The sequence below is a fragment of the Pseudomonas sp. P4_B4 genome, from assembly GCF_056402255.1.
Genome location: NZ_JBFUHS010000004.1, coordinates 115,344 through 230,686 on the forward strand (window position 1 = coordinate 115,344; position 115,343 = coordinate 230,686).

Here is a 115,343-nt window from a genome sequence, read left to right on the forward strand (position 1 = left end):
CCAGTTCTCTGGCGGTTTGCACGGTGTGGGTATTTCCGTGGTCAACGCCTTGTCGACCGAAGTGCGAGTGCGGGTAAAGCGTGATGGCAACGAATACCAGATGACCTTCAAGGATGGCTACAAGGCCACCGAGCTGGAAATCGTCGGCACTGTCGGCAAGCGCAATACCGGCACCAGCGTGTTCTTCGCGCCGGATCCGAAATACTTCGACTCCCCGAAATTCTCCATCAGCCGCCTCAAGCACGTGCTCAAGGCCAAGGCCGTGTTGTGCCCGGGGCTGCTGGTCAGCTTTGAAGACAAGGCCACCGGCGAGAAAGTCGAATGGCATTACGAGGACGGCCTGCGTTCCTATCTGGTGGATGCGGTCAGCGAATTCGAGCGCCTGCCGGACGAGCCGTTCTGCTGCAGCCTGGCCGGTAATAAAGAAGCGGTGGATTGGGCGCTGCTGTGGCTACCCGAAGGTGGCGACGCGGTTCAGGAAAGCTACGTCAACCTGATCCCGACCGCCCAGGGCGGCACCCACGTCAACGGTCTGCGCCAGGGCCTGCTCGACGCCATGCGCGAGTTCTGCGAATTCCGCAGCCTGTTGCCACGCGGCGTGAAGCTGGCGCCGGAAGACGTCTGGGAGCGCATCGCCTTCGTTCTGTCGATGAAGATGCAGGAACCGCAATTCTCCGGCCAGACCAAGGAGCGGCTGTCTTCTCGTGAAGCGGCGGCGTTTGTCTCCGGTGTGGTCAAGGATGCGTTCAGCCTGTGGCTCAATGCCAACACGGAAACCGGCATGCTGCTGGCGGAACTGGCGATCAACAACGCCGGTCGTCGCCTCAAGGCCAGCAAGAAGGTCGAGCGCAAACGCATTACCCAAGGCCCGGCGCTGCCTGGCAAGCTGGCCGATTGTGCCGGGCAAGACCCGATGCGTTCCGAGCTGTTCCTGGTCGAAGGTGATTCCGCTGGCGGCTCGGCCAAGCAGGCGCGGGACAAGGAATTCCAGGCGATCCTGCCGTTGCGCGGCAAGATCCTCAACACCTGGGAAGTCGACGGCAGCGAAGTGCTGGCCAGTCAGGAAGTGCACAACATCGCCGTGGCCATCGGCGTCGATCCGGGCGCGGCGGACATGAGCCAGCTGCGCTACGGCAAGATCTGCATCCTCGCCGACGCCGACTCCGACGGTCTGCACATCGCGACCTTGCTGTGCGCCTTGTTCGTCCAGCATTTCCGCCCGTTGGTGGATGCCGGTCACGTCTACGTCGCGATGCCGCCGTTGTACCGCATCGACCTGGGCAAAGAGATCTACTACGCCCTCGATGAAGCCGAACGCGATGGCATCCTCGATCGCCTGGTGGCCGAGAAGAAGCGCGGCAAGCCGCAAGTCACCCGATTCAAGGGGCTGGGCGAAATGAACCCGCCGCAGCTGCGCGAGACCACCATGGACCCGAACACTCGGCGTCTGGTGCAATTGACCCTGGAAGATTTCGAGGCTACCTCGGAAATGATGGACATGCTGCTGGCGAAGAAACGCGCTGGCGATCGCAAGACCTGGCTGGAGTCCAAGGGCAACCTGGCCGAGGTGCTGGGCTGATGCGTCTGGGCTTTGCCCTGGCCTGTGGGTTGCTGCTGACGTCGATCACGGTATCTGCCGAGCCGGCGCCACAGCTGCGCCTGTTGTCCGGGCATGTCGTCGACGGCATGCGCGGAGGCAACCTGTCCGGGCTGGCGCAGTGCGGTCATGATCTGTGGGCGGTTTCCGACCGCGACGATGACCAGATCTACCGCCTCGATACCAGCGAATCTGCCTGGCAGGCACAAACGGTGCACATCGACGTACCGCTGGTGCCTGACAGCGGTTTGCCTTGGGGGCTGAAGTCTCGCGTCTGGGGGGCTTCGTTCGTGCGTGGCGGTGATCTGGACTTTGAAGGCATCACCTGCGACAGCGCCGGCAATCGTTACATCGTCAGCGAAGGCCATGCCGCTGTCTTGCAAGTGCCGCCAACGGGGCCTGCCGCCTGGCTGAAAATTTCGCCGATGCTGGTTCGCGAGGCACGGGCCAGAGGCCTGCTGTTGCAATTCAATGCGCTGTTCGAAGGGCTGGCGGTCAATCAGGCGGGCGATCAGATGTGGTTCGCCGCCGAGCGGCAAGGCCGGGGATTGCTGATGATCAAGCGCAAACAGACCCTGTGGGAATGCGACGGTGGCTGCGTGCTGCTGAGCGAGGCGGGCATGGAAATGCAGCCCGAGCAGTTTCCCCATGCCGAAGCCGTGCCGCGGGACTTCTCTGACCTGTCGCTGTTCAACGGCAAGCTGTTCACCCTTGAACGCAACGCCTACCAGATCTGCCGCCGGGATCCGCAGACGGCCAAGGTCGAGCGCTGCTGGTCGTACGCCGCCGAGTTGTTGCAGGAAAACCGTCGTTATCCACAGAACTACGGACTGGAAGAAGCGTTGATCGTGGATGCCGACGGCGCCTGGATCGGTGTCGACAATAACTTCGGCGCGCGCGCCGATGGCGAAGTCCGTCCGGTGGTCTGGCGCTTTGCTGCACCGGAAGGTGGCTGGAGTGCCAAGCCATGAGACAACAAACCCCGGGTCAGCGCATCGGCCGGGTGTTTATGGTGTTGGCCTGGTGTGCGGCGCTGTTTCTGGCCACGCGGTTTTTCGGTCAGTGGGAAGCGCGTCAGCAAAATCCGAATGTGGTGGTCAGCTCGGAGCAGGGCGAAGGTTTCATTGAGGTGAAACTGGTGAGCAATGTGCAGGGGCATTTCGTCGTCAGCGGCCAGATCAACGGCCAGCCGGTGGACTTCATGCTCGACACCGGCGCGACCGATGTGTCGATTCCGGCGGACCTGGCCAAGCGTTTGAAGCTCGAAGAAGGATTCGGCGTGACCCTGAGCACGGCCAATGGCCTGAGCCAGGGCTATCGCACCCGTATTGAACGCCTGCAACTGGGCGACATCGTGCTGCGGGATGTACGCGCACTGGTGGCCCCGGGGCTGCATGGCGATCAGGTGTTGCTCGGCATGAGCGCACTGAACAAACTTGAATTTACCCAGCGCGGTGGCACCATGCTGCTGCGCCAGACAACGAACCGATGAGGCCCGCATGAGCGACTCCCTTGATCTCAGCCTGGACGGTGTAGAACGCCGCTCGCTGGCTGACTTCACCGAAAATGCCTACCTCAACTACTCCATGTACGTGATCATGGACCGTGCCTTGCCGCATATCGGCGACGGCCTGAAGCCTGTACAGCGCCGCATCATTTATGCGATGAGCGAGTTGGGGCTGGACGCCGATTCCAAGCACAAGAAATCGGCGCGTACCGTCGGTGACGTGCTCGGCAAGTTCCACCCCCACGGCGATTCGGCCTGCTACGAAGCCATGGTGCTGATGGCCCAGCCGTTCAGCTATCGCTACACGCTGGTCGACGGCCAGGGCAACTGGGGTGCGCCGGATGATCCCAAGTCCTTCGCCGCCATGCGTTACACCGAAGCGCGGTTGTCGCGTTATTCCGAAGTGCTGCTCAGCGAATTGGGCCAGGGCACGGCGGACTGGGGGCCAAACTTCGACGGTACTCTCGACGAACCATTGGTGTTGCCGGCACGTTTGCCGAATATCCTGCTCAACGGCACCACCGGTATCGCCGTGGGCATGGCCACCGACGTACCGCCGCACAACCTGCGCGAAGTCGCCACGGCGTGCGTGCGCTTGCTCGATGAGCCAAAAGCCACGGTTGAACAGCTCTGTGAACACATTCAGGGCCCGGATTACCCGACCGAAGCGGAAATCATCACCCCGCGCGCCGATCTGCTGAAAATGTATGAAACCGGCAAGGGCTCGGTGCGCATGCGCGCCGTGTATCACATCGAAGACGGCGACATCATCGTCACCGCGCTGCCGCATCAGGTCTCGGGTGCCAAGGTGCTGGAACAGATCGCCGCAATGATGCAGGCCAAGCCGTCCAAGGCGCCGCAAATTGCCGACCTGCGTGACGAGTCCGACCACGAAAACCCGTGCCGGATCGTGATCATTCCGGGTGCGCGGAAAAACTTCGACCACGATGCGCTGATGCAGCACCTGTTCGCCAGCACCGAGCTGGAGTCGAGCTACCGGGTCAACATCAACATCATCGGCCTGGACGGCAAGCCGCAGCTGAAAAACCTGCGGGCGCTGCTGGTCGAATGGCTGGAGTTCCGGGTGCAGACCGTGCGTCGTCGCCTGCAATTCCGCCTCGATAAAGTCGAGCGTCGCCTGCACCTGTTGGACGGTTTGTTGATCGCCTACCTCAACCTGGATGAAGTGATCCACATCATCCGTACCGAGGAGTACCCACGGGCCAAACTGATCGAGCGTTTCGCCCTGAGCGAAATCCAGGCCGACTACATCCTCGACACCCGTTTGCGTCAGTTGGCGCGACTGGAAGAGATGAAGCTGCGTGCCGAGCAGGATGAACTGCTCAAGGAACAAGCCAAGCTGCAAGCCCTGCTGAGCAGCGAAGCCAAGTTGAAAAAACTGGTGCGCAGCGAACTGATCAAGGACGCTGAAACCTACGGGGATGACCGCCGGTCGCCTATTGTCGAGCGCGCCGAAGCCAAGGCCCTGACCGAGCACGATCTGCTGCCGAACGAGAAAGTGACGGTCGTGCTGTCGGAAAAAGGCTGGATTCGCTCCGCCAAAGGCCACGAAATCGACGCCACTGGGCTTTCCTACAAGGCCGGGGACGGTTTCAGGGCGCTGGCAGCCGGGCGCTCCAACCAGTTTGCCGTGTTCATCGACTCCACCGGCCGCAGTTATTCGGTGGCCGCCCACACCTTGCCGTCGGCCCGTGGCCAGGGCGAGCCGCTGACCGGTCGCCTGACGCCGCCGCCAGGGGCGAGTTTCGAATGCGTGCTGATGCCGGAAGACGATGCGCTGTATGTGATAGCCTCCGACGCCGGCTACGGCTTCGTGGTCAAGGGTGAAGACCTGCAGGCCAAGAACAAGGCGGGCAAGGCCCTGCTGAGCCTACCGAACAACGCCAAAGTCATGCTGCCGCGCCCAGTGGCCGATCGTGAGCAGAACTGGCTGGCGTCGGTGACGACCGAAGGTCGCCTGCTGATCTTCAAAATCAGCGACCTGCCACAATTAGGTAAGGGCAAAGGCAACAAGATCATCGGGATTCCCGGTGAGCGAGTGGCCAGTCGTGAAGAGTATGTGACGGACATCGCCGTATTGCCGGACGGTGCAACACTGGTGTTGCAGGCCGGGAAACGTACCTTGTCACTGAAAGCGGACGACCTCGAACACTACAAGGGTGAACGTGGTCGTCGTGGCAATAAATTGCCGCGTGGTTTCCAGCGGGTAGATGCGCTGCTCGTCGAAAACCTCAATTAGGCGACCTAGGGGGCGTTCTCGACTAGTTTCCCCACCGCGCCGGGTCTGCTGTTGTGCAGGGCAAGGCGCGAGAAGCGAGGTTTGGTCACTCCAAATAAGCTTCGAGCAACACAGCCCTGCACAACAGCAGGCCCGGCCCTTCGGGTTGTGCCTTAAAGCGGGCCAGGCTGCGTTGGAGTCCTTGGAAAGGGAGCAACCATTACCAGCGGCCTCCGCCTTGCCTGGCCCGCTTTAAGGCGACAACGCGGTGGGGAAACTAGGCGAGAACGCCCCCTGGAAGCGCCGAACTACGAATTAACCCGTAGTTCGGCGCTTTGCGCTGGAGTCGGAACGCATATTCACGGATGATATGGCCTTTCAAACGCCGGCATTGCCGCGCGTTCTTCATATTTGTTGAGTATTTTCACTGTGGTCAGCCTTTTAGCGATCACCTGGATGGGACGATGACTGCTCTGCGCCTTCCTTTTATTCTTCTGCTCGCCGGCATTCTTGGCCTGGCGGGTTGCAGCGTTCACCAACCGGTGTCGTTGTATCAGCTGGACGCTGGTAGTCCAGTTCAGCCCGCACAGAACGCGGGCATGGCGGTATTGTTGGGGCCGGTCACCGTGGCCGACTACCTGCAACGCGAAACCCTGTTGCAGCGTCAGCCGGATGGCAGCCTGCAAGCCTCGACCGACGGTCGTTGGGCTGGCAGCCTTTCGTCGGATATCGATCAGTTGCTGCTGCGTCAGGTCGCAGGTCACCTGGACAGCCAGCGCGTAGTGCTGGCCCCGGCGACAGTGGGCTTCACCCCGGACGTTCAGGTGCTGCTGACCATCACACGCCTGGACTCGGGTGAAAAACAACCGGCGATCCTCGACGCGCAATGGCGCCTGATCGACCGTCGCGGGCAGGTTCGCGACAACCGCATCATCCATTTGCAGGAACAGCATGCCGGTAGCACGGCGGCTCAGGTCCAGGCGCAGGGCGTATTGCTGCAACGCCTGGCCGAGCAACTGTCGGTGGCGCTCAAACCGCTGGCCAATCAGCCGCCGATCGCCGACGTCCCGCGCAAGCCGGCAGCCAAGGCGGCAGCACCTGCGGTAGAACAGGAAAAGCAGCCGAAAATACCGATGGCCGCGCCTATTCGTACGGATATGGAAGTGTTCCGCTTCTAAGCCAGGATGGATTTGAAACAAAGCCCGCATTGATGCGGGTTTTGTTGTTTCTGCAGGTTGGAGATATCTGGCGTCAGTTCCGGCCTCTTCGCGGGCAAGCCCGCTCCCACAATTATCTCTGTGAACACAGATCTTGTGTACGACCACGTCCCATGTGGGAGCGGGCTTGCCCGCGAAGGCGTCATGACAGGCAACAAAAAAGCCCGCAGACGATCGCTCATCTGCGGGCTTCACTTGGCCGGGCCTAAGGCTTAAGCGCGACGCTCATGCATCCGCGCCAATTGCCGTTCAAGCATCGATGGATACGGCTCCATCAATCGTTCCACGCAGCATGCACCTTCAGGGCTGGCAATCGGACGGATCCGTGCGCGCTGGCGAATCAAGGCGTCGTCGCTGATCTTGCGCTCCACCAGCAGCAGGTTGCGGCTGTGTTGCGACAAGGCGAGGGCGTCCTGGGCGGGGTCGGTCAGCAGCAGGTCGATCTGGCTCAGGCCGAACAGTTCGTCGCCCAGGGTCAGGCCCAGCTGCAATTGCAGGGTGATGCCGCTGTCCGCGACTTCGATCTGCAACTGGTGGCCCAGGGCCCGCAGCAGCTCGCCACAGCAAATGGCGTTGGTCAGGTAATCGTCACCGCAGTCTTCCGTGTGGAACAGCATCAACGTGCTGCCATCGTTCAAGGTCTCCACTTCGCCTTGATACAGCGACGCGGCCTGGTCGAGGCAATCGCGATAGCGTTCGAGCAGTTCTTCAAGACGCGCCCGCGGCAGGCGTCGCAGTTGTTCCTGGGAGCCCAGTTGCACTGCCAGTACCGCGCTGTGTTGCGGCACGCTCGGCGTGGCCTTGCGAATCACCGGTTGTGGGGTGCTGTCCAGCGACTCGTCGCGCAGATCGGCGAACGGGTCATTATCATCGTCGTCTTCGACGGTGCTGACGATCTGCCGTGGCGCTGGCTTGAGCGCCGCTACCGGGCGGCTCTCGTCGAAACTCGGATCGCGCAGGTTACGGACTTCGAAGGCCGGGTCGGCTTCGTCATCCATGTCGTCGAATTCCGGTTCCGGTTCCGGTTCCGGTTCCGGCACAGGGGCGGGCTCCGGGGCGAAGTTGGCGTGCAGCTGACGCGCCAGGTCGCCGATTTCGTCCTGGCGGTCGGTGGCCGGGGTGTATTCATCGATATTGCGCAGCCACACCCGCAATTGCAGCAGCGGCGTGGAGAGATAACGCCCCATGCGCAGGCTCAGGGCCAAAGACAGGGCCAGCAGGATGGCGCTCAGAATGCCCATGCTTTGCAGGCTGATGGTCATCGGCTGCTGGAACTGGTCCATGTCCAGGCTGATGCGCAATTGCCCGGCAGTCACGTCCTGGAAGGTGATCTTGCTCTGGTACATGCCCTCGGCTTCGCCCAGCAGGCCATGCTTGGGGCGCTGGCCGGATTCGGCAAGGATGCGGTTGTCCGGGCTGTAGATGGCGGCGTGGGCCACCAGCTTGTTCTTGGTCAGGTTATTGAGCAGCACATTGAGGCTGAGGATGTCGTTGGACACCAACAGTTCGGTGGCCGAGGTGGCCGTCTGCGTGGTCAGGCTTTCGCCCAGCGCATCCGCCTGCTCGTGCATGGCCTGCTTGAACTGCAGGCCCATCACACCGGCATAGATGACCAGGGCCAGGGCGACCAGGATCACGTTATGGCTGGCGATGCGCAATGCAATCGGTACACGGCGGTGGCGCAGTGCCCGGAAGATCAGCAGGAAGAAGTTGTCGGTTTTTACTGGCGTGGGCCGGTTCACTTGAGCTCGGCTCTTTTGTCCGTGGAGTTGACGCGCAGTATAGCGACAGGCCCTAGGCCGTCAAAGCGCTCACGGTGCCCGATGGTCACTGAAAGTGGGTAGAATGCGGTTTTTTTCCACCTGCGGGGGTGCGCCTTGCGCGAAATCGTCCTGATAAACATCACGGGAGTCGACCGTCCGGGTCTGACTGCGGCCATTACCGGCGTTCTGGCCCAGGGTGGTGTGAACATTCTCGACATCGGTCAGGCGGTGATCCACGACACCTTGTCGTTTGGCATCCTGGTTGAAATTCCCGACACCGAGCAAGGCAAGTCTGTGCTCAAGGACATCCTGTTCAAGGGTTACGAGCTCGATCAACAGGTCCGTTTCACACCGGTGTCCGAAGTGGATTACCAGCAGTGGGTCGGCAACCAGGGTAAAAAGCGCCACATCGTGACCTTGTTGACCCGCAAGGTGACAGCCGGGCAGTTGCAGGCCGTGAGCTCGATCACCGCCAAATATGGCCTGAACATCGACCACATCGATCGTCTGTCCGGGCGCATGCCGCTGGACACGCCGGCCGACAAGGGCAAGGGTTGCATCGAGTTTTCTGTGCGTGGCGAGGCGGCTGATCCGCAAGCGCTGCGTGCCGAATTCCTCAGCGTTGCCCAGGAACTGAACGTCGACATCGCTTTCCAGGAAGATTCGCTGTTCCGTCGCAACCGTCGCCTGGCGGTGTTCGACATGGATTCAACGCTGATCGAAGCCGAAGTGATCGATGAACTGGCCAAGGCGGCTGGCGTGGGTGACAAGGTGTCGGAAATCACCGAGCGGGCGATGGCCGGTGAACTGGATTTCCGCGCCAGCTTCAAGGAGCGCCTGGCTTTGCTCAAAGGTCTGGACGTCAACGTGCTGGATTCCATCGGCGCCTCGCTGCGCCTGACCGAAGGTGCTGAAACCCTGTTCGCCGAACTCAAGCGCCTGGGCTACAAGACCGCGATTCTGTCGGGCGGCTTCACCTACTTCGCCAAGCAATTGCAGGCCAAGCTGGGTATCGACTACGTGTTTGCCAACGAACTGGAAGTGGTCGACGGCAAAGTCACCGGCGTGGCGGTCGAGCCGATTGTCGATGCGCAGCGCAAGGCGGATTTGCTGAAGGAACTGGCACACAAGGAAGGCTTGCGCCTGGAGCAGACCATTGCGGTCGGTGACGGTGCCAATGACTTGCCGATGCTGGCGATTGCCGGGTTGGGTGTGGCGTTCCGCGCCAAGCCGCTGGTGAAACAGTCGGCCAAGCAGGCGATTTCGACGCTGGGTCTGGATGGCGTGCTGTATCTGCTGGGCTTCCGAGATCGGGACGGCCAGCTGTAACACCGCAAAACTACTGTAGGAGCGAGCTTGCTCGCGATGAACAGCGGGGCGACGCGGGCATTCAGATTGCCCGCGTCATCGTTAACGTCCATCGCGAGCAAGCTCGCTCCTACAGGTATGTGCGTTGATCAGGCTTTTGGTGAGCCCATGCCCTGACCCATCTGCACCGCAGTACCGGCGGTCATTTCTTCAGCCCACTTCACCTGATCCGGCCCGAACAGTACGACGGCGGTCGAACCCAGCTTGAAGCGACCCAGTTCCGCACCTTTTTCCAGGTGGATCGGCGCGCGGGAGGCTTCGTCGTAGCGGAAGGTTTTCAGCTCGCGCTTCGGCGGCGTGACCAGACCGGCCCAGACGGTTTCAATCGATGCAACGATCATTGCACCCACCAGCACCACGGCCATCGGCCCGCGCTCAGTGTCGAAAATGCACGCCACGCGCTCGTTGCGGGCGAACAGTTCCGGAACGTTTTCAGCGGTGGCCTGGTTGACCGAGAACAGACGACCCGGGATGTAGACCATCTCGCGCAGGGTGCCGGCCAACGGCATGTGCACGCGGTGGTAGTCCTTCGGCGACAGGTAGATGGTCGCGAAGTCACCACCCATGAACGGCGCAGCGTTTGCTGCATCGCCACCCAACAGTTCCAGCACGCTGAAGCTGTGGCCTTTGGCCTGGAACACGCGGCCATGCTCGATCGGGCCGAGCTGGCTGATCGCGCCGTCGGCCGGGCTGAGGACCGCGCCCGGGGTCTCGTCCAGCGGACGGGCACCGTCTTTCAGTGCGCGGGTGAAGAACGCGTTGAAGTGCTCGTAGGCGGTCAGGTCTTCGACCAGCGCCAGGGACATGTCCACCTGATAACGCTTGGCGAACCAGGTGGTAAAGGCATTCTTGAACCAGCGCACGCGGCATTCGGCAATGCAGCCGGCCAGTCGCGAGAGCAAGTTGTGGGGCAGCAGGTACTGGCTGATGATAAACAGACGCTTGTTCATTAACGGTCCTTAAAAATCTCAAATCTCTACAGGGGTATCGGGATGGTTGCCCCATTCGCCCCAGGAGCCGGCGTAGCCTTTGACCCGCGGATAACCGAGAGCCTTGGCCACCAGATAGGTAAAGCCAGAACGATGATGGGTCTGGCAGTGGGTAATCACTTCTTTGTCTTTGCTGATCCCGAGTTGTTCGAGGATCTGCGGCATGTCGGTGCGGATGCGCAGCTGGCGCGTCTGATCCATGCCGGCGGTCCATTCGAAATTGACCGCGCCGGGAATGTGCCCGCCCTTGGCTGCCAGGACTTTCTCGCCGGAGTACTCCAGCGGCCCGCGTGCATCCCAGATCGCCAGGTCGGCGGCGCCGAGACGGCTTTGCAAGTATTCGCGAGTGGCGGTGGGTTCGTCGTGCAAGGTCAGTGAAACCGGGCCACCCACGGGTGGCGGGATCTGGATCGACATGGGCGAACCTTCAGCCAGCCAGGCCGGTAGGCCACCGTCGACATAGTGGTACTTGCTGTGGCCGATGACATCCAGCAGCCAGATGAAGCGCCCGGCCCAACCGCCGCCTTCGTCGTCATACACCACGTAGACCGCGTCGGGGTTGTGTCCCAGCTCACCAAACAGCGTTTCGAGTGCTGCCAGCGGGGGCATCAGTCCAGGGGCGGGGGGCTGGCCGAGCTGCGTGCGCTTCGGATCGACAAAGCGCGCGCCGGGAATGTGCCCTTCGGCGTAGCGGGCGGCACTGGTCAAGTCCACCAGAATCAGTTCGCGGGCGTCGAGGCGAGGGAGCAAGTCGCTCGGCTCGATCACCAGCGGCAAGCCAGAGAAGTCAGACATGTGAGGTCTCCAGAGCACAAAAGGGAGGATTGTAACGTAGCTTATTGGCCTCGGTGGCTAAAGCTGTGCAGGGCTTTCTCGATGCACTGCGCGGTTTTGCCGAAGGCCTGTACGGAAATTTCCGAAAACGGCCCGCCGCCTTGATCCGCCACGACGATCATGATCACCCTTCCATTGTTGACTAGCGAACGCAGCAGCAAGTGTTCGCCGCTGAACTGTGAGCGCAGGCTGTTGGGCAGCAGGGCCGAGAATTGCGCGTTGTTGGCTGGCGTCAGGCGCACCTGGGCCTGTTGCGCGAGCAGGCGCTGCAACACGTTGCTCTGGCTGACCACGAAGTTCAGCCCGGCCGCTTCCTTCGGCAGCCCGGCCGTCTGGTGCACGCGCAGGTTGGCGTGGGTACGGTCGGCCATCAGGATCATCACCCGACGCATGCCGCAGGCCACGAGGGCGTCCCGGGCGGCGATGGTCAAGTGCATGGCGTTGGTGAAGCGACTCGGCTCGACCAGCAATTCGGCGCATTGCTTGCGCCACGTTGCCAGCTCTTCGGCGCTCGGTGCCGCCGCCGGCAGCAAGCCTGCGTGGACACGGTTCAAGCCCCACGGCCAGATCAGCGATTCGGCAGGGTGCCAGAGGTCGGGCATGGCGTGATGGCGGGCGCTGTTGGCGGCTTGCTGGTGCAATTGTTGCTGCAGCTCGTCCATCGGCATTTGCAGGTAAAGGCTGGTCAGGTACTGCCAGCGCTCACTGTGCGGGCTGTCCCAGGCGTGTTGTGCCGACAGCGCCAGACCGTTGGCCAGCAGCACCGTATTGGCCGGTTGATTGAGCCAGCGACGCAGGGTCGGATCGTCATCGAGGCGGTTCTGCTGGCGCAGTGGATGCTCGCTGTCACGGGCGATGCGCAGGACTTTCACCAGTTCGCGCTGTTCAGTGAGCAACAGTCGATAGCCCTGCTGCACCCAGATCGGCAAGCGCCAGATCTCCACCAGTGCCTGGCCGATGTCCAGCAGGCGCACACCAAACAGTTGCTGTTCGACTTTGCGTGCCGACTCACCTTTATGGATGACCCGCAGCTCCCAGTCTTCGAGCAGTTTTGGATGGGTCAGCGCCAGCGGCCACAGGGGCGAAAGAAACAGCAGGCTGCCCCAGTGGATGTCCTGCCACAGGCGCGCCAGGCGACTGGCAAAAAAGCCGTTGGCCTGTTGCGTGGCGTGCTGGCTGATCATCTGCAACTGACGCAGGGCTTTGGGAATCTCGGACTGGGGTTCGGCGGGCAGGCGCGCGAGCAGCTCTTCGGTGCGCTTCAGACCGAGGCGGTTGATCGCAATTTCAAGGTTTTCCGCAGGCTCGGTCATGCTGCCATGGGTATGCCGGTTGGCTTCGCGAATCACGCTCAAGGCCAGGGCCGGACTGCCTTGCATCAAGTCGGCGATGTCGCGTAGCGAGCTGCGATTGTCGCCGATGGCCTTGCAGACCCGGTCGTGGCTGGCTTGCGGAACCGGCAGGCGTACGCCATCGAGAAGCTTGACCCAGCCTTCGAGAGTGGTCGGTTTCGGGGTTGTAACGTTCGTTTCGTTAACCATGGTGGGAGGCGATCATCGTCAACATTACCTATGCCCGGATGGGGTCAAATCAGTTTTTCGCCTGAACTGGCTATAGTCTGGCGCAGTTTTGCCGATAAGGAGAAGAAGAGATTTTTTAACTTCCGAATATGACCTTGAACCCGACTCAGTAAGTGCTCTCCTAACCTATGGCTAAAATTATCGGCATCATCGTCGTATTCGCGAGCGTGCTCGGCGGATACGTGCTTTCCCACGGCAAGATTGCCGCCCTGATCCAGCCTTTTGAGGTCATGATCATCGGCGGCGCCGCCCTCGGCGCATTTTTGCAGGCCAACCCCGGCTACATGACGATGCACGTGCTCAAGAAGTCCCTGAGCATGTTTGGTTCGCGTTTCAACCACGGCTTCTATCTGGAAGTGCTGGGCCTGATCTACGAGATCCTCAACAAGAGCCGCCGCGAAGGCATGATGGCCATCGAAGGCGACATCGAAGATGCCGCCGCGAGCCCGATCTTCGCCAAGTACCCGACGGTTCTCAAGGACGAGCGCATGACCGCGTTCATCTGCGATTACCTGCGCATCATGTCCTCCGGCAACATGGCCCCGCACGAGCTGGAAGGCTTGTTCGACATGGAACTGTTCAGCCTTAAGGAAGACCTGGAACACCCATCCCACGCCGTGAACGGCATCGCCGACGCCATGCCCGGTTTCGGTATTGTCGCGGCGGTACTGGGGATCGTGGTGACCATGGCTTCGCTGGGTGAGGGCGATCAGAAGTCCATCGGCCTGCACGTGGGTGCGGCACTGGTGGGTACCTTCTTCGGTATTCTCGCCGCCTACGGCTTCTTCGGCCCGCTGGCCCATTCCCTGGCCCACGATGCCAAGGAAGAGCTGAACGTCTACGAAGCCATCAAGGCCTCGCTGGTAGCTTCGGCTTCCGGCATGCCGCCATCGCTGGCCGTGGAGTTCGGACGCAAGGTGCTGTACCCGGCGCACCGTCCAAGCTTCGCCGAGCTGGAACAAGCGGTTCGCGGTCGATAAGCCATGGAAAATAACCAGCCGATAATCATCAAGCGCGTCAAGCGCATCGCCGGCGGGCACCACGGGGGCGCGTGGAAAATCGCCTTCGCCGACTTCGCCACGGCGATGATGGCGTTCTTTCTGGTGTTGTGGCTGCTGTCCACCGCCACGCCGGAACAGAAGATTGCCATCGCCGGTTACTTCAAGGACCCGATCGGCTTTTCCGAAAGCGGCACGCCGTACATCATCGATCTGGGCGGCACGCCGACCCTGGCGCCGGAAAACACCCTCAACCCCGAGGTGAAGTCCCAGCCACAACCGGACAAGGTCACCATCGATACCGACCAGGTTGAAGGCATGGCCGAGCAGGTCGAGAAAGAACGCCTCGAGCTGTTGCTGCAAGAGCTGCAGAACAAGGTCGAAGAGAACCCGCAGCTGCAGAAGTTCAAGGATCAGATCCTGTTCGAAATCACGCCGGACGGCCTGCGTATCCAGATCATGGACGCGGAAAACCGCCCGATGTTCGACTCGGGTTCAGCCCGTCTGAAGCCGTATTTCGAAGACATCCTGCTGGCCATGGCCGACACCATCAAGGCGGTGCCGAACAAGATCAGCATCAGCGGCCACACCGATGCCAAGCCGTACACCGGCACCGGTGATTTCGGTAACTGGGAGCTTTCGGCCAACCGTGCCAACGCTGCACGGCGTGCGCTGGTGGCGGGCAGTTATCCGGATGCTCAGGTGGCGCGTGTGGTCGGCTATGCCTCGTCGGCGCTGTTCGATCGCGAGCATCCGTTCAACCCGGTGAACCGCCGTATCGACATCGTGGTGCTGACGAAGAAAGCCCAGCGAGCGATCGAAGGTTCGCAAGGGGCGGAGCCTGCTCCTGATGCACCGCAGGGTTCGGCCGCTCCGGGAGCCGTACCGGCTGCGCCAGTCGACCCGAACGCGTTGCCGGCGGACAAGGAACCTCTGCCGGCTCACGAGCTTCGTGAACGTCTGAACCTGTTTGATGGCCCGGCGCCGAAACCGGGTGAGCCAGCCAAACCGGCTGAACCGCCTAAGCAGTGACCGACAAAAAAGCCGACAGCGATGTCGGCTTTTTTGTGTCTATTTCGTGCCTGTGTCTCCGAGTGCTTTGTGTCTGCCTGGTAGCTGTAGGAACGATCTGAAGTTTTTCGCCAAGGTTCTCAGTCGTGCACGAATCTGTCTATAGTTCAGCCGTTGCCGCTCACGCAGTGACCGATCTTAGCCGGTCGAATCAAAGAGGGAATCTCATCCAATTGATTGGAGTTAGACCTATGGCTAAGTACCACCTTCTGCAAGGCAACCTCAGCGTCGGTCCGACGCTGTACATCGATACCGAAGCACGTGCTTCCGATCTTCTTGAAACTGCCGTCCACCGAATCAAAGCTGCACGCAATTTGCTCAACAGCGTCACCTGCCTGTGCGTGAAAGATGCCGAAGGTCATGACCTGGAGCATTTCGCCAACGCCGCACACATATTGATTCAGGATGGCTGCGACGCCTTGGATGCGCTGGGGTGGACGCTGGAAAAGATCGCACGCTGAGAATAAGAAAGCCGCGTTAGTCGTGCAATGCTGCTCACTTAAGAGATAGAGCGAACAATAAACAACCTGTGGCGAGGGAGCTTGTCGGATCGCCGCACCGTCCCGTTGGACTGCGCAGCAGTCCCATTTTTAGGGCCGCTTCGCGCCCCTGCGGGAGCAAGCTCCCTCGCCACGGGTACAGTGTTCGTCCTTTAGTGAACAGCATTACGATAGTCGCGGCTTTTTTATGTGTGCGACACGACTGGAATGAATGCTGCCGATCATTTTCGTGGTGTCACGAAAATGATCGATAGGCCGCAAGGCGAGTACCAAAAGCCGCGACACGATCACGGTTTTTTTGCCTTTACTGCAGTTTCAGAACCCACGAATGATCCGCGTCTTGAGATCGGCGTGAAAGCGATCCGCATTGGATTTGTTGACGCTGCGCGCCGACTCGCTGCCGGTCACTGATTCCAGTGACATCGAGCGCTTGAGTGTCGCTTCGTTGCGATAGGCATCGATAAAGAAGTCGATGTCCCGGTCGCTGATCAGCTTCGGCCATTTATCTAGGTACAACGGCAGCTCTGTCGGGCCGGTCTTGAACGAGCAGATACGCCGATTAGTGATAGTCGCCTCGCCGATTTCGAACGGCACCCACCAGGACAGCGCGGTTTTCTCCGACACCACCGCCAGCAGGTGCGTGCATTCGCTGATGTTGCGGGTGATCACCCCGGTGATGTCATCGGTGGTCTGGGATTCGATATCCAGTACGTCGAGGTAGGTCTTGATATTGGCCTGGATCAGGCGCCCGTTGATTTTGACCGCGTGGGCGCGATCCATGTGGCGGTAGCTGATAAACACTGGCATCAGAAATGTCCCTTGATCGCGAGTTCGCGGTAATAGGCGCCGAGGGCGGTGAGGCGGCAGCCGGTGGCGTGGATGGCGGCGTAGTACATGTGTTCGGCGTCCACCGGTTCGACCAGGCTGTGGCGGTTGCACTTTTGCAGTTGGGCGAAGACTTCGCCGTGTTCCGGGTTGAACTCGGGTTCGGTGGGCTCAAAGCTGGGGGCGAGGGGGTATACCGACTCCGCTTCGGCAAACCATTCGGGGAGTTTGCGCAGGATTTCCTTGGGGATCAGCGGCGACACTTCGCGCAGGGAAATGAACTGCGAGACGTTGGTCTTGAACACCGGACGCTGTTCCCAGGCGTCGAGGGCATTGTCGACAAACGAATAAAGGCTGCCGGGAGTGATCTTGCCCAGGATGTTCGCTGCACCACCGTGCAGGGCCTGGAGCAGCAATCCGGTGAACACGCCGTGCTGCACGCCCTCCATCGCCGGCTCTTCCTTTTTGCAGGCGGTCAGGATGGTCATGCCGTCGCCGACCACGCTGCCTTCACTGCGCAAGGCGCGCAGTTCGCCGGCCGAGCCGCTCTGGCAACAATCGAGAATGATCACTTTGTTTTTGATCTTGGTGGCTTTGCTCGCCCAGTTGAAAATGTCACTGAGGCGAATCCCGTCCTTGGCGCTCTTGTAATCCTGCGGGATCAACATGCCTTCGTCGGTGTCGGTATCGAAGCTGCCGTGGCCGGCGAAATACAGCAGCGCGACATTGCAGTCCCCGGAAAACAGCTCGCGGATCTGGTCTTCGAGTTTTTCCCGGCTCAGGTAGTCCTCGGCAGAGGTCAGTACGATGTTCTTGAAGTTCGGATCGCCATTGGCGTCAGTCTTCAGCACGGAGGCCATGGCCATGGCGTCATTGCTGCAACCGCTCAGGCGCGATACATGGGTGTAGTCGTTGATGCCGATAAACAGTCCCTTGCGCATGGTTACACCGCCGTATGCTGGCGAATCGCATCGATGATGCTGTTGGTGTTCCATGCACATTCGGCATGTGCCGCGTCACGTACCGCCGTGGAAATGCGCTCGGCACCGAACGGCTTGATCGCAATGATCACCTTGCCCATGCGCTGGGCGATCTCGATTTCCTTGTTGATCCACTTGCTGTAGGTGGAGTACATCCCGGCCATGATCAATACCGCCGAACACGGGCGGATCTTGTTTTCGATGGCCTCCTCAAGTTGTTTGTCGGTTTTCGCGCCGACAATCGGGTTGTCCGGTGGCACCGAAAAATTCTTGTAGGTGAAACCGGGCTTGGCATTGAGCAGGCGCACGAGATTGTCGTGGGCGTCGGGGTAGTTCCACGAATGGCTGATGAACAGATGGTAGGTTTGCATGGGTGTCCCTCGGTGTCGCTGGAGTGCGAAGAGGGTTTGAACTTAGGCGATTACAGGGCGGCCACAAGGTGTCGGCGCGTAAAGAGAAATCTCCTACAAGCGAGCGTGCGCACGCCTTACAGAAAAGTCTGATATTTAAGCGGGGAAAGATCCAGCCGCCGGCCGCTCCGCTGAAAGCAGGGCGGTCGGCACGTCTGTTTAGTAGCCGTTTTCCGGCAGGCTGGCGATGATCGAGCGGTAACTGTTCATCCGTTGCTGCTGCACGCGGCCGTCTTCAAGGGCCTTGAGCAGGGCGCAGCCGGGTTCGCGGTCATGCTTGCAGTCACGGAAGCGGCAGGTGCCGAGCAGATCGTTGAACTCGATGAAGCCGGCTTCGACGTCGGCACGGCTTACATGGCCCAGGCCGAATTCACGGATACCCGGGGAGTCGATCAACTCACCGCCGCCGGGGAAGTGGAACAACCGCGCGGTAGTGGTGGTATGGGTGCCCTGGCCGGATAGCTCGGACAGCGGGCCGACGCGGGTTTCGACATCCGGCAGCAGGCTGTTGACCAGCGACGACTTGCCGACACCGGACTGGCCGACGAACACGCTGATGCGTCCGTCCAGTTGCGTCTGCAATTGCTCCATGCCACTGCCGTGGTGCGCCGACACTTCCAGCACCGGATAACCGAGGGTGCGGTATACGGCGAGCAAGGCATTCAGCGCAGGGGCGTTGTTTTCGTCGATCAGGTCGAATTTGTTCAGCAGCAACAGCGGCTTGATGCCCGCATGCTCGGCCGCCACCAGATAGCGGTCGATCAGGTTGGCGTGGGGTTCGGGCAGCGGTGCAAACACGATGACGATCATGTCGACGTTGGCCGCCACAGGCTTGAGCTGACCACGGCTGTCCGGGCGGCACAGCTCGGTGTTGCGCGGCAGTTGCGCCACGATCACGCCGATACCCTGGTTGCCGGCACGCCAGACCACCTGATCGCCGGTCACCAGCGCCGGCAGGTTGGCGCGCAGGTGGCAACGGAACACCTGGCCGGCCAGTTCGCCGTCGCGGGCCTCGACCTCGACCTGCACGCCGAAGTGCGCGATCACCAGACCGTGCTGTTCCGGGCCCAGATCGCCGCCCTCAAGCGCCTCGACAGCCGAGGACTCGCGTTTGGCGGCGCGGGCAGCGCGTTCGCCCTGAATCTTTTCGATGCGCCAGTTTTGACGACGATTGAGTTGGCGTTTGGCCATGGGTGTTCCGTATAAAGAATGCAGCGATTAGGTAAAACGGCCGCGAGTTTAGCACGCCCGGCTACCGGCCTAGGCTAAACTGCGCAGCATTGCCTAGGAGCCGACACATGCAAAATCCGCAGAACCTGATCTGGATCGACCTGGAAATGACCGGTCTGAACCCGGACACCGACGTCATCATCGAAATGGCCACCATCGTCACCGACAGTGACCTGAATACCCTGGCCGAAGGCCCGGTGATCGCCATTCACCACAGCGACGAAATCCTCGCCGGCATGGACGAGTGGAACACCCGTCAGCACGGCGGTTCCGGGCTGACCCAGCGGGTTCGCGACAGCCGCATCAGCATGGCCGAAGCCGAAGCCGAAACCATCGCCTTCCTGGAAAAGTGGGTGCCGAAGGGCAAGTCGCCGATTTGCGGCAACAGCATCTGCCAGGACCGTCGCTTCCTTTATACCCACATGAAATCTTTGGAAAGCTATTTCCACTACCGCAACCTCGACGTGTCCACGCTCAAAGAGCTGGCTGCGCGCTGGGCACCGGATGTGCGTGACAGCTTCAAGAAGGGCAGCACGCATCTAGCCCTGGACGACATCCGCGAATCCATCGCCGAGTTGCAGCACTACCGCAAGCATTTCATCAAGGCTTGAAGATGCCCGGCGAGGGCTTCTGTGGCGAGGGGGCTTGCCCCCGTTGGGGCGCGCAGCGGCCCTAAACCAGCCAGCGTGTTCTATCAGGCAAGCCGCGCGCGCTGGTTTACGACTGCTTCGCAGCCGGACGGGAGCAAGCTCCCTCGCCACAGGGTGTGTCTGCCCTCTTTTGGTGCTCCAGCGAAGTCAGTAGACTGCGCGCCTTTTCTGCAAGGACCGCCCCATGCTGCTGATGCTCTACCTGATCGCCATCACCACCGAAGCCATGACCGGTGCCCTGTCTGCCGGCCGTCGTGGCATGGACTGGTTCGGTGTGGTGTTGATTGCTTGTGTCACGGCGTTGGGTGGCGGTTCGGTACGCGACGTGTTGCTTGGGCACTACCCGCTAACCTGGGTCAAACACCCGGAATACCTGGTGCTGACGTCTGTCGCCGCGATGATTACGGTGTTCACGGCGCGCTGGATGCGCCATTTGCGTTCACTGTTCCTGGTGCTTGATGCCATGGGGCTCGTGGCATTTACCCTGATCGGCTGCATCACCGCCCTGGAAATGGGCCATGGCATGTTGGTGGCATCGGTCAGTGGTGTGATCACCGGCGTCTTCGGCGGCATCCTGCGGGACATCTTCTGCAACGATATTCCGCTGATCTTCCGGCGTGAGCTCTATGCCAGCGTCTCGTTTGCGGCAGCGTGGTGCTACATGCTCTGCATCTATCTGCAATTACCCGATGAACAATCGATTCTGATCACTTTGTTCGGCGGTTTTCTGCTGCGCTTGCTGGCGATCCGTTTTCAATGGGAAATGCCCAAGTTCGTCTACAACGACGAAGCCTGACGTTCGGCGTGTTGCCGCAACGCCCATTCGACATGCTCACGCACCAGTTCTGAAGGATGCTGCCGTCGCGCCTTCAGCGCTTCCAGCACCGGAATCGTTGAGGGCGCATTACCCAAGCCCACCGCCAGGTTGCGCAACCAGTTTTCGTAACCGGTCCGGCGCAGCGGCGAGCCTTCGGTGCTGCTCAGAAATTTTTCTTCATCCCACATGAACAGTTCCGCCAGCCCGGCATTGTCCAGATTGTGCCGCGGCTTGAAGTCGCTTTCACCGGACGGGCGGGCGAAGCGGTTCCACGGGCAGACGATCTGGCAGTCATCACAGCCGAACACCCGATTGCCGATCAGCGGCCGCAAATCTTCAGGGATGGCGCCTTTGAGTTCGATGGTCAGGTAGGAAATGCAGCGTCGGGCATCCAGCACATAGGGGCCGACGAAGGCATTGGTCGGGCAAATGTCGAGGCAGGCGCTGCACCGCCCGCAGTGTTCGGTGGCGTGGGGCGGGTCGACCGGCAGCGGCAAGTCGACGAACAGTTCGGCGAGGAAGAAATAACTGCCGGCCTTGCGATTCAAGACCAGGGTATTTTTGCCGATCCATCCAAGACCCGCCTGTTCGGCGATGGCTTTTTCCAGCACCGGGGCACTGTCGACAAAAGCGCGGAAGCCGAACGGGCCGATCTCGGCCTGAATTTTTTCCGCCAGTTGTTGCACGCGTTTGCGGATCAGCTTGTGGTAATCGCGACCCAGGGCATAACGGGAGACGTAGGCTTTTTCCGGTTGGGCCAACACTTTCGCCATTTGGGTGTCGCCGGCCAGGTAGTCCATGCGTAGCGAAACCACGCGCAACGTACCCGGCACCAGCTCTTCGGGGTGCGAGCGCTTGCTGCCGTGGGCGCCCATGTAGTCCATTTCGCCGTGGTAGCCGGCTTCGAGCCAGCGTTCCAGGTGCTGCTCATGCTCGGCCAGGTCGAGGCCGCTGATGCCGACTTGTTGAAAGCCCAGCTCGCGGCCCCAGTCCTTGATGGATTGGGCGAGGGCAGGCAGGTCTGTGGTAATAGCGGGCATGAGGCGAGAGAAACCGGAGCTGAGGTGCGTATAATTCTGCCAGACATCGGAGCCCGAAGACGCATGCCGCACACTAAAGATGAATTACCCGACGCGCTGTATAGCGCCGCCCAGGTGCGAGCACTCGACGCGAGCCTGATCGCCGCCGGCACAGCGGGCTTCGAATTGATGCAGCGCGCGGCGCGGGCGACGTGGCGGGCGTTGGTGCGGCAGTGGCCGACAGCGAACGAACTGAGCGTGCTGGCCGGACATGGCAATAACGCTGGGGACGGGTATCTGGTGGCCGTATTGGCCCAACGTGCCGGTTGGTCGGTGCGGGTGCTGGCTGTGGGGGATCCGCAGCGCTTGCAGGGTGATGCGGCGTTGGCCCATGCCGAGGCGGTGTCCGAAAACGTGCTCATCGAGCCCTGGACGGCACAATCCGGATTGCGCGGCATTGTGCTGGATGCTTTGCTTGGCACCGGACTGAGCGGCGATGTGCGTGAGCCGTATGCCAGCGCCATCGCCGCGATCAATGCCTGCGGACTGCCGGTTGCGGCGGTGGATATTCCGTCAGGGTTGTGCGCTGATACGGGCCGCATCCTTGGTCATGCCGTGCATGCTGACCTGACGGTCACGTTCATTGGCTTGAAGGTGGGGTTGTTCACCGGTGATGCGGCGGATGTGGTCGGCGAACTGGTGTTCAATGACTTGCACGCCGATTCGCAGTTGATTGGTGGCGCGGCGTTCACCGCTCGTCGTCTGACGGCCGCTAACCTTCCGCGTCCAGCGCCCCGGACCCCGACCTCCCATAAAGGCCGATTCGGCCATGTGCTGCTGATCGGTGGTGATCGCGGGTTGGGTGGCGCGATCCTGCTGAGCGCGCAAAGTGCGCTGCGTAGCGGGGCAGGCATGGTGTCGGTGGCGACTCGCAGCGAACACGTGTCCGCCGCGCTGGCGCGGATCCCCGAGGCGATGGTGCTGGGCACTTCGTCGGCCAATCAGCTGATGGTTTTGCTGCAAAAAGTTTCCGTGTTGGTTGTCGGTCCGGGGCTGGGGCAGGCTGGCTGGGGGCGCAGCTTGTTGTCGGCCGCTGCCAATGCACCGCTGCCGCAAGTCTGGGACGCTGATGCGCTGAACATGTTGGCCGAGGAGCGTGTGAGTTTGCCCGGCAATTGCGTGATCACTCCGCATCCGGGCGAAGCGGCGCGTTTGCTAGGGGTGAGCACTGCCGACGTTCAGTCTGACCGTCCCGCCGCAGCCCATGCCTTGAGCAAAAAATATACAGCTGTCGTCGTCCTGAAAGGTGCCGGCAGCCTGATCGCCCATCCTGATGGGCGTCTGGCGCTGTGTCATCAGGGGCACCCGGCCATGGCCACCGCTGGTTTGGGCGATGTACTGGCCGGTCTGGTCGGCGCATTGCTGGCCCAGGGCATGGAGCCATTCGACGCAACATGCCTGGCGGTCTGGCTGCACGCCAATGCCGGCGGGCAACAAGGAAAATTCGGCCGTGGGCTGGCGGCCAGTGATTTGATTCCAGCCATTCGTCAGTTGTTGGAGGAGCAAGCACCGTGTCTGAAGTAACCCTGTACCTGGCCGATGAGCAGGCCATGAGCGACTTTGGCGCACGCGTTGCCCGAATCACCCAAGGCCATGGCCTGATCTTCCTTGAGGGCAACCTGGGGATGGGCAAAACCACGTTGTCCCGAGGCATCATCCGCGGCTTTGGGCATGTCGGGGCAGTCAAAAGCCCGACCTTCACCTTGGTTGAGCCTTACGAGATTGGCGACATTCGCGCCTTCCATTTCGATTTGTACCGTCTGGTCGATCCGGAGGAACTGGAGTTCCTCGGTATCCGTGACTACTTCGAAGACGATGCCCTGTGTCTGATCGAATGGCCCGATAAAGGTGCAGGCTTTTTGCCAAAGCCTGACCTGACCATTACCATTAGCCCGCAAGACAGCGGGCGTTCGCTGAAAATTTTATCCCAGGGCTCGCGTGGCGAGGCCTGGTGTGCCGCTTTGGCATTGGAATCCAAATAGATGATGGGGTTAGGTATGCGCTTTCGCGCGTTGGTGGCTGCCGTAGGGGTGTTGTTTTTGGCGGTGACCGTCGACGCTGTGGCCGATTCGAAGGTCAACAGTGTTCGTCTGTGGCGTGCACCGGACAACACACGACTGGTGTTTGACCTGACCGGCCCGGTGCAACACAGCGTCTTTACCCTGACGGCTCCGGACCGCCTGGTCATCGACATCAATGGCGCGACCCTCGGTGCGCCGCTCAACGTCAACACCTCGAACACCCCGATTACCGCCATGCGCTCGGCCCAGCGTACACCGACCGACCTGCGGGTGGTCATCGACCTGAAAAAGGCCGTGACGCCGAAAAGCTTCTCCCTGGCGCCGAACGCCCAGTACGGCAACCGGTTGGTGGTCGATCTGTTCGATAACGCCGCAGATGCTGCGCCTCCTCCAGCGCTGACACCGTCGGTCGCCACGGTGCCCGCCGTGCCGGTAACGCCTGCGGAACCGGCGATCAAGTTGCCACCGGCTCCGGCCGGCAAGCGCGACATCATTGTGGTGATCGACGCCGGTCACGGCGGCGAAGACCCGGGGGCCTCGGGCTCCCGTGGTCAACGTGAAAAAGACGTGGTACTGGCCATCGCCCGTGAACTGCAACGGCAGGTCAACGGCATGAAAGGCTTCCGCGCCGAACTGACCCGTACCGGCGACTACTTCATTCCGTTACGCGGCCGTACTGAAATTGCCCGCAAGAAAGGCGCCGACCTGTTCGTCTCGATCCACGCCGACGCCGCGCCTTCTGCCGCCGCTTTCGGTGCCTCGGTGTTTGCCCTGTCCGATCGCGGCGCGACTTCCGAGACCGCCCGCTGGCTGGCCGACAGCGAAAACCGTTCCGACTTGATCGGTGGTGCCGGCAACGTCAGCCTCGATGACAAGGACCGCATGCTCGCCGGCGTACTGCTTGACCTGTCGATGACGGCATCCCTGACGTCCAGCCTGAACGTTGGTCAGAAGGTGCTGAGCAACATCGGCCGGGTGACACCGCTGCACAAGCAACGGGTCGAACAGGCCGGGTTCATGGTGCTGAAGTCGCCGGACATTCCGTCGATCCTGGTGGAAACCGGGTTTATCTCCAACGCCGACGAAGCCTCGAAGCTTGCCGCGTCGAGCCACCAGCAGGCGCTGGCGCGCTCTATCAGCAGCGGCGTGCGCCAGTTCTTCCAGCAGAACCCGCCACCGGGCACTTACATTGCCTGGCTGCGTGATTCCGGCAAGATTGTGCAGGGGCCGCGTGATCACCGCGTCAACCCGGGCGAAACCCTTGCGATGATCGCCGTGCGCTATCAGGTATCGCCTGCGACCCTGCGCAGCGCCAACAACCTGTCGAGCGATGAGCTCAAGATCGGTCAGCACCTGACCATTCCGGGCACTGAACTGGCGGCCAAAGAATGAATCAGGTCGTGAGCAACGGCGCGCGAATCGAGCTGCTCAGCCCGCGACTGGCGAACCAGATTGCCGCGGGTGAGGTGGTCGAACGCCCGGCTTCGGTGATCAAGGAGCTGCTGGAAAACAGCCTCGACTCCGGCGCCAAACGCATCGACGTCGATGTGGAGCAGGGCGGCGTCAAACTGCTGCGTGTGCGCGACGATGGCAGCGGCATTTCCGCCGATGACCTGCCTTTGGCCCTGGCCCGTCACGCCACCAGCAAGATCCGCAACCTGGAAGACCTCGAACAGGTCATGAGCCTGGGGTTTCGCGGCGAGGCCCTGGCATCGATCAGCTCCGTCGCGCGCCTGACCCTGACCTCCCGCACCCGCGACGCCGATCAGGCCTGGCAGGTCGAGACCGAGGGTCGGGACATGGCGCCCCGTGTGCAGCCTGCGGCCCATCCGGTGGGCACTTCGGTTGAAGTGCGCGACCTGTTCTTCAATACGCCGGCGCGGCGCAAGTTTCTCAAGACCGAAAAAACCGAATTCGATCACCTGCAAGAAGTGATCAGGCGTCTGGCCTTGGCGCGTTTCGATGTGGCGTTCCATCTGCGCCATAACGGCAAGACCATCCTCAGCCTGCACGAGGCCCATGATGATGCGGCCCGTGCCCGGCGCGTGGCGGCGATCTGCGGGCCGGGTTTCCTCGAGCAAGCGCTGCCGATCGAAATCGAGCGCAACGGCCTGCATCTATGGGGCTGGGTCGGCTTGCCGACCTTCAACCGCAGCCAGGCCGATTTGCAGTATTTCTTCGTCAATGGCCGTGCCGTGCGCGACAAACTGGTGGCCCACGCGGTGCGCCAAGCCTATCGCGACGTGCTGTTCAACGGTCGACACCCGACCTTCGTGCTGTTTTTCGAAGTCGATCCGACCGGCGTCGACGTCAACGTGCACCCGACCAAGCACGAAGTGCGCTTCCGTGAAGGGCGCATGGTTCACGATTTCCTCTACGGCACCTTGCACCGCGCCTTGGGCGATGTGCGACCGGACGATCATCTGGCGGCGCCGGTTGCCACGGCCATCGTCCGGCCTACCGGCCTCGAAGCCGGTGAATTCGGGCCCCAGGGCGAAATGCGCCTGGCCGCCAATGCGCTGCTGGAACAGCCCCAGGCTCAGCCGTCGATCAATACGCCGGCGGGCTCGGGTTCTGGCGCGGGTTATCAATATCAGTACACGCCGCGTCCGCAGTCCGGAGTTCCTGTCGCCGAAGCGCAGGCCGCCTATCGCGAGTTTTTTGCGCCGCTGCCCGAGGCCAATGCCGTTGCGCTGCCGGCGGGGCAGGACGACATCCCGCCGCTGGGTTATGCGCTGGCACAACTCAAGGGCATCTACATTCTTTCGGAAAACGCTCAGGGCCTGGTGCTGGTGGACATGCACGCCGCCCACGAGCGGATCATGTATGAGCGGCTGAAGGTTGCCATGGCCAGTGAGGGCCTGAGCGGCCAGCCGTTGCTGGTGCCGGAGTCCCTGGCCGTCAGTCAGCGTGAAGCCGATTGCGCCGAGGAGCATGTCGCCTGGTTCCAGCGCCTGGGCTTTGAATTGCAGCGCCTGGGCCCGGAAACCCTGGCGATCCGGCAGATCCCGGCACTGCTCAAGCAGGCCGAAGCCAACCGTTTGGTCGCCGACGTCCTGGCTGATCTGATGGAGTTCGGCACCAGCGACCGCATTCAGGCGCACCTGAACGAATTGCTCGGGACCATGGCCTGCCACGGTGCGGTCCGGGCAAATCGACGCCTGGCCCTGCCGGAAATGAACGGTCTGCTGCGTGACATGGAAATCACCGAGCGCAGCGGTCAATGCAACCATGGCCGACCGACCTGGACCCAACTGGGCCTGGACGATCTGGACAAACTGTTCTTGCGCGGTCGTTGATGAGCCAGTTCCCACCTGCGATTTTCCTGATGGGCCCGACCGCCGCCGGCAAGACCGACCTGGCCATCGAGCTCACCAAGGTCCTGCCTTGCGAGTTGATCAGCGTCGATTCGGCGCTGGTCTACCGTGGTATGGATATCGGCACCGCCAAGCCTTCCAAAGAGCTGCTGGCGCAATACCCGCATCGTCTGATCGATATTCTCGACCCGGCCGAGAGCTATTCGGCTGCTGATTTCCGCCGTGATGCCCTGGAAGCCATGGCCGATATCACCGCGCGCGGAAAAATTCCGCTGCTGGTGGGCGGCACCATGCTCTATTACAAGGCTTTGGTTGAAGGTCTGGCGGATATGCCGGCCGCCGATCCCGAGGTCCGCGCGCAAATCGAAGAAGAGGCTGCGCGCCTTGGCTGGCAAGCCTTGCACGAACAATTGGCGGTGATCGATCCGGAGTCCGCGGTGCGAATACATCCGAACGATCCCCAGCGATTGAGTCGAGCACTGGAGGTTTATCGTGTCAGCGGTCAAAGCATGACCGCCCTGCGATTGCAACAATCTGTGCAAAGTACCGAAGCAGCCGCTTCGGGACTGCAACAATTGCCCTATACTGTCGCGAACTTGGCCATTGCCCCGGCAAATCGCCAGGTACTGCACGAGCGAATTAAACAAAGATTCACTTTAATGTTGGAACAGGGATTCATTGACGAGGTCGTAGCCCTGCGTAATAGAGGTGACCTGCATGCCGGGTTGCCGTCTATACGTGCAGTAGGCTACCGCCAAGTCTGGGACTACCTGGATGGCAAGCTGACGTCAGCCGAGATGCAGGAGCGTGGAATCATTGTCACGCGCCAATTGGCGAAACGCCAGTTCACCTGGCTGCGCAGTTGGACTGATCTGCATTGGCTGGACAGTCTGGATTGCGACAATCTGCCGCGCGCCTTGAAATACCTTGGGACCATCTCCATATTGAGCTGAGTCCTTGCAATTGCCGTCTATCCTTGGGGGTGTGGCGGCTAAAGCCATCTGTTTACCTATTTTTTATATTGAATCCTTAAAGGAGTGCGGCACATGTCAAAAGGGCATTCGCTACAAGACCCTTACTTGAATACTTTACGTAAAGAGAAAGTTGGGGTGTCCATCTACCTGGTCAACGGTATCAAACTGCAAGGCACGATCGAGTCTTTCGACCAGTTCGTTATCCTGCTGAAAAACACCGTCAGCCAGATGGTCTACAAACACGCGATCTCTACAGTGGTGCCGGTTCGTCCAATTCGTCTGCCTAGCGCAACCGAATCCGAAGCTGGTGACGCTGAGCCAGGTAACGCCTGATAGGAGTCTCCTTTGTTCTTTGAGCGCCACGGTGGTGGTGAGCGAGCCATTCTCGTTCACTTGGATGGACAGGACCCTGAGGCGCGCGAAGATCCGCAGGAGTTTCAGGAGTTGGCTATTTCGGCTGGCGCCGAGACCGTCGCGTTTTTCAACGTGCCGCGTCATCGGCCAACCGCCAAAACCCTGATCAGCAGCGGCAAGGTCGAAGAATTGCGCGACTTGGTCCAGGCCGAACAGGTCGATCTGGTGATTTTCAATCACATCCTCACGCCCAGTCAGGAACGTAACCTCGAACGTATTTTCGAGTGTCGCGTGATCGACCGCACGGGTTTGATTCTCGATATCTTCGCTCAACGCGCCCGCACCCATGAAGGCAAGCTCCAGGTCGAACTGGCCCAGCTTGAGCACATGAGTACGCGGCTGGTTCGCGGCTGGACTCACCTTGAACGACAGAAAGGCGGTATCGGCCTGCGCGGTCCGGGTGAAACCCAGCTGGAAACCGACCGGCGCCTGTTGCGGGTTCGCCTGAGGCAGATCAAGGGACGCCTGGAAAAGGTCCGCAGCCAGCGTGAGCAATCGCGCCGCGGCCGCAAACGGGCTGACATTCCGACGGTTTCACTGGTGGGTTATACCAACGCCGGCAAATCGACGCTGTTCAACTCGGTAACCGATTCCGACGTCTTCGCGGCTGACCAGTTGTTCGCCACCCTCGACCCGACCTTGCGCCGACTCGAGCTCGATGACCTCGGTCCGATCGTGCTGGCGGACACCGTGGGCTTCATTCGCCACTTGCCGCACAAGCTGGTCGAGGCATTTCGGGCTACGCTCGAAGAGTCGAGCAACTCCGACCTGTTGCTGCACGTGATCGACTCCCATGAACCCGAGCGTATGGCCCAGATTGAACAGGTCATGGTGGTGCTCGGAGAGATCGGGGCTCAAGACTTGCCGATCCTGGAGGTCTATAACAAACTCGATTTGCTCGAGGGCGTGGAGCCGCAGATCCAGCGCGATGCCGATGGCAAACCGCAGCGGGTCTGGCTTTCGGCGAAAGATGGTACGGGTCTTGACCTGCTCAAGCAGGCCGTGGCCGAGCTGCTTGGCGATGAGTTGTTTGTTGGCACCTTGCGCTTGCCGAACCGATTTGCTCGACTGCGTGCGCAGTTTTTCGAACTTGGTGCGGTACAGAAAGAAGAACACGATGACGAAGGTATCAGTTTACTGGCCGTTCGTTTGCCACGAGCCGAATTGAATCGGCTGGTGAGCCGCGAAGGTTTGCAACCGATGGAATTCATCGAGCAACACACTTTGCAATAAAAGCCTGAGAAAGCGGTTGTGTCGTGGTGACAGGCATTCTGTAGCATTGGTCGGCGCGCCGTGGGTGCGTCTTTGCTTTATCAGATGGAGAGCGCTATGGCTTGGAATGAGCCGGGTGGCAACTCGAATAATCAGGATCCTTGGGGTGGCAAGCGTCGTAACAACGGCGACCGCAAGGGACCACCGGATCTCGACGAGGCCTTCCGAAAGCTGCAGGAAAGCCTGAACGGTTTGTTCGGTGGTGGTAAGAAACGTAGTGGCGACGACGGCGGTGGTCCGGGCAAGAGTGGCGGCTTTGGCGGCCTGCTCGGCATCGGTCTGGTCGTGCTGGCCGCCGTTTGGCTGTACAGCGCGGTTTATGTCGTCGACGAGCAGGAGCAAGCCGTGGTGCTGCGCTTAGGCAAGTACTACGAAACCGTGGGTCCGGGCCTGAACATCTACTTCCCGCCGATCGACAGGAAGTACATGGAAAACGTCACGCGTGAGCGTGCCTACACCAAGCAGGGCCAGATGCTGACTGAAGACGAGAACATCGTCGAAGTGCCGCTGACCGTGCAGTACAAGATCAGCAACCTGCAGGACTTCGTGCTGAGCGTCGATCAGCCGGAAATCAGCCTGCAGCACGCGACCGACAGCGCCTTGCGCCATGTGGTGGGTTCCACCGCGATGGACCAGGTCCTGACCGAAGGTCGTGAACTGATGGCCAGCGAGATCAAGGAGCGTCTGCAGCGCTTCATGGACACCTACCGCACCGGTATCACCGTTACCCAGGTCAACGTTCAGAGCGCAGCGGCACCGCGTGAAGTCCAGGAAGCCTTCGATGACGTGATCCGTGCCCGGGAAGACGAGCAGCGTTCGCGTAACCAGGCTGAGACCTATGCCAACGGCGTCGTGCCGGAAGCCCGTGGTCAGGCCCAGCGCATTCTCGAAGATGCCAATGGCTACCGTGACGAAACCGTCTCGCGCGCCAAGGGTGAGGCCGATCGCTTCACCAAACTGGTCGCCGAGTATCGCAAGGCACCTGAAGTCACCCGCCAGCGTCTGTACCTGGACACCATGCAGGAAGTCTTCAGCAACACCAGCAAGGTTCTCGTGACCGGCAACAAGAATGGCCAGAGCAACCTGCTGTACCTGCCTCTGGACAAGATGGTCGAAAGTGGTCGCAGCACCAGCACTCCGGTGACCGGCGCGGCAGCCACCGGCAATGAAGCGAATGCGCGTGCGGCAGCTGATCTGCAGCAACAGCAAGCACGTACCAGGGAGAGTCGCTGATGAGCAATAAATCGCTGATCGCCCTTATTGTCGGCGTCGTCGTGGCGATCGCTGCCTGGAACTGCTTCTACATCGTGGCTCAGACCGAGCGTGCGGTGTTGCTGCAGTTCGGTCGCGTGGTCCAGACCGATGTTCAGCCAGGCCTGCATGTGAAAGTGCCTTACGTTAACCAGGTGCGTAAATTCGACGCACGCCTGATGACGCTGGATGCACCGACACAACGCTTCCTGACGCTGGAAAAGAAAGCCGTGATGGTCGATGCCTACGCCAAGTGGCGCGTGAAGGACGCAGAGCGTTACTACACCGCGACTTCCGGCCTCAAGCAGATCGCCGACGAGCGTCTGTCCCGTCGCCTGGAATCGGGCCTGCGTGACCAGTTCGGTAAGCGCACCCTGCACGAAGTGGTGTCGGGTGAACGTGATGCGCTGATGGCGGATATCACGGCTTCGCTGAACAAGATGGCCGAGAAAGAGCTGGGCATCGAAGTGGTCGATGTTCGGGTCAAGACCATCGACCTGCCGAAAGAAGTGAACCGCAGTGTGTTCGAACGTATGAGCACCGAGCGTGAGCGCGAAGCTCGCGAGCACCGCGCCAAGGGTAACGAGCTGGCCGAAGGCATCCGTGCCGACGCCGATCGTCAACGCCGCGTGCTGCTGGCTGAAGCCTATCGTGAATCCGAAGAGGTTCGCGGTGATGGCGATGCCCAGGCCGCTGCGATCTACTCCAAGGCCTACGGTCAGGATCAGGAGTTCTACGCGTTCTACCGTAGCCTGCGCGCCTACCGTGAAAGCTTCGCGAACAAATCCGACGTCATGGTCCTCGACCCAAGCAGCGACTTCTTCCACTACCTGGAAAAAGCCAAGCCTTGATACGGCGTTGACCTGATTTATCCCCCCGCCGGGCGGCTAAAACCTCTGGCGGGGTGATCCTTTGGGAAAACGTGTGTATGATGCGGCAGCCGGGAAATTCCCGGCTTTTTTGCGTCTGCATGTTTGATTGCTGTTTTAAAGCAGATGCCGGGCCGATTGGCTCGACAGTTTTTCGAGGAAAGTGGTTGGCGAAGCCGGTAGAAGGGCTTTTCGCTCCGTCGCTCATGCGCGTGGTTTGTGCGCAAGCCGATCATTTTCTGCTTCACTCAAGGCTCGCCGACAGGCTGGTCGCCCGGAGATAGGGGAAGGCGTAATGGCAACGGTAGACCGCTGGCTTCTGCCAGATGGCATCGAAGAAGTACTGCCACCGGAAGCTGCGCGTATTGAAGTCGCGCGTCGTCAGGTGTTGGATCTGTTCCAGAGCTGGGGTTACGAGTTTGTCGTGACTCCCCATATCGAGTACCTGGAATCCCTGCTGACCGGCGCGGGCCAGGACCTGGATCTGCGCACCTTCAAGGTCATCGACCCGCAATCGGGCCGTCAGATGGGTTTCCGTGCCGACATCACGCCGCAAGTGGCGCGCATCGATGCGCACACTCTGCGTCGTGAAGGCCCAAGCCGCCTGTGCTATGCCGGTAGTGTCCTGCACGCTCAGCCTCGCGCCTTGTCGTCCTCGCGCAGCCCGATTCAACTGGGTGCCGAGTTGTACGGCGACGCCAGCCCGAGCAGCGACGTCGAAGTCATCAGCCTGATGTTGGCGATGCTGCAACTGGCCGATGTGCCGGATGTGCACATGGACCTAGGTCATGTCGGTATCTACCGTGGGCTGGCCCGCGCCGCCGGTTTGTCCGGTGAAGTCGAGCAACAGTTGTTCGATGCCTTGCAACGTAAGGCCATTGACGAGGTCATTACCTTGACCGAAGGCTTGCCTGCCGATCTGTCGGGCATGCTGCGCGCGTTGGTCGACCTGTGTGGCGGTCGTGAAGTGCTGGCTGCGGCCCGCGAGCGTCTGGCCAAGGCGCCGGCTCCTGTTCTGGCAGCGCTGGACGACTTGCTGGCGATTGCCGAGCGGCTGTCCGGGCGTTTCCCTGAGCTGCCGCTGTATTTCGACCTGGGCGAGCTGCGCGGTTACCACTACCACACCGGTGTGGTGTTCGCCGTGTTCGTACCGGGTGTTGGCCAGTCCATTGCCCAAGGCGGTCGTTACGACGACATCGGCGCCGACTTCGGTCGCGCCCGTCCGGCTACCGGCTTTTCCACCGATTTGAAAACCCTGGTGACCCTGGGGCGTGCTGAGATCGAGCTACCGTCTGGCGGTATCTGGATGCCTGACAGTACGGATGCGGCACTCTGGCAGCAGGTTTGCCAGTTGCGCAGTGAGGGTCAGCGTGTCGTTCAGGCCTTGCCTGGACAACCTTTGGCCGCCGCCCGTGAAGCGGACTGCGACCGGCAATTGATTCAGCAGAACGGGCTTTGGCAAGTTTCGCCACTGGCTTCTTGAGTTTTCCCGCCGGCTGCCGCCGGCACCAAGTTTGCGCGAATGAGGACAAGTGTTATGGGTAAGAATGTCGTAGTCCTGGGCACCCAATGGGGTGATGAGGGCAAAGGCAAGATCGTTGATCTGCTGACCGAACATGCTGCCGCCGTAGTGCGTTACCAAGGTGGCCACAACGCTGGCCACACCCTGGTGATCGACGGTGAAAAGACCGTCTTGCACCTGATTCCGTCGGGCGTGCTGCGCGAAGGCGTGCAGTGCCTGATCGGCAACGGCGTGGTGGTTGCACCTGACGCCCTGATGCGGGAAATCGTCAAGCTGGAAGAGAAAGGCGTACCGGTGCGCGAGCGCCTGCGTATCAGCCCTTCCTGCCCGCTGATCCTGTCCTACCACGTAGCGCTGGACCAGGCCCGTGAAAAGGCCCGTGGCGAGCTGAAGATCGGCACCACCGGTCGCGGCATCGGCCCGGCGTACGAAGACAAGGTCGCACGTCGCGGCCTGCGCATCGGCGACCTGTTTCACCGCGAGCGTTTCGCCGCCAAGCTGGGCGAGTTGCTGGATTACCACAACTTCGTACTGGTCAATTACTACAAAGAACCAGCCATCGACTTCCAGAAGACTCTGGACGAGTGCATGGAATACGCCGAGCTGCTCAAGCCGATGATGCTGGACGTCACCGCCGAGCTGCACAACCTGCGTCGCGCTGGCAAAGACATCATGTTCGAAGGCGCCCAGGGCTCCCTGCTGGACATCGACCACGGTACCTACCCGTACGTCACCAGCTCCAACACCACCGCTGGCGGTATCGCTACCGGTTCGGGTGTCGGCCCGATGTTCCTGGATTACATCCTCGGCATCACCAAGGCCTACACCACCCGTGTTGGCTCGGGTCCGTTCCCGACTGAGCTGTTCGACGACGTTGGCGCATTCCTGGCCAAGCGTGGCCACGAGTTCGGCGCCACCACCGGCCGTGCCCGTCGTTGCGGCTGGTTCGATGCCGTCATCCTGCGTCGCGCTATCGACGTGAACAGCATCTCGGGCCTGTGCCTGACCAAGCTGGACGTTCTGGACGGCCTGGAAACCATCAACATCTGCGTTGGCTACAAAAACGCTGACGGTGCAGTGATCGACGCACCGACAGACGCCGACAGCTACATCGGCCTGGAGCCGGTGTACGAAGAAATGCCGGGCTGGAGCGAGTCGACCCTGGGTGCCAAGACCCTGGAAGAACTGCCGCAGGCTGCGCGTAACTACATCAAGCGTGTCGAAGAGCTGGTTGGCGCGCCGATCGACATTATTTCGACGGGCCCGGACCGCAACGAAACCATCGTTCTGCGCCATCCGTTTGCTTGATAAGTCGTTGATGTGAAACACAAAGGCCCCTTAATTGGGGCCTTTGTCGTTTATGCCTGTCGGGCGGCATGACCTTTGCTGTGAACATTAAAAAAAGCATTGCTTCCGGCGTGCTATCAATTTAATGGCGCCAAAGCAGAGGGATTTCAGATGTCGGCCGTTCTCTCGTTGTTACAAAGCCGTTTGTTGCGGCCTGTGTTCGTTACCCTTGGTATCGCCCTTTTGGTGCAGGTGCTGGTGGCTGTTGCTCTGACCCGGAGCACGGTGACCGCGCTGGAGGCCGATCTGGGCCTGCGCCTGGGTGCGGACAGTCAAAAGCTTTCCGCTGAGCTTGAGCAGGCAGGGCGCGAAGTCACGTCGAGCCTCGACAGTCTCTCTTCCAGTACGCGTCAGCGCCTGACAGCCGGTTTGTCCTCGCGTCTGGAGCAAGAGCAGGCGCAATTGCGTTCGACCCTGGAAAAGGACCTGAAGGACTCCGCCAGCGACATGGCGCAGCTTCTGGCTTCCGTCGCGCCCCGCGCCATGTGGGACAGCGACGTTCCGACACTTTCCGAGTTCGCCCGCCGGGCCCAGCGCAATCCCAATGTACTGTTCGTGGTGTATGACGACGCCACCGGCCAGCACCTGACGCGCTACCTCAACCGGGAAAACCCGATCAACAAGGCGCTGCTGGAAAAAGGCCAGGGCGAGCGTGCGCTGGACAAGGTGCTGGATGCGGCGAAGAACGATCCGTCGGTGTTCTACGTCGAGGCCTCGATCAATCCTAACGGCGTAGAAATCGGCAAGGTCCTGATGGGGGTCTCGACTGCATCGGTGGAGACTGATCTGGTGGCCCTCGACAAGCGCTTCTCGGCGTTGATCGCCAGCAGCGATCAACTGGTGGGCGACAGCCTCAAAGGCGCGGCCGCCGACAGCGCAACGGCCATGCGCTCGCGTCTGCAGTCGGCGCAGTCCACGGCGGCTGAAATGAAGGCCAATACCACCAGCACCGTACAGGAAGCCGCTGCAACATTGCGCTGGCGCATCGGCGTGTGTCTGGCGGTGGTGGGTTTCGGTGTCCTGCTGTTGTTGGCGGTGGTGCTCGGTCGCCGAGTGGTCAATCGCCTGAAAATGCTGATCGTAGCCATGGATGACCTGGCGGCGGGCGAGGGCGATCTGACCAAGCGTGTACAGATCAACAGCAAGGATGAAATCGGCGACATGGCCTCGGCGGTCAATCGCTTTGTGGATAAGTTGCAGCCGATCGTGCGCGAGGCGGGCGATGTGGCCCAGCGTACCGGTGTGGAAATCGGTGCGATGACCTTGCGCAATGCCGGTGCCGATGCAGCGGCGGGCATGCAGCGCGACGAGGTGGCGGAGAGTTTGCGTGCGCTGTCGCAAATGGCTGATGAGGCCCAGTCGGAAAGCCACGCCATGCAGGCGGCGCTGAAGCAGGTGGTGGACATCCGTCAGGCGACTGACGAAAACACCCGGACCTCGGCGAAAGTCGGCAGCCTGATCGAGGAGTTGGCCGGTCAAGTCAATACCGGGGCTCAAGTCATCGAGCGCCTGGCGCAGCAAAGTGAGCAGATTGAGGTGGTACTGACGGTGATTCACGGCATCGCCGAGCAGACCAACCTGCTGGCGCTGAACGCGGCGATTGAGGCGGCGCGTGCCGGCGAGACCGGGCGCGGGTTTGCGGTGGTGGCTGATGAGGTGCGGGCGCTGGCGAGCAAGACGCAGAGCTCTACTGGCGATATTCAGGCGCACATCGTGGCGTTGCAGCAAGGTGCGCGTGAGGCGGTAGCGGCGATTGGTCAGGCCGGGCGCCAGGCCAGTGAGGGTTTGCTGGTGCTGCGTGACAGTGCGCGGTTGCAGCAGTCGGTGCAGGCATCGGTCGAGCAGGTGCATGCGGCGATCGGTCTGGCTACCCAGGCCGCGGCGCATCAGGCTCAGGGTGCGCAGGCAGTGCGGGGGCGGGTCCAGACCATTCATGCCCAGGCCGAGAAGGCGGCGCAAGCCGTTGTGGCGACCACGGCGAGCGGCAAGGTGCTCGATGGTCTGGCGGCGCAGTTGAAGGCGAGCCTGGGGCAGTTCAGGGCTTGATCTATTGTCTGTGCCGGCCCCTTCGCGAGCAAGCCCGCTCCCACATTGGCCCTTCGTGAACATCATATTTGTGTTCGACAGAGGACCACTGTGGGAGCGGGCTTGCTCGCGAAAGCGGTTTTAGCGGCTCAGATACATCCGGGTCGTCAGCAAATAGACCGGCAACCCCGACACCAATATCAATAGCGCTGCATAAGGCGCCGCCGCCGCAAACTCCACATTCGCCGTATGCGCCCAGACTTCCGTCGCCAGGGTGTTCAGCCCGGTGGGACTCAACAGCAAGGTCGCTGTCAGCTCCTTCATCGCATCCAGGAACACCAGGGCAAAAGCCGCGCCCAGCGCCGGAAAAATGATTGGCAGTGTCACTCGACAGAACGCACGGAATGACGAGGCTCCCAATGTGCGAGCCGCCTCCTCAAGTTGCGGTGCCGCCTTGTTCAGGGCGGTGCGGATCGGCGCCTGGGCCAGCGGCAGAAACAGCAGGGCATAGGCAATCAGCAGCAATGCCGAAGTCTGGTAAAGCATCGGCACGTAATGCAGGGCGAAATACACCAGGGTCAGGGCAATGACCAGCCCCGGCAGGGCGTGCAGCAGATACGGCAGGCGCTCGGCCCAGATCGCCAGTTGGCCTTTGTAGCGCACGACCAGCAGGCCGACCGGCACTGCCAGCACCAGGCACAGTGCAGCGCCACCCAGCGACAGTGCTAGGGATGACAGCAATGCTTCGCCGATTGCCGTCACGGGAAAGGCGGCCGATGATCCTACCGCCAACCAGTAGGCCAGCATCCCCAGCGGAATCCCGCTGCCAATGATTGCCAGCAGCAGGCAATAAAGCTGTCCCGCCACAGCCCAGGGACCCAGTTGAACCTGTTCCGCGCGTCGTGCCGCGCCCTGGCCGGTGCGCACGTGCCGACCCTTGCCGCGCACGCGCAGCTCCAGCCACAGCAGTGCCAGGCACAACATCAGCAGTACGGCGGAGAGCATCGCCGCGTTGGCATTGCTGAACTCCAACTCGAACTGCTGATAGATCGCCGTGGTGAAGGTTTGCAGGCCGATGATCGACAAGGCGCCGAACTCCACCAGCATGTGCAGGGCAATCAGCAACGAACCCGCCAGCAGCGAAGGCCAGAGCAGGGGCAGGGTGACCTTGAAAAATACCCCCCAACGATTCTGCCCCAGCGTGCGCGCGGACTCTTCGAGGGACGGGTCAAGGTTGCGCAGCGTTGCCGCCACGGGCAGGAAAATCAGCGGGTATTTGGACAGGCTCATCACGAGGATAGCCCCGCCAAGTCCCTCGAAATGAGCGCTGAGGGAAACCCAGGTGAAGCTGCTGACAAATGCCGGAACGGCGAACGGCAAGCAGAGGATCACGCCCCACAATCGTCGGCCCGGCAGATTGCTGCGCTCCAGCAACCAGGCCAGCGACAAGCCGATTACCCCGCAAACAACGGTGACGCCAATCATCAATGCGAGCGTGTTGCGCAGCAAGCCGAACACATAAGGTCGCCATAGCAAATGCAGTGCTTCTGCCCAGCCCGCCTGCCAGGCTTTCAGGCCGACATACAGCAGCGGCAGGAGACTGAGCGCCACCAGCAGCAACACGGGCAGTATCAGCCAGATAGACGGCCGCCTGCGCCGTGGCGCGTACAGTGAGGCACCCATCAATTCAGGCCAACGTCGCGTTCCAGGTCCAGCGCTTGTTCGGCGTTGCCGAGGTCGGCAGGCGTGACTTTTGGTGCTTCCAGTTCGCTGAATGGCTTGAGCCCGCGATCAGATTCCATGCCTTTGTGCAGCGGGTATTCGGCGGTGGTCTGGGTGATCACGCGCTGGCCTTCCTCGCTAGCCATGTAGGCGAGCAATTGTTGTGCTTCCTTGGGGTGTTTGCTGGATTTGAGCACGGCAGCACTGGAAACCGTGATGAGTCCACCGACGTCGCCGCCAGTGAAGTAATGCAGTTTCGAGTCGAGCTGGCCTTTTTCACGCTGCAGGGCGAACCAGTAGTAGTTGTTGACCAGCACGGTGGCAACTTCGCCATTTTCCACCGCTTTCAAGGCAACCATGTTGTTGCTGTAGGTCTTGCCGAATGCGCGCAGCCCGGTCAGCCATTCTTCGGCGGCGTCCATGCCGTGCACCTTGATGATCGCGACGGCTTGTTCCTGGAAGGCGCCACTGGTAGGCACGAAGCCGACTTTGCCTTGCCACTTTGGGTTGGAGAATTCCATCACCGATGCCGGCAAGTCTTTTTCATCGATCAGCTTGGGGTTGAAGGCGACAACGCGAACCCGGGCAGTCACGCCTATCCAGGTGCCGTTGCCGGCGACGTATTCCTTGGGGAGAACGGCCAGCGTAGCGTCATCCGCCTTGGCCAGCAGACCTTGTTCGCCAAGTTTGTTCAGTGGCGGCGACTCTTCGGTGTAGATCGCGTCGGCGGGGGAGCGATCGCCTTCTTCGACGATCTGGCTGGCGAGCTGGTTGCTGCTGCCTTTGCGCACATTGACGTGGATCCCGGTCTTGGCTTCGAAGGCCTTGGCGACCGCGTCGCCGACTTCTTTGTGCTGGCCGTTGTAGAGGGTCAGGGCAACCGGATCGGCGGCTTGGGTGAGGGGAGTGGCGAGTGCCAGGCCGAGCAGGGTAATGGTCAAGCCGCGGCGCAGGGTATTTCGAAACATCATTCGCAGGGTTCCTCACTGTCGCATTGCAAAAACTTGCAACAATGATAAACGATATTGTTTCTCAAATGCGCCTTGCGGTAGCTGGCATATGTTTGCTAATAGGCTCGCGTCCTTTATAGGAGCGAGCTTGCTCACGATGAATTTGCAGGCGGCGTGTTTTCCAGCTGGAACGCGTCATTGTTCAAGACCATCGCGAGCAAGCTCGCTCCTACAGGTCTCGGGATGTTTTTTGGGAGGCCAGAAACGCAAAAAACCCGCTTTCGCGGGTTTTTGTGAAATCCAAGGCCGTAGCCTTGAATTTGAATTGGTGCCCAGAAGAAGACTCGAACTTCCACGACCTTGCGGTCACCAGCACCTGAAGCTGGCGTGTCTACCAATTTCACCATCTGGGCATTCATCTTCAGCGTTGCCGCTGTTGATGTGGCGAACTATACGGAGAGCATTTTGATCTGTAAACCCCTGATTCTAAAAATAATAAACCAGTGGTCCAAAATGCAAAAACCCGCTTTCGCGGGTTTTTGTGTGAGCCTTGAAATTGAACTAATCTCAAGCTCGAAATTGGTGCCCAGAAGAAGACTCGAACTTCCACGACCTTGCGGTCACCAGCACCTGAAGCTGGCGTGTCTACCAATTTCACCATCTGGGCAGTATCGGCAACGTTGTCCGTCGTCGATGGCGCGCACTATACGGAGCGTCTTTTTAACTGTAAACCCCCAGGGTCAAAAAAACCTGGAAAATTTCGTCAGCGGTCTTCAAAACAGCTTTGCGGTGTCGATACAGGGCTTTAGATGGGTCGTCTTAGCCTGAAATTTCCCGTTTCATTACGCCTATGCCAAACTAACCCGCATATAGACAAGGTGAAAACTCTCTAATGGCCGATTGGCAGTCCCTCGATCCCGAGGCCGCTCGTGAAGCGGAAAAATATGAAAACCCTATTCCTAGCCGTGAACTGATCCTTCAGCACCTTGCTGATCGAGGTTCGCCTGCTAACCGCGAGCAACTGGTCGAAGAGTTTGGTCTGACCACAGAAGACCAGATCGAAGCCCTGCGCCGCCGCCTGCGCGCCATGGAGCGCGATGCTCAACTCATCTATACCCGTCGCGGCACTTATGCTCCGGTGGACAAGCTCGACCTGATCCTGGGTCGCATCAGCGGTCACCGTGATGGCTTCGGCTTCCTGGTGCCGGACGACGGCAGTGACGACCTGTTCATGAGCCCGGCGCAGATGCGTCTGGTGTTCGATGGTGACCGTGCGTTGGCCCGTGTATCCGGCCTGGATCGTCGTGGTCGTCGCGAAGGCATGATCGTCGAAGTGGTTTCCCGGGCTCACGAGAGCATCGTCGGCCGCTACTTCGAAGAGGGTGGCATCGGTTTCGTGGTTGCCGACAACCCGAAGATCCAGCAGGAAGTGCTGGTTACGCCGGGTCGTAATGCCAACGCGCAGATCGGTCAGTTCGTCGAAGTGAAGATTACTCACTGGCCGACGCCACGCTTCCAGCCGCAAGGCGACGTGGTCGAAGTCGTGGGCAACTACATGGCGCCGGGCATGGAGATCGACGTTGCCCTGCGTACCTATGACATTCCTCACGTCTGGCCTGACGCGGTGCTCAAAGAAGCCAGCAAGCTCAAGCCAGAAGTCGAAGAGAAGGACAAAGAGAAGCGCATCGACTTGCGTCATCTGCCGTTCGTCACCATTGACGGCGAAGATGCCCGCGACTTCGACGACGCGGTCTACTGCGAAGCCCGTCCGGGCAAGCTGCGCCTGTTCTCGGGCGGCTGGAAGTTGTACGTGGCGATTGCCGACGTATCCAGCTACGTAAAGCTCGGTTCGGCACTGGATGCCGAAGCGCAGGTTCGCGGCAACTCGGTGTACTTCCCCGAGCGCGTGATTCCGATGCTGCCTGAGCAACTGTCCAACGGTTTGTGCTCGCTGAACCCGCAAGTCGATCGTCTGGCCATGGTTTGCGAGATGACCATCTCCAAAACCGGCGAAATGACCGACTACTGCTTCTACGAAGCGGTGATCCACTCCCATGCGCGCCTGACCTACAACAAGGTCAGCGCCATGCTGGAAACGCCGAAGGCTACCGAAGCGCGCAAATTGCGTGGCGAGTACACCGACGTCGTGCCGCACCTCAAGCAGCTGTACTCGCTGTACAAGGTATTGCTGGCGTCTCGCCATGTGCGTGGTGCGATCGATTTCGAAACTCAGGAAACCCGGATCATCTTCGGTTCCGAGCGCAAGATTGCCGAAATCCGTCCGACTATACGTAACGACGCGCACAAGCTGATCGAGGAATGCATGCTGGCGGCCAACGTGGCTACCGCCGAGTTCCTGAAGAAGCACGAAATCCCGGCGCTGTATCGCGTTCACGATGGTCCGCCACCGGAGCGTCTGGAAAAACTGCGCGCTTTCCTCGGCGAGCTCGGCCTGTCCCTGCACAAAGGCAAGGATGGTCCATCACCGAAGGATTACCAGGCACTGCTGGCCGGTATCAAGGATCGCCCGGATTTCCACCTGATCCAGACCGTCATGCTGCGTTCGTTGAGCCAGGCGGTGTACAGCGCCGATAACCAGGGCCACTTCGGCCTGAATTACGAGGCGTACACGCACTTCACTTCGCCGATCCGTCGCTACCCCGACTTGCTCACGCACCGGGCGATTCGCAGCGTGATCCATTCGAAGCAGAACACCCCGCACGTTCGCCGTGCTGGTGCGATGACCATTCCGAAAGCGCGCATCTATCCGTACGACGAAGCGGCCCTGGAGCAACTCGGCGAGCAGTGCTCGATGAGCGAGCGCCGAGCCGACGAAGCGACCCGCGACGTAGTGAACTGGCTCAAATGCGAGTTCATGAAAGATCGCGTGGGCGAATCGTTCCCGGGTGTGATCACCGCCGTGACCGGTTTTGGTCTGTTCGTCGAGCTGACCGATATCTACGTCGAAGGCCTGGTGCACGTCACCGCGCTGCCGGGCGATTACTACCACTTCGATCCTGTGCACCACCGCTTGGCCGGTGAGCGTACCGGTCGCAGCTTCCGCCTGGGTGATACCGTGGAAGTGCGGGTCATGCGCGTTGACCTCGACGAGCGCAAGATCGACTTCGAGATGGCCGAAAAAACCATCAGCGCGCCGATCGGCCGCAAGAAGCGTGGCACTGAAAGCACAGCACCCGCAGCGAAAGTCGAAGCAGAACCGGCCCCGGCGAAAACCGGTCGTCGCCCTGCCAAGGAAAAGGCTGTGGAAGCCTACCGCCCGAGCGATGCCGCGGCGAAAAACGCCGAAGTGCGCAAAAGCCGTGAAATGAAACAGGCGTTGCTGGCCGGTGCGAAAAGCGGCGGTAAAGCGGCGTCTGGGGGAAAGACCAGTCGGTCGACGCCTGACAAGGCCGTCGGCGGCAAGCCAGCCAAACCGAGCAAACATCGTAAAGGTCCGCCAAAAGCGGGCTCGGCTCCAGCCAAGAGTGGCGGGGCGCGTAAACCTAAGGCCAAGCCATGAGTCAGTTGGAAAAGATCTACGGCGTACATGCTGTAGAAGCGTTGTTGCGTCACCACCCGAAACGCGTCAAGCAGATCTGGTTGGCCGAAGGTCGCAATGACCCTCGGGTCCAGACGCTGATTGAGTTGGCCAACGAAAACCGGGTCCAGGTCGGCCAGGCCGAGCGCCGCGAAATGGACGCCTGGGTTGAAGGCGTGCACCAGGGTGTGGTCGCGGACGTGAGTCCGAGCCAGGTCTGGGGTGAGGCGATGCTCGACGAGCTGCTCGATCGCACCGACGGCGCGCCGTTGTTGCTGGTGCTCGACGGCGTGACCGATCCGCACAACCTCGGCGCTTGCCTGCGTTCCGCCGATGCGGCGGGTGCGCTGGCGGTGATCGTGCCGAAGGACAAGTCGGCGACCCTGACTCCGGTTGTACGAAAAATCGCCTGCGGCGCGGCGGAAGTGATTCCGCTGGTTGCCGTGACCAACCTGGCGCGCACCCTGGAAAAGCTCCAGCAGCGCGGCTTGTGGGTTGTCGGTACGGCCGGTGAAGCTGAGGTCAGCCTGTATGACCAGGATCTGACCGGTCCGACCATCCTGATCATGGGTGCCGAAGGCAAGGGCATGCGTCGCCTGACCCGCGAGCATTGCGACTATCTGGTGAACCTGCCGATGGGCGGTAGCGTCAGCAGTCTCAACGTTTCCGTGGCGACGGGTGTCTGCCTGTTCGAAGCGCAGCGTCAGCGTAGCGTCAAGGCCAAGGCTGCTGCCAAGAAGTCCTGATCCACACGCGCCCCAATGTAGGAGCTGGCTTGCCAGCGAAGGCGGAGTAACATTCAGCAACTATGTTGGATGTAATGCCGCTTTCGCGGGCAAGCCCGCTCCTACAGTGTTTTTTGGCGAGGCATGAATTGGTGGCTGTTCAAATAATCACCAATTACCTTGCGCCTCCCTCGCCCCTTCTCTACAATTGCGCCCCTTGCTGTGATGGCAGGCACCAACGTGTCTAGCGTCCGCAAGTCCATAAGTGTCATTCACTCCTTGTCTGACCGCTTTTGAGCGGCAGGCTACAACCCGTAAGGAGCATTCATGCGTCATTACGAAATCATCTTTTTGGTCCACCCGGATCAAAGCGAGCAAGTCGGCGGCATGGTTGAGCGTTACACCAAGCTGATCGAAGAAGACGGCGGCAAAATCCACCGTCTGGAAGATTGGGGCCGTCGTCAACTGGCCTACGCAATCAACAATGTTCACAAGGCTCACTACGTGATGCTGAACGTTGAGTGCACTGGCAAGGCCCTGGCCGAGCTGGAAGACAACTTCCGCTACAACGATGCAGTGATCCGTAACCTGGTCATCCGTCGCGACGAAGCCGTTACCGGCCAGTCCGAGATGCTCAAGGCTGAAGAAAACCGCAGTGAGCGCCGTGAGCGTCGCGACCGTCCTGAGCACGAAGGCGCTGAAAGCGCTGATAGTGATGACAGCGACAACAGCGATAACGCTGACGAGTAATCCACGGACCTTTTAAGGAGCCAATTACATGGCACGTTTCTTCCGTCGTCGTAAATTCTGCCGCTTCACCGCTGAAGACGTGAAAGAGATCGATTACAAAGATCTCAACACTCTGAAAGCCTACGTATCCGAGACCGGCAAAATCGTTCCAAGCCGCATCACCGGTACCAAAGCTCGTTATCAGCGTCAGCTGGCCACCGCTATCAAGCGCGCCCGCTTCCTGGCCCTGCTGGCCTACACCGACAGCCACGGCCGCTGAGACCGGGCAGTCGACACGTAGCAAAGGATTGAATGCATGCGGGCCATAGCTGAGTTCATCATGCGCGGCCGTATGCAGGCCACTCTGGTAGTGGCTGGATGCGCGGCGATGCCGTTGTTGTATTGGTTGGGTGCTGCCGCCGGATGCCTTGTGCTCCTGCGGCGCGGATTGAGGGACGCCCTGGGCGTTCTTGCTCTGGGACTGCTGCCGGCATTGGCCTGGTGGCTGTACTCCGACGACCCACGGGCACTTCTGGTGCTGCTGGGGTCTGCGAGCCTTGCGTTGGTTTTGCGCGCAAGCGAGTCCTGGAACCGCGTGCTGCTGGTCAGCATAGCGATGGGAGTGGTGTTTTCAGTGGTGTTGGGGACAGCTTTTGCTCCCCAGATCGAGATGCTGGCGCAGGCTTTGATCAAAGTCATGCCGTCGCTACTCGGCGATGTCTACCAGAAATTGTCGGTAGACGAACAAGCGCGTTTCGCGTCCCTGATTGCACCGGTCCTGACCGGCCTGATTGCGGCGTTGTTGCAAATCGTCAGCTTGCTGAGCCTGCTTGTCGGGCGCTACTGGCAGGCGTTGTTGTACAACCCGGGCGGTTTTGGTCGCGAGTTTCGCGCCATCCGCTTCTCGCTGTTGCCGGCGATGTTGCTGCTGGCGTGCATGCTTCTGGGGCCGAATCTCGGTTCACAGATGGCCATGTTGACGCCGTTGTGCAGCGTACCGCTGGTGTTCGCCGGGCTGGCCCTGATTCACGGGCTGGTGGCGCAGAAGCGACTGGCCAGGTTCTGGCTGGTGGGGTTGTACGTGACGCTGTTGCTGTTCATGCAACTGATCTATCCGTTGCTGGTGGTCCTGGCCATCGTCGACAGCCTGATTGATTTTCGCGGTCGTTCGGCACCGAAAGATGCCGATAACGCGAACGGTGAAGGTTAAAAGTTAAGAGGATTTTCACATGCAACTGATCCTTCTGGAAAAAGTCACCAACCTGGGCAACCTGGGTGACAAAGTGAACGTTAAGGCTGGTTACGGTCGTAACTACCTGCTGCCTTACGGCAAAGCTACCGCTGCGACCCCAGCCAACCTGGCTGCGTTCGAAGAGCGTCGTGCTGAGCTGGAAAAAGCTGCAGCAGATCGTAAATCGTCGGCTGAAAGCCGCGCTGCCCAACTGGCCGAGCTGGAAGTGACCATCACTGCCACCGCTGGCGACGAAGGCAAGCTGTTCGGTTCGATCGGTACTCACGACATCGCTGACGCACTGACCGCCTCCGGCGTTGAAGTGCAGAAGAGCGAAGTTCGTCTGCCGAACGGCACCATCCGCAACGTAGGCGAATTCGACGTAGCCGTGCACCTGCACGCCGAAGTTGAAGCCACCGTACGCGTTGTCGTGGTAGCAGCTTAAGCAGCACTTGTCGGCTGGCACCCTCGGGTGCTTGCCGGTAACATCGGGCACGATCCTGTTTACAGGTCGTGCCCTTTGTCTTTCTGAACCCCCTGCTTTTTATCACCAAGAATCAAGAGGCCATGAACGATATCTCCGCTCCTGAGCAATACGATCTGCAAACCGCCGCGCTGAAGGTGCCGCCGCATTCCATCGAGGCCGAACAGGCCGTGCTCGGTGGTCTGATGCTGGACAACAACGCCTGGGAGCGTGTGCTCGATCAAGTCTCCGACGGCGATTTCTATCGACATGACCACCGTCTGATCTTCCGTGCGATCGCCAAGCTGGCCGATCAGAACATGCCGATCGACGTCGTGACCCTGTCCGAGCAACTGGACAAGGAAGGTCAGACTTCGCAAGTCGGCGGCCTCGGCTACCTCGGCGAATTGGCGAAAAACACCCCGTCCGTCGCCAACATCAAGGCCTATGCGCAGATCGTTCGCGAGCGGGCGACGTTGCGCCAACTGATCGGTATCAGTACCGAAATCGCCGACAGCGCATTCAACCCTGAGGGTCGCACTGCCGCCGAGATTCTCGACGAGGCTGAACGGCAGATCTTCCAGATCGCCGAAGCCCGACCGAAAACCGGTGGCCCGGTGGGCGTCAATGACCTGCTGACCAAGGCCATCGACCGTATCGACACCTTGTTCAACACCGACAACGCCATTACCGGGCTGTCCACGGGTTACACCGACCTCGACGAGAAAACCAGCGGCCTGCAACCGTCCGACCTGATCATCGTCGCTGGCCGTCCATCCATGGGTAAAACCACCTTTGCGATGAACCTGGTGGAAAACGCCGTGTTGCGCAGCGAGAAGGCCGTCCTGGTTTACTCCCTCGAGATGCCAGGCGAATCGCTGATCATGCGTATGCTGTCTTCCCTGGGTCGTATCGACCAGACCAAGGTCCGTTCCGGTCAGCTTGAAGACGACGACTGGCCGCGCCTGACCTCGGCGGTCAACCTGCTCAATGACCGCAAGCTGTTCATCGACGATACCGCCGGCATCAGCCCATCGGAAATGCGCGCCCGGACCCGCCGTCTGGTACGTGAACATGGCGAAGTCGGCTTGATCATGATCGACTACCTGCAACTGATGCAGATCCCGGGTTCCAGTGGCGATAACCGGACCAACGAGATTTCCGAAATCTCCCGGTCCCTGAAAGCCCTGGCGAAAGAATTCCAATGCCCGGTGGTGGCGTTGTCCCAGCTCAACCGTTCCCTGGAGCAGCGGCCGAACAAGCGTCCGGTGAACTCCGACTTGCGGGAATCCGGAGCGATCGAGCAGGATGCCGACGTGATCATGTTCGTGTATCGCGACGAGGTGTATCACCCGGAAACCGAGCACAAGGGCATTGCTGAAATCATCATCGGCAAGCAGCGGAACGGCCCGATCGGCTTTATCCGCCTGGCCTTCATCGGCAAGTACACCCGCTTCGAGAACCTGGCGCCGGGCAGTTACAACTTCGACGACGACGAGTAACTGTTGACGCAGGGCCCTTGTGGCGAGGGGGCTTGTCGGGACGCCGCACCGCCCCGTTCGGCTGCGAAGCGGTCGTAAATCAGCCAACTCGTTTCATCTGGAGAATGGCGACCGCAGGTTTTGGGGTCGCTTCGCAACCCAGCGGGGGCAAGCCCCCTCGCCACAGGGGTTGTGTGTTGCTCAAGGGAGCTGCACTAAAACAGCTCCCACCAATTTCCGACCATAGCCGTCGGAATTGGTCAAAATTTGTGCTATATTCCGCGCCCGCGAAATTCAATGAAAGCCAACACCGGTTATCGACATGCAAGCAGCCAAGCCGTTATTTGACTATCCCAAGTACTGGGCCGAATGTTTCGGGCCAGCGCCGTTCCTGCCCATGAGCAGGGAGGAGATGGATCAGCTCGGCTGGGATTCCTGCGACATCATCATCGTTACCGGTGATGCCTACGTCGATCACCCGTCGTTCGGCATGGCGATCATCGGCCGGCTGCTGGAGTCCCAGGGCTTCCGCGTCGGGATCATTGCCCAGCCGAACTGGCAGTCCAAAGACGACTTCATGAAGCTCGGCGAGCCGAACCTGTTCTTCGGTGTCGCGGCCGGCAACATGGACTCGATGATCAACCGCTACACCGCGGACAAGAAAATCCGTTCCGACGATGCCTACACGCCGGGTGGCCTGGCCGGCAAGCGTCCGGACCGCGCCAGCCTGGTCTACAGCCAGCGCTGCAAGGAAGCCTACAAGCACGTGCCGATCGTGCTCGGCGGTATCGAAGCATCCCTGCGCCGTATCGCGCATTACGATTACTGGCAGGACCGGGTCCGCAACTCGATCCTGATCGACGCCTGCGCCGACATTCTGCTCTACGGCAACGCCGAGCGTGCGATCGTCGAAGTCGCCCAGCGTCTGTCGTTCGGTCACAAGATCGAAGACATCACCGACGTGCGCGGCACCGCATTCATCCGACGTGATACGCCGAAAGACTGGTACGAAGTCGACTCCACGCGCATCGACCGTCCGGGCAAGATCGACAAGATCATCAACCCGTATGTGAACACCCAGGACACACAGGCCTGCGCCATCGAGCAGGAGAAGGGTCCGGTCGAGGATCCGCAGGAAGCCAAGGTCGTACAGATCCTGGCCAGCCCGCGTATGACTCGCGACAAGACCGTAATCCGTCTGCCGTCGGTTGAAAAAGTCCGTGGCGATGCGGTGCTTTATGCCCACGCCAACCGTGTGTTGCACCTGGAAACCAACCCGGGCAATGCCCGCGCGCTGGTGCAGAAGCACGGTGAAGTCGACGTCTGGTTCAACCCGCCGCCGATTCCGATGACCACCGAAGAAATGGACTACGTGTTCGGCATGCCTTATGCGCGCATTCCGCACCCGGCGTACGGCAAGGAGAAGATCCCGGCCTACGACATGATCCGTTTCTCGGTGAACATCATGCGTGGCTGCTTCGGCGGCTGCACCTTCTGCTCGATCACCGAGCACGAAGGCCGGATCATCCAGAACCGTTCCCACGAGTCGATCATTCGCGAAATCGAAGAGATTCGTGACAAGGTCCCGGGCTTTACTGGCGTGATCTCCGACCTCGGCGGCCCGACCGCGAACATGTACCGCATTGCGTGCAAGAGCCCGGAAATCGAATCCGCCTGCCGCAAGCCATCGTGCGTGTTCCCTGGCATCTGCCCGAACCTGAATACCGACCACTCGGCGCTGATTCAGCTGTACCGCAGCGCCCGTGAGTTGCCGGGCGTGAAGAAGATCCTGATCGCTTCCGGCCTGCGCTATGACCTCGCGGTCGAATCGCCGGAGTACGTCAAGGAACTGGTGACCCACCACGTCGGTGGCTACCTGAAGATCGCCCCGGAACACACCGAGGAAGGTCCGCTCAACCAGATGATGAAACCGGGCATCGGCAGCTATGACAAGTTCAAGCGCATGTTCGAGAAGTACTCCAAGGAAGCGGGCAAGGAGCAGTACCTGATTCCGTACTTCATCGCCGCTCACCCGGGCACCACCGATGAAGACATGATGAACCTGGCCCTGTGGCTCAAGGGCAACGGCTTCCGTGCCGACCAGGTGCAGGCGTTCTACCCGTCGCCGATGGCCACCGCCACCGCGATGTACCACTCGGGCAAGAACCCGCTGCGCAAGGTCACCTACAAGAGTGACGCGGTGACCATCGTCAAGAGCGAAGAGCAGCGCCGTCTGCACAAGGCGTTCTTGCGTTATCACGACCCGAAAGGCTGGCCGATGCTGCGCGAAGCACTGACCCGCATGGGCCGCGCCGACCTGATCGGGCCGGGCAAGAACCAGTTGATTCCTTTGCACCAGCCGTCGACTGACAGCTATCAGAGCGCCCGTCGCAAGAACTCGACGCCGGCCGGCAGCCACAAGGTTGCAGGGGAAAAGACCACCAAGATCCTGACCCAGCATACCGGCCTGCCACCACGTGCCAGCGATGGCGGCAACCCGTGGGACAAGCGCGAACAGGCCAAGGCTGCGGCGTTCGCCCGCAACCAGCAGGCGGCCAAGGAGCGCAAGGATGCGGCCAAGGGCAAGGGCCCCAAACCGACCCGCAAGCCGGTCGTGCCGCGCTAAGCCTCGCTTGAGCTGAACAGAACGCCAACCTTCGGGTTGGCGTTTTGCATTCAAGGCTTGAAAAAATGTACTGGAGCTACTGGCCTGCTCGCGAAGAGGCCGGAATTGCCAACCAATTTTTGGTTGATCGCCACATTTACGTGCAATCGATACAAACCATTTTCCTGCATCGCCCGATTTTGGTGCTGTACTGCCTCAGGCAACCGAAGAAAGCGCCAGCGCTGCTGGATGGCATAAGTCTTGCGCGCTTTCCAATACGCTTAAGGCTCGCAGGAGGCACGCCGTGTCGATTCATGTCGCATTGCACCACATCACCCATTACCGCTATGACCGCGCTGTCGAGCTCGGCCCGCAGATCGTACGCCTGCGTCCCGCCGCTCACAGCCGCACGCGGATTCTGTCCTATGCGCTGAAAGTCTCCCCCGAACAGCACTTCATCAACTGGCAACAGGACCCTCAGGGCAATTACCTGGCGCGGCTGGTGTTCCCGGAGAAGACCGAGGAATTGCGAATCGAGGTCGATTTGCTGGCAGAAATGGCGATCTTCAATCCGTTCGACTTCTTCCTCGAACCCTACGCGGAAAAAATCCCCTTCGCCTATGCCGCGGATGAGCGCAAGGAGCTGGCGCCGTACCTGGAAACCTTGCCCCTGACGCCGAAGTTCAAGGCCTACCTGGACGGCATAGACCGCACGCCGTTGCCCGCCGTGGACTTTCTCGTCGCGCTCAACCAGCGCCTGAGCGAAGACATCGACTACCTGATCCGCATGGAGCCCGGCGTACAAACACCTGAGCACACCCTCGACCAGGCCTCCGGTTCGTGCCGTGACTCCGCTTGGTTGCTGGTGCAACTGCTGCGCAACCTGGGGCTGGCGGCGCGTTTCGTGTCGGGCTACCTGATCCAGCTGACCGCCGACGTCAAAAGTCTCGACGGCCCGTCCGGCACCGAAGTGGATTTCACCGACCTGCACGCCTGGTGCGAGGTGTACTTGCCCGGTGCTGGCTGGATCGGCCTGGATGCGACTTCCGGGCTGTTTGCCGGTGAAGGACACATTCCGTTGGCCTGTAGTCCCGATCCGTCCTCTGCGGCACCGATCAGTGGCTTGGTGGAACCCTGCGAGTGCGAATTCAGCCACGAAATGTCCGTGGAGCGGATTTGGGAAGCACCACGGGTCACCAAGCCCTACACCGACGACCAGTGGCTGGCGATCCAAACCCTGGGCCGTCAGATCGATGCCGACTTGCTGGAGGGCGATGTGCGCCTGACCATGGGCGGCGAGCCGACCTTTGTGTCCATCGATGACCCGGACGGTGCCGAGTGGAATACCGCGGCACTGGGGCCGGATAAACGGCGGTTGTCCGCCGAACTGTTCCAGCGCATGCGCAAGCACTACGCGCCTCAGGGGCTGGTGCATTTCGGGCAGGGCAAGTGGTACCCGGGCGAGCAACTGCCGCGCTGGTCGCTCAATTGCTACTGGCGCCGTGACGGCGTGCCGATCTGGCACAACAGCGCGCTGATCGCCGACGAGCAGGAAGACTACGGAGCCGATGGCGCGCTGGCCGGGCGTTTTCTGGCGAGTGTCGCCGAACGCCTGAAGATTCCGACACGCTTTGTGTTTGCGGCCTACGAAGACAATTTTTACTACCTCTGGCGCGAAGGGATGTTGCCGCAAAACGTCAGCGCCGAAGACTCGCGTCTGGAAGAGCCTTTGGAGCGTGAGCGTCTGCGCAAGGTCTTCAGTCAAGGTTTGGACAAGGTCATCGGCCAGGTCCTGCCGCTGGCGCGCACCGCCAAGGGCGACCAGTGGCAGAGCGGCCGCTGGTATCTGCGCGACGAGCACTGCCGTCTGGTGCCGGGGGACTCGCCGTTGGGTTATCGCTTGCCGCTGGGCTCGCAGCCTTGGGTGAAAGCGGCGGAATATCCGTTCATCCATCCGCAAGACCCGAATCAAGACTTCCCGCCGCTGCCCGACACCGCGCAACTGCAAAGCCAAAGCGAAGCTGCCGAGGTACAAGAGCGCGCACCGAAGATCGACGAATCCGCCGACTGGCTGACCCGTACCGCCTTCTGCGCCGAGGCGCGGGAAGGCCGGTTGTATCTGTTCATGCCGCCGCTGGAGCGGGTCGAGGATTACCTCGAACTGGTCGCTGCCATCGAAGCCACCGCGGAGGAGCTGATGTGCCCGGTGTTGCTGGAGGGCTATGAGCCGCCGAGCGATCCACGCCTGAGCAACTTGCGCATCACCCCGGATCCGGGGGTGATCGAGGTCAACGTGCAGCCGTCCGCGACCTGGGATGAGTTGGTCGAGCGCACCGAATTCCTCTACGAAGAAGCGCGTCAGACCCGGCTGACCACCGAGAAATTCATGATCGACGGCCGGCATACCGGCACGGGCGGCGGTAACCATTTCGTGCTGGGTGGCGCGACACCGGGGGACTCGCCGTTTCTGCGTCGCCCGGATCTGCTGCGCAGCCTGATCAGCTACTGGCACAACCATCCCTCGCTGTCCTACCTGTTTTCCGGATTGTTCATCGGCCCGACGTCCCAGGCGCCCCGCGTCGATGAAGCACGCAACGATGCCTTGTACGAACTGGAGATCGCTTTCGCGCAGATGCCAGAAGCGGGTGAAGAATGTCCGCCATGGTTGGTGGACCGGCTGTTGCGCAATCTGCTGATCGATGTGACCGGCAACACCCACCGCGCCGAGTTCTGCATCGACAAACTCTATTCGCCGGACGGTGCCACCGGGCGCCTCGGATTGCTGGAGCTGCGTGCGTTCGAGATGCCGCCCCATGCGCGCATGAGCCTGGCGCAACAATTGTTGCTGCGGGCGCTGGTTGCGCGGTTCTGGCGCGAGCCTTATGCACCGCCGAAACTGGCGCGCTGGGGCACGGAGCTGCACGATCGCTTCCTGTTGCCGCACTTTATCGAGCAAGACTTCGCCGATGTCATCGTCGACCTCAACGCCGCCGGTTATCCGGTGCGGGCCGAATGGTTCGCCGCGCATCTGGAGTTCCGTTTCCCCAAGGTTGGCGACTACGCCGTCAGCGGCATTGCACTGGAACTGCGCCAGGCGCTCGAACCCTGGCACGTGCTGGGCGAAGAGGGCGCCATGGGCGGTACGGTGCGTTACGTGGATTCGTCGCTGGAGCGTTTGCAGGTCAAGCTCAGCGGCTTGCCGCCCCAGCGTTATCTGCTGACCTGCAACGGCATTCCGGTGCCATTGCAGCCCACCGGGCGTGTAGGCGAATTCGTCGCGGGGGTGAGATTTCGTGCCTGGCAACCGGCCAACTGTCTGCAACCGACCATCCCGGTCCACGCGCCGCTGGTGTTCGACTTGCTCGATACCTGGATGCAGCGCTCGCTGGGCGGCTGCCAGTACCACGTCGCCCATCCGGGCGGGCGCAACTACGACAGCTTGCCGGTGAACGCCAATGAAGCGGAGAGCCGGCGAATGGCGCGCTTCTTCCGCATCGGACACACGCCGGGAAAAATTCCTGTACCCAATCTGGAAATCAGCGACGAGTTGCCGATGACACTCGATTTACGACGTTTCTAAACCGTACGCGACGCTCGGATTTTTCGTATATCCGGGCGTCACGAGCCTGCGTTAGTCTGACCGATCATTGCTGTCTGCCGAGTTTTCCATGCCTGACCTGCTAGACCGCTACCCGCTGACGGCGGGCACCTATCACGAACTGCTCGACGACAGTGGCGCCGTGCGAGCGCACTGGCGCCGGCTGTTCGAGCAGTTGCAACGCAGCACGCCGGCGCAGTTGGTGCAGCGTCAGGCCCTGCTGACCCGGCAGATTCAGGAAAACGGCGTTACCTATAACGTCTATGCCGATCCCAAGGGCGCGGACCGGCCGTGGGAGCTGGACCTGCTGCCCCATGTCATCGCGGCCGATGAGTGGCAACAGTTATCGGCCGGCATCGCTCAGCGGGCGCGATTGCTCAATGCCGTGCTGGCTGACCTTTACGGTCCGCAACGGCTGATTGCCGAAGGTCTTTTGCCCGCCGAGCTGGTGTTCGGTCACAACAACTTCCTTTGGCCCTGTCAGGGCATCAGCCCGCCTGACGGAGCCTTTCTGCATCTGTATGCCGTGGATCTGGCGCGCACACCCGATGGCCGCTGGTGGGTGACGGCAGATCGTACCCAGGCGCCTTCGGGAGCCGGGTATGCGCTGGAAAACCGCACGATTGTGTCCCGGGCCTTTCCCGAGTTGTACCGCGATCTGAAAGTGCAGCACCTGGCCGGGTTCTTCCGCACCTTGCAGGAAACCTTGGCCCGTCAGGCCCCGAGCGACGGGGACGCGCCGTTGGTGGTGCTGCTGACACCGGGGCGTTTCAACGAAAGCTATTTTGAACATCTGTATCTGGCTCGCCAGCTCGGTTATCCGCTGGTGGAGGGCGGCGACCTGACGGTACGCGACGCCACGGTTTACTTGAAAACCCTGAGTGGCCTGCGTCGGGTCCACGCGATCATGCGTCGGCTCGACGATGATTTCTGCGACCCGCTGGAGTTGCGCACCGATTCGGCCCTCGGCGTACCGGGCCTGCTGGAAGCCGTGCGGCAGGGGCGGGTGCTGGTGGCCAACGCCCTAGGCAGCGGTGTGCTGGAATCGCCGGGGTTGTTGGGTTTCCTGCCGAAGATCAATCAATTCCTGTTTGGCGAAGAGCTGATCCTGCCGTCCATCGCCACCTGGTGGTGCGGCGAAGCGCCGGTTTTGGCCCAGGCCCTGGAGAAACTTCCGGAGTTGCTGATCAAACCGGCGTTTCCGTCCCAGAGTTTTGCCCCGGTGTTTGGCCGAGACTTGAGTGAAAAACAGCGCCAGGAGCTCGCCGAGCGCATGCAAGCGCGGCCATACGCCTATGTCGCGCAAGAACTCGCGCAATTGTCCCAGGCGCCGATCTGGCAAGCCGAAGATGGTCAACTGCAACCCCGTGCCATCGGCATGCGCGTGTATGCGGTGGCCAGCCGTGAGGGTTATCGGGTCTTGCCCGGCGGCTTGACCCGGGTCGCCGCCGAAGCCGATGCCGAAGTGGTGTCGATGCAGCGTGGCGGCGCCAGCAAGGACACCTGGGTGCTGGGCGATCGTGCGCCCAGCGGCGAACAATGGAAGGCCCAGCGCAACATCGGCGTGCATGATCTGGTGCGGCGCGATCCCTACCTGCCATCGCGGGTAGTGGAAAACCTGTTCTGGTTTGGCCGTTATTGCGAGCGTTGCGATGACAGTGCCCGTTTGCTGCGCATCATGCTGGCGCGCTATGTCGACGGCGACGACCCGCAAGCCTTGCAGGCCGCGGTCGATCTCGGCGAACGGCTGATATTGCTGCCTGATGAGGGCGAGTTGCCAGAGCGCCTGTTGGCGGCGTTGCTCGGCGATGACTGGCCGTTCAGCCTGCGTTCCAACCTGCAACGCTTGCAGTGGGCCGCTTCACAGGTGCGCGGCAAACTCTCGCGGGAAAACTGGCAGGCGCTGGTGGAGTTGCAGCGCGAAGCCATGGAGCTGGAAACCGAAGAGCCGGATTTCGGCGAGTTGCTGGATTTCCTCAACCGTCTGGTGATGTCCCTGGCGGCGCTGTCCGGCTTTGCCCTGGACGACATGACCCGGGACGAAGGCTGGCGTTTCCTGATGATTGGCCGGCGGATCGAGCGCCTGCAATTTCTCAGCGGCAGCCTGGCGGCGTTCCTGCGGGGCGCCGTGGCTTTCGATCAGGCCGGGCTGGAATGGCTGCTGGAACTGGGTAACAGCAGCATCACCTACCGTTCTCGATACCTGGCGGTGCCGCAGCTGATCCCGGTGCTCGACCTGCTATTGCTCGACGAGCAGAACCCTCACGCCGTGTTGTTCCAGTTGAAACTGGTGACCCGCACCCTCAAACGCCTCAACGATGACTTTGGCGTGCCGCGTGAGGCAGCGTTGCCGCAATTGGTCGAGCGTCTGGCGCAATTCGATCTGGGCTGCCTGGAAAACCCGCTGTTCGGCGACGCGAGTGTTCGCGCCGCCATCGAGGGGCTGGCCGCGCTGCTGCAGGAAATCGCCGACGCCAGCGGTCAAGTTTCCGATCGCCTGGCGCTGCGGCATTTCGCTCATGTCGACGATGTCAGCCAGCGCACGGTGTCTGTCTGATGAGCGCTCATTACCAGATTTTCCACGACACCCATTACCACTACGACAGCCCGGTGTCCCTGGCTCAGCAACTGGCACATTTGTGGCCGCGGCCTTGTGCCTGGCAGCGCTGCACCGACCGGCAATTGCAGATCAGCCCCGAGCCGACCTCGCGTCGCGATGAACTGGATGTATTCGGCAATCCGCTGACCCGGCTGGCGTTCGAGCGTCCCCACGATGAATTGCTGGTCAACGCCAGCCTCACGATCGAAGTGCTGCCCCGGCCGGTGCTGGACTTCAATCGGTCACCGGCGTGGGAAGATACCCGTAGCGCGCTGACGTACAGCAGCCAACCGCTGTCGCCCGAATTGCTCGAAGCCTGCCGATACCGGTTTGAATCGCCGTATGTGCATTTGAAGAAAAACTTCGTCGAGTTCTCGCAAAGCTGTTTTCCACCTGGTCGACCGTTGTTGCTCGGCGTGCAGGCGCTGATGGAGAAAATCTTCAGCGAGTTCACTTTCGATGCCGAAGCGACCCAGGTGGCGACGCCGCTGGTGGAGGTGCTGGAGCGTCGGCGCGGGGTCTGCCAGGACTTTGCCCACCTGATGCTCGCCTGTGTGCGTTCCAGAGGGTTGGCGGCGCGGTACATCAGCGGCTACTTGCTGACTCAGCCACCGCCGGGCCAGCCGCGATTGATCGGCGCTGATGCGTCCCACGCCTGGGTCTCGGTGTTTTGTCCGGTGCTGGGGTGGGTGGACTTCGATCCGACCAATAATGTGCAACCGGCACTGGAGCACATCACCCTGGCCTGGGGCCGGGATTTTTCCGATGTGTCGCCGTTGCGGGGGGTGATTCTGGGTGGGGGCAACCATGATCCGGAAGTGCGTGTGACCGTGATGCCACTGGATTAACGCAGGTCAAAATGTGGGAGCGGGCTTGCTCGCGAAAGCAATTTCATATTCAAGACGGTTGTTGTCTGACACTACGCTTTCGCGAGCAAGCCCGCTCCCACAGGGGATGTGCAGTGGTTTCTGGATAGGGGTATTTCAGATTGGCCTGTGAGGATCGGCAGCAAAGCTGCCAACCCTTTACACAGATCCGGTGGGCCTGATCAGATCAACCGGCCCGGAGGTTCTCAGGCGTCGGGCGCCGAGTCTTTCGGTGCATCAACATCGTCTTCTGCCGCTACTTCACCCTCAGGGTTCAGTGCCGCTTCTTCAGCTGTAGCTTTCTTGCGCTGAAGCTTTTCCTCTTTCTTCTGCTCCTTGGCCAAGTCTCTCTGACGTTTGGCGAAGGAATAATTAGGTTTGGCCATGGGCGATCCTCTGGGGTCGAAGGTGAGGTTGAGCGGCGCATATTCTGCCCTGTATCGGTGCCAAGCCGTTAGCTGGGTTTTTGCTCGGCCCATTTTGGCGCTATGGACGGTTGCCAGGCATCCAGAGCATCGAGCAGGGTTTGCGGCGATTCGCTCACTTGCAGCATGTCACGGTGCTGCCCGCGAACGAAGCCTTCGCCGACGATATGATCGAGAAAAGACGTCAATTTGCTGTAGAAACCGTTCACTTCCAGCAAACCCAGCGGTTTGCCGTGGTAACCGAGCTGGCCCCAGGTCCAGACTTCGAACAGTTCTTCGAGGGTGCCAAGGCCACCGGGCAGCGCGATAAAGGCATCGCTGAGCTCGGCCATCCGCGCCTTGCGCGCGTGCATGCCATCGACGACTTCCAGGCGAGTCAAGCCGCTGTGGCCGATCTCCTTGTCCTTGAGGCTTTGCGGGATGATGCCGATCACTTCACCGCCGGCCGCCAGGGCCGCATCAGCGACGATGCCCATCAGGCCCACGGCGCCACCGCCATACACCAGGGTCAGCTTGCGCTCGGCCAACGCCCGGCCAAGGGCCACGGCTGCTTCGCGGTAAGCCGGGTTGGTGCCGGTGCTGGCACCACAAAATACACAAACGGATGTTAAAGACATGCCTTGCTCCATGGTCGATCAGGGCCACAGAGTAAAGGCAGGCGCACGGCACTCCAAGGGCTAGACTTTGTGTTCTGGTGTTTCGTACGTACCGCTGGCGCCGCAGGCGTAGGCGGCCAGCAAACTGCACAACAGGCTGTTGATCGACATGACAGACGTTCCATTTGAAGGGGGACGGCCTGATGATAGGCCCGGGCCAGACACTTGGCCGGTAGATAATTTGCATCAGCGTCATAGTCCGAAAGTTGTATACAATTTTTGATTCAAGTCATATGAACTTGCGAAGTTTTCAGGCAGTCTTCTGTTCATTCGCGATTTCGTTAACCCTGCCTTGGAGATTCACCATGTTTGCCAAACTTGTTGCGGTATCCCTGTTGACACTGGCCAGCAGCCAATTGATGGCTGCAGAGTGCAAAGTCACCGTCGACTCCACCGACCAGATGTCTTTCGACACGAAGGCCATTGAAATCGACAAGAGCTGCAAGACGTTTACCGTGGAACTCAAGCACTCCGGCAGCTTGCCGAAGAACGTCATGGGCCATAACTGGGTGCTGAGTAAAGAAGCCGACATGCAGCCGATCGCCACCGACGGACTGAGCGCCGGTATCGACAAGAACTACCTGAAAGAAGGCGACGCCCGCGTGATCGCCCACACCAAGGTCATCGGCGCCAAGGAAACCGATTCGGTGACTTTCGATGTGTCCAAGCTGGATGCGGCTGAAAAATACGGTTTCTTCTGCTCGTTCCCGGGCCACATCTCGATGATGAAAGGCACCGTGACCCTCAAGTAATCAGGCACACCGCGTCATCGTTCTTCGCGAGCATGCTCGCGAAGGGGCCATCAGCATCAATGAATCTAATGGCCAAAGAAAAGCCCGCTGAGGATCACTCCTCAGCGGGCTTTTTCATTCACTTACGCCTCAAGGCGCGAACGGCATCACTCGCTTGTGATGCGTCTTGTTGTACGTATCAACAATGATCTTGAACGCCTCTTCACGCACCGGATTGCCGTGCAGGAAGGCGTCGATCTCGGCGTAGGTCACGCCGTGGGAGGCTTCGTCCGGTTTGCCGGGCGATAGGTCTTCGAGGTCGGCGGTTGGGACTTTCTCCACCAGCGACTCCGGCGCGCCGAAGCTGCGGGCGATGGCGCGGACCTGGTTTTTCACCAGGCCACTCAGTGGCGCCAGGTCGCAGGCGCCGTCACCGAACTTGGTGAAGAAACCCATCACCGCTTCCGCCGCGTGATCGGTGCCGATCACCAGGCCATGGGCCGCACCGGCGATGGTGTACTGGGCGACCATGCGCATGCGCGCCTTGGTGTTGCCGAGAACGAAATCCACCGACACCGCATGTTTGCCTTCGAAGGCCGCCACTTCATTGGCCAGGGACTTGACCGCCGGGCCGATGTTCACGGTGTGGCGCTCGTCCGGCTTGATGAAATCCACCGAAGCCTGGGCGTCGTGCTCATCGAACTGGGTTTCGTAGGGCAGGCGCACGGCGATGAATTTGTAGGCGGCATCACCGCTGCGCTGGCGCAGTTCACGGACGGCCCGTTGGGCCAGCAGGCCGGCGGTCAGGGAGTCGACCCCGCCACTGATGCCCAGTACCAGGGTCTTGAGCCCGGAGTTGACCAGGCAATCCTGAATGAAGGTCACCCGCCGGGCGACTTCGGCCTCAAGGGCGGCCTCGTCGGCGAATGGTGGCTGGACCTTGAGCTGTTCAGCAATCTCACGCTGTACGGCTTGCATGAATTCACTCCTTGCTTGATGTACTTGAAAGGGCGGCAGGAACCTGGAAAACGTGTCGCAAGTAAGCGACGAAATTCGGGTCTTTACAGTGCGTCTTGCCTGGCTCGTCGGAGATCTTCGCCACCGGCTGGCCGTTGCAGGCGGTCATTTTAAGCACGATGCTCATCGGTTCGACACCCGGAATATCACAGGTCAGGTTGGTGCCGATACCGAAGCTGACATTGATCCGACCGCGCAGCGCCCGGAATATCTCCAGGGTTCTGGGCAGGGTCAGGCTGTCGGAGAAGGTCAGCGTCTTGCTCATCGGGTCGATGCCGAGCTTGTGATAGTGGGCGATGGCTTTTTCCGCCCACAGTACCGGATCACCTGAATCGTGGCGCAAACCGTCGAAAAGCTTGGCGAAAAACAGATCGAAATCGCCGAGGAAGGCATCCATGGTGATGCAGTCGGTCAGGGCAATCCCCAGCAGTCCACGGTATTCACGGACCCAGCAATCGAGTGCGGCGATCTGGCTGTCGATCAGCCGCGGGCCGAGTTGCTGGTGCGCCATGATCCATTCGTGGGCCATGGTACCCAGGGGTTTCATGTCCAGCTCCCGGGACAGGTGCACGTTGCTGGTGCCGACGAAGCGTCCGGGGAAATCGTGCTTGAGCACATTCACCACTTCTTCCTGCACGCGATACGAGAAACGACGGCGCGTGCCGAAATCGGCCACCTGCAATTCGGACAATTCATCGCTGCTGGCATTGGCGCTCAGCCAGTCGAACTTGCGGTAGAGCTGCTCGCGGGCCTGCTCCAGTACGACTTCGCGGTAGCGATAGCGGTTGCGCACCTCGCTGACCAGGGCCAGCAGCGGCACTTCGAACAGGATCACATGCAGCCAGGGGCCCCGCAGGCGGATAAACAGCTCACCGTTTTCGAGGCCGGTGTGGATGTAGCGCAGGTTGAAGCGAAACAACCCGAGAAAACGCAGGAAGTCCGGCTTCAGGAAGCTGATGCGCTCCAGAAAGCTCAACTGGTCGGCGCTCAGGCTCAACTCGGCCAGGCGCTCGATCTGGAAGCGGATTTCCGCCAGGTACGGGCGCAAGTCCTCGCTGTTACGGCAACGAAACTCCCATTCGACTTCGACGTTCGGGTAGTTGTGCAGCACCGCCTGCATCATCGTCAGTTTGTAGAAGTCGGTGTCGAGCAGGTTCTGCACGATGCGATCGGCAAACACACTCTCGCTCATAACGGGAATCTCCAGCGTTGCAGCGGTATTGAACAATGGCGCTAGTGGCGCATATCAGCGGCAGGTATTGCCAGCAATTTTTTAGACCGCAGCAGATCCCTGCAGGTGTGAGCTTTTGTGGCGAAGGGGCTTGTCGGAACGCCGCATCGCCCCGTTCGGCTGCGCAGCAGTCGCAATAGCTCTAGCTACGGAGTTGCAAATTTTGGGGCTGCTACGCAACCCAACGGGGCGGTGCGGCGTTCCGACAAGCCCCCTCGCCACAGGGAAAGTGCAAGACGTTAGTGCTGCACCGCCTCCGGGCTATCTATCTGCTCCAGCATCCACTTCACAAAGTTCCGCACCTTAGGCACTTCCGCCGAATGCTCCGGGTACGCAAGGTAATAGGCGTCGGTGCTGGGCATTGCATGCTGCCAGGGAATGACCAGCTTGCCGTCGGCCAGTTCTTCTTCCACCAGAAAGCGGGGCAGCAACGCCACGCCGCAACCGACCTGGGCGGCGCGGATGCACATATAAAAGGTTTCGAAGCGAGGGCCGTGGTAACTGTGCTCGGTGTGGTAGCCCTGATGGTCGAACCAGTCATGCCAGGCCTGGGGGCGGGAAGCGTTTTGCAGCAGGACCAGGTCAGTCAGTTGCGTCGGATCGGTAAACGGCGTGTCCGGCAGGCTGCCCGGGGCACACACCGGCACCAGCTCTTCGCCGAACAGCTTCAGGCATTCGGTGCCCGGCCGTGAGCCCTGGCCGAAGTAGAACGCCAGGTCGCTGCGACCTTGCAGCAGATCGTCGGCTTCCTGCTCGCTGCACAGGTCCAGGTGGATCGACGGGTGCCGCAGGCGCCAGCCTTTCAAGCGCGGTACCAGCCAGCGTGCGCCGAAGGTCGGCGGTGTCGAGACGCGTAGTACTTCTGTTTCGCCACCGTAGGAACGCAGGTAATGGGTCGACATCTCGACCTGGGTGAGGATTTTTCGCACCTCAACCAGGTACAGATCGCCGGCCGGGGTCATCTGCAGGCGTCGGCGCACCCGGCGAAACAGCAGGTGCTGCAACAGCTCTTCGAGTTGCGCGACCTGCTTGCTCACGGCGCTTTGGGTCAGGTTCAACTCTTCGGCGGCCCGGGTGAAGCTCAAGTGCCGGGTGACGGCCTCGAAGCACTGCAACGCAGCGATCGATGGCAAGTAGCGTTTATTCAGCATGGGCGGTCCTTGGTTCTTGTCGCTTTATTGCCAGCAATGCACAGCATGAATAAACGGAATGATATCTCTCTTAATGGTCGTTTGTTGAGTAACCTCCGGGCAGCTAAAACTACAGGTCTGATCAGCCGTGAATTTCCGGCTGTACGTGTTCTGTCTTTTGCTTGAGGAGTGACCCATGGTTGCCGCATTGCTTGATCGTCTAGGTGTGAACCCGGCCCTGTACCAGAACGGCAAAGTGCCGGTGCATTCGCCGATCGATGGCAGCAGGATCGCCGCCGTGAACTGGGAAGGCGCTGCTGAAGTCGAGCAGCACATCAGTCGCGCAGATCATGCGTTCGAACTGTGGCGCAAGGTTCCGGCACCGCGCCGTGGCGAGCTGGTGCGGCAACTGGGTGACATCCTGCGTGAATACAAGGCTGACCTCGGCGAACTGGTGTCCTGGGAAGCCGGCAAGATCACCCAGGAAGGCCTGGGTGAAGTTCAGGAAATGATCGACATCTGCGACTTCGCCGTCGGCCTGTCGCGCCAGCTGTACGGTTTGACCATCGCCTCCGAGCGTCCTGGCCACCACATGCGCGAAACCTGGCATCCGCTGGGCGTCGTCGGGGTGATCAGCGCATTCAACTTCCCGGTCGCGGTCTGGGCCTGGAACGCCACGCTGGCGCTGGTCTGCGGCAACCCGGTGATCTGGAAACCGTCGGAAAAGACTCCACTGACCGCACTGGCTTGCCATGCGTTGTTCGATCGCGTGCTGAAGAACTTCAGCGATGCGCCACCGCACTTGAGCCAGGTGATCATTGGCGGTCGCGATGCCGGCGAAGCCCTGGTCGATGATCCGCGTGTCGCGCTGGTCAGCGCCACCGGCAGCACCCGCATGGGCCGTGAAGTGGCGCCGAAAATCGCCGCACGTTTCGCCCGCAGCATTCTCGAGCTGGGCGGCAACAACGCGATGATCCTCGGCCCAAGCGCCGACCTCGACATGGCCGTTCGCGCGATCCTGTTCAGCGCCGTCGGCACTGCCGGTCAGCGCTGCACCACCCTGCGTCGCCTGATCGCCCATGAGTCGGTGAAAGAAGAAATCGTCACCCGCCTGAAAGCCGCGTACTCGAAAGTACGTATCGGCCATCCGCTGGAAGGCAACCTGGTCGGCCCGCTGATCGACAAGCAAAGCTTCGACAACATGCAGGACGCGCTGGAACAGGCCTTGAGCGAAGGCGGCCGGGTGTTTGGCGGTGAGCGTCAGCTGCAAGACAAGTTCCCGAATGCCTACTACGTGTCGCCGGCCATCGTCGAAATGCCGGAGCAGAGCGATGTGGTCTGCCATGAAACCTTCGCTCCGATCCTGTACGTGGTCGGTTACAGCGATTTCCAGGAAGCCCTGCGCCTGAACAACGCCGTGCCACAAGGCCTGTCCTCGTGCATCTTCACCACCGACGTGCGTGAAGCCGAGCAGTTCATGTCGGCGGTGGGCAGCGACTGCGGCATCGCCAACGTCAACATCGGCCCGAGCGGCGCGGAAATCGGCGGTGCGTTCGGCGGCGAGAAAGAAACCGGCGGCGGTCGCGAATCCGGCTCCGATGCATGGCGCGGCTACATGCGCCGCCAGACCAACACCGTGAACTATTCGCTGGAGTTGCCGTTGGCGCAGGGTATTACGTTCGATTAAGCAGCTTCAAGCTACAAGCTTCAAGCTTCAAGCAAACTGGCTTGCGGCTTGTAGCTTGTGGCTTGTAGCTGCTCCGACAGGAGCTTGCAATGCCGTTACGCGAAGAGTGTCTGTGGGAAAAACTGACGCCGCAAAGGCCGGACAATTCGGCCCTCAAGGGTGAGGTCACGGTGGATGTCTGCGTCATCGGCGCCGGTTTTACCGGTTTGTCGGCGGCGGTGCATCTGCTGGAGCAGGGCAAGAGCGTTTGTGTGCTGGAAGCCCATCGCGCCGGCCACGGTGGTTCGGGGCGCAACGTCGGGCTGGTCAATGCCGGGATGTGGATTCCCCCGGACGAGATCGAAGCCGGGTTCGGCAAGGAGGTCGGCAGCCAGCTCAACCGCATGCTGGGGGCGGCGCCATCCCTGGTGTTCAGCCTTGTGGACAAGTACAACATCGATTGCCAGTTGCGTCGCGAAGGCACGCTGCACATGGCACACAACGCCCGCGGCGAAGCCGATCTGCGCAGTCGTGAAGAACAATGGAAACGTCGCGGTGCGCCAGTAGAGCTGCTCACCGGGCAAGCTTGCGAACAAGCCACCGGCACGAAAAAGATCGCCGCCGCGCTGCTCGATCGCCGCGCCGGCACGCTCAACCCGATGGCCTATACCACGGGGCTGGCCAAAGCGGCCATCGGCCTGGGCGGTCAATTATTCGATCACTCCCCGGTTACCCGACTTGAGCGTCAGGGCCAACGCTGGTCTGTGCAAACCGCCCAGGGCTCGGTCATGGCCGAGAAAGTGGTGATTGCCTCCAATGCCTACACCGAGGGCGACTGGACGGAACTGCGGCGCAATTTTTTTCCCGGTTATTACTATCAGGTGGCATCGGTGCCGCTGACCGAAGAGGCCGCACAACAAATTCTGCCCGGTGGCCAGGGTTCCTGGGACACCCGCCAGGTCCTGAGCAGCATCCGTCGGGATAAAAACGGAAGGTTGCTGCTTGGCAGTCTGGGTAATGGCAATCAGAAACCGGCCTGGTTTCTCAAGGCCTGGGCCGATCGCGTGCAGCAACATTACTTCCCTTACCTGAAACCGGTGGAATGGGAGTGCACCTGGACCGGTTGCATCGCGTTTACCCCCGATCATTTGATGCGTCTGTTCGAACCCGCGCCCGGTTTAGTGGCAGTCACCGGCTACAACGGCCGGGGCGTGACCACGGGAACGGTGGTCGGCAAGGCCTTTGCCGATTACCTGTGTAACGGAAATCCTCAAGCACTACCGATTCCTTTCGCGCCCATGCAGCCACTGACCGGGGTGGGGTTGCGCAGCTGTCTGTATGAGGCGGGATTCTCGCTGTATCACGCAGGCCAGTGCCTGCGGATCGTGATCTGAAGGTTGATTTTTGCAGTGGAAGCGGCGCTTTTTCGATCTGCAGCTAGCCTGTAGTGGTGCGGGTTGTAGCAGTCTCGCACCAGCAGTGTGCACTTCGGTGACGCACGTTGTTACAGGCTGGTTGCACGTCGTTTAAAGCCGCGGTTGCAATGATGGCGCAGGCGGGTTGCGCCTCAAAAAAATAATGGTTTTACCTTCCGCGGTTTAGACGGTTGCACGCCCAATGAAAATGGGCCCGAAACAGTCGAAATAACAAGAAAGCAGCGACTTTTTTCAGAATAAAAAACCGATGGCACGCCACTTGCTCTGCGCTTGTAGCTGAATCAAAGCTTCCGCTGAAGTAGCTGTGCTAACTAAAAAAACCTCAGGAGCACCATCACATGTCGCAGACGTTTTACAGGAAAGGTTTTCTGGCACTCGCAGTTGCTACTGCATTGGGTGTTTCTTCGTTTGTTCAGGCGGATGTCAAAATTGGTGTGGCGGGTCCGATGACCGGTGCCAACGCTTCCTTCGGCTTGCAATACATGAAAGGCGCGCAAGCTGCGGCGGATGCAATCAACGCCAAGGGCGGCATCAACGGCGAAAAAATTGTACTGGTTCAGGGCGATGACGCCTGCGAACCGAAACAGGCTGTAGCTGTCGCGAACAAAATGGTGCAGGACAAGGTTATCGGCGTTGTCGGGCACTTCTGCTCGTCGTCGACCATCCCGGCTTCTGAGGTCTACGCTGACGCAGGCATCATCGCAATTACTCCAGGTTCTACCAACCCGGCGGTCACCGAGCGCGGCCTGCCTGCCATGTTGCGTTTGTGCGGGCGCGATGACCAGCAAGGTATCGTTGCGGGTAACTACATCGTCGACGTCCTGAAAGGCAAGAAAGTTGCCGTCATCAACGATAAAGACACCTACGGTAAAGGCCTGGCGGACGCGACTGCCAAGCAGTTGACCGCCCGTGGCGTGAAACCGGTTCTTGAAGAAGGCCTGACCCGTGGCGAGAAAGATTTCAGCGCCTTGATCACCAAAGTCCGCTCGGTAGGGGCTGATGTTCTTTACTTCGGCGGCCTGCACCCGGAAGCCGGCCCATTGGTCCACCAACTGCGCGAGCAAGGTCTGAAAGACGTCAAGTTCATGTCCGATGACGGCATCGTGACTGACGAAATGGTGACGACTGCCGGTGGTGCTCCGTTCGTCGACGGCGTGTACATGACCTTTGGCGCTGACCCGCGTCTGATTCCAGACAGCAAGGTTGTTGTAGAAACCTTCCGCAAGTCCGGTTACGAGCCAGAAGGCTACACCCTGTATGCCTACGCCACGGTACAAGCCCTGGCTGCCGGCTTCAACGGTGCCAAGTCGAACAAAGGTGAAGACGCCAGCAAATGGCTGAAAGAGCATCCGGTGGAAACCGTGATGGGCAAGAAGGAGTGGGACGGCAAGGGCGACCTGAAAGTCTCCGACTACGTGGTTTACCAGTGGGATGCTGCAGGCAAATACCACCAGCTGGATAAACAGAAGTGAGATAAGCGCATTGCCAAGCCTGGGTCTCTCGACATGAATCGTGGGGCGCAGGCCTGGCTTGGGTCATGGGTTCTGCAATCGTGCCGACCCGGTATTTTTCTTCTGAGCCACGTGAACCTGGGCAGATGAGCCTCATAAGGGCTCATCGACACCGGGTTCGCGGTGGCCTCTCAAGTTAGTGAGAGTGCAAGATGGACGGTATTTTCCTGCAACAAGTAATCAACGGTCTGACTCTCGGATCGGTCTACGGCCTGATCGCCATCGGCTACACAATGGTCTACGGCATCATTGGCATGATCAACTTCGCCCACGGCGAGGTTTATATGATTTCCGCGTACCTCGCGGCGATCAGCCTGGCTCTGCTGTCCTACTTCGGTGTCGAATCCTTTCCGTTGTTGATCCTCGGTACCCTGCTGTTCACTGTCTTCGTGACCGGTGTGTATGGCTGGGTCATCGAGCGCATCGCTTACAAACCGCTGCGCAACTCCACCCGACTGGCACCGCTGATCAGTGCTATCGGCGTTTCTCTGATCCTGCAGAACTACGCACAGATTGCTCAGGGCTCACGGCAACAGGGTATTCCTACGCTGCTGAGTGGTGGGCTGAGATTCGAAATCGGTACCGGGTTTGTGCAGATTACATTCACCAAGATCTTTATTCTGGTCGCAGCGTTTATCGGAATGGCCCTGCTGACCTACATCATCAAATACACCAAGTTGGGGCGCATGTGTCGTGCGACCCAACAAGACCGCAAGATGGCCTCGATCCTCGGGATTAACACCGACCGGGTGATCTCCTACGTGTTCATCATCGGTGCCGCCATGGCTGCGCTGGCCGGTGTCTTGATCACGGTGAACTACGGCACCTTCGACTTCTACGCAGGCTTCGTGATCGGCATAAAGGCCTTCACCGCTGCGGTGCTCGGCGGGATTGGTTCGCTGCCTGGCGCCATGCTCGGCGGGATCATTCTCGGCGTATCCGAGTCGCTGTTTTCCGGCGTGATCAACTCTGACTACAAGGACGTCTTCAGCTTCTCGCTGCTGGTACTGATCCTGATTTTCCGTCCTCAAGGCCTGCTGGGTCGCCCACTTGTGGCGAAGGTATAAGTATGTCCGACGCTAATAAAAACACTATCGATGTCAAAAAAAGCCTCGTCGACACGGTTCTGGCCGGGTTGATTGCCCTGATTGTCTTCGGCCCGATCGTGGGCGTAGTACTTGAAGGTTATAGCTACAACCTGCAGCCGACGCGTGTGGCCTGGATGGTCGGGGCGGTGATGGTCGGGCGTTTTGTCCTCAGTCTGTTTTTGCAGACCGCCAAGGGCGTGAAGGTTCAGCAAAGCTTCGAAGTCATCGGCTCAGGCGTGCATGTGCTACCACCTGATTACAAGTCGCGGCTGCGCTTGATCATTCCGGGTTTGATCGTGATCGCTATGGTGTTTCCGATTTTCGCCGACAAGTACCTGCTGACGGTGGTGATCCTGGGATTGATCTACGTGTTGCTGGGCCTTGGCCTGAACATCGTGGTCGGTCTGGCAGGTTTGCTCGACCTGGGTTACGTGGCATTTTATGCCATCGGTGCCTATGGCCTGGCACTGGGTTATCACTACCTTGGCCTGGGTTTCTGGACCATGTTGCCGCTGTCGGCACTCATGGCAGCGATGGCAGGATGCATACTCGGCTTTCCCGTATTACGCATGCATGGCGACTACCTGGCCATCGTGACCCTGGGCTTCGGTGAAATCATTCGCCTGATACTGACCAACTGGCTGTCCTTCACGGGCGGGCCTAACGGCATGCCGGTGCCATCACCGTCGGTTTTCGGTATCGAGTTCGGGCGTGTGGCGAAAGATGGCGGGATACCCTTCCATCAATTCTTCGGGACTGAATACAACCCGAACGTCAAGTTCATGCTCATCTATGGCGTGTTGTTCCTCGTGGTGATGCTGGTGCTGTACATCAAGCATCGCCTGACGCGCATGCCGGTCGGGCGTGCCTGGGAGGCCTTGCGCGAAGATGAAATTGCCTGCCGCGCCATGGGCCTCAATCACGTACTGGTCAAACTGTCGGCCTTTACCCTGGGTGCTTCCACTGCCGGTCTGGCCGGTGTGTTTTTCGCCAGCTATCAAGGCTTCGTCAACCCGACCTCGTTCTCGTTCTTCGAGTCGGCCTTGATCCTCGCCATCGTTGTGCTCGGCGGCATGGGTTCGACGGTCGGCGTGGTGATCGCGGCGTTCGTGCTGACTGTCGCCCCGGAACTGCTGCGCAGCTTCGCGGAATACCGCGTATTGCTGTTCGGCATCCTCATGGTACTGATGATGATCTGGAAACCGCGCGGCCTGATTCGGATCAGCCGGACCGGTGTAACTCCGCGTAAAGGTGCCTTGACTGAGAGGGCCGCGCCATGAGCGAAGAAATCGTTCTAAAGGTCGAGAACCTGATGATGCATTTCGGCGGCATCAAAGCCCTGAGCGACGTCAGCCTGAAAGTCAAACGTAACTCGATTTTCGCGTTGATCGGCCCCAACGGTGCGGGCAAGACTACGGTGTTCAACTGCCTGACCGGCTTCTACAAGGCCACCGGCGGGCACATTGAACTTGACACCCGTGGTGTAAAAACCAACGTCATCAAAATGCTCGGGGAACCGTTCAAGGCGACCGATTTTGTTTCGCCGAAGAGCTTCTTCAGCCGGCTTCACTACAAGATGTTCGGTGGCACGCACCTGATCAACCGTGCCGGCCTGGCGCGAACCTTCCAGAACATTCGCCTGTTCAGGGAAATGTCGGTGATCGAGAACCTGCTGGTGGCCCAGCACATGTGGGTTAACCGCAATCTGGTGTCCGGCATTCTCAACACCAAAGGTTACCGCAAGGCCGAAAGCGATGCCCTGGACCATGCGTTCTACTGGCTGGAGGTGGTCGATCTGGTGGACTGCGCCAACCGTCTGGCCGGCGAGCTTTCCTACGGCCAGCAGCGCCGCCTGGAAATCGCCCGGGCCATGTGCACCCGGCCCAAGATCATCTGCCTGGACGAACCGGCTGCGGGCCTCAACCCGCAGGAAACCGAGGCGCTCAGCGCGATGATTCGACATCTGCGCGACGACCACGATATTACCGTGGTGCTGATTGAACACGACATGGGCATGGTAATGAGCATTTCCGACCACATCGTGGTGCTGGACCACGGCAACGTGATCGCCGAGGGTGGCCCTGAAGCGATCCGCAACGACCCGAAAGTGATTGCGGCCTACCTGGGCGCCGATGAAGAGGAAGTGGTATGACCAAGCCCATCCTCGAACTCAAGGAACTGGACGTGTTTTACGGGCCGATCCAGGCCCTGAAGAAAGTCTCGCTGCACATCAACGAAGGTGAAACTGTCAGCCTGATCGGCTCCAACGGCGCCGGAAAATCGACCCTGTTGATGTCGATTTTCGGTCAGCCACGGGCGGCGGACGGGCAGATCTTTTATCAGGGTGTGGACATCACCCACAAGTCGTCCCACTACATCGCCTCCAACGGCATCGCGCAATCGCCGGAAGGGCGGCGGGTGTTCCCCGACATGACCGTCGAGGAGAACCTGCTGATGGGCACCATCCCTATCGGTGACAAGTACGCCAAGGAGGACATGCAGCGCATGTTCGAGCTGTTCCCACGGCTCGAAGAGCGGCGTACCCAGCGGGCGATGACCATGTCCGGTGGCGAACAGCAAATGCTCGCCATCGCCCGTGCCCTGATGAGCCGGCCCAAGTTGTTGCTGCTGGACGAGCCGAGCCTGGGCCTGGCGCCGATCGTGGTGAAGCAGATCTTCGCCACCCTGCGGGAACTGGCCAAGACCGGCATGACCATCTTCCTGGTGGAACAGAACGCCAACCACGCCCTGCGGTTGTCGGACCGGGCGTACGTGATGGTCAACGGCGAAATCCGCATGACCGGCACCGGCAAGGAGTTGTTGGTCAACGAGGATGTGCGTAACGCCTATCTCGGCGGGCACTGAGTCTGCTTTGTTATGCACAAGCCCCGGCGCGCAATCGCCGGGGCTTTTTTACATCTCCAATGCCCCACTAATCCCTGTGGGAGCGGGCTTGCCCGCGAAGACGGCGTCAAATTCAACATCATCAGGACAGATCCACCGCTTTCGCGAGCAAGCCCGCTCCGACAGGGTTTTGGCATGCCTCTGGGAAATTGTGGAAAACAATATTCCCAAGCTCGCAAAGCGCGACATAAAGCCGCTGCAAATAGTTGTTTTGTCACGGTTTTGACTTGTCCCCGTTTGCTGTGGAACCGGCTGTGAATAACGTGGGAGTAGCTGGCTGGAGGCCTTTTAAACCGTGGTCTGCAGAGGTATGGTTGTTTTTTGATCAGGTGTTTTTGCGCAGCTTGCGGGCCGCTTTGTCAACCTTTTTGTTCGGGGCGCAAGTGCGTGAAATCGGCGTGGAAAAGCCTGTGGATAAGTCTGTGATTAAACTCTGGAAAGACTCGGCTGAAGGCCGTGGTTACTGGCCTGGCGCCATCGCCGGTTTGACCCGTCAGTCATGAAAATGGCCAAGGGCTACACAGCAGGTGGTTGAGGGTCAAGCAAAAAAGTTTCAAAACCTCGCGCAAAGCCTTGTGGATAGCGGCTTGCAGCTTTTCCACTTGCCCCCAGAGACTGTGGACCGGCCTGTGGATAACGTGCGCGCACATGGCTGTAGGCCGCGCTGGTCAAGGGCTTGCCGGAATTGAGCGTTTTTTGAACAGATTGAACGGTGGTTGCCGCTGTGAACAAGGCCGGGCATGCTGCCTGCTGATTTTCTATTCCAATGGCTGGCGATCAGCCGAAGCAAGGAGAACACGATGTCCAACACCCTGTTTATTACCGGCGCGACCTCCGGTTTTGGTGAAGCCTGTGCCCGTCGTTTTGCCGAGGCCGGCTGGAAACTGGTGCTGACTGGCCGTCGTGAAGAGCGCCTCAATGCGTTGTGCGCCGAGCTGTCGAAGCAGACCGAAGTCCATGGCCTGGTGCTCGATGTGCGTGATCGCAAGGCCATGGAGGAGGCGATTGCCAATCTGCCGCCATCCTTTGCCAAACTGCGCGGGTTGATCAACAACGCCGGGCTGGCCCTGGGGGTTGATCCGGCGCCCAAGTGCGACCTGGACGACTGGGACACCATGGTCGATACCAACGTCAAAGGCCTGATGTACAGCACCCGTCTGCTGTTGCCACGCCTGATTGCCCATGGTCGTGGTGCTGGTATCGTCAACCTGGGGTCCATCGCCGGTAACTATCCGTACCCGGGCAGCCATGTGTATGGCGCGACCAAGGCATTCGTCAAACAGTTCTCCGTGAACCTGCGCTGCGACCTGCAAGGCACGGGGGTACGGGTCAGCAACATCGAACCGGGCCTGTGCGAGAGCGAGTTCTCGCTGGTGCGTTTTGCCGGTGACCAGGAGCGCTACAACGCCACTTACGCCGGCGCCGAGCCGATTCAGCCGCAGGACATCGCCGAAACAATCTTCTGGGTGCTCAATGCGCCGGCGCACATCAACATCAACAGCCTGGAGCTGATGCCGGTGAGCCAGACCTGGGCCGGGTTTACTATTGATCGCAGTGGTGGCAAGGCTTAATACCGAGTCATCGTTCTTCGCGAGCAAGCCCGCTCCCACAGGATTTTGTGTCGTCTACACAACTTGTGTGCACCCTGAATCACTGTGGGAGCGGGCTTGCTCGCGAAGGGGCCGGAACGGATAAATCAGGACATCAGCTAGACTCCTCCCTCAAGCAACCCGCCACACCCGGCGGTCTAGAGGTTTTAGAGGAGATCAAGTGAGTAATCGAGGCGAGCAGTCGCTGCTCAAACAATCGACCTTCCTGATGCTCGCCGTGACATTCGCCGGGATCATCACCGGTTTTGTTTCGGGCGCCCAATCCATCCTGTTCGATGGCTTCTTTTCGTTAGTTGCGGCCTTCATCAAGGTCCTGATGCTGATCACCGCCAGGCTGATCGCCAAGGAAAGCAATCAGCGCTTCCAGTTCGGTTACTGGCACCTGGAACCCATGGTGCTGGTGATCGAAGGCAGCTTCCTGTTCCTGGTTGCCATTTATGCCTTTCTCAACGGTGTGTTTGGCATCATCAGTGGTGGCCGCGAGGTCGAGCTCGGTCTGGTGATCCTCTACGCGGCGGTGTTCACCGTCGTTGAACTGATTTACTTCTTCTACGTCCGCCATCGCAATCGCACACTCAAGTCATCGCTGATCCAGTTCGACAACATCAGTTGGCTGGTGGATGCGATGCTGTCGGCGGGACTGCTGGTGAGTTTCCTCATCGCGCTGCTGCTCAAGACTCAGGGTTACGACAAGTGGGCGGTGTATGTCGACCCGATGATCCTGATCCTGCTGGCCTTGGGCATGCTTCCTCCTGCGTTCAAAATCCTCGGACCGGCATTGCGCGATGTGCTGGGGATCGTCCCGAATCAACTGGACGACAAGGTGCGTCAGGTGATGGAGGTGGCGAAGGTCGAGCATGGTTTTGACGATTACATTTCCTACGTGCAGAAACACGGCAGGGCCTGTTTTATCGAGATTCACATCGTATTGCCGAAGGATTACTGGCTGGACGGTGTGGGGCAACTGGACAGTTTGCGCGAGGAAATTTCCGCGAAGCTCGGTAAGCCGGATGCCGCGCGATGGCTGACCATCAGCTTTACCGGGGATCGCAAGTGGACTGAGTGATTGGATTTCACCTTGTGGCGAGATATTCCGCCAAGCCGCGATAACAGGTCGCCAGGTGATAGGGCGTGGTCGACGGCATGTCGCGGCGGCTGACTTCACCGTGCTCGTCACGGCATTCAAACCAGCCTCCCGCGTGCAGCGAGCGCTGCTGCAATGCTTGCAATTGGCGCAGCACGACGGCCTGGCTGTCCGGACGCAGCGTCAATGCGCGCAGGTACTCGGCCTGGGCCCAGATACGCTGCGTGGCGTCCCGGACGCCGTGATCCGCTGCGAAGTCGAGCATCGCCCGCACGGCGCCAGTCTGCTGATCGACGCCCACTTGCTCGGTAAAGGCGAAGGCCCGCTCCAGATCGGCATGCAGTGTCGAATTGCGTAACAGCGCCGAGGATTCCAGCAGGAAATACCACTCGAACTGATGCCCCGGTTCAAACCAGTTATCCACAGATCCCAGCGGCTTTTCCATCAACACGTTTTGCTGCGGATCGATGAAGCGCGCGTGCATGGCTGTGCATAACTCGACGAGTGCCTGTTGCACGTCGAGGTCTTCACGCACCGACAGGGTGGCGAGGAATGCTTCGGCCAGGTGCATCAGCGGATTTTGCAAAGGGCCGCTGTCCAGCAACGACCAGTCACGCTCAAGCGTGGCTTCGTACAGACCGTCGTCCGTGGCGAATCGCTGCACAATCACTTCCAGCGAGGCGTTGAGTACCGACTCCACCAGTGGCTCGCGGACTTTGTCCCAGTAATGGGCGCAGGCGAACAGGATGAAGGCGTGGGTATAGAGGTCCTTGCGCTGATCCAGCGGCGCACCTTGTGCATCGACGCTGTAGAACCAGCCACCGTGCTCGGCATCGTGGAAGTGCCGCTGCAACGAGCGAAACAACGCGGCGGCACGCTCTTCGGCGCCCGGCACCTGACCGATCAGGCTGGCAAACAGATACAACTGCCGCGCACAGGCCATGGCCCGGTAGCGTTGCGGTGGCAGCGGTTGGTGTTCGGCATCCAGCGCCTCGTAGGGCAACGCCATGTCGGCGTTCCAGCCCGGACCTTGCCAGAGTGGCACGATGACGTTCAGGAAGTGCTGTTGCACCGAGGCGAACAGGGCGGTCAATTCAGGCTGAGAGGCGGAGCGGGAAACAGGCGGCATTGGCTGGCGTCGTCACGGCAGGGGCGATTGCGCGACATGTTAGCAGAGAGGCTGACCTGAGAGAGGCTGTGTCTGTCAGGCCGCCTTCGTCGGAACGCCGCCCGGAGCAAGCCCACTCCCACAGGGACCCGCGGTGTACATGCGATCGTAACCACACTACAAAAACCTGTGGGAACGGGCTTGCCCGCGAAGAGGTCAGGTCAGGCGCTGAGGAATCAGCCCGCCAGCAACCACACCCCGGTCGCTGCCGAGGCCGCACCCGCCAATCGCACCAATGGCGCCGCCGCCTGCGGCAACACCCGCACCAGTGCATAACCCGCCGCGTGCAACACCGCCGTCGCGACGACAAAGCCTGCGGCGTAGGTCCAGGGACTCGACATGTCCGGCAACTCAAGACCATGCGCAACGCCATGGAACAGCGCAAACAACGCAGTCGCACCAACCGCCATGCTCAACGGTGGGCGCACCGCCAACGCCACTGCCAGGCCCAATGCGAGCACCGACGCAGCAATCCCGCTCTCCAGTGCCTGCAGGTTCAATCCTTCAAAACCCAACAGCCCGCCAATCAACAGGGTGCCGACAAAGGTGCACGGCAGCGCCCAGCGTGCAGCACCTTGTTGCTGCGCTGCCCAAAGACCGACCGCCAGCATCGCCAGCAAGTGATCGAGACCGCCAAGCGGATGGCTGATACCGGCGATCAAGCCGTTGTCGCCATGTCCCGGATGGGCGAAGGCGAGGGCCGGGGCCAGCAGCAGGACCAGGGCGCCGAGAATGCGTTTGAGTGTCATGGATAAGCTTCCTTGTTGATAAGTCGTGATCAGGCAGCGGTCAGCAAACCCTGGCGCTCGATGAAGGCGATGATCTCTTCCAGACCCAGGCCGGTTTTCTGATTGCTGAACACAAACGGCTTGCCGTTGCGCATGCGCTGGGTGTCGCTGTTCATCATCTCCAGCGAGGCTCCGACCAGCGGCGCGAGGTCGATCTTGTTGATCACCAGCAGGTCGGATTTGCAGATCCCCGGCCCGCCCTTGCGCGGCAGCTTGTCGCCGGCCGAGACGTCGATCACGTAGATCGTCAGGTCGGACAGTTCCGGGCTGAAGGTCGCGGAGAGGTTGTCGCCCCCGGACTCCACGAGAATCAGGTCCAGCCCCGGAAAACGGCGATTGAGTTGATCCACGGCTTCGAGGTTGATCGAGGCGTCTTCGCGGATGGCCGTGTGCGGGCAGCCACCGGTTTCCACGCCGATGATGCGTTCCGGCGCCAAGGCTTCATTGCGCACCAGAAAATCGGCGTCTTCGCGGGTGTAGATGTCGTTGGTCACGACGGCCAGGTTGTAGCGCTCGCGCAGGGCCAGGCACAGGGCCAGGGTCAGGGCGGTTTTGCCGGAGCCCACCGGGCCGCCGATGCCGACACGCAGGGGTTGTGTGTTCATGTGATTCTCCAAAATAACAGGCCCTAGGAACGGAACAGACGGCTGTACTGGCGCTCGTGGGCCATACACGCCAGGGACAGGCCGAAAGCGGCGCTGCCGTAATGATCGGGATCGATTTGAGTGGCGTTCTGTTGAGCTTGTTGAAGCAGCGGCAGCAGTTCGCTGGTCAGGCGCTGGGCGGCCTGCTGGCCCAGGGGCAGGGTTTTCATCAGCACTGCCAACTGGTTTTCCAGCCAGCTCCAGAGCCACGCGGCCAAGGCGTCCTGCGGGCTGATCTGCCAGGCGCGCGCGGCCAAGGCCCAACCCAGGGCCAGATGTGGCTCGCGGCGTTGTTCGAGGAAGGCACGGGCCGGCGCGTCGAGTTCCGGCAAGCCATTGAGCAATTGCTGCAACGAGTAGCCCATCTGCCGGCTCTCCTGATGCAACTCGCGGGTTTCGCGACTGGCGCGATGCTCTTCGCAGCTCTGCAGCAATTCGTCCCAGTTTTCCTCGCTGGCGGCCACGCAATGGGCGAGCAACAACGGCGCTTCGAAGCGAGCCAGATTCAAAAGCAACTGATCGCTGATCCAGCGCCGGGCGCTGTCGGGGTCGTGAACGCGGCCGTTATCCACAGCCATTTCCAGCCCTTGGGAGTAGCTGTAGCCGCCAATCGGCAGTTGCGGGCTGGCCAGACGCAACAGCGCCCAAGCCGGGTTCATGTGCGTATGCCGAACTGGTGCAGTTTCGGCGCGTAGTTGAAGGCTGCATCACCGTGGCGCGAGTGGTGATGGCCACCGCCGTATGCGCCATGTTCCGGCTGGAACGGCGCTTCGATGTTCGAGGCAACGGCACCGAGTTGTTCGAGCATGGCCTTGAGCACGTAATCGTCGAGCAGGCGCAACCAGCCGTCGCCGACTTGCAGGGCGACATGGCGGTTGCCCAGGTGATAGGCCGCGCGGGTCAGTTCGAAGGCATTGGCGCAGGTGACGTGCAGCAATTGTTCGGGGCGGGCGCAGACCCGCACGATTCGCCCGTCTTCGGCTTGCAGGCATTCGCCATCATGTAATGGCGGCTGGCCGCGCTCCAAAAATAACCCGACGTCTTCGCCTTCGGCACTGAAACAGCGCAATCGGCTTTTGCTGCGGGCTTCGAACGTCAGGTGCAGTTCGGCGGCCCAAACGGGTTGAGGGTCGATTCTGCGATGGATCACCAGCATCGGAAGGCTTCCAGCAATGGACAATGCTCAGGCTAGAGCAAGGGGCTTGCCAATCGACATGATGCGTAGGAAATGGCTGAAAGAGACGTGGGACTGGTGTCGATGGAGTGAGTTTTTTGGTTGAAGTTGGTGCGTTGTTTTTGAGTTGCGCACCAAGTTGAAGCGGCACGGTTCAGTGTGGGAGCGAGCAGGTTCGCTCCCACAGGGTTCGGGGGCAGTCTGAAACGAGGGCATTACTCGGTGCTGCCAAGTCCTTGCCAATGTTTGAGGCCGATAAAGATAAACCGCAGTTGCTGGGTTATTTTCGCCTGGGGCGTCAGGTGCTCAGGCAAGGCGTCGGCTGGTGGATCAATGATGTCTGGCAGGGTGGCGAACACGCTTTTGACGATCAGGTCCGCCATGACGCTCAGGCCGGCGATGTTCAGATGCTGCAGTTTCGGCATCAGTGACAAATCCGCCGCCAGGTCCGAGCTGATGTCTTCACGCAAACGGCCGATGGCCTGGCGCACCGGTAGCGAACCGCCGTATTGCTCACGGGCGAGAAACAGGAACTGTGAACGGTTGGCGCTGACCACATCGAGAAAAATGCGCACCGAGGCATCGATGATGCCGCCCATCACGAATTCGTTGTGTCGTACCAGGCGAATGGTTTCGCGGAATGTTTGGCCGACTTCGCTGACCAGTACCAGGCCCAATTCATCCATGTCGGCAAAATGGCGGTAGAAACCGGTCGGTACGATCCCGGCGTTTTTCGCGACTTCGCGCAGGCTCAGGCTGCCGAATCCTCGGCCGCCATCCATCAGGCGCCGGGCAGCGTCCATCAGGGCGTTACGGGTTTGTTGTTTCTGTTCGGCGCGGGGCAGCATCGCAAGGGCGTTTTCTGGACAGGGACGCGGCGCACTCTAGCAAATCGGCTTTGCCGGCGTCGAACGACTGTGGGGGGATCAAGCGGGGAAGTGCGGCATCTATCAAGCGGACCGCTGAAAAGTCAAAAGCCCAATCCGGGGATTGGGCTTTTTTTCAGGGCCGCCATGGGGCTTAGCTCACGGCGCTGTTGCGTTCGATTACACGGTCACCACCGCCTTCAGCAAAGGTTTGACCTTGTGGAGTGCGATCCGAACCGTCGGCAGCGAGGGTTTGGCCTTGTGGAGTACGGTCGGCACCATCAGCAGCCAGGGTTTGACCTTGTGGAGTACGCTCGGAGCCATCAGCAGCGAGGGTTTGGCCTTGTGGAGTACGATCGGAACCATCTGCGGCGAGGGTCTGGCCTTGTGGGGTGCGGTCCGAGCCATCCTGAGTGATCAGGCCTTTTTCTTTCAGGCGATCATTACCACCTTCGGCAAGGGTTTGGCCTTGTGGGGTACGGTCGGCGCCATCGGCGGCGACGGTCTGGCTGAACACCGAGTGGTTCTGTTTCACTTGTGGAGTGGCCTGGTCAGCCGCTGGCAGGGCAAAAGCAGTGCTGGCCAGCATCGAGAGTGTAAGGCTGAGCAGTAGTTGGCGTTTCATGATTGTTTTGCTCCTTGGGGGTGCGAATAAGTGGGTACGAGAGCAATGCTACTCTCGATAAGTCGATATGAAAGTTCATAAACGCAATGGTAATAATCAACGGAATTGATTGTTTGCTGCGGAAGCTCTAGACCGGGCGTTTCCGGCGAGCAGTCTTGCACCGAAGTGGGTATTTTCGACCCACCTTTAGCGTGCAAAAGTGCAGGTCCGGTAACGCCGGTCGACTGGCTGGTCAGTATTGGACTGGATGGATTCGGCGAAATCGGGCTATCGATTAAACCTGCCGGTTTTTTATCAGTCGTAGATTTCATGGCGGGTCGCTTGCGGCTCACCGTTTCACATGTGCGTCGCAGTCGGGGCGCTCAGTCGTATCAGGAGCCCTGTGCAATGACGCGCACTCAAAAAACGTTTGTCTGGACCCTTTCCACTTTTCTTACCTTGTTGACGGTACTGGTGCTGATCATCGTGTTCTTCGACTGGAACCGGATCAAACCGCCGCTCAACGCCAAAGTTTCCGAAGAGCTGCACCGCGCTTTCGCCATCAACGGCAATCTGTCGGTGGTCTGGCAGCCCGAGCCCGATGAAAGCGGCTGGCGCGCCTGGGTGCCGTGGCCCCATGTGGTGGCCGAAGACTTGAGCCTGGGCAATCCCGACTGGTCGAAACAACCGCAGATGGCCACCCTCAAGCGGGTGGAGCTGCGTATTTCACCCCTGGCGTTGCTGGCGCAGCGGGTGGTGATTCCGCGTATTGATCTCACCGAGCCGAATGCCCAGCTGCAACGCCTGGCTGACGGGCGTGCCAACTGGACGTTCAAGTTCGACCCTGAAGATCCGAACGCCGAGCCTTCCAGTTGGGTGGTGGATATCGGTGCGATCGGCTTCGACAAGGGCCACGTCACCCTCGACGACCAGAACCTGAAGACTCAACTCGACGTGCTGATCGATCCATTGGGCAAACCGGTTCCGTTCAGCGATATCGTCGGCGACAAAGCGGCGAAAGCCGCGCAGGAAAAGGGCTCTTCCCCCCAGGATTATGCGTTCGCGCTCAAGGTCAACGGTGAGTACCACGGACAGAAACTCGCGGGCCTGGGCAAGATTGGCGGGCTGTTGGCGCTGCAGGACGCGGCGCGGCCGTTTCCGCTTCAGGCACAGGTGAAGATCGCCGACTCCAGCGTTGAACTGGCCGGCACCCTGACCGATCCGCTGAATCTCGGCGCCCTGGACCTGCGCCTGAAATTGGCCGGCACCAGCCTGGGCAATCTCTACCCGCTGACCGGCGTGATCCTGCCGGACACGCCACCCTATGCCACCGACGGCCATCTGATCGCCAAGTTGCACGAGGCGGGTGGCGCGGTGTTCCGCTATGAAGAGTTCAACGGCAAGATCGGCGAAAGCGACATCCACGGCAATCTGACTTACGTGGCCAGCCAGCCACGGCCAAAACTCAGCGGCTCGCTGTTGTCTAATCAATTGCTGTTCGCTGACCTGGCACCGCTGATCGGTGCCGACTCCAATGCCGAACAGAAGGCCCGCGGCGGAGACAGCAAACAACCGGCGGACAAAGTGCTGCCGGTCGAAGAGTTCAAGACCGATCGCTGGCGCGATATGGACGCCGATGTCGAGTTCACCGGCAAGCGCATCGCGCACAGCGAAAAACTGCCGTTCAACGACCTCTATACCCATCTGGTGCTCACCGATGGCGTGCTCAGCCTCGAGCCGCTGCGCTTCGGCGTGGCTGGCGGCAAGCTGGATGCGCAGATTCGCCTGAACGGCCACACCGATCCACTGGAAGGCCAGGCCAGACTCTCGGCGCGAGGCTTCAAGCTCAAGCAGTTGTTCCCCGGCTTTGAACCGATGAAAACCAGTTTCGGCGAACTCAATGGCGACGCTGATCTCAGCGGGCGCGGTAATTCGGTGGCCAAACTGCTGGGCAGCGCCAATGGCAATCTGAAAATGCTGATCAACGATGGCGCCATCAGTCGCGAACTGATGGAGCTGGCGGGCCTGAACGTCGGCAACTACGTGGTTGGCAAGATCTTTGGCGACAAGGAAGTGAAGATCAACTGCGCCGCCGCCGACTTTGGCATCCAGTCCGGCCTGGCGAGTACCCGCCTGTTTGTGTTCGACACCGAGAACGCCATTGTTTACATCGATGGCACGGCGAACATGGCGACCGAACAACTGGACCTGACCATCACCCCGGAATCCAAGGGCTGGCGCCTGATTTCATTACGCTCGCCGCTGTATGTGCGCGGCAAGTTCATCAAGCCCGATGCCGGGGTCAAGGCCGTGCCGTTGATGTTGCGTGGAGCGGGGATGGTGGCGCTGGGCGTGATCGCCGCCCCGGCGGCCGGGTTGCTGGCGCTGGTGGCGCCAAGCGGCGGCGAGACGAACCAGTGCGCGCCGTTGCTGGAGCAGATGAAAGCGGGCAAGGCGCCTGTCACCGTCAAGCCAGCCAAATAATCGGGTGTCTATAAGGGCCCCATCGTCGGAGCGCCGCCCGGAGCAGGCTCGCTCCCACAGGGGATCTGTGCATGCAGGACTAATGTGGGAGCGAGCCTGCTCGCGATGGCGGTTTTGCAGGCACTGCATTTGGTTGCTTATGCCAAAGCATGTCCCGACGCCAATGCCTCTTCACGCAGCCATGCAAAAAACGCCCGAACCGGTGGATGACGTTCGCGTCCCGGCACGCACAGGGCGCTGTAGCCGGCGCCATCGACCTGGATTTCCTCCCGGTACGGCAACAACAGACCACTGGCCACGCTTTCCGACACCAGAATATTACTTGCCAACACCAGGCCTTGCCCGGCAATCGCGGCTTGCAGGGCGTAATGCTCTTCGTCGTATTCGCGCACGGCGGGCCGGCCGCTCAGCCAGGTTTCGCCTGACTGTGCGCACCAGGCTTCCCAGCCGTGGGCATAGAGTTTGGAGTTGTGCCAACGCACGCTGATCAGTGTGGGGGTGCGACTCGATGCCAGGGCCACTTGTTCGGGCGAACCGTAGACACCGAAGGACTCATCAAACAGGCACAACCCGTACAGGTTGGGGTAATCGTCGAGGCTGTAGCGCAGCACCAGATCGACACTGGCGTCCTGATGCAGATCGATGACTTCGCAGTGGGTATCGAGGCGCACGTTGATGTTCGGGTGCCCGGCGTAGAAGCGTCCCAGCCGTGGCACCAGCCACAGCGCGGCAAAGGCAGCGGTGGTGGAGACCGTCAGGCTGGCGCCGCTGCGTTGCGGGCGCAGGGTGTCGACACTTTGCGCCACTTCAAGGAACGCCCCGTGCAGGCTCTGGAACAGCCGTTCGCCGCATTCGGTCAGGCGTACCTGGCGTGGCAGGCGCTCGAACAACGGCACGCCGAGCCAGCTCTCCAGGGAGCGGATCTGGTGGGACACCGCCGTCGGGGTGACGGACAGTTCTTCGGCGGCGGCCTTGAAGCTCAACAGGCGTGAGGCGGATTCAAAGGCCCGCAGGGCGGTCAACGGCAACGAGGCAAACATTGAACACTCCATGGATGAAATGGATTCATCCAGACTGATTTCTGCTCATTTGAATAAGAGCAGCTGTGAGCTTCAAGCTGCAAGCCACAAGCCGTTTGAGTTTAGCCCTGAGGAGAGACAGATGAGTAGAATTCTTGCTGTTCACGCCAGCCCCCGTGGTGACCGTTCGCACTCCCGGCGTTTGGCCGAAGTGTTTCTGTCGGCCTGGCAGGCCCGTCATCCACACTCACAGTTGACCCGACGCGAAGTCGGGCGAGCGCTGATACCGCCGGTCAACGAGGCATTCGTGGCCGCCGCGTTTTACCCCGAGCCTGCCGCTCGGCCGCTGTCGATGCAGGCCGATCTGGCGTTCAGCGACGAACTGGTCGGCGAGCTGCTTGGCCACGATGTGTTGCTGATATCCACGCCGATGCACAACTTCAGCGTACCCAGCGGCCTCAAGGCCTGGATCGATCAGATCGTGCGGGTGGGGGTGACCTTCGATCACACCCTGGACAATGGCGTGGCCCAGTACCAACCCTTGGTGCAGGGCAAAAAAGCCCTGATCATCACCAGCCGTGGCGGCTTCGGTTTTGGCCCGGGCGGCGAGCTGGAAGCCATGAACCATGCCGACACGCTACTGCGTACAGTGCTCGGATTCATCGGCATCACGGACATCACCGTGGTAGCTGCCGAGGGCGAAGAGTCCGCCGAGCGCAGCTTTGAGATCTCTGCCGCCGAGGCTGAGCAGCGCTTGTTGGCGCTGGCCGGGGAGTTCTAGATGGCCTGGCTGTTTCTGCTGGTCGCCGCCGGGTTCGAAGTCACCTTCGCCATGGGCATGAAGTATGCCGAGGGCTTTACCCGGCCCTGGCCTTCGCTGATCACCGTGGTGGCCGCTGTGGGCGGGATCTACTTCCTGACCCTGGCCATGCGCGAGTTGCCGGTGAGCATCGCGTACCCGATCTGGACCGCCATCGGTTCGCTGGGCACGGTGTTTCTCGGTTTCGCGCTGCTGGGTGAAAGCCTGAGCGTGATCAAGCTGGTCTCGGTCGGCCTGATCGTGGCGGGCGTGGTCGGGTTGAAGTAGGGCGGATGACATAGACTTGTCGTCGAGTTGTCATCTTCGCTGGTGATGCTTGGCGGATGTCTCGCATCCCGCCTTGCGTCACCGCCCGACCACAAGGATGTCCGCCCATGTCGCAAGGTTTTGCCCCGCGCTACCCGTTGGTGTTGGTCCCGGGAATGCTCGGGTTCATCCGGTTGGTGCTTTATCCGTACTGGTACGGGATCGTCGAGGCGCTGCGCCGCGGCGGTGCGGTGGTGTTCGCGGTGCAGGTCTCGCCGCTTAATTCGAACGAAGTGCGCGGCGAGCAACTGCTGGCACGCATCGACGAAATCCTGCGGGAAACCGGGGCCGCCAGGGTCAACCTGATCGGCCATAGCCAGGGTTCGCTGACCGCCCGTTATGCAGCGGCCAAACGCCCGGACCTAGTGGCATCGGTGACCTCGGTGGCGGGGCCGAATCACGGTTCGGAGCTCGCCGATTACCTGCACGAGCATTATCCCCATGACAGCGTACGCGGTCGTCTGCTGTGCTTTTTGCTGCGGATGGTCGGCGCGCTGATGGGGTGGCTGGATACCGGTTACCGCGGGCCGAAGCTGCCGGTGGATATCCGTGCGTCCCATCACTCCCTTACCAGCGCAGGCGTCGCGCTGTTCAACCAGCGTTACCCACAGGGGCTGCCCGACACCTGGGGCGGTCACGGGCCGGAAGAGGTCAACGGTGTACGCTATTACTCCTGGTCCGGTACTTTGCAACCGGGCATTACCGATCGCGGGCGCAATCTGCTGGACGGCACCAACCGCAGTTGCCGGCTGTTCGCTAAAACTTTCGTCCGCGAAGCCGGGCATTGCGACGGCATGGTCGGGCGCTACAGCTCGCATCTGGGCATGGTGATTGGCGATGAGTATCCGCTGGATCACTTCGATATCGTCAACCAGTCGCTGGGGCTGGTGGGCAAGGGGGCCGAGCCGATCCGCTTGTTTGTCGAGCATGCGGCGCGGTTGAATGCGGCTGGGCTTTAGTCCGCCCTGTGGAGAGGGAGCAAGCTCCCTCTCCACAAAAAGCTAGGAGCGCCCCAACACCGTCGTCCAACGCTCGGAAACAATCACCCCACCCAACGTCAACACCCCGCCCACCAGGTGATACAGCGCCAGCTGCTCATGCAGCACCACCGCCGCAATCAATGCGGTAATCAGCGGCAGCAAGTTGAAAAACTGCGTGGTCCGGCTCGGCCCCAACCGCACCACGGCCTGCATCCACGCCAGCGGCGCGACCATCGAAGCCAGCAGGCAGGCGTACAGCACCAGTGGTATGTTCTGCAGGGTCGGGCCGACTTTCGGTGAGGCGAGGAACAACGGAAACAGCACCACAACGGCCACCAGCACCTGCAAATACAGGAGCACCAGCGGCGGCAGTTTCAGCTGCCATTTTTTCAACAGGGTGCTGTAGACCGCGTAGGCCAGGGTGGCGATCAGCATCATCGCGTCGCCCAGGTTGACCCCGTGTTCGAGCAATGCGCCAAGGCTGCCGGACGACACCACCACCAGGACACCGGCGAATGACAGCACCGCACCGGCCAAGGCCCCCATGGTCAGGCGCTGGCCGAGGCTGATGATCGCCATGGCGAGCGACATCAATGGCATCAGCGACAGGATGATGCCCATGTTGGTGGCCGAGGTCAGGCTCGCAGCGAAGTACGCCAGGCTTTGGTAGACCGCCATGCCGAGAACACCAAGGACAAAGATCTTGCCCAGTTTCGGGCGGATCAGCGGCCAATGGGCGAGCACCGGTTTGAGCATGAAGGGCGTGAACAGCAACCCGGCCAGCAGCCAGCGGTAGAAACCGATCTCGGCGGGGAAGATCGCCCCGGCCGACATTTTGGTGATCACGGTGTTGCCGGCCCAGATAAAAATGGCCAGCAGGGGATAAGCGTATTGCATCGGGAAAAACCAGAACGTTAATGAAGGGCAATTATCCGCTTGTCTGGATGCAAGCCTATACTTCGATCCAGACAACCCGCCCCTGATGACGGACAGCATGAGCAGTAAACACATCGACCTGCTGGATTTCAGCGAACTGCCGTCGGCGGTGTACTTCCGCTACGCCGATTTCGACGCCCACGAATACGCCGCGCCCCATCGACATTCCTGGGGGACCCTGGAATACGCAGCCCACGGTGTGTTGCACATGGACGTCGAGGGCAGCCGCTTCATGTCGCCACCGCAATACGCGGTGTGGGTACCGCCGCAGATCGAGCACAGTTTCTACAGCCACCAACCGGTCAACTACCGCGCCGTGTGCCTGGCACCCAAGGTGTGTGCCGATCTGCCGCCACGAGCCTGCACCCTGGCCATCAGCGACATCCTCAAAGCAATCCTCAAGGACTTCGCCGCGCGGGACGTGAAAATCCCCGAGCAGGCCGCCGACCAGCGTCTGGCCCAGGTATTGGTGGACCAGTTGCAACAGGCTCCGGTGCACGAGTGCTACCTGCCCTATGCCAGCAGCCCCGGGTTGCTCGGAATTCTCGAAGCATTGCAGGCCGAGCCTGGGGATAACCGACCCCTGTCGGAATGGGCCGCACGCATCCATGTCAGCGAGCGCACCCTGGCGCGGCAGTTCGTGCGGGAACTGGGCATGAGTTTCGGTGAGTGGCGCCAGCGCCTGCGTTTTCTGGCGGCGATCGAAGCGTTAGATAGCCAGCGCAGCATTCAGGAAATCGCCTTCGACATGGGCTACAGCACCGGCTCGGCGTTTATCGCGATGTTCCAGCGCCAGGCCGGGTGTACGCCAAAACAGTATCGCCGCAGCCACCTGGAGAGCAGGAAGGTGTAACAGGGGTTGTCTACACTCCAGTACAAGGCCGCGCCCCTCGGTGTGGCGACCAGGAGAAAACTCCATGAAGATGATGCGTGTCCCTTTGTTGATGATCGGTTTGCTGCTGTGCTCCCAGGGCTTTGCCGCCAACACGGCCCAGCAAGAGAAGATGACCACCTGCAATGCCGACGCTACGGCTAAAAGCCTCAAGGGCGACGAGCGCAAAGCATTCATGAGCACCTGCCTGAAGGCGACTCCGGCGGCAAACGATGTCGGTAAGGCCTTGACCCCACAGCAAGAGAAGATGAAGACCTGCAACGCCGACGCCGCCACCAAAGCCCTCAAGGGTGATGAGCGCAAGGCGTTCATGAGTGATTGCCTGAAGAAAAAATGATTCACAGGGATCAACTAAGTCGAGTGTGGGAGCGGGCTTGCTCGCGAAAGCGGTGCCTCAAACAGCATTGAAGTTGACTGACACGACGCCTTCGCGAGCAAGCCCGCTCCCACATTTGATTGATGGCGATTTTCAGATATGTGTACGACGATCCGCGATGGGGCCCGCACTCGAGCTGCCACCCCACTAAGGTCGCCCCACACAATCCCTAGTGCTCGCACCGGATCGCTGGCAGACTGCCAATCCTTTTTACGCCGTTCGTTTTTGAGGCTGTATGCCAACGTTTTCTCAGCGTCAAGTTTTGCTGGTCATCAGCTGGGTCATTATCTTTGGCGGTTTGTTGCTGGTGTTGCCGTTGCGTCTGTTACCCAGTCTGCTGGCCGGATTGCTGGTCTTCGAGCTGGTCAACATGCTCACCCCGCAACTGCAACGGCTGATCGAAGGCCGGCGCGCGCGCTGGCTCGCCGTGGCCTTGCTGGGGACGTTGATCGTCAGTGTGCTGACGCTGATCTTCGCCGGTGCCATCAGCTTCCTGCTGCACGAAGCAGAGAACCCCGGCGCTTCCCTCGATAAATTCATGGGCGTGGTCGACCGCGCGCGCGGACAACTGCCACCGTTCATCGACGCTTACCTGCCTGCCAGTGCCGCGGAGTTTCGTGTAGCGATTGGCGAGTGGGTGAGCAAGCACCTCAGTGATTTGCAACTGGTGGGCAAGGATGCGGCGCACATGTTCGTGACGCTGCTGATCGGCATGGTGCTCGGCGCGATCATCGCCTTGCAGCGCGTGCCGGATCTGACCAAGCGCAAACCGCTGGCGGCGGCGCTGTTCGATCGCCTGCACCTGTTGGTCCAGGCGTTTCGCAACATTGTGTTCGCCCAGATCAAGATTTCCCTGCTCAACACCTTCTTCACCGGGATTTTCCTGGCGGTGGTGCTGCCGATGTTCGGCATCAAGCTGCCGTTGACCAAAACCCTGATCGTGCTGACGTTCCTGCTCGGCCTGCTGCCGGTGATCGGCAACCTGATGTCGAACACCCTGATCACCATCGTCGGTTTGTCGTTGTCGATCTGGGTCGCTGTGGCGGCGCTGGGTTACCTGATTTTTATCCACAAGCTCGAATACTTCCTCAACGCGCGCATCGTCGGCGGGCAGATCAGTGCCAAGTCGTGGGAGTTGCTGCTGGCGATGCTGGTGTTCGAGGCCGCGTTCGGCCTGCCGGGGGTGGTGGCGGGGCCGATTTACTACGCGTATCTGAAGAGTGAGTTGAAGCAAGTGGGGATGGTCTGACGGCAGCCACAAGCTTCAAGCTTCAAGCTGCAAGTAAAAGCCAAGAACAAGCGCCGCCCTGCTTTTACTTGAAGCTTGCAGCTGCTCCTCAGCCGTAGCGTTTTGCAGCCTCGATCGCCAGACCGCTACCGATACTGCCAAAAATATTCCCTTCCACATGCCGCGCATTCGGCAACATCGCCGAAACACTGTTGCGCAGCGCCGGAATCCCGCTCGAACCGCCGGTAAAGAAAACCGTATCCACCTGATCGACCCGCACATCGGCGTCCGCCAGCAATTGGGTGACGCTGTTGCGCACCCGCTCCAGCAGGCTGTCGATGGCCGACTCGAACAGTGCACGGCTCAGGTCCACGCTCAGGCCCGCTTCAATGCGGTCCAGCGGCACGTGGCGGCTCTCGGCGTGGGTAAGCTGGATCTTGGTTTCTTCCACTTCCATGGCCAGCCAGTGCCCGGCGCGCTGTTCGATCAGCTTGAACAGGCGGTCGATGCCGCCAGTGTCTTCGATGTCGTAGCGCATGCTGCCCAGGGCCAGTTGCGACTTTTGCGAGTACACCGAGTTGATGGTGTGCCAGGTCGCCAGGTTCATGTGGTGACTGGTCGGCATGTAGGCGCCGCTCTTCATGCGGCTGCCGTAGCCGAACAGCGGCATCAGGCCTTGCAGGCTGAGCTGTTTGTCGAAGTCGGTTCCGCCGATGTGCACACCGCCAGTGGCGAGGATGTCCTCGTGGCGGTTATCCACACCCCGACGCTCCGGCGACAGGCGCACCAGCGAGAAGTCGGAGGTACCACCGCCGATGTCGACGATCAGTACCAACTCTTCTTTCTCGATGGTCGACTCGTAGTCGAACGCAGCGGCAATCGGCTCGTACTGGAACGAGACTTCCTTGAAGCCGATCTTGCGCGCCACGTCTACCAGGGTGTCTTCGGCTTCTTTGTCGGCCATCGGGTCATCATCGACAAAAAACACCGGCCGACCCAGCACCACCTCTTCGAATTCCCGACCGGCGGCGGCTTCGGCACGGCTCTTGAGCTGGCCGATGAACAACCCGAGCAGGTCCTTGAACGGCATCGCCGTACCCAGGACGCTGGTGTCGTGCTTGATCAGCTTGGAACCCAGCAGGCTCTTGAGCGAGCGCATCAGGCGGCCTTCATAGCCTTCCAGGTATTCGTGCAGCGCCAGCCGGCCGTACACCGGGCGGCGTTCTTCGATATTGAAGAAGACCACCGACGGCAGGGTGATCTTGTCGTCCTCCAGCGCGATCAGCGTTTCCACGCCGGGGCGCAGCCAGCCGACAGTGGAGTTGGACGTGCCAAAGTCGATACCCAAGGCACGGGCTGGAGATGCGTTGTTCATGTCTTTCAGGTTCCGGTTAAAAAACGGCCGCGCAGTGTATGCCAGTGCGCGCCAGATTCGAAGGCCGGTTATCTGCTAAATCTCGCCTGATGATCCTTGAAAGACGAACCATTACCCCCAAACTACCCTGCATCAACCGGACAGCCGCGGGAGTGCTTGCAAGAAGCCCCGCCGGCTGCCGATAAACTTCTGCCGCGCCGCCCGGTCACAAATTTGAGATCGGTCAAACCAATGGCTGCAAACAAGCGCATGCTGTGGCCCGTGGCGCGATTTGATAACGGATGGTGATTCCCGCGATGGACTTCAAAGACTATTACAAGATTCTCGGTGTGGAGCCGACCGCAGACGATAAGGCGATCAAGGCCGCCTATCGCAAGCTGGCGCGCAAATACCACCCCGACGTCAGCAAGGAAAAGGATGCCGAGGCGAAGTTCAAGGACGCCTCGGAAGCTTATGAAGCGCTGAAAAGCGCCGACAAGCGCGCCGAATACGATGACTTGCGCCGCTATGGCCAGCACGGCCAGCCGTTCCAGGGACCACCGGGCTGGCAAAGCCGTGGCGGTTTCGGTGGTGGTGGCCAGGACACGGGCGATTTCTCGGACTTTTTCAGTTCGATCTTCGGCAACCGTGGGCCTGGTTTCAGTGGGGGTGGAGAGTCACGTCGCAGCACCGGACGTCGAGGGCAGGACGTGGAAATGGAACTTGGGGTTTTTCTCGAAGAAACACTGTCGACCGAATCGAAGAAGGTCACCTTCCAGGTACCGCAGTACAACGCGGCCGGCCAGCACGTGAGCAACACCAGCAAAAGCCTGAACGTGAAGATTCCGGCCGGTGTGAGTGACGGCGAGCGCATTCGCCTCAAGGGGCAGGGCGCTCCGGGTGTGGGTGGCGGGGCCAATGGCGACCTGTACCTGACGATCCGTTTTGCACCGCACCCGAAATTCGACGTCGAAGGCGAGAACCTGATCATCACCTTGCCACTGGCACCGTGGGAGCTGGCGCTGGGCGCCGAAGTCGCCGTGCCGACCCTGACCGGCAAGATCAACCTCAAGGTCCCGGCCGGCAGCCAGAACGGCCAGCGCATGCGGGCCAAGGGCCACGGCCTGATGAACAAGGCCGGTGAGCGCGGTTACCTGTTCGTGCAACTGAAGGCCGTGATGCCGAAGAAATCCGACGATGACATCAAGGCCCTGTGGCAGGAGCTGGCGAAAAAAGCCGCATTCGACCCGCGGGAGCATTTTTGATCCCTTAGAACCAAGGAGTCACTGACTATGAGCAGTCCCCTGATCGTTCAACTGGACATGGCAGAATTCTGTGAGGCGGCCGAGCTGTCGGACGTCTACGTGATCGAAATCGTCGAACACGGCATCCTCGAACCTCAGGGTGCTCAGCCCAAGGACTGGGTTTTCAACGACTACGAGCTGACCCTGGCCAAGCGCGCCGCCAAGCTGCGGCGCGACCTTGACCTGGAATGGGAAGGCGTCGCCCTGGCGCTGGACCTGCTCGAAGAAGTCCAGCAACTGCGGGCCGAGAACCGCATGCTCAAGCAGCGATTGGGGCGGTTGGTGGTGGAGTAACTCAAAGAGTGGCACCCAACCTGTGGTGAGGGAGCTTGCTCCCGCTGGGCTGCGAAGCAGCCCCAAAAGCCAATCACCGTAATCGTCTGACACACCGCTTTCACCGATTCTGCGACCGCTGCGCGCTCGAACGGGGGCAAGCCCCCTCGCCACAAAAGCGCTTAAAGCTTCCTCGGCAACACCACGGTAAACGTCGTGCCATCAATCTCACGGGAACTGACCTCGATCGTCCCCTGGTAGTAGTCCCTTTGCCGAAAAAAACACGACCGCTCATGCCGAGGCACAGGCGGACATGCCGATGGCGGTAGATATATGTTTTTGGCTCCCTGATTTTCGATCCTCCGGAGCCTTTTCAGGGGGCCGGCCAAGCAGCTATTTGGACTTTTGTTTCAGGTGTAGGTGAATAAGCTGGTGGTTCTTTTCCTGTCATCAAGGTGATTCAAAAGTGTCTGATTTGCATGGAAGCAATTCACAAGAAATCCCGGGCGGAGTGTCCATCGATAGTCACGGGAAACATTACCGTCGAACAAACGACGTGATCCCCGCTGCCATCAAGAATGCGCCGCTGGCGAGGCTGAAGTCCCTGCTGGCGCTCGAGCCGCAAATGCCCGAGTGGTATAGCGGCGCGCGGGAAATCGACCGTCAATACCTCAAGCAGTTGATGGATGAGCGCTGGCGTTTGCAAGGCGTACTGGACCAGACCCTGGGCGACTTGCAACATGACATCAATGCCTTCGCCGAACCGTTGCTCAAAACGGCTTTGCAGTCGAAATTCAACACGGTCGAGAACATCAACGGGCTCACCGTACAGCTCGAGGTGCCGAGCACGATCATTTTCGGCATCGATACCGGGGCCAGTCGTGTCCGCCGATCCACGTTACTGGAAGCAGCGCTGCACAATTTCGAAGAAGACGAAACGGCACCTGGCGCGTTGCGCAGCAGCTCCGGTATTTACCGCAAGGACAGTCGGGGCAGTCTCAGTCTTGAAACGGCCATCACCCTCCCTGCGTTTGCAGCCTTGTGCCGAAGCCTGGACATCGGCGGGCAATACCAGCGACACATCAAGTCCGTCCTGTTGTCCGAAACCCCACAGGCACAGCGAACCTTGCAACGGAATTCGGTGGCCAGTGAAAAGGCGGCCCTTCATGTGGCCGCGCTGATTGCCCGATTGAAGGGTGATATCAGTGACCATGCCTACGGAAAATTGGGCCAGGTGCGTGAGGGCCGGGCAGATATCACGCTGTACGACCAGCCGTTGCAGTGTCATCGGTTGTCGCTGATGGGCTTTCGAATGACTGGCATCGTGTTGTTCAGTGCAGTCATTGAGCCATCGCAAGTAAAGCGCGAAGTTGAAGCGTTGACGCCGGCCCTGTTGAGGTTCTGGATAGACTGGTCGCGCCGCATCCCTGTACTGCCGGGCCAGGAATATGATCGATTCAAACTGCTGCAAGCCTTCTTTGCCAACGGACCGCAGGGGCTGAGCGATGAGCTGTTGCGCCGCGAAGATATATATCAACAGAGCCGATTGACCGGTCCGTTGATCGCCTATGTCCCGGATGATCCGGAGCATCCCCTCAAGGAGTATCCGTCGCTGACCGCGTTCATGAAAACGCTGATCGGTCAGTTGAGAAATGCCGATTACCAGGCCTTTTTCAGCCGCTTCGTCGCGCAGAAGGACAAAGGGCTGTTTTTCGCCCGGGTCAACGAGCGTCTCACGACCTTCACCTGGCACGAGCGCGAGCCGCTCGACATGGGCCCGTGGTGGCGTGAAGCAGCGGTTGAAAACCCCGATGCAGAGCCCATCACCAACCAGATGACGGGTGATCTGTGGGTGGCGCTGTTTCTGCAGCGCCGCGACAAGGCCATCGCCGATGCCAGGCTCATCGCTGTACCGACCGGCGATGAAGATGCCAATGCACGCTTCAAACGCCTGACCAGTTACCTGTCAATTGGCTGGAACCTGTTCAATTTCGCCGCAATGCTGGTGCCCGGCTTGGGCGAAGCCATGCTCGGCATCATGGTCGCGCAGATGCTCGCCGAGGTGGCCGAAGGCGTCGAGGACTGGAGCAAGGGTGACAAGGAGCAAGCCTCTGCCTATTTCAACGGGGTCTTGATCAACTTCGCGCAATTGGCACTCATGGGCGCCGGACATGTGCTGCCCGGCACCGGTGTCGCGCCGATCAAGGTGTCGCCGTTTGTCGAGGGCCTCAAACCCGTGGAGGTCGGCGGCAAAGAGCGTTTGTGGAACCCTGACCTCGCTCCCTATGAACAACCGGTCGTGTTGCCCGATGGGGCGAAGGCCAGTGACACAGGGCTGTACCGTCATCAGGATCAGGACCTGCTGCGGCTCGATGACAAATGCTACGCAGTCAGGCAAGACCCGGACACCGGCCGGCACCGGCTTCAACACGCGACTCGCGCCGATGCCTATCAGCCGCTGCTGGAGCACAACGGTGCCGGCAGTTGGAAGACGGAACTCGACCAACCGCTCGAATGGGACAAGGGGCAAATACTCAGGCGTCTGGGCGCTTCGGTGGATGGATTCTCCGATGAAACCCTGGAGCAGATTCTGACCGCCAGTGGCGTGCACGAAAATGTGCTGCGCCGGCTTCACGTCGAACAGCAGACCCCTCCCGCTCTGTTGGCCGATACCCTCAAGCGCTTCAAGGCCCATGCTGATGCGCAAGCCTGCGCAGAGCAGATTATGGCCAACCGGATCGGCGAGGAATGGGCCGATTACGCCGTGCGATCCATGACCGAAATGGGCGGCTGGTCCGGCGACAAGGCTATAGAAGTCTTCCAGGGGCCGGGACTGACGGGGGCGTCGATCAAGAACGGCTATGCCCAGGCGTCACTGGCCAACACGTTGCAGATGACCAGATCTTACCTGCTGGCGGGGGCGCTGCCCGAGCGCGTGGTGGGGTTCCTTGACGAACAGGCGCTTCGCGAACTGCTCCCCGAATGGTTATCCGGTGACGCGCAGAAGCGTGCGCAAGCATTGCGCGAGCAATGGGCGGCACAGGTGGGCCGGCGCAAGCGGCAGTTGTTCGACCTCCTGTACAGTCATTGGACCCGTTCGGACGATCCTTTGGTGAATCTGCTCAAGGAGGATTTTGCAGAGATATCGATCAGCCAGGCGCAAGAACTGCTGGGTGAGGCGCACCCCTCGGACGTGCAACACCTGAGCGAAAAAAAACGCGTGCCTTTGCGGCTGGCTGAACAAGCGAGGAAGGCCGCCGAGCAATTGCGGGTGACACGGGCCTATGAGGGACTTTACCTCGACGCCTTGCACAGTGCTGACACCGCGCGCCTGAAGTTGCACTCCCTGGCGGCCCTGCCAGGCTGGCCGACGGATTTGCGCCTGGAGGTTCGTGAGTATTCATTCGGGGGAGCGTTGACCGACAGTCTGGGCCCCGTCGACGCGCCGATCCGCAAAGTGCTGATCCTGGATGAGGATGGCAAATACCAAGCGCGGGACGACAGCGATCAACACCTGCACGGCGCGGACAATCTGTATGCCGCGGTGCTGCATGCGTTTCCGGATTCACAGCGAACAACCCTGGGCTTCGGCATCAACGAGGCTGCGCGACTGGAGCAAGCGATTAAGGCACGCCCCCTGGATCGTCAGGTGTTTGAGCCGATTCTGCGGGACAACCCGAATTACAAGCCGACCTACGATCCGACCGGCATGCGCCTGCGCGGCGGCATGCGTGGCTATGCCCGGCAAGCACCGCATGGCATGGGGCTGCGGCGCCGGGCTCAGGCACTGTATCCGGATTTTACCTCGGAGGAGGTCGAGACGCTGCTGGCGCAGTTCAGCCAGGGCGAAGGTGCGGTGCATGAACGACTGGCCGTGCTCGAGACCGAGTTCAATCAGTTGAACCGCACCCTGCAACGCTGGATGAACTCGCCGACGCAGTCCTCTCGTTTTACCCCGGCGGGCGTGGCGGAGTGGCATGCGCGGAACAATATCTACAAAGCGCTCAGGCAATGCTGGCAGCGCACCGGGCCTGAGGGCATCGAGGCCTCCAGCGTAGTGCGACCACAGGCGTTGAGACTGGACAACATTCCCAGGCTGAGCCGACTGCTGGAAACCCTGCCGAAGCTGGAGGCCAACTTTGATCACGTCACCAGCCTGAGCCTGCGCGGTGGGCAGTTGCGTTCCGGGCACCTGTCGTTCCTGGACTCGTTCCATCAGGTGCGTTACCTCAACCTGCAAGACAATCTGCTGACGGCGCTTCCGCAGGCAATGAAGGACATGCGTCATCTCACTCACCTGTTTCTTGACGGCAATAACATTGAACTGGATGTTGTGGCGGTCGATCGCCTGAAGAATCTGACGCGCATGATGTTCCTGCGCTTGCGCGGCAACCCGCTGAAGCTCATTCCGAACATCAGCCGAATGCCGCATTTGCAGGTGCTGTTGCTGGGCGAAACGGGACTGGACAGCTGGCCTGTCGGGCTGTTTTCGCAACCGCGGCCGCGCAGTATCTATCTTGATCTGAGCGATAATCCGATCAGCCGGATACCCGAGGTCGCGCCCGGTTCATTTCGCGCAGAGCTATTGGCGCGCACCGTGATCAGTCGGTCCCCGCGCTGGATCTCGCCGGAGAATCTCGATTTCCTCAAGTCTTACATCGAGTCGGTCGGCATGGACCCGGAGCGTCCTTATCCGCCCCGTGGCGTAATCGATAGCGCGGAATGGGGGACGGGTATGTCCGAGCAAGAATGGCAGAAAAAGCAGGAAGTCTGGGACGCGGTCGAGGATGAGTTCAATTCAATGCCGTTTTTCAATGAACTCGACAAACTCACAAATTCCGCTGACTTCAAGGCCGGTGGGACCTATCAGACAGAACTGACGGCCAAGGTCTGGCGCATGCTCGAAGCCATGGCCCGTGACAGTGAACTGCGCATCAAGTTGTTCAACGAAGCTGCAACACCCACCGAATGCGTGGATGGCGTTACGCAACTGTTCAATGCCATGGGCGTGCAGGTGTTGGTCCACGAAGCTTACGCCCTGGAGCGTGCGGACCTGATCGAAACACAGTTGCTGGAACTGGCCCTGGGCAAGTCCCGGCTCGATGAACTCGCTGCCATTGCCCGTCGCCGGGTGTCAGAGCGGTTGGCAAAGGGAGAGCGGTTTCGCCGTTACGACGCCGATGGCGAAGTGACCGGCACCATCGATGAAGTGGAAGTGCACCTGGCCTACATGACCGATCTGGCGGAGCGCCTGGATTTGCCGTGGCAGGCACGGGGCATGCAGTTTCGCAGCATCGCCGAGGTCAGCAAAGAGATGATCGAGGCAGCGTTCCAGCGGATCAAGGCGCTGGAGGAAGGTGACCTGCTGATCGACCGGATCTTCGAGCAACCGCTCTGGAAAACCTGGCTGGAGTCGACTTACCGCGAGGAGTTGAACGGCTTGAAACGCCGGATTGACGCCACCATCGATTTGCAGGATGCGTTGCAGCGCAGGGCTGAAGGTGCGGGGTTGAGCACCGAGGAAAAGGCTGCGGTGGAGGCGCAAATCAAAGGGCTGTGCAGTGAATTGGGCAAAAGTGAAACTGACTTTGCCGATGGCAGGCTGATGACTGACGAGGAATATGTTCAAGCCTTGGATGACATCGATCTGCAGATTACGCAGTTGCTGAAAAAACTGACACGGGAAGCGATGAATCGGGCCAGGCTGGATCGGCTGCGGATTGAATCCACTCAGTAACCACGGAAAAAACAAAGGCCTCGACACAGGGTGTGCGAGGCCTTTGCTCGTGTCGTGGTTGCCGGATTAGAACAGGAAGTAACGCTGGGCCATCGGCAAGGTTTGCGCCGGCTCACACCATAGCAACACACCGTCGGCCTTGACCTGGTAGGTCTGCGGATCAACGTCGATGTTCGGCAGGTAGTCGTTGTGAATCAGGTCGGTTTTCTGCACGTCACGGCAGCCTTTGACCACGGCGATTTTTTTCTTCAAGCCCAGGGCTTCGGGCAAGCCTGCATCCTGTGCGGCCTGGCTGATGAAGGTCAAGCTGGTGGCGTGCAGCGAGCCGCCGAAGCTGGCGAACATCGGGCGGTAGTGCACCGGTTGTGGCGTCGGGATCGAGGCATTGGCGTCGCCCATCAGGCTGGCCGCGATGGCTCCGCCCTTGAGAATCAGCGTCGGCTTCACGCCAAAAAACGCCGGGCGCCAGAGCACCAGGTCCGCCCATTTGCCTACTTCCACCGAACCCACTTCATGGCTGATGCCGTGGGTGATCGCCGGGTTGATGGTGTACTTGGCGATGTAGCGTTTGGCGCGGAAGTTGTCGTTGCCTTGACCATCGCCGGGCAGTGGCCCGCGTTGTTTTTTCATCTTGTCGGCAGTCTGCCAGGTGCGGGTGATGACTTCACCGACCCGCCCCATGGCCTGACTGTCGGAGCTGATCATCGAGAACGCACCGAGGTCATGGAGGATGTCTTCGGCGGCAATCGTCTCGCGGCGGATGCGGCTTTCGGCGAAGGCCACATCCTCGGCAATGCTCGGGTCGAGGTGGTGGCAGACCATCAGCATGTCGAGGTGTTCATCAATGGTGTTGCGGGTGAACGGCCGGGTCGGGTTGGTGGAGCTGGGCAGCACGTTGGCAAAACCGCAGGCCTTGATGATGTCCGGCGCGTGACCGCCACCGGCACCTTCGGTGTGATAGGTGTGAATGGTGCGGCCCTTGAAGGCGGCGAGGGTGGTCTCGACGAAACCGGATTCGTTGAGGGTGTCGGTGTGGATCGCCACCTGCACGTCGAACCGGTCGGCTACATTCAGGCAGTTGTCGATGCTCGCTGGCGTGGTACCCCAGTCCTCATGCAACTTGAGGCCGATGGCTCCGGCCTTGACCTGCTCGATCAACGGCTCGGGCAGGCTGGCGTTACCTTTGCCAGTCAGGCCGATGTTCATCGCAAACGCATCGGCGGCCTGAAGCATGCGCGCCAGGTGCCACGGCCCGGAGGTGCATGTGGTCGCATTGGTGCCGGTAGCCGGTCCGGTGCCGCCACCGATCATGGTGGTGACGCCGCTCATCAACGCCTCTTCGATCTGCTGCGGGCAGATGAAGTGAATGTGGGTGTCGATGCCGCCAGCGGTGAGGATCATGCCTTCGCCAGCGATGACTTCGGTGCTGGCGCCAATGGCGATGTTGACGTTGGGCTGGATGTCCGGATTGCCGGCCTTGCCGATCGCCGCGATGCGCCCGTCCTTGAGACCGACGTCGGCCTTGATGATGCCCCAGTGATCGATGATCAGCGCGTTGGTGATCAGCGTGTCGACCACCTCGGCGGAGAGCAACTGGCTCTGACCCTGGCCGTCACGGATGACTTTACCGCCACCGAATTTCACTTCTTCGCCGTAGGTGGTGAAGTCCTGCTCCACTTCGATCCACAACTCGGTATCGGCCAGGCGCACCTTGTCACCGACAGTGGGACCGAACATTTCGGCGTAGGCTTGACGGCTGATTTTCATTTCCTCGTTCCTCGGAACTGAGCTGCAAGCTTCAAGCTGCAAGCCTCAAGTAAAAGCAAAATTGTGAGTGCCGCAAAACTGCTTTTTTCTTGCAGCTTGTGGCTTGCAGCTTGTGGCTGCTCCTCAGAGATCACCCATGATCCTGCCGGCAAAGCCGAACACCCGACGATGCCCCGCCAAATCCACCAACTCCACCTCGCGGCTCTGCCCCGGTTCGAAGCGCACCGCGGTGCCGGCGGGGATGTTCAAGCGCATGCCGCGGCTGGCGGCGCGATCGAACGTCAGGGCATCGTTGGTTTCGAAAAAGTGGTAATGCGAGCCGACCTGGATCGGCCGATCACCACTGTTGGCCACTTTCAGACTGATCGTGCGCCGACCGACGTTGAGTTCGATCTCGCCGGGCTGGATCTGGTATTCACCGGGAATCATCAATGGGCTCCTTGGAGAATCTTGTAGTACAGGGCGGTCGGCTTGTAGCGGCCGCTCGGGTCGCAGGCGTAGTCGGGAATCTCACCGGCGCGGGTATAGCCCAGTGATCGGTAGAAGTCTTCGGCGGGCGAGCCGGCCTCGGTGTCGAGGTAAAGCATGCCGCGCTTGTGCTGCAGGGCGGCCGCCTCCAGCGCGCTCATCAGTTGCTGGCCCAGACCGCGACGCCGCGCATGTTCGCGCACCAGCAGCTTCTGCACTTCGGCCCGGTTCAGGCCGTTGGCTTTCTGGCACAGATTCAGCTGTACGCTGGCCTGCACCTGTTCGTCATTGACCACCACCCACAGCAACACATTGCCCTTGTTCAGGTTGTCCTGGACTTCATCGAAATAGGCGTGGGCCTGGGTGGAATCGAGGTCAGCCATAAAGCCGACGCTGGCGCCATAACCGACGGCATCGAGCAGCAGATCGATCAGGCCCTGGCGATAATGCGCAAAGCTTTCGACGTTGACGCGTCGCAGTTGGGCGGGGTTCATGGGCGATCACTCCTTGTTGGCGGCGGGTGGTTGCGCGCCAGGATTGAGGGTCAGTTGCATGAAGGTCAGGTCCAGCCAGCGACCGAATTTGGTGCCGACCTGCGGCATTTGCCCGGTGGTGATAAAGCCGATGCGCTCATGCAAGCGAATGGAGGCGGCGTTACCGCTTTCGATGGCTGCGACCATCACGTGCTTGCCGCAGCCTTTGGCGCGTTCAATCAGCGCTTCCATCAGTTGCGGGCCGAGGCCGTTGCCGCGCTGGTCGCTGCGCACGTAGACCGAGTGCTCGACGGTGTGGCGGAAACCGTCGAAGGGTCGCCAGTCGCCGAACGAGGCGTACCCGAGCACCGTGTCGTCGGCATCGACAATCACCAGAATCGGATAACTCTGGGATTGTCGGGCGCTGAACCAGGCCTGGCGGTTGCCGAGGTCGACCGCCTGTTCGTTCCAGATCGCCGTGGTGTTGAGCACCGCGTCGTTGTAGATGTCGCGGATGGCTGGCAGATCGGCATGCACGGCATCGCGGATGTGGTAAGTCATGGCGCGGCCTCAGGCGATGGGTTGGTGGACGGTGACCAGTTTAGTGCCGTCGGGGAACGTGGCCTCGACCTGGATTTCCGGGATCATTTCCGGGATGCCTTCCATCACTTGTTCGCGGGTCAGCAGGGTGGTGCCCAGGTGCATCAGGTCGGCCACGGTCTGGCCGTCACGGGCGCCTTCAAGCAGCGCGGCAGAAATGTAGGCCATGGCCTCCGGGTAATTGAGCTTCACACCGCGAGCCAAACGCCGCTCGGCCACCAGGCCGGCGGTGAAGATCAGCAGCTTGTCTTTTTCGCGTGGGGTCAGGTCCATCGTAGACATCCATCAGGGCAGATTAAAAAAGTGTTGGATCTGCTTGCACAGAAAAGCATGATTCAGGTGTTCCATATTCTTGGAGGTATTGCTTCGCGGCCAAGCAGCGCAGGCCTAAGCAATCGCCACAAATCAATCAGCCATCCCCGCGCCAACAACGCTTCACTGGCCAGGCACCGTGCAACCAGCAACCCCGGCAGCTGGGTCAGATCCCCGCGCACGTCGTTGGGCAGCGAGCGGCAGCGCTCCAGCAGTCCGCTATCGATTTCCCCGGTCACCAGCAATGTCGCAAACACCGGTTGCCCATCTAGCCCGATGGGCGAGTCCAGCAAACCGTCCGCCCCGACAATGCGCTGGCGTTCATGCCAGAGCAACTGGCCGTCGCGGTGGATATCCAGTTGCGCCTGGAAGTGCCCAAGATCGAAGCGCTCGCCACTGGCCGGACGGCCCAAAGCCAAGACGTCCCAGTAGAACAGTCGCGCATCGCCTTCAAGCTCGATGCCAGTGCTGAGTTCAGCCTGGGCAGCGCTGAAAATGATTGTCTCCTGGGGCAGCCATTCCAGTGTCGCACCGGCCGCCACCTTCAACTTCAGCTGCTGATAGGCGGGGCCGGCGGCGCGATACCACTTGGCCGCGCCGGGGCTGGTGATTTGTGCCCAGGCATCGCGCTCGACGCTGGCCGAGATGTCCAGACGATCACCGCCGGCAATTCCGCCGGGCGGGTGGACGATGATGTGCTGGCAGACTTCCGGCCCTTCGGCATACAGGTGTTTTTGCACGCGCAGTGGGCCCAGGTGGCGACGCAGGACCGGGCGCGTGCAGCCGTCGAAGCGGGCGTAACCCAGCTCCAGTTCGGCGTGCCAGCTGGGGGTAAACAAGGCGCCAGATGCGGGAAGAGTCATAGTCAGTGCTTGTCGTGAGGTCGTCACGAGAGTTGCAAAGGCTGTGCCGCAAGGATTCGCAGGCAGGAAGCGGTTATTGCCTGGGTTTGTGCACCAACAGGAGGCGCCCCATGAAATATGGCGCAACAAAATGGTGCCTTGTGCCTGTTGAGGTATACATATCTACCGCCATCGGTGGTCGTGAAAAACCGAGGATGCAAGCGTACGCCCCACATCCAGAGGGGTGATTGAACGCCTTGGAGTCTCTTGATGACCACTTCTTATGATCCTGCACCACCTGCATCTTCGACCGCACCGGTGTTGCCACCTGTGAGCCAGCCCTTCATTGGCGTGGACGATGCGGCGCTTTGGCTGCACCAACATGAACACGTGAGCGACAGAGAGTACGGTGCGCTCCTGTTGCAGCGCCCTGATGGTAAATGTGTCGCCACGACACCTATAAAAGGTGAGGCAACTACATTTGATTTTGAGCGTTTGCTGGCCTACGACCGACAAACCCGGACGATCATTCATCCTGCGGGATACCTTTGCGTGGGCCGCTATCACAGCCATCCGGAATATGCGGAACAGATTGCCCGGGCTCACCCCCGCTACAGCGCAGACCAGGTCAAGTTGCATCAGGCGCTCCCCTCGACAGTCGATCTCGATTCAGCTTTCAGGCATGTCGACGTCTTTAAAACCAATTACATTTCAAGTCACGATGGTTCTCTGGTGGCCTATTCCATCAATCCGCAGAACGCATCCGGCAATCCTCAGTTCGGACTGGGCTCCACGCCCGAAAGTCGAATCAAGAGGATCGTGACCATCGGCCAGATGCGTGTCCTTGATCCAGGCACGGTCTGGGGGGGATTTCGCGGCCCGATCACGGCTCAATGGACTCCCAACCAGCCGGTCCTGCCCGGACCTCCCACTCTCCAACCGTTCTATACGTCGGTTTTTGACGATCCGGCGTCGGCGTTGAACGCTGCCTTGAGTCGCGTACCCGCCACCGCAGCGCATCTGCGCATGGGACTGATCCTCAAGCATCGCGACCGTGACGAATATGTCGCGACATTGCCGTTGCAACGACCTGATGGATTGCTGGCAATCGAGCAGGTATTCCCCGCGACGCCAGACGGTTTTCTGTTACCAGAAAATCAGACGTTTGCAGGTGTGTACCTAGGGCCAGAGTTGCTGGCGACGTCACTACCGGAAGAACAGGCTGACATTTACCAGCAGTTTTTCTCGCCCCGGTCATTGTTGTTCAGCATCCAGCAGGGCAGAACATCAGGGTTGGTGGACGTCTCCCAGGGCTTTTCCGTATTCCGCCAGACTCCGGACGGCGCACTGCTGAAGTATCACAGTACGTTTTCGGACGCCGAATCCCTGATGTTCGAGGCAGATGGCAAGTTGGGCGTCAACATCGACAGGTTCTTGCTTACCGGGCGCATGAGTCCGAGGTTTTTCGTCAGACGTGTTGCGGCAATGGGTGTACTGACGGTCGAACAAACCAGTCCGTTCTGGAATATTCCAGGTTTGGTGGACGCTCGATGGCGGCCCTATGGGAGGGCGTGACGAATCGGCCCGGTTTCTGAATGAGCGCTGACAGTTCACTGCTCAGATCGTCACCAAACCGCGCACGCCTTCGGCTTCCATATTCTCGCCGCGACCCTGTTGCACAATTTCGCCCCGGGACATCACCAGGTATTGGTCTGCCAGTTCGGCGGCGAAATCGTAGAACTGCTCGACCAGTAGAATGGCCATGTCGCCTCGGGCCGCGAGTTTTTTGATCACGGCACCGATCTCCTTGATCACCGACGGCTGGATGCCTTCGGTGGGCTCGTCGAGGATCAGCAGGCGAGGGCGGCTGGCCAACGCACGGCCGATGGCCAGTTGTTGTTGCTGGCCGCCGGACAGGTCACCCCCCCGGCGTTGCTTCATTTGCAGCAGCACCGGGAACAGCTCGTAGATGAACGCTGGCACTTCCTTCGCTTCGCTGCCGGGAAAGCGTGACAGACCCATCAGCAGGTTTTCTTCCACGGTCAGGCGGCCGAAGATCTCCCGGCCTTGCGGCACGTAGGCGATGCCGGCATGCACACGCTGGTGCGGCTTGAACGTGGTGATCGGCTTGCCTTCCCAGTTCACTGCGCCTTCCTTCGCTGGCAGCAGGCCCATCAGGCATTTGAGCAGGGTGGTCTTGCCCACGCCGTTACGGCCGAGCAGGCAGGTGACTTCGCCGACCTTCACGTCAAATGTCAGGCCGCGCAGGATGTGGCTTCCGCCGTAGTATTGGTGCAGTTTTTCGACTTGCAGCATGTTCGAATTCCTTCTGTTTTACACAGAACCCTGTGGGAGCGGGCTTGCTCGCGAATGCGGACTGACATTCAACATTTGCATCGACTGGCACACCGCTTTCGCGAGCAAGCCCGCTCCCACATGGGGCAGTGTTCACATGTCTATCGACCGAGATAAACCTCGATCACCCGCTCGTTGTCCTGTACCTGCTCCAGCGACCCTTCGGCCAGCACGCTGCCCTGATGCAACACCGTGACGTGGTCGGCAATCGAACCGACGAAGCCCATGTCGTGCTCCACCACCATCAGCGAATGCTTGCCGGCCAGGCTTTTGAACAGCTCGGCGGTGAACTCGGTTTCGGCGTCGGTCATGCCCGCCACCGGCTCATCGAGCAGCAGCAATTGCGGGTCCTGCATCAGCAACATGCCGATCTCCAGGAACTGCTTCTGACCATGGGACAACAGGCCGGCCGGGCGATTGACCGAGCTGGTCAGGCGAATGGTCTCCAGCACTTCGGCGATGCGGTCTTTCTGTTCGCCGTTCAGGCGAGCCCGCAGGCTGGCCCACACCGACTTGTCGGTTTTCTGCGCCAGTTCCAGGTTCTCGAACACACTCAAGGCTTCGAACACCGTGGGCTTCTGGAACTTGCGACCGATGCCGGCCTGGGCGATCTGCACTTCGCTCATTTGCGTCAGGTCCAGGGTTTCGCCGAACCAGGCCTTGCCGTGGCTGGGGCGGGTCTTGCCGGTGATCACGTCCATCAGCGTGGTCTTGCCTGCGCCGTTGGGGCCGATGATGCAGCGCAGCTCACCGACGCCGATGTACAGGTTCAGATTGTTCAGGGCGCGGAAGCCGTCGAAGCTGACACTGATATCTTCCAGGGTCAGGATGGTGCCGTGGCGCGTATTCAGGCCTTTACCGGCACTTTGGCCGAGACCGATGGCATCGCGGCTGCTGCCGGCGTCGCGGTTGGGTTCCAGTGGTGGAAAGAACGCCGGTTCGAGCATGAATTCAGCGGTTGCAGTGACTCTCATTGCTCACCTCTTTTCTTCAACAGACCGATCACGCCTTTGGGCAAATACAGGGTCACGACGATGAACAGCGCGCCGAGGAAGAACAGCCAGTACTCGGGGAACGCCACGGTGAACCAGCTCTTCATGCCATTGACCACGCCGGCGCCGAGCAAGGGCCCGATCAGCGTGCCACGTCCGCCGAGGGCGACCCACACCGCCGCTTCGATCGAGTTGGTCGGCGACATTTCACTCGGGTTGATGATCCCCACTTGCGGCACATACAGCGCACCGGCCAGGCCGCACAACACCGCGCTCAACACCCACACGAACAACTTGAAACCGCGCGGATCGTAGCCGCAGAACATCAGGCGGTTTTCCGCATCGCGCAGCGCGGTCAACACCCGACCGAACTTGCTTTGCGCCAGGCGCCAGCCGATAAACAGGCTCGCCACCAGCAACAGCACCGTGGCGAAAAACAGCACAGCACGGGTGCCCGGTTCGGTGATGCCAAAGCCAAGAATCGTGCGGAAGTTGGTGAAGCCGTTGTTGCCGCCGAAGCCGGTTTCGTTGCGGAAGAACAACAACATGCCGGCGAAGGTCAGGGCCTGGGTCATGATCGAGAAATACACGCCCTTGATCCGCGAACGGAAGGCGAAGAAGCCGAACACCAACGCCAACAACCCCGGCGCCAATACCACCAGGCACAGGGTCCAGAGGAAGCTGCTGGTGCCGGTCCAGAACCACGGCATTTCGGTCCACGACAGGAAGGTCATGAACGCCGGCAAGCCATCGCCCGAGGCCTGGCGCATCAGGTACATGCCCATGGCATAGCCACCGAGGGCGAAGAACAGACCGTGCCCCAAGGACAGGAGGCCGGCGTAACCCCACACCAGATCGAGCGCCAGTGCGACGATGGCGTAGCAAAGAATCTTGCCCACCAGCGTCAGTGTGTAAGCCGAAACATGCAGCGTGCTGTCCACCGGTAACAACGACAGTAGCGGTAGCGCCAACAGCAAAACGAGGATCACTGCACCGACGGCAATCGAGACTTTAGGGCCGGCTTTTTGGGTCGCGGTAACGAGCAGGGGCTGGTTCATCAGTCGATCACCCGTCCTTTGAGTGCGAAGAGGCCTTGCGGACGTTTCTGGATGAACAGAATGATCAACGCGAGGATGAGGATCTTGCCGAGCACGGCACCGATCTGCGGTTCGAGAATCTTGTTGGCGATCCCCAGGCCAAACGCCGCCAGCACGCTACCGGCCAACTGACCGACACCGCCGAGCACGACCACCAGGAACGAGTCGATGATGTAGCTCTGGCCGAGGTCCGGGCCGACGTTGCCGATCTGGCTCAGGGCCACGCCACCGAGGCCGGCGATGCCCGAACCGAGGCCAAAGGCGAGCATGTCCACGCGCCCGGTGGGTACGCCGCAGCAGTCGGCCATGTTGCGGTTCTGCGTGACGGCGCGAACATTCAGGCCGAGTCGAGTCTTGTTCAGCAGTAGCCAGGTCAACACCACCACAAACAACGCAAAGGCAATGATGACGATGCGGTTGTACGGCAGCACCAGGTTCGGCAGCACTTGAATGCCGCCCGACAGCCACGCCGGGTTGGCCACTTCGACGTTCTGCGCGCCGAACACCAGGCGAACCAGTTGAATCAGCATCAGGCTGATGCCCCAGGTGGCGAGCAGGGTTTCCAGCGGACGGCCGTAGAGGTGGCGAATCACCGTGCGCTCCAGCGCCATGCCGATGGCCGCGGTGACGAAAAACGCCACCGGCAGCGCGATCAGCGGATAGAACTCGATGGCCTGCGGCGCGAAGCGCTGGAACATCAGTTGCACCACATAGGTCGAGTAGGCGCCGAGCATCAGCATCTCGCCGTGGGCCATGTTGATCACGCCGAGCAGGCCGAAGGTGATCGCGAGTCCCAAGGCGGCGAGCAGCAGTATCGAGCCCAGGGACATGCCGCTGAATGCCTGACCGAGCATCTCGCCGACCAGCAGTTTGCGTTTGACTTGAGCGAGGCTGGTTTCGGCCGCAGTGCGTACATTGGCATCAGCCTCAACGCCAGGATCGAGCAAGCCTTCGAGGCGGGTGCGGGCTAGCGGATCACCTGTTTCGCCGAGCAAGCGCACAGCGGCCAGCCGTACAGCCGGGTCGGCATCCACCAATTGCAGGTTGGCCAGGGCGAGGCTCAGTGCGGCATGAACGCTCTCGTCCTTCTCGCCCGCCAGTTGTTGGTCGAGGAATTTCAACTGCGCCGGCTTGGCGCTTTTCTGTAGTTGCTGCGCGGCGGTCAGACGGAGTTTGGCATCGGTGGCGAGCAATTGATGACTGGCCAGGGCCGTGTCGATCAGACCTCGCAGGCGGTTGTTCAGGCGCAGGGTTTTAGGTTGGCCGTCGATGGTCAATTCACCTTGTTGCAGGGCGTTGATCAGTTCGATACGGGCCGGGTCGGGTTGCGCGGCCCAGGCTTCCAACAGCCTGGCTTGCTGCACGGGATTGGCGACGACGAAGTCTTCGGCGTCACCGGCGTGAGTGGCCATAGGCAGCAAGAGTGCGATGGCGAGGAGGAAGCGGTAGAGGGCAGTGGGCATAGAGAGTCGCCTTGCTCGGACTAAATGTGAAGGCTGGCTTTTGTGGCGAGGGAGCTTGCTCCCGCTGGGACGCGAAGCGGCCCCAAAAAAGGACTGCTCCGCAGTCCAACGGGAGCAAGCTCCCTCGCCGCAAAAACCGCTCCCACAGGGAGTTGTGTTGGGCCTGAATAATCGTCAGGCCCAATGGCTCAGTTGCTCTTCACCGCATATTCCGGTTTCTTGTCGTTGCCGGGGATGAACGGGCTCCACGGCTGGGCGCGGATCGGTCCTTCGGTCTGCCACACCACGTTGAACTGACCGTCAGACTGGATCTCGCCGATCATCACTGGCTTGTGCAGGTGGTGATTGGTCTTGTCCATGGTCAGCGTGTAACCGGACGGCGCGGCAAAGGTCTGGCCGGCCAGGGCTTCGCGGACTTTGTCGACGTCGGTGGACTTGGCTTTTTCCGCCGATTGCGCCCACATGTGGATACCGACGTAAGTGGCTTCCATCGGGTCGTTGGTCACCGCCTTGTCGGCGCCTGGCAGGTTGTGTTTCTTCGCGTAGGCTTTCCAGTCGTCGACGAACTTCTTGTTCACCGGGTTCTCCACCGATTCGAAGTAGTTCCACGCCGCCAGGTTACCCACCAACGGTTTGGTGTCGATGCCGCGCAGTTCTTCTTCGCCGACCGAGAACGCCACGACCGGAACGTCGGTGGCTTTCAGGCCCTGGTTCGCCAGTTCCTTGTAGAACGGCACGTTGGAGTCGCCGTTGACGGTGGAGATAACCGCCGTCTTGCCGCCGGCCGAGAACTTCTTGATGTTGGCGACGATGGTCTGGTAGTCGCTGTGACCGAACGGGGTATAGACCTCTTCGATGTCCTTGTCGGCCACGCCTTTGGAGTGCAGGAACGAACGCAGGATCTTGTTGGTGGTGCGCGGGTAGACGTAGTCGGTGCCGAGCAGGAAGTAGCGCTTGGCGCTGCCGCCCTCTTCGCTCATCAGGTATTCAACGGCAGGGATCGCCTGCTGGTTCGGCGCCGCGCCGGTGTAGAACACGTTTGGCGACATTTCTTCGCCTTCGTATTGCACCGGGTAGAACAGCAGGCCGTTGAGTTCTTCGAACACTGGCAGTACCGATTTGCGCGACACGGAAGTCCAGCAACCAAACACCACGGCGACCTTGTCCTGGGTCAGCAATTGACGACCCTTCTCGGCGAACAGCGGCCAGTTCGATGCAGGGTCGACCACCACCGGCTCGAGCATCTTGCCGTTCACGCCGCCCTTGGCGTTGATCTCGTCGATGGTCATCAGCGCCATGTCTTTCAACGACGTTTCGGAGATCGCCATGGTCCCGGACAACGAATGCAGAATACCGACCTTGATGGTCTCGGCGGCCTGGACAGTCCAGGTCATGCCCATCGCGGCGATGCTTGCCGAGAGTGTGAAAGCCTTGATCAAACTGCGACGCTTCATTGTGCGATCTCCATGAACTTATGAGTTTTTTTGGTTGGCAGATGCGGACTACTGAAGGTGTGTTTTGCAAGTGCTGTGCCCGGTCGGCAAAAGGCAGGGAAATGTCGTTTTAGAGCGGTTGAACGGTTTGCTGGCGCACCATGAAGGATCGCGTCTGGCGCGTTGGTGCGAAGAGTTGCGCCAGATTGGGGCGAAGACTTTGTGGGCAACAAAAATCGACTGTGGGAGCGGGCTTGCTCCGGGCGGCGTTCCGACGAATGCGGTGTTTCAGTTGCCATTTATGTTGTCTGACACACCCTCTTCGCGAGCAAGCCCGCTCCCACAAGGTCAGCGGCGCATCAAGTCAGCTTTTAATGCAGGTTTCAAAACCATGTCCGCCACCTTCGTACTCCGGGCCGTAGTAGTACTTGGTGAATGAAGTTTTCCCGTCAGGGGTTGTAGCAATTTTCGCAATTCCAACGCCGTAATCCTTGAGTGACGGATCCGTATGGGCAAAGTAAATCGCCAGGGAACTCAAGTTGGCGGCAGCAAATCCGTCATACCGGGAGTTGTCGAGCAACGTCAGCGTAAAACCGTAGGCACCGTGTTCGCCGGTACTCTGTTTGGCATTGAGCTTCATCTCTACAACACCTTCAAACGGACCGATATGGCTGTCCATTCCGGTGCATTGATACCGGCCACTATAATCAACGCCAGTAAAGGGTGGCTGCACTGCCCATGCGGGCGCTGAAACAAGTGCAATGGATGCGATGAGTTTCTTGAACATGCTTACCTCTTTCCGCTCTTGTAAGAGTTGTGGCGATTAAGTTGTAGGAATAATCGTCATTGAAGTGCGCGAGCGTTTTATAGTTGAACTCGCGAGTGCGGAGTATGAACATGATGGTTAACTTGTTAAGCGTTAACTCAATACGAGGTTTTTCCAGGCGTAAATGCAGTCATGAAACTTTTTTAATTAAATATGGCGTTAACGACGTCGCATCAAGCCGATGAAGAACAACCCGCCAATCGCCGCAGTGGCAATGCCGATGGGCAAGTCTTCGGGGGCAATCAGTGTCCGGGCGGCGACGTCGACCCAGACGAGAAACAGGCTGCCGAGCAACACGCACACCGGCAGCAATCTTCGGTGTTCAGCCCCAACCAGACGCCGCGCAATGTGTGGCACCATCAGCCCGACAAAACCGATCGAGCCGCTGATCGATACCAGCACCCCGGTCATCAATGACGCAATCAAAAACACCCGCAGGCGTATGGTGCGTGCATTCAGGCCCAGGGTCACCGCTGTCTGCTCGCCGGCCATCAGTGCATTCAGCGGTCGCGCCATGCCCAGCAGCAAAATCAGCCCGAGCAACACACTGGCTGTCGGCACCGCCAGCAACTCCCAGCGTGCTAGCCCGAGCCCGCCGAGCATCCAGAACATCACCGCTGAACTGGCTCGATGGTCGCCCATGAACAGCAGCAAATTGGCAATCGCCATCATCACGAACGACACCGCCACGCCGCACAGCAGCAAGCGGTCACTGTCGAGGCGACCATGACGACTGGCGATCATCAGCACCACCAGCATGCTCAGCAATGCACCGATGAATGCCGCGATCGGCAAGGTCAGCAGGCCAACGATTTCGCCGACATGCAGCACCACGATCACCGCGCCAAGTGTGGCACCGGAAGTCACGCCGAGCAGGTGCGGGTCAGCCAACGGGTTGCGCGTGACCGCTTGCAGCACCGCGCCGATCAACGCCAGGCCGGCGCCCACCAGCGCGCCGAGCAACATGCGCGGCACACGAATCAGCCAGACGATGTGTTCTTGTCCGGGGTTCCAGTCCGGCACACCGAAACCGAACAGTTTGTGTAACAGGATGCGCCACACCACATCCAGCGGCACCCGTGCCGGGCCGAAACCCAGGGACACCACGCACGACACCAGCAACAGCGCACCGAGGGCGATCAGCAACAGGGCGTAGCGACGGTTGATCATTCGCCGTGGAAACCCTTGGCCAGGGTTGCTACCGCCAGCACGTTATCGATCCCCGGCGTGGCCTGCACGTAAGGGATGACGATGAAGCGCTGGTGCTTGATCGCGTCCACCGATTGCAGGGCCTTGTTGCTCAGCAGGAATTGAATCTTCTGTTCGGCAGTGACTTCGCTGTAGTCGACAATCACGATCACCTGCGGGTTGCGTTCGACCACGGTTTCCCAATTGACCCGGGTCCAGCTCGCGTCGACATCCTCCAGAACATTGCTCCCGCCAGCGGCGTCGATCAGCGCCTGCGGCATGCCCAGGCGCCCCGAAGTCATGGCGCGATCTTCGCCGCTGTCGTACAGGAAGACCCGCGGTTTTTCCGTGGGCAGGTCTTTGCCAATGTCTGCCACCTGCGCCTGCATGTTGGCGATCAGGGCATTGGCGCGGTCCTGCACGTCGAAGATTCTGCCGAGGTTGCGCAGGTCGTTGTAGGTGTCTTCGAGGCTGGCCGATGGGCGCTTCATCACGAAGGCGCAGGATTCGCTCAGCTCATACACATTGATGCCCAGCGGTTGCAGGGTTTGTGGCGTGAGATCGCCGCCGATACGCATGCCGTAGTCCCAGCCTGCGAAGAAGAAATCGACGTTGGCATTGAGCAGGGTTTCCACCGACGGATACTTGGCCGCCAGTTCCGGCAGGCCTTCGAGAATGCTCTGCATCTCGGGCGTCACGGCCTTCCAGCCACTGATGCCGCTGTAACCGGCCATCTGCGGTTTGAGGCCGAGGGCGAGCATCATCTGGGTCATGTTGATGTCGTGGCTGAGGGCGTGTTTTGGTGCCTGCTTGAAGGTCACCTCGCGGTTGCAGCTTTTGATTGTCAGCGGGTAATGGGTGGCTTCGGCCAATGCCTGGGCGCTGCCCAGCAGCATCATGAGAGAGAGGCAGGAGCGCAGCAGGGAGCGCAAAGTCATGGTTGGGTTATCCAGGTGATTCGTGGGTAGCCGTGCAGTGGATGTTCATCGATCAGCGCTTCGACGCCGAACACATTGCTCAGCAGCGCAGCCGTCAGGACGTCTTTCGGTGTGCCGCTGGCGACGATACGACCATGGTTGATCACGTACAGCCGATCACAAAAAGCCGCCGCCAGATTGAGGTCGTGGATGCTCGCCAGGGTGCCGATGTTCAAGCGTTTGACCAACTGCAAAAGCTCAAGCTGATAACGCGGATCGAGGTGGTTGGTCGGCTCGTCGAGGATCAGCAACTGTGGTTGCTGGGCCAGGGCGCGGGCGAGGATGACCCGCTGTTTTTCACCACCGGAGAGAGTGGTGAACCCGTGGTGTTCGAAGCCCTTGAGGCCGACGGATTCCAGGGCCTGATCGATCAGATCGCGGTCTTCAAGGGTGTCGCCATCGAACAAGCCTTTGTGCGGCGTGCGGCCCATGGCGACCACTTCCTCGACGGTCAGGCCGAAGGCATCAGGGAACTCCTGCAACACCACGGCGATGCGTTGCGCGCACCAACGCGAGGATTGTTTCCAGACGTTCTGGTGATCGAGTCTGACCTCGCCGCTTTCCGGTTTATTGAAGCGCCAGGCACACCGCAACAGGCTGGTCTTGCCGCTGCCGTTGGGGCCGATCAGCCCGACGAACTCACCGGCGGCCACGTGTAGCGAGGCGTCATACAGCTGGAATTGGTGATCGCAATGGCCGTGACCCAGTGGGGACCAGGTGAGGTTCGTGAGGTTCAGCGAGGTCATGCAGTGGCTCTTGAGGTGATGCTGATGGCCCCTTCGCGGGCAAGCCCGCTCCCACAGGAATTGCGCAAATCCTGTGGGAGCGGGCTTGCTCGCGAAGGGGCCCGAAAGGACACCCTGAATGCGAGAGGGTGACGCGCGGGGGAGTTTACAGTGCCTTTCACCCCACGCATCTCACCTGTTTCATGATGAAGATGAGGCGCTCTCAGTCTGCCGGGTGAAGCGCGACAGCAGCAGGCGATCCAGTACCCACACTACCACCAGCGAAGCGCCCACCAATGGAAAGGCCACCGCCAGGGCGAACATGATCACCATCGCGGTTTTCCATTTCGGCAGGTCATGACGCAGCGGCGGCACGCCGAGTTTTCCTTGCGGACGGCGCTTCCACCAGATCACCACGCCACTGACCGCACTGAGCAAAATCATCAGGCAGATCAGCAACACCACGATCTGATTGAACACACCGAACATCTTGCCCTCGTGCAGCATCACGCCGATTTCCGTGGCACGGGCGACGGTGCCGTAGTGCTCGAAACGTACATCGGCCAGGACCTTGCCGGTGTATTGATCGATGTGCAGCGTGGCGTCATTGCGTGGGTCGTCGGCGAACACGGCGATGGTGAACACGCCGGTCGCGGTGGTCGGCAGGGTGATGCTGTAACCCGGTTCGACCTTGCGTTCGCTGGCGATGTTTTGTACGTCCTGCAGGCGGATCAACGGCGAGGCCGGGCCGGCCGACGCTCCATCGTGAGCCATGTGTTCGGCATGGTCGCCGGACATCGGCATCGGCGTGTTTTCCATGGCCCACGGCACGGTCTGGCGGGTCGCGGTGTTGAGGCTGCGCGCCTCGATATCGGACTTCGGCACGTCATCCCACATGGCGGCCGGGAACACGTTCCACACTTCGGCGTATTGCTTGCCCCAGAAGCCGGTCCAGGTCATGCCGCTGAGCAGCATCACCAGCAGCAGGGACGCGCCCCAGAACCCGGTGACCGCGTGCAGGTCACGCCACAATATGCGACCACGACTGTTCAGGCGTGGCCACAAAATGCCGGCGGCCTGACCGCGCGGCCACCACAGGAAAATGCCCGACACCACCAGCACCACGCCCCAGCCGGCGGCCAGTTCGATCAGCCGATCGCCAACGGTGCCGATCATCAGCTCGCCGTGAATCGACCGGGCAATGGCTTGCAGGTTCTTCTTTGCGTCTTGCTCGCCGAGGATGTCACCGTGATAAGGGTCGACGAAAACGTTCAGCTCCTTGCCATCGTTGAGCACGACAAACTGCGCGCTGCGCTCGGCGTTGACCGGGGGCAGGTACTGGGTGACCTGGCCTTGTGGATAAGCTGTTTTCACCCGTGTCAGCAGGTCGTCGGCCGGGACGGTGTGATGACCGGCCGGGACGTTGAGCAGGCTGCTGTACATCAGCGAATCGAGCTGCGGTTTGAACAGGTAGATGGTGCCGGTCAAGGCCAGCATCACCATGAATGGCGCAACGAACAATCCGGCATAGAAATGCCAGCGCCAGGCCAGGTTGTAGAAATTCACTTTGGGCTGTTTCATTACGTGTGCTCCGCTTGGCTGGATCTTTTAGTTGTTTGTTTTGCGGTTGCTGCGCAACCGTTCGCGGGCAAGCCCGCTCCCCTGTAGGAGCGAGCTTGCTCGCGAAGCTTTTAGAAACTCATGTCCACCTTGGTCCAGAGCGTTCGCCCCGGTTCCTTGATGGCTTGCGGGTCATTGGCCGGGTAGCCGAAACCGGCGTTGCCGGCCAGGTTCAAGTGCTCGGCGTAAGCCTTGCCGAACAGGTTGTCGACGCCGCTGCTGACCTTCCAGTTGCTGTTGATCCGATAGGCACCGTTGAGGGAGAACACGCCGAAGCCCGGCGTCTTGCCGAAATCCTTGCCGACCACGTTGCCCTTGTTCTGGTCGATGCGGTTTTGCGCGGCGACCACTCTCCACAGTGCGCCGGCGCTCCAGTTGTCTTCGCTGTAGGTCAGGCCGAAACGGGCATCCAACGGCGGCATCTGCGGCAATGCATTGCCATCGCTGCTGTTCTTGCCCCAGGCGTAGGCCAGGGTCGCGTCGGCGTTCCAGTTCTCGGTGAAGTTGTAAGCGACGCCCAGTTCGCCGCCCATGATTCGCGCGTCGATGTTTTCGGCTTGCGAGGTCATGCCCATCATTGTCGGGGTGTAGTTGAACAGGATGTAATCGCGCACCTGCCCGACGTAAGCCGAGGCCCAGGCTTCGAGGTTCTCGGTCTTGTATTGCAGGCCGAAATCGAGCTGGGTGGTTTTTTCCGGTTTGATCGAATCGAAGGCATTCACCGAACCGGCGGGGCCGGACTTGGGTGAAAACAGTTCCCAGTAATCCGGGAATCGCTGGGTGTGACCGAGACCGGCATACAAGGTGGTCGGGCTGTCGGCCAGGTCATGCTCGTAGCGGATGAAACCGCTGGGCAGGGTATCGGCGCGGGTGTCGTCGGCGGTCGGATTCGGGCGGGTCATCATGCCCGAGCCGGTGGTCTGCCGATAATCCTTGGCCGAGGCGCGGTCCAGGCGTGCGCCGCTGATCAGGCGGTTCCGGTCGGCGGCGTACCAGGTCAGTTCGCCGAACACACCGTAGTTATGGAAGTCGGCATCCTTGGTGTACGGCAGGTCCTTGTAGGTGTCGACGCCCATGGCGCTGCGCTGGCGATGCTCATTGGTCTGCGCGTCGATGCCGCTGATAAGCTGCACATCGGCCCAGCGCCAGGTGGCCTTGACCCGGGCGCCGAGGGTGCGGCGGTCGACGTTGGAGGCCATGGGGCCTGCCATCATCCCGGTGCCGGATGGCGTGCGCAGGGTGTAGTTGTCCATCACGTGGTCGGCGTAGTTGTAGTAGACCTGCGCCTCGACTTTATCCAATACGTCGCCGATGTTGGACTGCTCGAAACGCAAGCCGAGGCTTTCGCGCAGGAACTGCGAACCGTCCATGCTGCGCCCGGCGTAGCGGGCTTCACCATCGCCACGGCCGGCGGTCAACTCCAGCAAGGTGTCGGCATTCGGGGTCCAGCCGACGGCCACGTCGCCGTTCCATTTTTCATAGCGCGACGGCACGGTGTCGTTGTTGCCGTCCTGGTAGTCGTCGGAGTGCGCGGTGTTTCCGATGACTCGCACGTAACCCGACTGACCGCCGGCTGCGGCGTCCACCAGT

99 protein-coding genes and 2 tRNA genes (2 of these 101 cut by a window edge) are annotated in these 115,343 nt (G+C 60.4%); 56 read left to right on the forward strand and 45 right to left on the reverse strand.

The genetic code is table 11. The annotated features are described in order from the left end of the window. From parE to AC1DVE_RS06830, 5 genes are all read left to right on the forward strand, one after another. Positions 1 to 1,579: the 3' portion of a DNA topoisomerase IV subunit B gene (parE, locus tag AC1DVE_RS06810; protein ID WP_223532248.1), read on the forward strand. It extends 326 nt beyond the left edge of the window; the window shows 1,579 of its 1,905 coding nt (coding positions 327–1,905); its start codon lies off the left edge, out of view; its stop codon occupies positions 1,577 to 1,579. After that, the gene (locus tag AC1DVE_RS06815; protein WP_223461519.1) at positions 1,579 to 2,568 is read left to right on the forward strand and encodes an esterase-like activity of phytase family protein; all 990 of its coding nucleotides are present in this window, start codon (positions 1,579 to 1,581) and stop codon (positions 2,566 to 2,568) included. The genes parE and AC1DVE_RS06815 overlap by 1 nt, the downstream gene beginning before the upstream one ends. Continuing rightward, positions 2,565 to 3,089 carry a retropepsin-like aspartic protease family protein gene (locus AC1DVE_RS06820; RefSeq protein WP_223461521.1) on the forward strand — a complete coding sequence of 175 codons (525 nt, stop codon included), beginning with the start codon at positions 2,565 to 2,567 and terminating at the stop codon, positions 3,087 to 3,089. The genes AC1DVE_RS06815 and AC1DVE_RS06820 overlap by 4 nt, the downstream gene beginning before the upstream one ends. A gap of 7 nt (positions 3,090 to 3,096) precedes the next feature. Further along, entirely contained in the window at positions 3,097 to 5,364 is a 2,268-nt protein-coding gene (gene parC / locus AC1DVE_RS06825) for a DNA topoisomerase IV subunit A (RefSeq protein ID WP_223461523.1), read from the forward strand. Positions 5,365 to 5,807: 443 nt separating this feature from the next. After that, positions 5,808 to 6,521: a PqiC family protein gene (locus tag AC1DVE_RS06830; RefSeq protein ID WP_223461525.1), complete on the forward strand. Its 714-nt coding sequence runs from the start codon at positions 5,808 to 5,810 to the stop codon at positions 6,519 to 6,521. A gap of 251 nt (positions 6,522 to 6,772) precedes the next feature. Here AC1DVE_RS06830 and AC1DVE_RS06835 read toward each other — a convergent pair whose 3' ends face one another. Further along, positions 6,773 to 8,302 carry an AhpA/YtjB family protein gene (locus AC1DVE_RS06835; RefSeq protein WP_223532246.1) on the reverse strand — a complete coding sequence of 510 codons (1,530 nt, stop codon included), beginning with the start codon at positions 8,300 to 8,302 and terminating at the stop codon, positions 6,773 to 6,775. A gap of 135 nt (positions 8,303 to 8,437) precedes the next feature. Between AC1DVE_RS06835 and serB the strand changes: the two genes are divergently transcribed. Then, positions 8,438 to 9,652 carry a phosphoserine phosphatase SerB gene (serB, locus tag AC1DVE_RS06840; RefSeq protein WP_046039796.1) on the forward strand — a complete coding sequence of 405 codons (1,215 nt, stop codon included), beginning with the start codon at positions 8,438 to 8,440 and terminating at the stop codon, positions 9,650 to 9,652. Positions 9,653 to 9,780: 128 nt separating this feature from the next. On the opposite strand, the gene asd is transcribed toward serB, so the two are convergent. Genes asd through AC1DVE_RS06855 form a run of 3 tightly spaced genes read right to left on the reverse strand, consistent with a single transcriptional unit; the run spans position 9,781 to position 13,055 of the window. Next, the gene (gene asd, locus AC1DVE_RS06845; RefSeq protein WP_477783854.1) at positions 9,781 to 10,641 is read right to left on the reverse strand and encodes an archaetidylserine decarboxylase; all 861 of its coding nucleotides are present in this window, start codon (positions 10,639 to 10,641) and stop codon (positions 9,781 to 9,783) included. A gap of 18 nt (positions 10,642 to 10,659) precedes the next feature. Then, on the reverse strand, positions 10,660 to 11,475 hold the full coding sequence (gene rhdA / locus AC1DVE_RS06850; protein ID WP_223461531.1) for a thiosulfate sulfurtransferase: 816 nt from the start codon (positions 11,473 to 11,475) through the stop codon (positions 10,660 to 10,662). A gap of 41 nt (positions 11,476 to 11,516) precedes the next feature. Further along, positions 11,517 to 13,055 (reverse strand): HDOD domain-containing protein, encoded by a 1,539-nt coding sequence (locus tag AC1DVE_RS06855; protein WP_223461533.1) that lies wholly within the window; start codon positions 13,053 to 13,055, stop codon positions 11,517 to 11,519. A gap of 167 nt (positions 13,056 to 13,222) precedes the next feature. Here AC1DVE_RS06855 and motA point away from each other — a divergent pair, with 167 nt between their 5' ends. The 3 genes from motA to AC1DVE_RS06870 all read left to right on the forward strand — a co-directional run bounded on the left by motA (position 13,223) and on the right by AC1DVE_RS06870 (position 15,624). Further along, positions 13,223 to 14,074: a flagellar motor stator protein MotA gene (motA, locus tag AC1DVE_RS06860; protein ID WP_150754807.1), complete on the forward strand. Its 852-nt coding sequence runs from the start codon at positions 13,223 to 13,225 to the stop codon at positions 14,072 to 14,074. A gap of 3 nt (positions 14,075 to 14,077) precedes the next feature. Continuing rightward, the gene (gene motB / locus AC1DVE_RS06865; RefSeq protein ID WP_223461535.1) at positions 14,078 to 15,124 is read left to right on the forward strand and encodes a flagellar motor protein MotB; all 1,047 of its coding nucleotides are present in this window, start codon (positions 14,078 to 14,080) and stop codon (positions 15,122 to 15,124) included. Positions 15,125 to 15,354: 230 nt separating this feature from the next. Then, entirely contained in the window at positions 15,355 to 15,624 is a 270-nt protein-coding gene (locus AC1DVE_RS06870) for a hypothetical protein (RefSeq protein ID WP_223461537.1), read from the forward strand. A 354-nt stretch (positions 15,625 to 15,978) separates the two neighbouring features. Here AC1DVE_RS06870 and AC1DVE_RS06875 read toward each other — a convergent pair whose 3' ends face one another. From AC1DVE_RS06875 to rsgA, 4 genes are all read right to left on the reverse strand, one after another. Further along, positions 15,979 to 16,470 (reverse strand): toll/interleukin-1 receptor domain-containing protein, encoded by a 492-nt coding sequence (locus tag AC1DVE_RS06875; protein ID WP_223461539.1) that lies wholly within the window; start codon positions 16,468 to 16,470, stop codon positions 15,979 to 15,981. Then, positions 16,470 to 17,429 (reverse strand): caspase family protein, encoded by a 960-nt coding sequence (locus AC1DVE_RS06880; protein ID WP_223532238.1) that lies wholly within the window; start codon positions 17,427 to 17,429, stop codon positions 16,470 to 16,472. Before AC1DVE_RS06880 ends, AC1DVE_RS06875 begins: the two co-directional genes overlap by 1 nt. Before the next feature lie 2 nt (positions 17,430 to 17,431). After that, positions 17,432 to 17,839, reverse strand: coding sequence for a TIR domain-containing protein (locus tag AC1DVE_RS06885; protein ID WP_223532236.1), 408 nt, complete (start codon positions 17,837 to 17,839; stop codon positions 17,432 to 17,434). Between the two features lie 198 nt (positions 17,840 to 18,037). Continuing rightward, positions 18,038 to 19,069, reverse strand: coding sequence for a small ribosomal subunit biogenesis GTPase RsgA (gene rsgA / locus AC1DVE_RS06890; protein WP_477783855.1), 1,032 nt, complete (start codon positions 19,067 to 19,069; stop codon positions 18,038 to 18,040). A 107-nt stretch (positions 19,070 to 19,176) separates the two neighbouring features. Here rsgA and orn point away from each other — a divergent pair, with 107 nt between their 5' ends. After that, a complete protein-coding gene (gene orn / locus AC1DVE_RS06895; protein WP_007983969.1) occupies positions 19,177 to 19,719 on the forward strand; it encodes an oligoribonuclease in 543 nt (180 codons plus the stop codon). A 223-nt stretch (positions 19,720 to 19,942) separates the two neighbouring features. Then, positions 19,943 to 20,554, forward strand: coding sequence for a trimeric intracellular cation channel family protein (locus tag AC1DVE_RS06900; RefSeq protein ID WP_223461544.1), 612 nt, complete (start codon positions 19,943 to 19,945; stop codon positions 20,552 to 20,554). Here the strand turns inward: AC1DVE_RS06900 and queG are convergent. Beyond that, the gene (gene queG, locus AC1DVE_RS06905; RefSeq protein ID WP_223461546.1) at positions 20,536 to 21,615 is read right to left on the reverse strand and encodes a tRNA epoxyqueuosine(34) reductase QueG; all 1,080 of its coding nucleotides are present in this window, start codon (positions 21,613 to 21,615) and stop codon (positions 20,536 to 20,538) included. The two genes, AC1DVE_RS06900 and queG, sit on opposite strands and share 19 nt — an antisense overlap. A gap of 63 nt (positions 21,616 to 21,678) precedes the next feature. On the opposite strand from queG, the gene AC1DVE_RS06910 reads away from it, so the two are divergent. The 12 genes from AC1DVE_RS06910 (at position 21,679) to AC1DVE_RS06965 (ending at position 36,687) form a co-directional block, all read left to right on the forward strand. Next, the gene (locus AC1DVE_RS06910) at positions 21,679 to 23,178 is read left to right on the forward strand and encodes an NAD(P)H-hydrate dehydratase (RefSeq protein WP_223461549.1); all 1,500 of its coding nucleotides are present in this window, start codon (positions 21,679 to 21,681) and stop codon (positions 23,176 to 23,178) included. Beyond that, entirely contained in the window at positions 23,166 to 23,636 is a 471-nt protein-coding gene (tsaE, locus tag AC1DVE_RS06915) for a tRNA (adenosine(37)-N6)-threonylcarbamoyltransferase complex ATPase subunit type 1 TsaE (RefSeq protein ID WP_223461550.1), read from the forward strand. Before AC1DVE_RS06910 ends, tsaE begins: the two co-directional genes overlap by 13 nt. Then, positions 23,637 to 25,067: an N-acetylmuramoyl-L-alanine amidase gene (locus tag AC1DVE_RS06920; RefSeq protein WP_317848705.1), complete on the forward strand. Its 1,431-nt coding sequence runs from the start codon at positions 23,637 to 23,639 to the stop codon at positions 25,065 to 25,067. Positions 25,068 to 25,075: 8 nt separating this feature from the next. Continuing rightward, the gene (mutL, locus tag AC1DVE_RS06925) at positions 25,076 to 26,974 is read left to right on the forward strand and encodes a DNA mismatch repair endonuclease MutL (protein ID WP_223461726.1); all 1,899 of its coding nucleotides are present in this window, start codon (positions 25,076 to 25,078) and stop codon (positions 26,972 to 26,974) included. Continuing rightward, complete coding sequence (gene miaA, locus AC1DVE_RS06930; RefSeq protein ID WP_223461552.1) at positions 26,974 to 27,945, forward strand: tRNA (adenosine(37)-N6)-dimethylallyltransferase MiaA; 972 nt, start codon at positions 26,974 to 26,976, stop codon at positions 27,943 to 27,945. Before mutL ends, miaA begins: the two co-directional genes overlap by 1 nt. A 93-nt stretch (positions 27,946 to 28,038) precedes the next feature. Beyond that, the gene (gene hfq, locus AC1DVE_RS06935) at positions 28,039 to 28,299 is read left to right on the forward strand and encodes an RNA chaperone Hfq (RefSeq protein ID WP_007902656.1); all 261 of its coding nucleotides are present in this window, start codon (positions 28,039 to 28,041) and stop codon (positions 28,297 to 28,299) included. Between the two features lie 12 nt (positions 28,300 to 28,311). Then, on the forward strand, positions 28,312 to 29,613 hold the full coding sequence (gene hflX, locus AC1DVE_RS06940) for a ribosome rescue GTPase HflX (protein WP_057712241.1): 1,302 nt from the start codon (positions 28,312 to 28,314) through the stop codon (positions 29,611 to 29,613). Between the two features lie 96 nt (positions 29,614 to 29,709). Further along, positions 29,710 to 30,885, forward strand: coding sequence for an FtsH protease activity modulator HflK (gene hflK, locus AC1DVE_RS06945; protein WP_223461554.1), 1,176 nt, complete (start codon positions 29,710 to 29,712; stop codon positions 30,883 to 30,885). After that, positions 30,885 to 31,754, forward strand: coding sequence for a protease modulator HflC (hflC, locus tag AC1DVE_RS06950; RefSeq protein ID WP_007973264.1), 870 nt, complete (start codon positions 30,885 to 30,887; stop codon positions 31,752 to 31,754). The genes hflK and hflC overlap by 1 nt, the downstream gene beginning before the upstream one ends. Positions 31,755 to 32,067: 313 nt before the next feature. Beyond that, positions 32,068 to 33,255 (forward strand): ATP phosphoribosyltransferase regulatory subunit, encoded by a 1,188-nt coding sequence (locus tag AC1DVE_RS06955; RefSeq protein WP_223461556.1) that lies wholly within the window; start codon positions 32,068 to 32,070, stop codon positions 33,253 to 33,255. Positions 33,256 to 33,309: 54 nt separating this feature from the next. Further along, a complete protein-coding gene (locus tag AC1DVE_RS06960; protein WP_007984000.1) occupies positions 33,310 to 34,602 on the forward strand; it encodes an adenylosuccinate synthase in 1,293 nt (430 codons plus the stop codon). 150 nt (positions 34,603 to 34,752) lie between these two features. Further along, the gene (locus AC1DVE_RS06965; RefSeq protein ID WP_223461558.1) at positions 34,753 to 36,687 is read left to right on the forward strand and encodes a methyl-accepting chemotaxis protein; all 1,935 of its coding nucleotides are present in this window, start codon (positions 34,753 to 34,755) and stop codon (positions 36,685 to 36,687) included. Between the two features lie 120 nt (positions 36,688 to 36,807). Here the strand turns inward: AC1DVE_RS06965 and AC1DVE_RS06970 are convergent, their stop codons facing one another. From AC1DVE_RS06970 to AC1DVE_RS06985, 4 genes are all read right to left on the reverse strand, one after another. After that, positions 36,808 to 38,349, reverse strand: a complete 1,542-nt coding sequence (locus tag AC1DVE_RS06970) for an ABC transporter permease (RefSeq protein ID WP_223461560.1) — start codon at positions 38,347 to 38,349, stop codon at positions 36,808 to 36,810. Next, positions 38,349 to 39,359 carry an extracellular solute-binding protein gene (locus AC1DVE_RS06975; protein ID WP_223461562.1) on the reverse strand — a complete coding sequence of 337 codons (1,011 nt, stop codon included), beginning with the start codon at positions 39,357 to 39,359 and terminating at the stop codon, positions 38,349 to 38,351. Before AC1DVE_RS06975 ends, AC1DVE_RS06970 begins: the two co-directional genes overlap by 1 nt. 305 nt (positions 39,360 to 39,664) lie before the next feature. Further along, positions 39,665 to 39,751, reverse strand: a tRNA-Leu gene (locus tag AC1DVE_RS06980). A 167-nt stretch (positions 39,752 to 39,918) separates the two neighbouring features. Next, positions 39,919 to 40,005, reverse strand: a tRNA-Leu gene (locus tag AC1DVE_RS06985). 225 nt (positions 40,006 to 40,230) lie between these two features. Between AC1DVE_RS06985 and rnr the strand changes: the two genes are divergently transcribed. From rnr to AC1DVE_RS07040, 11 genes are all read left to right on the forward strand, one after another. Beyond that, a complete protein-coding gene (gene rnr, locus AC1DVE_RS06990; protein ID WP_223532230.1) occupies positions 40,231 to 42,858 on the forward strand; it encodes a ribonuclease R in 2,628 nt (875 codons plus the stop codon). Then, the gene (gene rlmB, locus AC1DVE_RS06995) at positions 42,855 to 43,622 is read left to right on the forward strand and encodes a 23S rRNA (guanosine(2251)-2'-O)-methyltransferase RlmB (RefSeq protein ID WP_095946402.1); all 768 of its coding nucleotides are present in this window, start codon (positions 42,855 to 42,857) and stop codon (positions 43,620 to 43,622) included. Before rnr ends, rlmB begins: the two co-directional genes overlap by 4 nt. Before the next feature lie 306 nt (positions 43,623 to 43,928). Next, positions 43,929 to 44,351, forward strand: coding sequence for a 30S ribosomal protein S6 (rpsF, locus tag AC1DVE_RS07000; RefSeq protein WP_008048087.1), 423 nt, complete (start codon positions 43,929 to 43,931; stop codon positions 44,349 to 44,351). 28 nt (positions 44,352 to 44,379) lie between these two features. Continuing rightward, complete coding sequence (gene rpsR, locus AC1DVE_RS07005) at positions 44,380 to 44,610, forward strand: 30S ribosomal protein S18 (RefSeq protein ID WP_002551829.1); 231 nt, start codon at positions 44,380 to 44,382, stop codon at positions 44,608 to 44,610. 36 nt (positions 44,611 to 44,646) lie between these two features. Continuing rightward, complete coding sequence (locus AC1DVE_RS07010; protein ID WP_223461566.1) at positions 44,647 to 45,540, forward strand: YybS family protein; 894 nt, start codon at positions 44,647 to 44,649, stop codon at positions 45,538 to 45,540. A gap of 19 nt (positions 45,541 to 45,559) precedes the next feature. Next, positions 45,560 to 46,006, forward strand: coding sequence for a 50S ribosomal protein L9 (rplI, locus tag AC1DVE_RS07015; protein WP_034149636.1), 447 nt, complete (start codon positions 45,560 to 45,562; stop codon positions 46,004 to 46,006). Between the two features lie 122 nt (positions 46,007 to 46,128). Beyond that, the gene (gene dnaB / locus AC1DVE_RS07020; RefSeq protein WP_223447618.1) at positions 46,129 to 47,526 is read left to right on the forward strand and encodes a replicative DNA helicase; all 1,398 of its coding nucleotides are present in this window, start codon (positions 46,129 to 46,131) and stop codon (positions 47,524 to 47,526) included. Positions 47,527 to 47,827: 301 nt separating this feature from the next. Beyond that, on the forward strand, positions 47,828 to 50,131 hold the full coding sequence (locus tag AC1DVE_RS07025) for a YgiQ family radical SAM protein (RefSeq protein ID WP_150727873.1): 2,304 nt from the start codon (positions 47,828 to 47,830) through the stop codon (positions 50,129 to 50,131). A gap of 283 nt (positions 50,132 to 50,414) precedes the next feature. Beyond that, on the forward strand, positions 50,415 to 53,690 hold the full coding sequence (locus tag AC1DVE_RS07030) for a transglutaminase family protein (RefSeq protein ID WP_223461568.1): 3,276 nt from the start codon (positions 50,415 to 50,417) through the stop codon (positions 53,688 to 53,690). Between the two features lie 88 nt (positions 53,691 to 53,778). Beyond that, positions 53,779 to 56,265: a circularly permuted type 2 ATP-grasp protein gene (locus AC1DVE_RS07035; RefSeq protein ID WP_223461569.1), complete on the forward strand. Its 2,487-nt coding sequence runs from the start codon at positions 53,779 to 53,781 to the stop codon at positions 56,263 to 56,265. Then, positions 56,265 to 57,155: a transglutaminase family protein gene (locus AC1DVE_RS07040; protein ID WP_223461571.1), complete on the forward strand. Its 891-nt coding sequence runs from the start codon at positions 56,265 to 56,267 to the stop codon at positions 57,153 to 57,155. Before AC1DVE_RS07035 ends, AC1DVE_RS07040 begins: the two co-directional genes overlap by 1 nt. 224 nt (positions 57,156 to 57,379) lie before the next feature. Here the strand turns inward: AC1DVE_RS07040 and AC1DVE_RS07045 are convergent, their stop codons facing one another. Next, the gene (locus AC1DVE_RS07045) at positions 57,380 to 57,559 is read right to left on the reverse strand and encodes a hypothetical protein (RefSeq protein WP_007973286.1); all 180 of its coding nucleotides are present in this window, start codon (positions 57,557 to 57,559) and stop codon (positions 57,380 to 57,382) included. 68 nt (positions 57,560 to 57,627) lie between these two features. Then, the gene (locus AC1DVE_RS07050; protein ID WP_057397746.1) at positions 57,628 to 58,215 is read right to left on the reverse strand and encodes an LOG family protein; all 588 of its coding nucleotides are present in this window, start codon (positions 58,213 to 58,215) and stop codon (positions 57,628 to 57,630) included. 344 nt (positions 58,216 to 58,559) lie between these two features. Here AC1DVE_RS07050 and azu point away from each other — a divergent pair, with 344 nt between their 5' ends. Then, the gene (azu, locus tag AC1DVE_RS07055; RefSeq protein WP_223461573.1) at positions 58,560 to 59,006 is read left to right on the forward strand and encodes an azurin; all 447 of its coding nucleotides are present in this window, start codon (positions 58,560 to 58,562) and stop codon (positions 59,004 to 59,006) included. A 129-nt stretch (positions 59,007 to 59,135) separates the two neighbouring features. Here azu and nadE read toward each other — a convergent pair whose 3' ends face one another. The 3 genes from nadE to AC1DVE_RS07070 all read right to left on the reverse strand — a co-directional run bounded on the left by nadE (position 59,136) and on the right by AC1DVE_RS07070 (position 62,384). Continuing rightward, the gene (gene nadE / locus AC1DVE_RS07060; protein ID WP_090452833.1) at positions 59,136 to 59,963 is read right to left on the reverse strand and encodes an ammonia-dependent NAD(+) synthetase; all 828 of its coding nucleotides are present in this window, start codon (positions 59,961 to 59,963) and stop codon (positions 59,136 to 59,138) included. Positions 59,964 to 59,967: 4 nt separating this feature from the next. Then, positions 59,968 to 61,194 (reverse strand): nicotinate phosphoribosyltransferase, encoded by a 1,227-nt coding sequence (gene pncB / locus AC1DVE_RS07065; protein WP_477783856.1) that lies wholly within the window; start codon positions 61,192 to 61,194, stop codon positions 59,968 to 59,970. Positions 61,195 to 61,472: 278 nt separating this feature from the next. Then, positions 61,473 to 62,384: a LysR family transcriptional regulator gene (locus tag AC1DVE_RS07070; RefSeq protein ID WP_223461577.1), complete on the reverse strand. Its 912-nt coding sequence runs from the start codon at positions 62,382 to 62,384 to the stop codon at positions 61,473 to 61,475. Between the two features lie 175 nt (positions 62,385 to 62,559). On the opposite strand from AC1DVE_RS07070, the gene amaB reads away from it, so the two are divergent. The 10 genes from amaB to AC1DVE_RS07120 all read left to right on the forward strand — a co-directional run bounded on the left by amaB (position 62,560) and on the right by AC1DVE_RS07120 (position 73,644). Then, entirely contained in the window at positions 62,560 to 64,050 is a 1,491-nt protein-coding gene (amaB, locus tag AC1DVE_RS07075) for an L-piperidine-6-carboxylate dehydrogenase (protein WP_477783857.1), read from the forward strand. Between the two features lie 89 nt (positions 64,051 to 64,139). After that, positions 64,140 to 65,423 carry an L-pipecolate oxidase gene (gene amaA, locus AC1DVE_RS07080; protein WP_223461580.1) on the forward strand — a complete coding sequence of 428 codons (1,284 nt, stop codon included), beginning with the start codon at positions 64,140 to 64,142 and terminating at the stop codon, positions 65,421 to 65,423. A gap of 380 nt (positions 65,424 to 65,803) precedes the next feature. Next, a complete protein-coding gene (locus AC1DVE_RS07085) occupies positions 65,804 to 66,937 on the forward strand; it encodes a branched-chain amino acid ABC transporter substrate-binding protein (protein ID WP_108230419.1) in 1,134 nt (377 codons plus the stop codon). A 191-nt stretch (positions 66,938 to 67,128) separates the two neighbouring features. Further along, positions 67,129 to 68,043, forward strand: a complete 915-nt coding sequence (locus AC1DVE_RS07090) for an ABC transporter permease subunit (protein ID WP_223461582.1) — start codon at positions 67,129 to 67,131, stop codon at positions 68,041 to 68,043. A gap of 2 nt (positions 68,044 to 68,045) precedes the next feature. Further along, on the forward strand, positions 68,046 to 69,344 hold the full coding sequence (gene livM, locus AC1DVE_RS07095; RefSeq protein ID WP_223461584.1) for a high-affinity branched-chain amino acid ABC transporter permease LivM: 1,299 nt from the start codon (positions 68,046 to 68,048) through the stop codon (positions 69,342 to 69,344). Next, positions 69,341 to 70,216, forward strand: coding sequence for an ABC transporter ATP-binding protein (locus tag AC1DVE_RS07100; protein WP_223461586.1), 876 nt, complete (start codon positions 69,341 to 69,343; stop codon positions 70,214 to 70,216). Before livM ends, AC1DVE_RS07100 begins: the two co-directional genes overlap by 4 nt. Next, positions 70,213 to 70,929: an ABC transporter ATP-binding protein gene (locus AC1DVE_RS07105; protein WP_223461588.1), complete on the forward strand. Its 717-nt coding sequence runs from the start codon at positions 70,213 to 70,215 to the stop codon at positions 70,927 to 70,929. Before AC1DVE_RS07100 ends, AC1DVE_RS07105 begins: the two co-directional genes overlap by 4 nt. Before the next feature lie 293 nt (positions 70,930 to 71,222). Next, positions 71,223 to 71,471, forward strand: a complete 249-nt coding sequence (locus AC1DVE_RS07110) for a hypothetical protein (protein ID WP_223461590.1) — start codon at positions 71,223 to 71,225, stop codon at positions 71,469 to 71,471. Positions 71,472 to 71,768: 297 nt separating this feature from the next. Continuing rightward, positions 71,769 to 72,539: an SDR family oxidoreductase gene (locus AC1DVE_RS07115; protein ID WP_223461592.1), complete on the forward strand. Its 771-nt coding sequence runs from the start codon at positions 71,769 to 71,771 to the stop codon at positions 72,537 to 72,539. Between the two features lie 199 nt (positions 72,540 to 72,738). Next, a complete protein-coding gene (locus AC1DVE_RS07120) occupies positions 72,739 to 73,644 on the forward strand; it encodes a cation diffusion facilitator family transporter (RefSeq protein WP_223461594.1) in 906 nt (301 codons plus the stop codon). Positions 73,645 to 73,651: 7 nt separating this feature from the next. On the opposite strand, the gene AC1DVE_RS07125 is transcribed toward AC1DVE_RS07120, so the two are convergent. From AC1DVE_RS07125 to AC1DVE_RS07155, 7 genes are all read right to left on the reverse strand, one after another. Then, positions 73,652 to 74,791: an AGE family epimerase/isomerase gene (locus AC1DVE_RS07125; protein ID WP_223461596.1), complete on the reverse strand. Its 1,140-nt coding sequence runs from the start codon at positions 74,789 to 74,791 to the stop codon at positions 73,652 to 73,654. Positions 74,792 to 75,006: 215 nt separating this feature from the next. Continuing rightward, positions 75,007 to 75,579, reverse strand: coding sequence for a HupE/UreJ family protein (locus AC1DVE_RS07130; protein ID WP_223461598.1), 573 nt, complete (start codon positions 75,577 to 75,579; stop codon positions 75,007 to 75,009). 29 nt (positions 75,580 to 75,608) lie between these two features. Beyond that, complete coding sequence (gene ureG, locus AC1DVE_RS07135; RefSeq protein WP_046039876.1) at positions 75,609 to 76,223, reverse strand: urease accessory protein UreG; 615 nt, start codon at positions 76,221 to 76,223, stop codon at positions 75,609 to 75,611. A 23-nt stretch (positions 76,224 to 76,246) separates the two neighbouring features. After that, positions 76,247 to 76,921, reverse strand: a complete 675-nt coding sequence (locus tag AC1DVE_RS07140) for an urease accessory protein UreF (RefSeq protein ID WP_223461600.1) — start codon at positions 76,919 to 76,921, stop codon at positions 76,247 to 76,249. Continuing rightward, positions 76,918 to 77,418: an urease accessory protein UreE gene (ureE, locus tag AC1DVE_RS07145; protein ID WP_223461601.1), complete on the reverse strand. Its 501-nt coding sequence runs from the start codon at positions 77,416 to 77,418 to the stop codon at positions 76,918 to 76,920. The genes AC1DVE_RS07140 and ureE overlap by 4 nt, the downstream gene beginning before the upstream one ends. A 233-nt stretch (positions 77,419 to 77,651) precedes the next feature. Continuing rightward, entirely contained in the window at positions 77,652 to 78,284 is a 633-nt protein-coding gene (locus tag AC1DVE_RS07150; RefSeq protein WP_223461603.1) for a TetR family transcriptional regulator, read from the reverse strand. Between the two features lie 172 nt (positions 78,285 to 78,456). Further along, entirely contained in the window at positions 78,457 to 78,927 is a 471-nt protein-coding gene (locus AC1DVE_RS07155; RefSeq protein ID WP_223461605.1) for a hypothetical protein, read from the reverse strand. Between the two features lie 387 nt (positions 78,928 to 79,314). On the opposite strand from AC1DVE_RS07155, the gene AC1DVE_RS07160 reads away from it, so the two are divergent. After that, positions 79,315 to 81,390 carry an AsmA family protein gene (locus AC1DVE_RS07160; protein WP_223461607.1) on the forward strand — a complete coding sequence of 692 codons (2,076 nt, stop codon included), beginning with the start codon at positions 79,315 to 79,317 and terminating at the stop codon, positions 81,388 to 81,390. Between the two features lie 137 nt (positions 81,391 to 81,527). On the opposite strand, the gene AC1DVE_RS07165 is transcribed toward AC1DVE_RS07160, so the two are convergent. Continuing rightward, a complete protein-coding gene (locus AC1DVE_RS07165) occupies positions 81,528 to 82,442 on the reverse strand; it encodes a LysR substrate-binding domain-containing protein (RefSeq protein WP_223461608.1) in 915 nt (304 codons plus the stop codon). A gap of 109 nt (positions 82,443 to 82,551) precedes the next feature. Between AC1DVE_RS07165 and AC1DVE_RS07170 the strand changes: the two genes are divergently transcribed. From AC1DVE_RS07170 to AC1DVE_RS07180, 3 genes are all read left to right on the forward strand, one after another. Next, on the forward strand, positions 82,552 to 83,190 hold the full coding sequence (locus AC1DVE_RS07170; protein WP_223461610.1) for an FMN-dependent NADH-azoreductase: 639 nt from the start codon (positions 82,552 to 82,554) through the stop codon (positions 83,188 to 83,190). Beyond that, positions 83,191 to 83,496 carry a DMT family transporter gene (locus AC1DVE_RS07175; protein WP_223461612.1) on the forward strand — a complete coding sequence of 102 codons (306 nt, stop codon included), beginning with the start codon at positions 83,191 to 83,193 and terminating at the stop codon, positions 83,494 to 83,496. A gap of 107 nt (positions 83,497 to 83,603) precedes the next feature. After that, positions 83,604 to 84,494 carry an esterase/lipase family protein gene (locus AC1DVE_RS07180; RefSeq protein WP_223461614.1) on the forward strand — a complete coding sequence of 297 codons (891 nt, stop codon included), beginning with the start codon at positions 83,604 to 83,606 and terminating at the stop codon, positions 84,492 to 84,494. A gap of 42 nt (positions 84,495 to 84,536) precedes the next feature. On the opposite strand, the gene AC1DVE_RS07185 is transcribed toward AC1DVE_RS07180, so the two are convergent. Continuing rightward, entirely contained in the window at positions 84,537 to 85,412 is an 876-nt protein-coding gene (locus AC1DVE_RS07185) for a DMT family transporter (RefSeq protein WP_223461616.1), read from the reverse strand. 97 nt (positions 85,413 to 85,509) lie between these two features. Here AC1DVE_RS07185 and AC1DVE_RS07190 point away from each other — a divergent pair, with 97 nt between their 5' ends. The 3 genes from AC1DVE_RS07190 (at position 85,510) to AC1DVE_RS07200 (ending at position 87,968) form a co-directional block, all read left to right on the forward strand. Further along, positions 85,510 to 86,304: an AraC family transcriptional regulator gene (locus AC1DVE_RS07190; protein ID WP_223461618.1), complete on the forward strand. Its 795-nt coding sequence runs from the start codon at positions 85,510 to 85,512 to the stop codon at positions 86,302 to 86,304. A 64-nt stretch (positions 86,305 to 86,368) separates the two neighbouring features. Further along, on the forward strand, positions 86,369 to 86,680 hold the full coding sequence (locus AC1DVE_RS07195; protein ID WP_223461620.1) for a PsiF family protein: 312 nt from the start codon (positions 86,369 to 86,371) through the stop codon (positions 86,678 to 86,680). Between the two features lie 274 nt (positions 86,681 to 86,954). Further along, entirely contained in the window at positions 86,955 to 87,968 is a 1,014-nt protein-coding gene (locus AC1DVE_RS07200) for an AI-2E family transporter (RefSeq protein ID WP_223461622.1), read from the forward strand. An 88-nt stretch (positions 87,969 to 88,056) separates the two neighbouring features. Here the strand turns inward: AC1DVE_RS07200 and AC1DVE_RS07205 are convergent, their stop codons facing one another. Continuing rightward, a complete protein-coding gene (locus AC1DVE_RS07205) occupies positions 88,057 to 89,322 on the reverse strand; it encodes an Hsp70 family protein (RefSeq protein ID WP_223461624.1) in 1,266 nt (421 codons plus the stop codon). A gap of 296 nt (positions 89,323 to 89,618) precedes the next feature. Between AC1DVE_RS07205 and AC1DVE_RS07210 the strand changes: the two genes are divergently transcribed. The 3 genes from AC1DVE_RS07210 (at position 89,619) to AC1DVE_RS07220 (ending at position 96,615) form a co-directional block, all read left to right on the forward strand. Then, positions 89,619 to 90,566: a DnaJ C-terminal domain-containing protein gene (locus tag AC1DVE_RS07210; RefSeq protein ID WP_223461626.1), complete on the forward strand. Its 948-nt coding sequence runs from the start codon at positions 89,619 to 89,621 to the stop codon at positions 90,564 to 90,566. A 27-nt stretch (positions 90,567 to 90,593) separates the two neighbouring features. Further along, complete coding sequence (locus AC1DVE_RS07215) at positions 90,594 to 90,899, forward strand: chaperone modulator CbpM (protein WP_223461628.1); 306 nt, start codon at positions 90,594 to 90,596, stop codon at positions 90,897 to 90,899. Between the two features lie 445 nt (positions 90,900 to 91,344). After that, positions 91,345 to 96,615: a dermonecrotic toxin domain-containing protein gene (locus tag AC1DVE_RS07220; RefSeq protein ID WP_223535098.1), complete on the forward strand. Its 5,271-nt coding sequence runs from the start codon at positions 91,345 to 91,347 to the stop codon at positions 96,613 to 96,615. A 66-nt stretch (positions 96,616 to 96,681) separates the two neighbouring features. Here the strand turns inward: AC1DVE_RS07220 and ureC are convergent, their stop codons facing one another. From ureC to AC1DVE_RS07250, 6 genes are all read right to left on the reverse strand, one after another. Further along, positions 96,682 to 98,382, reverse strand: a complete 1,701-nt coding sequence (gene ureC / locus AC1DVE_RS07225) for an urease subunit alpha (protein WP_223461631.1) — start codon at positions 98,380 to 98,382, stop codon at positions 96,682 to 96,684. A gap of 123 nt (positions 98,383 to 98,505) precedes the next feature. Next, positions 98,506 to 98,811: an urease subunit beta gene (locus AC1DVE_RS07230; protein ID WP_223461633.1), complete on the reverse strand. Its 306-nt coding sequence runs from the start codon at positions 98,809 to 98,811 to the stop codon at positions 98,506 to 98,508. Further along, positions 98,811 to 99,344, reverse strand: coding sequence for a GNAT family N-acetyltransferase (locus AC1DVE_RS07235; RefSeq protein WP_223461634.1), 534 nt, complete (start codon positions 99,342 to 99,344; stop codon positions 98,811 to 98,813). The genes AC1DVE_RS07230 and AC1DVE_RS07235 overlap by 1 nt, the downstream gene beginning before the upstream one ends. Before the next feature lie 6 nt (positions 99,345 to 99,350). After that, the gene (locus tag AC1DVE_RS07240; RefSeq protein ID WP_223461636.1) at positions 99,351 to 99,884 is read right to left on the reverse strand and encodes a GNAT family N-acetyltransferase; all 534 of its coding nucleotides are present in this window, start codon (positions 99,882 to 99,884) and stop codon (positions 99,351 to 99,353) included. Positions 99,885 to 99,893: 9 nt separating this feature from the next. Beyond that, positions 99,894 to 100,196: an urease subunit gamma gene (locus AC1DVE_RS07245; RefSeq protein ID WP_007999380.1), complete on the reverse strand. Its 303-nt coding sequence runs from the start codon at positions 100,194 to 100,196 to the stop codon at positions 99,894 to 99,896. Positions 100,197 to 100,258: 62 nt separating this feature from the next. Beyond that, complete coding sequence (locus tag AC1DVE_RS07250) at positions 100,259 to 101,098, reverse strand: urease accessory protein UreD (RefSeq protein ID WP_477783858.1); 840 nt, start codon at positions 101,096 to 101,098, stop codon at positions 100,259 to 100,261. Between the two features lie 249 nt (positions 101,099 to 101,347). On the opposite strand from AC1DVE_RS07250, the gene AC1DVE_RS07255 reads away from it, so the two are divergent. Continuing rightward, positions 101,348 to 102,652: a DUF4329 domain-containing protein gene (locus tag AC1DVE_RS07255; RefSeq protein ID WP_223461640.1), complete on the forward strand. Its 1,305-nt coding sequence runs from the start codon at positions 101,348 to 101,350 to the stop codon at positions 102,650 to 102,652. A 42-nt stretch (positions 102,653 to 102,694) separates the two neighbouring features. On the opposite strand, the gene urtE is transcribed toward AC1DVE_RS07255, so the two are convergent. From urtE to AC1DVE_RS07310, 11 genes are all read right to left on the reverse strand, one after another. Continuing rightward, positions 102,695 to 103,393: an urea ABC transporter ATP-binding subunit UrtE gene (urtE, locus tag AC1DVE_RS07260; protein WP_007979642.1), complete on the reverse strand. Its 699-nt coding sequence runs from the start codon at positions 103,391 to 103,393 to the stop codon at positions 102,695 to 102,697. A gap of 140 nt (positions 103,394 to 103,533) precedes the next feature. After that, complete coding sequence (gene urtD, locus AC1DVE_RS07265; protein WP_223535100.1) at positions 103,534 to 104,406, reverse strand: urea ABC transporter ATP-binding protein UrtD; 873 nt, start codon at positions 104,404 to 104,406, stop codon at positions 103,534 to 103,536. Further along, the gene (gene urtC, locus AC1DVE_RS07270) at positions 104,403 to 105,482 is read right to left on the reverse strand and encodes an urea ABC transporter permease subunit UrtC (RefSeq protein ID WP_477783859.1); all 1,080 of its coding nucleotides are present in this window, start codon (positions 105,480 to 105,482) and stop codon (positions 104,403 to 104,405) included. The genes urtD and urtC overlap by 4 nt, the downstream gene beginning before the upstream one ends. Next, positions 105,482 to 106,984, reverse strand: coding sequence for an urea ABC transporter permease subunit UrtB (urtB, locus tag AC1DVE_RS07275; protein WP_223461643.1), 1,503 nt, complete (start codon positions 106,982 to 106,984; stop codon positions 105,482 to 105,484). The genes urtC and urtB overlap by 1 nt, the downstream gene beginning before the upstream one ends. Before the next feature lie 188 nt (positions 106,985 to 107,172). After that, a complete protein-coding gene (gene urtA / locus AC1DVE_RS07280) occupies positions 107,173 to 108,438 on the reverse strand; it encodes an urea ABC transporter substrate-binding protein (protein WP_223461645.1) in 1,266 nt (421 codons plus the stop codon). A 343-nt stretch (positions 108,439 to 108,781) separates the two neighbouring features. Continuing rightward, positions 108,782 to 109,204 (reverse strand): hypothetical protein, encoded by a 423-nt coding sequence (locus AC1DVE_RS07285; RefSeq protein WP_223461647.1) that lies wholly within the window; start codon positions 109,202 to 109,204, stop codon positions 108,782 to 108,784. A 198-nt stretch (positions 109,205 to 109,402) separates the two neighbouring features. Next, on the reverse strand, positions 109,403 to 110,413 hold the full coding sequence (locus AC1DVE_RS07290) for a FecCD family ABC transporter permease (RefSeq protein ID WP_223535104.1): 1,011 nt from the start codon (positions 110,411 to 110,413) through the stop codon (positions 109,403 to 109,405). Continuing rightward, positions 110,410 to 111,369: an ABC transporter substrate-binding protein gene (locus AC1DVE_RS07295; protein WP_477783860.1), complete on the reverse strand. Its 960-nt coding sequence runs from the start codon at positions 111,367 to 111,369 to the stop codon at positions 110,410 to 110,412. The genes AC1DVE_RS07290 and AC1DVE_RS07295 overlap by 4 nt, the downstream gene beginning before the upstream one ends. Beyond that, positions 111,366 to 112,154, reverse strand: a complete 789-nt coding sequence (locus tag AC1DVE_RS07300) for an ABC transporter ATP-binding protein (RefSeq protein WP_223461652.1) — start codon at positions 112,152 to 112,154, stop codon at positions 111,366 to 111,368. The genes AC1DVE_RS07295 and AC1DVE_RS07300 overlap by 4 nt, the downstream gene beginning before the upstream one ends. A 180-nt stretch (positions 112,155 to 112,334) precedes the next feature. Then, the gene (locus tag AC1DVE_RS07305) at positions 112,335 to 113,714 is read right to left on the reverse strand and encodes a PepSY-associated TM helix domain-containing protein (RefSeq protein ID WP_223461653.1); all 1,380 of its coding nucleotides are present in this window, start codon (positions 113,712 to 113,714) and stop codon (positions 112,335 to 112,337) included. Positions 113,715 to 113,824: 110 nt separating this feature from the next. Beyond that, positions 113,825 to 115,343 carry the 3' portion of a TonB-dependent copper receptor gene (locus tag AC1DVE_RS07310; RefSeq protein WP_223461655.1) on the reverse strand. The gene runs 599 nt beyond the window's last position, so only the last 1,519 of its 2,118 coding nucleotides appear in the window; its start codon lies off the right edge, out of view; it ends in the stop codon at positions 113,825 to 113,827.

Coding starts and splice junctions, on each gene's coding strand:
- AC1DVE_RS06815 (WP_223461519.1), top strand. CDS start 1,579: ATGCGTCTGGGCTTTGCCCTGGCCTGTGGGTTGCTGCTGACGTCGATC.
- AC1DVE_RS06820 (WP_223461521.1), top strand. CDS start 2,565: ATGAGACAACAAACCCCGGGTCAGCGCATCGGCCGGGTGTTTATGGTG.
- parC (WP_223461523.1), top strand. CDS start 3,097: ATGAGCGACTCCCTTGATCTCAGCCTGGACGGTGTAGAACGCCGCTCG.
- AC1DVE_RS06830 (WP_223461525.1), top strand. CDS start 5,808: ATGACTGCTCTGCGCCTTCCTTTTATTCTTCTGCTCGCCGGCATTCTT.
- asd (WP_477783854.1), bottom strand. CDS start 10,641: ATGAACAAGCGTCTGTTTATCATCAGCCAGTACCTGCTGCCCCACAAC.
- rhdA (WP_223461531.1), bottom strand. CDS start 11,475: ATGTCTGACTTCTCTGGCTTGCCGCTGGTGATCGAGCCGAGCGACTTG.
- AC1DVE_RS06855 (WP_223461533.1), bottom strand. CDS start 13,055: ATGGTTAACGAAACGAACGTTACAACCCCGAAACCGACCACTCTCGAA.
- motA (WP_150754807.1), top strand. CDS start 13,223: ATGGCTAAAATTATCGGCATCATCGTCGTATTCGCGAGCGTGCTCGGC.
- motB (WP_223461535.1), top strand. CDS start 14,078: ATGGAAAATAACCAGCCGATAATCATCAAGCGCGTCAAGCGCATCGCC.
- AC1DVE_RS06870 (WP_223461537.1), top strand. CDS start 15,355: ATGGCTAAGTACCACCTTCTGCAAGGCAACCTCAGCGTCGGTCCGACG.
- AC1DVE_RS06875 (WP_223461539.1), bottom strand. CDS start 16,470: ATGCCAGTGTTTATCAGCTACCGCCACATGGATCGCGCCCACGCGGTC.
- AC1DVE_RS06880 (WP_223532238.1), bottom strand. CDS start 17,429: ATGCGCAAGGGACTGTTTATCGGCATCAACGACTACACCCATGTATCG.
- AC1DVE_RS06885 (WP_223532236.1), bottom strand. CDS start 17,839: ATGCAAACCTACCATCTGTTCATCAGCCATTCGTGGAACTACCCCGAC.
- rsgA (WP_477783855.1), bottom strand. CDS start 19,069: ATGGCCAAACGCCAACTCAATCGTCGTCAAAACTGGCGCATCGAAAAG.
- orn (WP_007983969.1), top strand. CDS start 19,177: ATGCAAAATCCGCAGAACCTGATCTGGATCGACCTGGAAATGACCGGT.
- AC1DVE_RS06900 (WP_223461544.1), top strand. CDS start 19,943: ATGCTGCTGATGCTCTACCTGATCGCCATCACCACCGAAGCCATGACC.
- queG (WP_223461546.1), bottom strand. CDS start 21,615: ATGCCCGCTATTACCACAGACCTGCCTGCCCTCGCCCAATCCATCAAG.
- AC1DVE_RS06910 (WP_223461549.1), top strand. CDS start 21,679: ATGCCGCACACTAAAGATGAATTACCCGACGCGCTGTATAGCGCCGCC.
- AC1DVE_RS06920 (WP_317848705.1), top strand. CDS start 23,637: ATGATGGGGTTAGGTATGCGCTTTCGCGCGTTGGTGGCTGCCGTAGGG.
- miaA (WP_223461552.1), top strand. CDS start 26,974: ATGAGCCAGTTCCCACCTGCGATTTTCCTGATGGGCCCGACCGCCGCC.
- hfq (WP_007902656.1), top strand. CDS start 28,039: ATGTCAAAAGGGCATTCGCTACAAGACCCTTACTTGAATACTTTACGT.
- hflK (WP_223461554.1), top strand. CDS start 29,710: ATGGCTTGGAATGAGCCGGGTGGCAACTCGAATAATCAGGATCCTTGG.
- hflC (WP_007973264.1), top strand. CDS start 30,885: ATGAGCAATAAATCGCTGATCGCCCTTATTGTCGGCGTCGTCGTGGCG.
- AC1DVE_RS06955 (WP_223461556.1), top strand. CDS start 32,068: ATGGCAACGGTAGACCGCTGGCTTCTGCCAGATGGCATCGAAGAAGTA.
- AC1DVE_RS06960 (WP_007984000.1), top strand. CDS start 33,310: ATGGGTAAGAATGTCGTAGTCCTGGGCACCCAATGGGGTGATGAGGGC.
- AC1DVE_RS06965 (WP_223461558.1), top strand. CDS start 34,753: ATGTCGGCCGTTCTCTCGTTGTTACAAAGCCGTTTGTTGCGGCCTGTG.
- AC1DVE_RS06970 (WP_223461560.1), bottom strand. CDS start 38,349: ATGGGTGCCTCACTGTACGCGCCACGGCGCAGGCGGCCGTCTATCTGG.
- AC1DVE_RS06975 (WP_223461562.1), bottom strand. CDS start 39,359: ATGATGTTTCGAAATACCCTGCGCCGCGGCTTGACCATTACCCTGCTC.
- rnr (WP_223532230.1), top strand. CDS start 40,231: ATGGCCGATTGGCAGTCCCTCGATCCCGAGGCCGCTCGTGAAGCGGAA.
- rlmB (WP_095946402.1), top strand. CDS start 42,855: ATGAGTCAGTTGGAAAAGATCTACGGCGTACATGCTGTAGAAGCGTTG.
- rpsF (WP_008048087.1), top strand. CDS start 43,929: ATGCGTCATTACGAAATCATCTTTTTGGTCCACCCGGATCAAAGCGAG.
- rpsR (WP_002551829.1), top strand. CDS start 44,380: ATGGCACGTTTCTTCCGTCGTCGTAAATTCTGCCGCTTCACCGCTGAA.
- AC1DVE_RS07010 (WP_223461566.1), top strand. CDS start 44,647: ATGCGGGCCATAGCTGAGTTCATCATGCGCGGCCGTATGCAGGCCACT.
- rplI (WP_034149636.1), top strand. CDS start 45,560: ATGCAACTGATCCTTCTGGAAAAAGTCACCAACCTGGGCAACCTGGGT.
- dnaB (WP_223447618.1), top strand. CDS start 46,129: ATGAACGATATCTCCGCTCCTGAGCAATACGATCTGCAAACCGCCGCG.
- AC1DVE_RS07025 (WP_150727873.1), top strand. CDS start 47,828: ATGCAAGCAGCCAAGCCGTTATTTGACTATCCCAAGTACTGGGCCGAA.
- AC1DVE_RS07035 (WP_223461569.1), top strand. CDS start 53,779: ATGCCTGACCTGCTAGACCGCTACCCGCTGACGGCGGGCACCTATCAC.
- AC1DVE_RS07040 (WP_223461571.1), top strand. CDS start 56,265: ATGAGCGCTCATTACCAGATTTTCCACGACACCCATTACCACTACGAC.
- AC1DVE_RS07045 (WP_007973286.1), bottom strand. CDS start 57,559: ATGGCCAAACCTAATTATTCCTTCGCCAAACGTCAGAGAGACTTGGCC.
- AC1DVE_RS07050 (WP_057397746.1), bottom strand. CDS start 58,215: ATGTCTTTAACATCCGTTTGTGTATTTTGTGGTGCCAGCACCGGCACC.
- azu (WP_223461573.1), top strand. CDS start 58,560: ATGTTTGCCAAACTTGTTGCGGTATCCCTGTTGACACTGGCCAGCAGC.
- nadE (WP_090452833.1), bottom strand. CDS start 59,963: ATGCAAGCCGTACAGCGTGAGATTGCTGAACAGCTCAAGGTCCAGCCA.
- pncB (WP_477783856.1), bottom strand. CDS start 61,194: ATGAGCGAGAGTGTGTTTGCCGATCGCATCGTGCAGAACCTGCTCGAC.
- AC1DVE_RS07070 (WP_223461577.1), bottom strand. CDS start 62,384: ATGCTGAATAAACGCTACTTGCCATCGATCGCTGCGTTGCAGTGCTTC.
- amaB (WP_477783857.1), top strand. CDS start 62,560: ATGGTTGCCGCATTGCTTGATCGTCTAGGTGTGAACCCGGCCCTGTAC.
- amaA (WP_223461580.1), top strand. CDS start 64,140: ATGCCGTTACGCGAAGAGTGTCTGTGGGAAAAACTGACGCCGCAAAGG.
- AC1DVE_RS07085 (WP_108230419.1), top strand. CDS start 65,804: ATGTCGCAGACGTTTTACAGGAAAGGTTTTCTGGCACTCGCAGTTGCT.
- AC1DVE_RS07090 (WP_223461582.1), top strand. CDS start 67,129: ATGGACGGTATTTTCCTGCAACAAGTAATCAACGGTCTGACTCTCGGA.
- livM (WP_223461584.1), top strand. CDS start 68,046: ATGTCCGACGCTAATAAAAACACTATCGATGTCAAAAAAAGCCTCGTC.
- AC1DVE_RS07100 (WP_223461586.1), top strand. CDS start 69,341: ATGAGCGAAGAAATCGTTCTAAAGGTCGAGAACCTGATGATGCATTTC.
- AC1DVE_RS07105 (WP_223461588.1), top strand. CDS start 70,213: ATGACCAAGCCCATCCTCGAACTCAAGGAACTGGACGTGTTTTACGGG.
- AC1DVE_RS07115 (WP_223461592.1), top strand. CDS start 71,769: ATGTCCAACACCCTGTTTATTACCGGCGCGACCTCCGGTTTTGGTGAA.
- AC1DVE_RS07125 (WP_223461596.1), bottom strand. CDS start 74,791: ATGCCGCCTGTTTCCCGCTCCGCCTCTCAGCCTGAATTGACCGCCCTG.
- AC1DVE_RS07130 (WP_223461598.1), bottom strand. CDS start 75,579: ATGACACTCAAACGCATTCTCGGCGCCCTGGTCCTGCTGCTGGCCCCG.
- ureG (WP_046039876.1), bottom strand. CDS start 76,223: ATGAACACACAACCCCTGCGTGTCGGCATCGGCGGCCCGGTGGGCTCC.
- AC1DVE_RS07140 (WP_223461600.1), bottom strand. CDS start 76,921: ATGAACCCGGCTTGGGCGCTGTTGCGTCTGGCCAGCCCGCAACTGCCG.
- ureE (WP_223461601.1), bottom strand. CDS start 77,418: ATGCTGGTGATCCATCGCAGAATCGACCCTCAACCCGTTTGGGCCGCC.
- AC1DVE_RS07150 (WP_223461603.1), bottom strand. CDS start 78,284: ATGCTGCCCCGCGCCGAACAGAAACAACAAACCCGTAACGCCCTGATG.
- AC1DVE_RS07155 (WP_223461605.1), bottom strand. CDS start 78,927: ATGAAACGCCAACTACTGCTCAGCCTTACACTCTCGATGCTGGCCAGC.
- AC1DVE_RS07160 (WP_223461607.1), top strand. CDS start 79,315: ATGACGCGCACTCAAAAAACGTTTGTCTGGACCCTTTCCACTTTTCTT.
- AC1DVE_RS07165 (WP_223461608.1), bottom strand. CDS start 82,442: ATGGAGTGTTCAATGTTTGCCTCGTTGCCGTTGACCGCCCTGCGGGCC.
- AC1DVE_RS07170 (WP_223461610.1), top strand. CDS start 82,552: ATGAGTAGAATTCTTGCTGTTCACGCCAGCCCCCGTGGTGACCGTTCG.
- AC1DVE_RS07175 (WP_223461612.1), top strand. CDS start 83,191: ATGGCCTGGCTGTTTCTGCTGGTCGCCGCCGGGTTCGAAGTCACCTTC.
- AC1DVE_RS07180 (WP_223461614.1), top strand. CDS start 83,604: ATGTCGCAAGGTTTTGCCCCGCGCTACCCGTTGGTGTTGGTCCCGGGA.
- AC1DVE_RS07185 (WP_223461616.1), bottom strand. CDS start 85,412: ATGCAATACGCTTATCCCCTGCTGGCCATTTTTATCTGGGCCGGCAAC.
- AC1DVE_RS07190 (WP_223461618.1), top strand. CDS start 85,510: ATGAGCAGTAAACACATCGACCTGCTGGATTTCAGCGAACTGCCGTCG.
- AC1DVE_RS07195 (WP_223461620.1), top strand. CDS start 86,369: ATGAAGATGATGCGTGTCCCTTTGTTGATGATCGGTTTGCTGCTGTGC.
- AC1DVE_RS07200 (WP_223461622.1), top strand. CDS start 86,955: ATGCCAACGTTTTCTCAGCGTCAAGTTTTGCTGGTCATCAGCTGGGTC.
- AC1DVE_RS07205 (WP_223461624.1), bottom strand. CDS start 89,322: ATGAACAACGCATCTCCAGCCCGTGCCTTGGGTATCGACTTTGGCACG.
- AC1DVE_RS07210 (WP_223461626.1), top strand. CDS start 89,619: ATGGACTTCAAAGACTATTACAAGATTCTCGGTGTGGAGCCGACCGCA.
- AC1DVE_RS07215 (WP_223461628.1), top strand. CDS start 90,594: ATGAGCAGTCCCCTGATCGTTCAACTGGACATGGCAGAATTCTGTGAG.
- ureC (WP_223461631.1), bottom strand. CDS start 98,382: ATGAAAATCAGCCGTCAAGCCTACGCCGAAATGTTCGGTCCCACTGTC.
- AC1DVE_RS07230 (WP_223461633.1), bottom strand. CDS start 98,811: ATGATTCCCGGTGAATACCAGATCCAGCCCGGCGAGATCGAACTCAAC.
- AC1DVE_RS07235 (WP_223461634.1), bottom strand. CDS start 99,344: ATGAACCCCGCCCAACTGCGACGCGTCAACGTCGAAAGCTTTGCGCAT.
- AC1DVE_RS07240 (WP_223461636.1), bottom strand. CDS start 99,884: ATGACTTACCACATCCGCGATGCCGTGCATGCCGATCTGCCAGCCATC.
- AC1DVE_RS07245 (WP_007999380.1), bottom strand. CDS start 100,196: ATGGACCTGACCCCACGCGAAAAAGACAAGCTGCTGATCTTCACCGCC.
- AC1DVE_RS07250 (WP_477783858.1), bottom strand. CDS start 101,098: ATGACTCTTCCCGCATCTGGCGCCTTGTTTACCCCCAGCTGGCACGCC.
- AC1DVE_RS07255 (WP_223461640.1), top strand. CDS start 101,348: ATGACCACTTCTTATGATCCTGCACCACCTGCATCTTCGACCGCACCG.
- urtE (WP_007979642.1), bottom strand. CDS start 103,393: ATGCTGCAAGTCGAAAAACTGCACCAATACTACGGCGGAAGCCACATC.
- urtD (WP_223535100.1), bottom strand. CDS start 104,406: ATGAGAGTCACTGCAACCGCTGAATTCATGCTCGAACCGGCGTTCTTT.
- urtC (WP_477783859.1), bottom strand. CDS start 105,482: ATGAACCAGCCCCTGCTCGTTACCGCGACCCAAAAAGCCGGCCCTAAA.
- urtB (WP_223461643.1), bottom strand. CDS start 106,984: ATGCCCACTGCCCTCTACCGCTTCCTCCTCGCCATCGCACTCTTGCTG.
- urtA (WP_223461645.1), bottom strand. CDS start 108,438: ATGAAGCGTCGCAGTTTGATCAAGGCTTTCACACTCTCGGCAAGCATC.
- AC1DVE_RS07285 (WP_223461647.1), bottom strand. CDS start 109,204: ATGTTCAAGAAACTCATCGCATCCATTGCACTTGTTTCAGCGCCCGCA.
- AC1DVE_RS07290 (WP_223535104.1), bottom strand. CDS start 110,413: ATGATCAACCGTCGCTACGCCCTGTTGCTGATCGCCCTCGGTGCGCTG.
- AC1DVE_RS07295 (WP_477783860.1), bottom strand. CDS start 111,369: ATGACTTTGCGCTCCCTGCTGCGCTCCTGCCTCTCTCTCATGATGCTG.
- AC1DVE_RS07300 (WP_223461652.1), bottom strand. CDS start 112,154: ATGACCTCGCTGAACCTCACGAACCTCACCTGGTCCCCACTGGGTCAC.
- AC1DVE_RS07305 (WP_223461653.1), bottom strand. CDS start 113,714: ATGAAACAGCCCAAAGTGAATTTCTACAACCTGGCCTGGCGCTGGCAT.